The sequence below is a fragment of the Paenibacillus sp. YIM B09110 genome, from assembly GCF_037167145.1.
Lineage (GTDB): Bacteria > Bacillota > Bacilli > Paenibacillales > Paenibacillaceae > Pristimantibacillus.
Genome location: NZ_JBANSP010000015.1, coordinates 1 through 115,343 on the forward strand (window position 1 = coordinate 1; position 115,343 = coordinate 115,343).

A 115,343-nucleotide genomic window follows, 5' to 3' on the forward strand; every position below is an offset into this window, starting at 1 on the left:
ATGTATTAGGCACGCCGCCAGCGTTCGTCCTGAGCCAGGATCAAACTCTCCATAAAGGTGTTTGACTTGCTCAAAAACATTTTATTGCTTTAGTTAGAAGCCGAAGCTTCTTAACTGGCAGTTTCGCTCGTTGTTCAGTTTTCAAAGAACAATCTTTTCTTTCGTGTCGGCGCTTTGTCTCAGCGGCGACTTTTATAATATATCACATTCGCCCAGTTTAATGCAAGCACTTTTTTTAAAAAGTTTTCTTGGCCTTCATTACTACTGTTCTAGGCGCGAGATATAATGTAGCATAGATCGACAGATGACGTCAACCTTTTGCCTAAACTTTATGTAGAGCTTATACGACCACCCATTGTAAACCAACGATTAGCGCTACTCCAGGCACACCCAGCGCGACCACCGTTCCAATCGTTATCGGATTGAGCGGAACGTGCAAACCCGGTATAACCTCAGTTGCATTTAGCATGTATAGCAATGCCGCCGCCAGTACCAGGTGCAAGCCAAAGCCTCGCAGCCACCCCCATGACAGTCGATTGCGCAGCAATACCATGATAAGCAATAACGATGATACAACGAACATGGATAACCAAATTGTTTTCATTACATCAATCCTCCCCATTGCGGCCATTGTTTACATGTCCTCTTTGCAAGTCGAAGAAGCATTCCGTATCTCTTCTCAGCTGTAATGATCGCATAGATCGCATAATCCACCTGATCCTCGCCTGAAGCATACTCGAAGAAGCGATTCGCATTTTCCCAATCTCGATGCGCTTCTGCTATTTCTTTACGCAGCCTTTCTAACCATTCTAGTTCGCTTATAATGGTTACCGGTCGTTCTGCTGCCATCACGATCCCCTCCCGCTTGTCCTATCGCATCATCTACACTCTCCCTATTTGTATTAGGCTTGTATGCCGTATTAGAACAAAAAAAAAGACTGCCACAAGGAAATCATTCCTTGAAGCAGTCTTTTTTGGCAGCCATCTAGCTTAGCTCTCGCCGACCCTCAATGGCTTTGGATAATGTTACTTCATCCGCATACTCTAGATCGCCGCCGACCGGCAAACCGTGAGCAATACGTGTAACTTTAATGCCGAACGGTTTGACGAGCCGCGATAAATACATCGCTGTCGCTTCGCCCTCGATATTCGGGTTCGTGGCCAAAATCAGCTCTTGCACCTGTTCATCGCTCAGTCTTCTAAGAAGCTCGGCAATCTTGATCTCATCAGGACCGATACCCTCCATTGGCGATATCGCACCTTGCAGCACATGATATTGCCCCTGGTAATCCTTCATTCTCTCGATTGCCACAAGATCTTTGGAATCCTGCACAACACATATGACAGATTGATCGCGAGACTTGTCTTGGCATATTTTGCACGGATCGGTATCTGTAATGTTGCAGCAGACCGAGCAGTAGAACAAATTACGCTTCACACTTACAAGTGCCTTCGCAAAATCAATGACATCGTCTTCCTTCATTCGGAGCACATGAAACGCTAGACGGGCGGCTGTCTTAGGACCGATTCCCGGCAAACGGGTAAAAGCATCAATTAATTTCGCTATCGGTTCAGGGTAAAACAAAGATGCTACAGCTCCTTTCAAGCGTTAAAAACCAGGTGCGACTGCTCGCTTCCTAGAACTCCTAGAACAAACCTGGGATTTTCATACCGCCAGTAAATTTGCCCATATCTTTGTTCGCAAGCTCGTCGATTTTACTTAGCACATCGTTAATTGCCGTCAATACGAGATCTTGCAGCATTTCTACATCTTCCGGGTCTACGGCTTCAGGCTTGATCGTAATGCTCAAAATTTTCTTGTGGCCATTGGCAACAACCGTAACAACGCCGCCGCCAGCAGTTCCCTCTAGCGTCTTTGTTTCGAGCTCTTCTTGCGCCTTCATCATTTGATCTTGCATTTTCTTCACTTGCTTCATCATTTGGTTCATATTGTTCATTCCAAATCACCTCATCATTAGAATTAAGTTTAATTAAGTATTCTCTTTCACAACTACCAAATCCTCGCCAAACAACCTTACTGCTTCTTCAACCCACTCCGGGCGCTGCGCCCCTGTAGGACCATCGCCTTGCTCGGGTTCGAGTTGAAGCGTCTCGCCCTGCTTCGAGGCTCCCCCCTCAGCAGTGGCTGCTTGCCACTCCTTCATCATACACGTAACGAATTGAAGCGGCTTGCCCATTAACTCACGCAGTATTTGCTCGATGATATCCCGGTGCGCTTGCTTCTCGGTTGTCTCTCTATGCATCGTGTTCTTGAATGCAATAAGGAGCGTGTCATCCGTGACGGCAACCGGCTCACCATCAGTCAACCAAGCATGCACCGTGATCTTCGTCTCCTTCACACGCTGGAGCACGGCGCTCCATTTCATGCGAACTTGATTAAAGTCATCGTTGCCCGCAGCCGCTAAGTAACGATCCAGCTTAACGGCTGAACGGACGATACCGCCCGAGCTGCCGCCAAAGCCTCCGCCTCGCGAGCCGCCTCCACCGCTTCGGACTGCCGGCGCTGCTTGTCGTCCTCCAGCGTCTCCGCCTGCTCCAGATGCAGCGATGCCATTCTGAAGCGCCTGCTCCAGCTTACGCTCCAGTGCCTCAACCTGCTGACGCAGCCGATTCACTTCCGTAGAAGGGGCAGCGGATCCAGAAGCAGCACCTTGCTGCGCCTGCGCTTCACCGCCAGCTCCCAAGCCCTCATCTAGGGTGCATAACTTCATGAGCGCAACCTCAAATAATGTCTGAGGCTGTGAAGCATACTTAAGCTCGACCTGATATTTGTTAAGCGTATCTATCATGGCGAACAGCCTCTGAGAGGTATAAGCATCAGCCATCAATCGGAATCGTTCTGTGTCGACGACTCTCTCCGTTACAGCTCCGCCCTGCGGCGCAAGCTTAAGGACGAGCAAGTCGCGGAAATAGTAAATCAAGTTCTCTAAGCACTTATCAGCGCTCTTGCCTGCTTGCATCAGACTTTCTACAAGCGGCATGATTCTCGCTACGTTCCGGTCTTTCACCGCATCGGCCAGCTCGTAGAATTGATCTGCTGCCATTCCGCCTGTGACATCAACAGCTGCAGACAGCGTAATATGGGAATCGCCAAACGCCGATACCTGCTCCAGCAAGCTGATCGCGTCACGCATACCGCCCTCTGATAAGCGTGCGATATACGAAATAGCATCATCCTCAGCCTGTATGCCCTCTTCACGGCAAATTTGCAGCAATCGTTCCGTCTGTTCTTCAAGCGATACTTGACGGAAATCGAATCGCTGGCATCGCGATATAATCGTTGCCGGCAGTTTATGAGGCTCAGTTGTCGCCAATATAAAAATCACATGGCCCGGAGGTTCCTCAAGTGTCTTAAGCAGCGCATTGAACGCTTCCGTAGTAAGCATGTGTACTTCATCTATAATATAAACTTTGTAACGGACATCCGATGGCGCATACCGCACCTTGTCGCGTATATCCCTAATCTCATCGATTCCTCGGTTGGATGCTGCGTCAATCTCGACGACATCCATAATATGTCCAGCTGTTATTCCAAGGCAAGCATCGCACTCGTTGCAGGGCTCAATGGCAGGACCTCGCTCGCAGTTCACCGCTTTTGCCAACACCTTCGCGGCAGTCGTCTTTCCTGTCCCCCGTGGGCCGTTGAACAAATAAGCGTGCGATACGCGCTGCTCCTTGATCGCATTCTGCAGTGTCTGAATAATATGCCGTTGTCCGACCATGTCCTGAAACGTCTGCGGACGCCAGGCACGATATAATGCGATATGTGACACACAGACCTTTCCTTTCGGATTGCATATAAATGGTTTATCTTAGCTCTAATCCCAATGCCTCTATTATACATGAACGCACAGCAAAGGGCTATCTCTAGACCAAGAAGCAAAAGCTGTTGTCCCTTATCAATTTGCTAGAATAATAGCGATAACCCGATAACCAAAAAAACATCTGCGGCCGCGTGCGCCGACTTGAGATCGGGCTTCGATCGAAGATGTTATTTGTAAAGTTGGCTATTGCATGCATGATAGTTCGTTGTACCGTGCACCTGCCTTCGATAGATGCGACCCAGGCGGCATCCTTGCACTACAGCTCGAGTCAGGCACTCCCCCGGCACATGAACTAACTTACTTACGGCTGCTTCCTTCCGGACCTGACCGGGTTCATAAGCGTTCATTGCGGAGGACCCGACTGTCAACACTGCTCGCAAGTGCCAAACCCCATATCGACATAACCTCGAGCAGGAATTCAACCTCGCTACAGCGGATTGCGAGTTACAGGGCACCGCTACCTCCCCGTCTAGCACGGCAAAAATAAGTATAGCTGATTCCGTACTAAAGCGCAACCGACGTTGTCCGTTAATTTATGGACAACCTCTACGGGAGCTGGCAATCGACTACCGCTTCGCCTCTACATGCACGTTATATCTAGGCATATTGTATTGGACGACTGACTGCGCCTTCTCACGGACCTTAGCTACATCTGCGTCCGACAGCTTATCATTAACGTTCAAATTCACATGCACCGTGGTGCCGTTGAAAATAATTTGCGTTTGCTCAATGCCGTCTATCGGTTTCAGCACTTGCTTGATCAAGTTGCCGTCTACATTGTAATTAAGCGTGCCGAATCGATTCGGCATGTTCGGATTACTGTTAGAGTAGCCCATATATCCATCATGACCGTACGTCTTCATATGGTCGGAGGTTTGGTTGCCGCAGCCCGTTGCACTTAAAGCCATTACGGCAATAACTCCTGTTGTTACTAAAGCTGTGCGTATCCGGTTATGAAGAGACCCGTTATTATTTTGCAATCAAAAAACCTCCCTTTAACCATAGGATGGCTGAGGGAGGCTCTTGTATTCTGCCAAATATTGGCCGAATGATTCGGACAATTAAATGCCGTATTTCTTCTTGAAACGGTCGACGCGACCGCCGGCATCCAGGAACTTCTGCTTACCCGTGAAGAACGGGTGGCATGCGGAGCAAACCTCAACGCGAAGGGTCGATTTGATCGATCCTGTCTCGAAAGTGTTGCCGCAAGCGCAAGTTGCTGTAACGACGTGGTATGTCGGATGAATAGCTGGTTTCATCTCGTTCACCTCTTTCCGCCCTGAGCTACATGCGAGCCCAGAGTATAATCACACAACTAGGATTATAGCACGAACCGATTTTCAGTTGCAATAAGCGCAATCGGTTGATATTGCGAGATTTGGAAGTCAATTCCGTCCCGAGACGGAAGGCAATCCCTTAATGTTAACGACGAAGTGCTGTTGGCGGTATGTGCGTATAGGATCCGATGACGACATCCGGCAGCTCCTCGCGGAAGATCTCCAACATTTGCTTCATGCCGTAAATCTCACCTTGCGCCTTCGGAATAATCGACAGATAGCTCTCAGGGTCGATATTCAGATTGCGCATTTGAATAAGCTTAAGGCCTGTACGCTTCGCGAAACCGATCATCGCTTCGATTTCTTCCTCACGATCCGTTACGCCAGGGAAGATCAAGTAGTTAATGGAGGTATAAACCCCTTTGTCGGTAGCGTACTTAAGCGACTTCTCCACGTTCTGAAGCGTGTAGCCGCGCGGCTTGTAATAAGCGTTGTAATGCTCGTCCAGCGCGCTGATCGTGCTGACCCGCATCAGATTAAGGCCTGCATCAACTATTGCGCGCATGAAGTCAGTTAACCCGGCATTCGTATTAATGTTGATATAACCATTCGACGTCTGGCTGCGCACGCGGTTCATCGCTTCAACAATGATGCGCGCTTGCGTGGACGGCTCGCCCTCGCAGCCCTGACCGAAGCTAATGATCGCGTCCGGCGTACGCAGGTGCTCCAGCATAACTTCGACTACTTCGTCGACGGTTGGCTTGAAGTTCATCCGCGTCTGAGGAGCAACGAAGCCGCTGTCGTCCGGCTGCTCGGATATACAGCCAAAACATCCGGCGTTGCAGGAATACGATACAGGAACAGCGCCTTCCCAGCGCCCGAGGAATGTGTTCGAGGACGTCAGGCATTCGTAACCGAGAGCGCAATTAGACAGATGCTTATATAACCGATTTTCCGGATATTTGGTCAAAATTCGATCGACTTGAATACCGAGCTCATCGCGATCGCAATTAAGCGGATCCCATCTCTCCGGATCGTCGCATTGTTCAGCCGTTACATAGAACTGATCGTCCTTCCATACGACTGCGGTATAGCCGAATAACGGCAGCTTCTCATTCTTGTCGGCCTTCACGTAGCCGGGCAAGCAAAGTCTTGTGAAACCTTGCGGCAGCAAGGCGCCAACTGCTTGCGCACCGTCAGGCAGCACCTGCATCTTGCCATTGCTTGGGTTCAGACCGATCGGCTTCGTGAAAGGAAGACTTACAAGCGTCGCTCCGTTAGGTAACGGAATGAGCTCCTCTTCCATAATTTCGACGATCATATCGCCGCTGCGGCCAAGCCCGATATAATCGGGATGGTCAAATACATTTCCATGTTCATCCGCATATACGAGATTCATGATGTTCTCCTTCCCGCGGCCTTACGATCCGTGCGTCGTCGTTCTTGGCGCTGGGCGCCGGCCGGTAGTTGGCGCACTGCCGCTTTTTATGCTTGGGCGTTCCGGTTTCGCATCCGCGGATGTATCCAGCGACATGAGGAACTGCTCATTGTTCTTGCTATCGGCCAGCTTCTTCAAGAAGTTGTCCACAAATTCAAGCGAATCGTTCATATTGCGGCGAATCGACCATACTTTCTCAAGCTCTTCCTTCGTGAGCAGCATTTCCTCGCGGCGCGTGCCCGATCTGCGAATATCGAGAGCAGGGAAAATACGGCGTTCCGACAGCTTACGGTCGAGATGAAGCTCCATATTGCCCGTACCTTTAAATTCTTCATAAATGATATCATCCATACGCGAACCCGTCTCAATCAATGCAGTAGCCAATATGGTAAGGCTTCCGCCCTCTTCGATATTGCGCGCAGATCCGAAGAAACGTTTCGGACGATGGAATGCCGCAGGATCGATACCGCCGCTCAGCGTGCGGCCTGATGGAGGAATAACAAGGTTGTATGCCCTAGCCAGACGTGTAATACTATCCATCAAAATAACGACGTCCTTCTTGTGCTCAACAAGTCGCAGCGCGCGCTCAAGCACAAGCTCTGCCACTTTGATATGATTCTCAGGCAGCTCGTCGAAAGTCGACGCAACAACCTCGCCTTTCACAGAACGCTGCATATCCGTTACTTCTTCCGGGCGCTCGTCAATCAATAGTACGAACAGCTCGATATCGGGACGATTCTCCGTAATGCTATGCGCAATTTCCTTCAATAACAGTGTCTTACCTGTCTTCGGCGGCGCTACGATAAGTCCGCGCTGACCAAGTCCAACCGGAGCAAGCAAATCCATCATTCTCGTAGACAGCTTGGATTGCGCTGTCTCTAGCACAAGCTTCTTATCGGGATAGAGAGGAGTAAGGGCAGGGAAATGCAGGCGTTCGGCTGCAGTTTCAGGGTTCTCACCGTTAACGGCATTTACCTGCAGCAGGCCGAAGTAGCGTTCGTTTTCTTTAGGAGGACGGCATTTGCCGGATACGAGATCGCCGTTACGAAGGTCGAATCTACGAATTTGGGAAGCAGAAATATAAATATCCTCTTTACTCGGCAAGTAATTGATAGGGCGCAGGAATCCAAAGCCCTCCGATAAAACGTCTAATACGCCTTCCATAAACATAAGTCCGCTTTTTTCCGCTTGCGCGCGCAATATCGCAAAAATTAGTTCTTTCTTCTTCAACTGACCATAATAAGCGATCTGATATTGCTTCGCTAGTTTGTACAGTTCGGTCAGCTTCATCTCTTCCAGATCCGCGATCTGAAGGTCCGTCATGTTCTCACCACTCTATTCAGTTTTCATTATAATTGCTTGATTATCCATCATTGCCGAATCGGGCGCTGTCTATTCCACAGCGCCCCCGCTTCTACTAGTTAGTCTTCTGCTGAAGTATCTTGCTCACGCCATACATCTGCGCCTAAACGTCTAAGATTGTCGACTAGATTATCATAGCCTCGATCAATATACTCCACACCGGAAATTTCCGTAATACCGTCCTCGACAGTCAATGCCGCTACAACAAGCGCAGCTCCTGCGCGCAAATCGGCAGCCTTCACTTTCGCAGCATTCAGTCTGCCGCCTTCTATAACGGCCGATCGTCCTTCGACCCGTATATTCGCGCCCATACGAGAGAGCTCAGGGACATGCTTAAAGCGTGTGCCATATACGGTATCCGTAAGAATGCTAACCCCTTTGGCTTGCGTTAGCAGCGTCGTCATCGGCGATTGCAAATCGGTCGGAAAGCCCGGGTAGACAAGCGCCTTCACATCAATGGGCGAATACTCAGGCGATCCAACAATGCGAATCGATTCATCCATCTCATGCACCTCGACACCCATTTCTTCAAGCTTCGCAGTCATCGCTTCCAGATGCTTAGGAATAACGTTGTCAATCAAGACATCGCCGCGCGTTGCAGCAGCGGCAATCATATACGTACCGGCTTGGATTCGATCAGGAATGATGGAATGACGGCAGCCGTGCAGGCTCTCGACCCCTTCAATCCGAATCGTTTCTGTTCCTGCACCCTTGATCTTCGCGCCCATAGCGCTCAGGAGAGTAGCTACGTCAATAATTTCAGGTTCTTTGGCTGCATTCTCGATGACGGTTAATCCTTTGGCCCGCGAGGCCGCCAGCATAATGTTAATCGTCGCGCCAACGCTTGCAACGTCCAAATAAATCTTCGCGCCGCGCAGCTCCTTGGCCGAAATGTGAATTGACCCTTGTTCGTTCGTAACCGTGGCGCCAAGCGCCTCAAAGCCTTTAATATGTTGATCGATTGGCCTTGGCTCGAAGTTGCAGCCTCCCGGCAAACCGATCGTCGCTTCGCCGAAACGTCCGAGCATTGCCCCCATCAAATAGTAGGAAGCGCGAAGCAGCTTCACCTTGCCATTAGGCATCGGTTTTGCTTTCAGATGGGTAGGGTCGATACGCATCATATCATTATCCCGCGATACGACTGCCCCAAGCTCTTGCAATATTTCACTGTATACGGCAACGTCGCTAATAAGCGGCAAATTATCAAGTACAACTTCAGTCTCTGCTAATATAGATGCCGGCACCAGCGCAACGGCGCTGTTCTTCGCCCCGCTAATCTGTACGGTACCCCGCAGCGGCTGTCCACCGCGTATCATCAATTTCTCCATCAATATATTAATCCTCCCGTGGATTGGAAGAGAACAAAGGAAAACCGCCGAACTCAATAAGGCGGAATGTTGTCCTATGCTCCTAATTTTACGCTTGGCTGTCGTCTTAACAGCTTGGATATGGTATTCCAGCGACCATTCGCGCGGTAGGCAAACCCTTGATACGCGCTGCCAAACGTCATTCTGAGCCATTATACCATAATGCGTTTCGGAATAGTGAATAAAACTCCTTCCGGTGAGGGTGAAGGAAGCGCGAAAGCGCATTAGTAGAGGCTGCATCCCAATCAGAACGGCGGAATCCTATACATGATTAGAAATCTTAAAAAAACGGCATCGCCGCTAGCAAGCGACGATGCCGTTCGTAAAAACGATTTATGACCCGATAGCGAAACGACTCGAAGAGCTGCCGCCTTGCAGCTCTGCATTAACAGCAATTCGCATCTCGTCGATGTCGAACGGCTTCGTAAAATGCATTAAGGCGCCGAGATCGGTTGCTTCCTTAATCATGTCGAGCTCGCCGTAGGCCGTCATCATAATAACTTTAATATCGCGATTAATCGTCTTCACATGCTTCAAAATTTCCAGTCCATCCATGCCAGGGATCTTCATGTCCAGCAATACGAGGTCGGGAGCATCTCGCTTGACGATTTCTAAAGCCAGCTTGCCGTTAGACGCCTGAAACGTATCGTAGCCTTCGCTGCTGAATACTTCCATCAGCAATATTCGGATGCCGTTCTGATCATCGACGATCAATACCTTCTTCTTCTCCAACGCTAATTCCCCCCGCAACTGAGCTCAGCCCAATAATTGGCCAACTCTTCCATAATCGCTAATATATTCGCTGAGGTGGGTAAATAATCCTTCTCTTACACTGAAAAACTTGTAGGATGGTGGTAAATGATGCAGCATTGGGTAGGCAACGATTACATAAACCCGATATTAAACGAAAAATCGACCTTGCCGTCATAGGTACGGCAAGGTCGAAGCATCTTTTATTGCTCGGAATATTTAAGCGCTGCGTGAACGAATCCACGGAACAGCGGTTGCGGACGGTTCGGTCTGGACGTGAATTCCGGGTGGAACTGAACAGCCAAGAACCAAGGGTGATCAGGCATCTCTACCATCTCAACGAGACGGCCGTCCGGCGAAGTGCCGGAAATGCGCAATCCTGCCGACTCAACGCGCTCGCGGTATTCATTGTTGAATTCATACCGGTGACGGTGACGCTCGTATACCAGCTCATCGTTGTATGCTTCTTCCGCAAGCGAGCCTGGAACAATTTTGCAAGGGTACAGACCAAGGCGCATCGTGCCGCCCATATCTTCAATATCCTTCTGATCCGGTAGCAGATCGATAACCGGATACGGTGTGGATGGATTAATCTCAGAGCTGTTCGCGTTAGCAAGTCCAACGACATTCCGCGCGTACTCGATAACAGCAACCTGCATACCAAGGCAAATACCGAAGAACGGAACGTTGTTCTCACGGGCATAACGGATAGCCGAAATTTTGCCCTCGATGCCGCGATCGCCGAAGCCGCCAGGTACAAGAATACCGTGAACGCCTTGCAGCTTGTCCGCTACACTCTGATCCGTAAGCTCTTCTGCATTGACCCAACGAAGCTTGATTTCGGAGTTCGCATCAATACCCGCGTGGCCAAGCGATTCCACGATACTGAGGTAAGCGTCATGAAGCGCAACGTATTTACCGACAATGGCGATTTCAGTCGTCTTCTCAAGCGATTTCACGCGCTTAACAAGACTTTCCCATTCCGTCATGTCCGGTTGGTTCGTTGTCAGCTTCAGGTGGTTGACGACGATATCGTCAAGACCTTGCTCACGAAGCATCAATGGAACTTCATACAGTGTTGAAGCATCGAGACATTCTACGACTGCATTCGCATCGATGTCGCAGAACAAACCGATCTTGCGCTTCAAGTCCTCAGCAAGCGGATATTCCGTACGGCATACGATGACATTCGGCTGAATGCCGATGCTGCGCAGCTCTTTTACGCTATGCTGAGTCGGCTTCGTTTTCACTTCGCCTGCAGCTTTAATATATGGAATAAGCGTAACGTGGATGTACATCACGTTGTCGCGGCCGATGTCGCTCTTAATCTGACGAATCGCTTCAAGGAAAGGCAAGCTCTCGATATCGCCGACTGTACCGCCGATTTCTGTAATTACGACGTCCGATCCCGCTTCTTTGCCTGCGCGGAATACGCGATCCTTAATTTCGTTCGTAATATGCGGAATAACTTGAACCGTGCCGCCGAGGTAGTCACCGCGACGCTCTTTGGTAATAACGTTGGAATAAATTTTGCCTGTCGTTACGTTGTTGTTCTTCGACAGGTTGATGTCTATAAAGCGTTCATAATGCCCAAGGTCGAGGTCCGTTTCTGCGCCGTCGTCGGTGACGAACACTTCGCCATGCTGATAAGGACTCATCGTTCCCGGGTCTACGTTAATGTACGGGTCGAACTTTTGAATCGTTACTTTGAGACCCCTGTTCTTCAGCAAACGACCGAGCGACGCTGCGGTAATGCCTTTGCCCAGGGACGATACTACGCCGCCGGTTACAAATATATATTTGGTCACTGTGATGTTACCCTCCAAGCTCCTATGGTTAATGTTTAGGTTTGCCCATTTACTCGATAAACATGGATGCGGATACCTTCCGCTTGTCCATCCAGTTTGTGGGAATATATCCTACCGACGCATCCCTCACAAACAAAAAAAGTGACACCCGTAGCCACGGGGCACTTTTTCCAATTGGCATATAAATATGCGTTATTTGTTAACCGAATCTTAAGCCCATGCAATAGTTTACTCCGCCATAATAGGCGCTGTCAAGCGTAAACAGATGTTGCTGGCCATTAGGGGCAACATCTGACGTTTCGCATGGAATTCTAAGACCAGTTTACTTGTCGTCCTCGTCTTCGTCGTCAAATTCTTCGTCTTCCTCTTCGGCGTCATCTTCAGAGTCTGCTTCCAGCTCTCCTTCGACTTCTTCCTCGTCAATCTCTTCGTCGTCGATAACGACTTCCTCGTCAACTTCCTCTTCAGCTTCCGCCTCTTCGAAGTCTTCGCGGTCCTCGTCATATACATCGTAATCTTCTTCTTCCGCTGCGTAAGTATCTTCTTCCTCGTCAGCGAACAGATCTTCATCATCATCGTCGTCGTCATTAATAATACGCGTACGCTTCGCATTGCCTACCGGATCCTCGGAACGCTCAACCGGATACCAGCGCTTCAGTCCCCACATATTGCTGCCTACGCAAGCGAAACGGCCGTCAATATTGATCTCCGTGTACACTTGGGCGATGAATTGGTTAATACCTTCCGCGGAAAGACCGCGTATTTTAGCGATCTCCATCATGAGATCACGGTAATAGTAAGGCGTATTCGCTGCTTTCAGAACTTCGAACGCCAAATCGACCATAGGCATTTCCTTCATACGTTCAGGATCCAGCTTTAACGTAAAATTGCTGCTGCTCATATGGACACATCCTTTCTTGCCAATCTATTTATGTACACATTCATTGCTCGCTTATCACAGTATAGTAAAACCTATTTCGTCCAAAAAAGCAAGCGGCATAGCGCAGGCGCTCCTGACATAATCCGGCGGGACCTCCACATGGGTGTAAGACAACTCACAGCTTGGACGTTCATGCAAAAAGCGAAAGGATTACTCCCTCCGCTCTGACTGTATCCATCCGACACCAAATGCCTGATGCATTACGGTGACGTAAGAGCCCCTGAGAACTCCTAGTTCATACTATGTCCAGCGACGGGATTTGACACGGTTTCTCGCCTATTTATGATAAAAAGGGCAAGTTGCTCACGCCGACGGGTGCGATCACTCATACAATACCTCAGCATCGTCCGTCGGGAGGGAAGCCAAATTTGGACACCGCCGCATTTATCCGCTCGTTGCAAGACACGATGGCTTGCGCAGATCCCACCGCAACGAAGCGCATTGTTCGCTTCCAGCATGTGAGCGACTACCGACGCTTCCTGCAGCAGTTATCCGATGTTCCAGCGGAATCGCCGCTAAAGCAGGTAAAACAAATGTCTATTATACGCAGCCTCTCCTGCATGCTGCCACCCGAGGAGACGCTGGAGCAATTCTCAGGGCGGGTCTGGATTGAAAAAGACTGCAAAATAAGCGTTCACGCCGCTCCAGCTCAAAAGTCGATTTCTATTGAGAAAGGAATACCCTGGGGTGTTCAACAAATAAAAGCTCCGCAAGCATGGGGAGCAACGACAGGCCATAAGGTAAAGGTCGGCGTCATTGATACCGGCATCGACTTTAACCATTCCGACCTGAAGCAATCGTTGTCTCGCGGCATTAATCTGCTGAACCGCAGCTTGCTGCCTCATGACGACAACGGACATGGAACACATATCGCTGGCACGATTGCCGCAGCCAACCAACTTCAAGGCATGATTGGCGTTGCGCCGCGCGCCCTTATCTCTCCCGTCAAAGCATTCGACCACAATGGGAGCGCATTCGTATCAGATATTATACTCGGCATCGATTGGTGCGTCCGAAACCGCATGGATGTTATCAATATGAGCTTCGGTATGAAAACAAGAAGCAAGGCATTGCTTAACGCGGTAATCAACGCGCACAACGCGGGCGTAATTATCGTTGCCTCCTCCGGCAACGATGGCAAGCGGCGCTCGGTCGATTACCCCGCCCGCTATCCACAGACGATTGCCGTCGGCGCTACGAACAAAATGCGCCGTATCGCTCCCTTCAGTAACCGCGGTGCCTACATCGACGTTTATGCGCCCGGCGATAAGATCGTATCCACCTGGCTGAAGGGCAAATACAACGAAATGAGCGGCACCTCGATGGCTACCTCGCATGTCAGCGGAGCAATAGCTTTACTGCTTGCGCTGAAGCCCGGCCTCTCGCCAACTGATATTAAAGCAATTATCAAACGTTCCGTACAGCCCCTAAGAGGCAGCAAAGCCCGCCGAACAATCGGCGAGCTCGATGTGATGCGTATATTGCAAGCCGTAGAGAAGACCTAACCTCTGCGGCTTGTTTTCACGTTAGAAGGTGCTACATCCGCTCTGGAGCAGATACGCCGACAAGGCGCAGCACGTTCGCAATAGCCGTGCGTACAGCTCCGAGCAGCGCTAGACGGGCAACCGACTGCTCCGCGTCATCCGTAATGACCCGCTCCGCTTTGTAATAGCTGTGGAATTGAGAGGCCAGCTCGTACACATAACGAATCAACCGGTGCGGCGCATGCTGAGCAGCCGCTTCCGTAATCTCCTGCGGCAGCTCGCCGAGCTTGCGCAGCAAATCGAACTCCGACTCGGCGCTCAGCTTCGCGAAGTTCAGCTTGCTCGTGTCAACAGCGCCGCTTGCAACGCCTTGCTCCTCCGCTTGGCGGAAGATGCTGCAGATACGGGCATGCGCATATTGCACATAGAATACCGGATTCTCGTTCGAAGTCGAGATCGCCAAGTCCATATCGAAATCAAGATGCGAGTCCATGCTGCGCATCGTGAAGAAGTAACGGATCGCATCGACGCCAACCTCGTCCATCAAATCTTCCATCGTTACCGCTTTGCCGGTACGCTTCGACATCTTCATCTTCTCGCCGTTCTGGAACAGGCTGACCATCTGCGCGATCAATACCGTCAGCTTCGCAGGGTCGTTGCCGAGCGCAGCCATAGCTGCCTTCACGCGCGGGATATAGCCATGGTGATCGGCACCCCAAATGTTGATCATCCGATCGAAGCCCCGGCTATACTTGTTGCGGTGGTAAGCAATATCCGGCGTCAAATACGTGTAAGAACCGTCATTTTTGACAAGAACGCGGTTTTTGTCGTCGCCGAAAGGCATCGTCGATAGCCACGTTGCGCCTTCCTCTTCATAGACATGACCAGAAGCCTTCAGAGCTGCTAGGCCCTGCTCAACTTGCCCGCTCTCATAGAGCGACGTCTCGCTGTACCAGACGTCGAAGCCGACGCGGAAGCGCCCGAGGTCGCGCTTAATCTTATCCAGCTCACGCTCTAACCCGAAGCTGCGGAAGAACGTGAATCGTTCCTCGTCCGGCAACGAGAGCAGACGGTCTCCCTCTTGCTCGACCAGAAGCTTCGCGAAGCCAATAATATCTTCGCCGTAGTAGCCATCCTCCGGCATTTCTGCCGATTGGCCCAGCGCCCCGCGGTAGCGCGCTTCAATCGACACGGCAAGGTTCTCAACTTGCTTGCCCGCATCGTTAATGTAGTACTCGCGCGTCACTTCATAACCAGCAAAGTCGAGCACGTTGCAAAGCGCATCGCCAACCGCCGCTCCGCGGGCATGGCCGAGATGCAAGCTGCCTGTCGGATTCGCGCTCACGAATTCGACCTGTACGCGTTGACCGCCGCCATCTGATGTACGACCGTAATTATCTCCCGCTTCCAGCACTTCGCTAATAACCGAATATAAATAACTTTTCTCTATACGGAAGTTAATAAATCCGGGACCCGCAATCTCCGCCGATTGAATCGACGCCTTCTCCGTATCGAGATGCGCGATAATCGCCTCGGCGATTTGGCGCGGATTCTTCTTGGCCAGCTTCGTCAACTGCATCGCCGCGTTCGTTGCCAGATCGCCGTGGGACTTGTCCTTCGGCACCTCGAGCACGAAAACGGGCAATTCCTCTCTGGCTGCCAAGCCAGCCGCTACCGCCGCATCGGCAATCGCGATTTTTACCTTTTCATACATTTGATCAAGCGCATTAGCTTTCATTAATGAGTATCCTCCTGTATATAGAGTCGAATATCGAATCGACCCGATGATTGTTCATTTACGCGCATCTCATATGCCCACTCCAGCGTGAATGGCAGCCCGGTCGGCAAACCGTGCTCGTCCACATTCGCTGCCCCGCCGGCTCCTGTAAGACCCAGCTTCGACGTATCCGTCTCCAGCTCGAAGGCAATGGCGGCCGACCGATAACGGCCAATACGCCGCTGTCCGGCTGTAAACAGCTGCTCGGATTCGACAACGCCGCGGCGCACGATCGACAACTCCTCCGGACGATAACGAATAAGCGTCCGCACTTCACCTGCACCCGGGTTGTCGTTATCTGCCGCTTCCGTATATCGGATGTAGATCGACCGCTCCTTGCGGAACCATTCCCCGGCATAACTATGGTTAAATGAGCTTCCGTCCTGCGTGCTCGTCAGCGAAATCCGCACTTTCCTGCTGTCTCCCATTTCCCTGCTTGCTCCTAATATCAGTCTAATCGTATGTAACTACTATATACAGGAAGACTATTTATTTCAACGCCGAGGCCATCTTATTCCGCTATAAAAGGCATAATGACTCTCCATGCCTCGATGCGATCCTCGAGCGTTCGCATATGCTTCGTTGGTATCGGGCTGGAAGAATGCAGCTTAATGAGCGCCACGTCGCGGAAGCTCTCATGGCCTCCGTAGTATTTGCGAAACGTGTCGTAAGCCTTCGTCCCGTTGAAGCCAATACAGCGAAGCTCTGGATAATCGGCGATCAGTTCCGGAAAACGGTTAGGCACTTCTTCCTTGATATTCACATCGAGACTGCCTTCCCTCACGCAAGATTCGATCACATCCCATACGGCAAGCTTATGCTCCTGCAGAAAGTGAAGCCGGTTCTCATAGATCGGATCAGGAGCCCCGGCATCGAATAGACCGTATACAATGCGCCAAAAGTAATTTTGCGGGTGACCATAAAATTGCCCGTGCTCCAGCGACTTCACGCTCGGAGCCGTCCCCGCGATGAGGACGCGGGCGCGCCCGTCGATGACTGGCGGAAATGAATGTATGCGCATCGTTACATCGCCATCCTTCTCTAACCTAGTTTATAAAACGTACCATAGTTAAGCAGCTCCAGCTAGCCGTAAATGGTTTAGTTATCCACAGAGTTATCAACAATCGGTGCACAATATGTTGAGAACTGTGGGTAAGTTGATTTCCACTGAATTGGAACGGTGTACTTTTGGTGTTTGAGTGGATTTTGTGCAGCCAAAAGGCTAAAAACGAGACGATATCAGATTTTGATTGGATTTGGTACAGTCAAACGGATGGAGGAACCCCATGAGGGCTAAAAATACCGGATTTGACTGTATGTTTTCCACTCTAAGTCGCTTAACAGGCGATTATAATCGTTTAGACTGTATGCAATACAGGGAAACGTCATATCAGTAAGGTCGGGTGCTTAAGAACTCCACTCTCATACATTCTAGAGGTATAAGTCAGGTTATAAAAAAGACGTTTCCCGCTCTATCATTAGCGGAAAACGTCCTATTCAACCGTTAAATGTTACTTGGCAGGAATCTTAATCTTCTGGCCTGGGTAGATGAGATTCGGGTTAGACAGCTTATTGTAGCTCGCCAGCTTCTGCCACGTTGTACCGTGATTGATCGCAATCCAGTACAGCGTGTCGCCGCTCTTCACGATGTACGTGACGTCTAGTGCAGGCTTAGGTGTTTCTGGCTTCGGCTGTTCAGGTTTCGGTTGTTCTGGCTTCGGCTGTTCTGGTGTAGTGGACGTTGTCGCAGCTTTCAAGTCGAGCTTGAACTCGGCATAGCCGTCTTCCGTCGTAGCCGTGTACGCGAGCCATTTGAGCGCTTCGTCCATCGACTTCGCATCCGGAGAAGTCTTGTACGTCACGTTGACCTTGTCATTAATCGGTGCAAGCGACCAGTTGCCGTCGGCGGACGGGTTGATTGTTTTGTTCGAGCGAATGTAGTCAATTACGACTTGGCGGTTCTCGTCCGGGGAAGCGAGAATGATCCTTTTGCCATCCGGATTAGCGAACTTGCTCGACGAAGCGCGGTAGTTGTTAGATGCCACGACGAACTTCTGGTCCGCCTTGATCGGCTTGCCCTCGAATTGCAATCCGACAATACGGCTTGACCCCTCATTCTTAAGCGTGCCGTTCGCCTCGTATTTCGCAGGCTTCGTTACGTCGATCTGATAAGTAATGCCGTCAATTACATCGAAGTTGTAGGTCGGGAAGTCGTAATTAACCAAGTCCTGCTTCGCCGTGCTGGCCGGATCGATCTGATTGAATTGCCCTGCCGACCACTCCAGCCATTCCTTGATTTCTGCACCTGTTACGAGTACCGCATTAACGGTATTGGAGTATAGATACAAGTCCGCTACGTTCTTAATCGCGATATCGCCTTTGGCGATGTTCGTATAATAGTTTGGTCCTTGGCGGCCGCCGGCCTTGAATGGCGCACCTGCCGACAGTACCGGGATATTTTCATATTCTGTTCCTTGAAGCTGCTTCTCGACATACCACTTCTGCGCGTTCGTTACGATCTGAATCGATGGATCGTCCTGTACGAGGGCGAACCAGCTATTGATCGGAGCCGTCGTCTGACCGACCGGACCGCGAATATAATCAAGCGTATGCTGATGATCGTCCTTCACAGCTTCTACGATCGCAGGATCGGCATCGACAAGCGGCGTTTTGTTAACCGTATCGAAGATCGGCTTCACGGACGACTTGGAATCGGCAACGAACCACTTGCCATCCTTCTGCTGGAGCGTCAGGTCGATAATACCAAGGTTGTTGCCCCAGAAGCCGGGCTCAACGGCGGCTACCCCGTTAATCGTGCCTTTCGTCAGATCAACGCCTGTCTTCCCTTCGAATGACTTGTCCGGGAATACTTTGTGCGCATGGCCGAACAGAATGGCATCAATACCGCTAACCTTGCTCAAATAGAGAACGGAGTTTTCCATGAGCGGCGTTTGAGGAATATCCTCAAAGCCCGAATGCGGAATGGCGATAACGATATCCGCGCCCTTGGCTTTCATCTCCGGAACATATTTGTTCGCAGTGGCTACGATATCTTTCACTACTACTTTATCTTCGAGATGGGCTTTGTCCCATTGCGTAATTTGCGGCGGCACGAAGCCGATGACGCCAACCTTAAGCGTATGCGCCGCTCCAGCGCTGTCTTTCACTTCTTTGTCGAGCAACAGATAAGGGGTGAACAGGTTCTTGTCGTTCGTCTCGTCGGCGTCCCCGTCGTAGACATAGATGTTGGAGTTCACATAAGGGAAGTCCGCGCCTGCAAGCGCTGTGTTCAAGAAGTCGAGGCCGTAGTTGAATTCGTGGTTGCCGAGATTGCCCGCATCATAATCAAGCAAATTCATCGCTTTGTATACGGGATGCGTCTCTCCTTGCTGCAAAGGGTCGATGGTGGCGATGTAATCGCCGAGCGGATTGCCTTGAATCAGGTCGCCATTGTCGAACAGCAGGCTATTCGGCGACTCTTGGCGAGTTTGCTTGATGAGCGTGGCCGTCTTCGCAAGCCCGTACTCATCCGTTGACTTGTCGGAGAAGTAGTCATAATTCATGACATTGACATGAATGTCCGACGTCTCCATGATCCGCAGTTGAACCGTCGTTTCTCCGTCCGCCTCGGCCGCTACCGAATAAGGAAGCGACACCAGACTGAAGGAAATGACGGCGAACAGCGTTCGCTTCCACTTCGATTGATACAATTGCATTCCCTTCACTCCTTGTCCAATAATTCGCTAAAGGCCTGCGACGTACGCAAGCCTTGAAGCTTCTTTATATACAAAAGCCATGTTGCAGCTCATGATGGACAATCTATAATCTCTTCGAACCATATAATAATTTAAAAATTCTGAATTGTCACTCTCATTTACCAACTCTTAGGAATCGACAAAATTTCGCTCCGTTAAGCCCGCTTGCGCATCCTCAGCTTCAATCGGTTGGACACCAGCTCGACGCTGAACACCATCATGAAGATAACTAATCCAACGAACAACGCTTCGTCAAAATGGTAGCTGCGCATCGCATGCGTCAGCTCAAAGCCGATCCCGCCTGCGCCAACGGCTCCTAATATGGTAGATTCGGCAAGATCGCCTTCGAAGCGCATGACGCACCATGCCAGCAGCGCGGACAACGCGCATGGCAATACGCCCTGCAGTACGATCTGCAGCCAGCTTGCGCCCGTTGAGCGCATCGCTTCAATGACGCCTTCATCTACCTCCTCCAGCGATTGGGAGAACACTTTAATGAGACCGCCGATTGCATGCACCATGATCGCAAGCACGCCTGGCAAGGGACCCATACCGACCGCGACGATAAAGATAAGCGCCCAAATCAATGTCGGAATCGCTCGAAGGAGCGAAGCAAAGCTGCGAATAAACCAGCTTAGGACTCGGTTAGGAGTAATATTGTCGGCAGCTAGGAATGCCAGGAAAAACGCGACAATAATGCCGATTACCGTTCCTAGAATGGCTACTTGGATCGATTCCACCGCCGCCAGCAGCACATGCTTCCACTGCGAGGCATCCGGCGGGAACATAAGCCCGGCCGTCTTCGTAAACTTCGCAATACCCGGCAGAATGCGGCTGTAATCAAGTTGTAATTGGATAAGGCTGAACACGAAAAATGCCGCACCGAACCATCCATACCATCGGAGCGGATTGCTCCGTCTACGCCGCTCGCCGTTTGCGCGCAGCGTCCCGTTCTTAGGCGCTTGCTCTGAGTGTGCCGCTGTAGCCATTAGATGATCCGCTCCCTAATCCGATTTGTCAAAAACTCAGTTGCCAGTACAATCGCCAGCACGAGCAGCACCGCCATGCTGACCTCCTTGTACTGGAATAGCTTTAGTCCCGACTGTATCGTGAAACCAAGGCCGCCTCCGCCTACCATGCCGACAATAGTCGATGCGCGAACATTAATCTCCAGATTGAATAACGACCATCCAATAAGGCTTGGCAGAAATTGCGGCAGCACCGCTTGCGTAATGACTTGCGGGTAGCTTGCTCCAGTCGAGCGGAGCGCCTCCACTTGACCCATATCGATCTCCTCAAGCGATTCCGCGAAGCAGCGGACAAGCATGCCGATAGAAACGATAATAAGCGACATCGTTCCGACAAGCTTGCCAAGCCCGAAGGAAGCAACAAGCAGAATCGTCCATATGATAACCGGTATGTTGCGAAGCATTGCGGAAGCTGCCCGCATGCCCACTTGCAGCACCGGATGCGGCGATGTCGTAGCCGCGGCAAAAATAGACAGCACACTGGCGATGAGCGTGCCAATAACCATAGCAACGAAACTCATATAAATCGTGTCCAGAGCCGGGCCGATCAGGCTCGGCAGCTCCGCCGTCTTCGGCGGCATCAGATCGACGAACAGGAATCTCGCCCCGTCACCGATTCCGCTCCATAGCGCATTAGGCGTAAAGTTCGTCCCGATTGCCGACCAAACCGTTAATGCCGCAAGAAAGGCAAGGAATAGGATAAGCTGATTCCGCTTGCCGCGGCGAACTCTCTGCAGCTGTTCAGCTTTCATCATTACGCCGTCTCCTTCTTGAGGGCGCGAGCCAACCTAGCGTCAGCTTCCGAAATATCGCTTGCTTTATCGTTATGCTGATTATAGATAAAGTCGATCATCTCATCCGTCAGCTGTTCAGGCGTACCGTCGAACACCTTCGTACCTTTATAGATGCCGATAATGCGCGTCGCATACTTTTTGGCGACATCGACTTGATGCAGATTGCACAAGCAAGCAATGCCGTCCTCCTTGCAGAACGTATAAAGACTGTTCATTACAATTTCCGATGAAGCCGGATCTAGACTTGCTATAGGCTCATCTGCCAATATAAGCTGCGGCTTCTGCGCCAGCGCCCTGGCAATGCCTACCCGCTGCTGCTGTCCGCCGCTAAGCTCATCGGCGCGCTTATGGACCTGCTCGCCCAGCCCAACGCGCTGCAGCAGACGGGTCGCCTCCGCAACGTCCGGCTTCGTGAACAGACCAAACGCACCGCGCCACGCGCTCATATAACCGAGTCTGCCGTGAAGAACATTGGTGAGCACCGACAATCGCTCGACAAGATTGAAGCCTTGGAAGATCATCCCCATGCTTCGACGAATTTCGCGCAGCTTTCTTCCGCTTACGCCGGTCGTGTTCGTTCCTTGGAACAGCACCTTGCCCGACGTCGGCTGGACCATCTGGTTCAAACAGCGAAGCAGCGTGCTCTTGCCCGCTCCGCTCGGTCCGATGACGACGATGAATTCACCTGCCTCCACCGATAAGTCAATACCGTTCAGCGCTGCCGTTCCATCTGCATATACCTTCTTCAAGTTCTCAACCTGCAGCAATGTCATTTCCATTGTCCTCCGCTTCATCACTCATTTATATTCGCGCGCTTGTTGTTAGCGCTATTACGTTTTACTTACTTCAACATCTCTTCCGGCGACATATTCAGCAGCTTAGCTACTTCGCGAACGCCGTCGAAATCCGATTCCTCACCCGGGAAGAAGCCAGCTACACCCAGCGCTTTGAAGTACTCAGGATTTTTTTCGGCATAGCCGAGTGCGAATTCACGGATTTTTTCGACAAGATCCGTTGGGAGATCGCCGCGGTATGAAAGAGCGCCGCCGCCCTTAATCGGCTCGGATTCACCAATGACGCGCACGTCCTCTGCCTTAATCAATCCGGCGTCAGCAATCATCTTGATGCACTGGCTGCATGTGGCAGCGCCGTCGGCATCGCCATTAGCAATCGCAAGCAACGACTTATCATGACCGCCGGAGAACGATACATTGCTAAAGAACGTGTCGACCTCTTCGTTCGTAATGCCCAATTCCTTCATAATCGTAGCTCGCGGATACAAATGGCCCGTCGTGGACGCCGGATCGGCGAACAAGAAGCTCTTGCCTTTCAAATCGGCGATCGTCTGAGCCGGCGAGTCTTTCGGAACGATAATAACGCTCGTTCCTTCCGATCCTGGTCCATTGCTCATTTCCGCGAGAAGCTTCGCTCCGCTTCTCTCAGTCGCGATAATATATCCGAAAGGGCCATACGTCGTGACGTCGATTTTTTTGGAACGCATCGCTTCGATCATCATGTTGTAATCTTCGCCCTCGAACGTTTCTACTTTAATATTCAAATATTCGCCAAGATCCTTCGCGAATTGATCTGCGTTACGGGAAGCTTCACCGTCTTCCATTGGAAGACTGCCGATTCGCAGCACGTCCGGCCATTCCGTTTCAACCGCCGTCTCCGCTTCGCTGTTGCTGCTATTGCTGCCATTTCCACCGTTGCCGCTGTTTACTTCAGCAGAGTTGTTGTTAGCATTCTGTCCGCAGCCAGCGAGCACCACCATTAACGCAGTAATCACTAGTGCAATCGGTAATCCCATCTTCTTCAGCACAGTACATCCTCCTAATTTGTCGCGGGCGCTATTTTAGCATTCCTCGCATCTTCTCTCACGCTTTCTCCACTGTGGTACACAACTAGGATACAAGTTGAATGTCAATGCAATGTTCGAAAAGTGTCAATGGAATGTTTACGTTATTTTGAGAATTTGTTAATTTCGAAATCGTGTTGCGAAGACGAAAGATGGACTGTTAAGATGATGTTAATCCGTTCTAGAGAACTATGAATTCGAGAGGAATATGCGCCATGGCATCGCAATCGCTTGTGAATACGGCCTATACGAAATTAAGAGAAAGAATCGTCGGTGGCAACCTTATGCCCGGCACACTGTTGTCAGAGAATGAGCTTGCAGAGGAATTGCAGATGAGCCGAACGCCGGTCCGCAACGCCATTACCCACTTGGAATCGGAAGGGTTCGTCGTCGCTCTTAAAAATCGAGGCGTGCTGGTGAAGGAAGTAAGCGGCAAGGAATTGCTCGATATGTACGAGGCCATCTTGGCGCTCGTCGTCTATGCCATTGATGTTCGAAGCGAGAGGGACAATCATATTCCGATGGAGCTGTTGAAGGAGTATTTGGATCGACAATTCGATGCGGAGCAAGCGGGCGATTATTATACCTATATCAACAACTCCATGCTGTTCATGCGGACGCTCGTATCGTCCATCAACAATACCGCCATGACGTCGCAGCTCGATATGTACGTGGACAAAATTACGATGGCCTCTTACATTAACTTCAAGCTTACGCCGCATGTTAAGCACTATTCCGCCAATCAGCTGAACAAGTCGATTTACGACGCGTTGCTTGCCGGCGACGAAGAGCAAGCCCGCAAGCTGGCAAAAGGAGCTTTCATTTATGCTCGCAGCCGAATGTTCGATCGAGGTCAATTCTAATAAAATGATCAATAAAAAGGACCGGCATGCCTCGTTAATCGAAGCGTCCCGGTCCTTCTCCTGTTATCCATTTTACCGTCTCGTTCGCTCCCCATTCATTGCCTTTATTTTTCTGGAAAAAGGAATAGAAATAACGAGAAGAAGCTGCTCACGGATACAAGGATCCATGGCAGCTTCTTAATAAATATATGATTCATTCGTTATTTAATGAAGCCAAGCAGCATTTCGCGGATCACTTTCGCCGCAACGATCTGCGTCTGTTCCGTAGGGTCGTAAGCGGGAGCCACCTCGACAAGGTCACAACCAACGACGTTCACGCCGGAACGAGCGATTGCATGAACCGCCTCGATCAATTCCTTCGACGTAATGCCGCCCGCTTCCGCCGTACCTGTACCAGGAGCAGCCGATGGGTCAAGCACGTCGATATCGATCGTCAGGTATACCGGACGGCCAGCCAGCTCAGGAAGCACCTTCTTCAGCGGCTCAAGCACCTCGAACGGGTGGAAGTTGATGTTCTCGCGGGCATACTGCCACTCTTCACGGGAACCGGAACGGATGCCGAATTGGTAAATGTTATTGCCGCCCATAAGCGTTGCCGCTTTGCGAAGCGGCGTCGAGTGGGACAAAGGCTCGCCTTCGTACGACTCGCGAAGATCGGCGTGCGCATCGAAGTGGATAATCGCCAGATCCGGATATTTCTTGTATACCTCTTGGAAAATCGGCCACGATACGAGATGCTCGCCGCCAAGTCCAACCGGCATTTTGTCGTCGGCTAACACGCCGCGTACAAATTCACCGATAACTTCAAGACTGCGCGCTGCGTTGCCGAATGGCAGCAGCAGGTCGCCTGCGTCGAAGTAAGTAATGTCTTCCAAGCTGCGGTCGAGATACGGGCTGTATTCCTCAAGTCCGATCGACACCTCGCGGATGCGCGGAGGGCCGAAGCGCGAGCCAGGACGGAAGCTAACCGTGAAGTCCATCGGCATGCCGTAGATGACCGCCTTGGAGGCTTCATAGTCCTCCGAGCTCAAAATGAATACGTTGCCGGAATATTTTTGATCTAATTTCATGAGTGTAATCCTTTCTAAGCTGCAGTCGTACAGCCGTTCGCTTACTTAATAAGGTCTTCCACAAACTTCGGCAATACGAATGCCGCTTTGTGCAAGCGCGGTGTGTAATATTTCGTATCGATCTCTGGTATCGACGCCTCATCCACTTGAAGCGGATCATATTTCTTGCTGCCCATCGTGAATGTCCACAGACCGCTCGGGTAAGTCGGAATGTTAGCGCCATATACGCGCACGATCGGGAATACTTCCTTCACGTCCTTGTTCACGCTTTGAATCAGGTCTGCCTTGAACCAAGGATTGTCTGTCTGTGCCACGAAGATACCGTCTTCCTTGAGCGCGTCGTAGATGCCTTGGTAGAAGCCGCGTGTGAACAAGTTCGCAGCAGGGCCGACAGGCTCAGTGGAATCGACCATAATAACGTCGTACGTGTTTTTGTGATCGTGAATATGCATGAAGCCGTCGTTCACAAGCACTTCGACACGCGGGTTGTCGAGCTCGCCTGCGATCGTCGGCAAATACTTTTTGGAGTATTCGATAACTTTGCCGTCAATGTCAACGAGAACTGCCTTTTTCACTTGCGGGTGTTTCATCACTTCACGGATAACGCCGCCGTCACCGCCGCCGACTACAAGAACATACTCCGGATTCGGATGCGTGTAGAGGATAGGATGTGCGACCATTTCGTGATATACGAACTCGTCCTTCACCGTCGTCATGACCATACCGTCAAGTACAAGCATCGTGCCGAACTCTTCGGTTTCGATCATATCAAGCTGTTGAAAGTCCGTTTGTTCGGTTACGTACGTTTTCGTAATCTTCGCCGTAATGCCGAAGCTTTCGGTTTGTTTTTCTGTATACCACAACTCCATCGTGATGAATCCCTTCTTTCCTTCAATAGTTCACACTGTATTATATGCAAATTATCCAATCACTACAAGTATTCCTTACAGTGCTTTTTTATAAGGTTTTTCGAACTTTTCTTTCTATGTAAAGATGCTAATAACTATATAAATACCTTGTTAGATTAGTAATTGCATTGCATCTGCTTTGAAAATAATACCAAATGGCAAAAAAACGTTCCCGGCTTATATAGAGGAACGTTCATTATGACTTTCCTTATTGTCCTTTGAATTCACTCGGACTTTTGCCGCTGTACTTTTTGAATACCTTAGAAAAGTAAGCACGATCCGAAAACCCGATCGTATACGCGACATTCTCAACTGTCTCATGCTCTTGCTTCAGCATGGCGATCGCGAGATTGATCTTATACTGGTTGACATAGTCCGTGAAATTCACGCCCGCTAGCCGTTTAAAGAACCTAGAAAAGTAGCTTGTATTCAGGTGTAAATGTTCCGCCATATCGAAGGAGGTAACCATTCGGTCGGCATGCTCCTCTAAATATAAATCAATGGCTTGCAGTCGAACATCCTTCTCGCTTCCTGCTGACGATCTGTTGAACTGCTGTCCGAGAATATTACGCAGCTCCCGCTTCGTCAACCGTGCCGCTTCGTCTGCAGCAAACGCATGACTCAGGAGTACGTAGAAGCCTTCTTCGACTTCGGCATTCGTCTCATACGCGGTTTTACGCACTAGGTCTGCCAATCGTTCCTTCACCGAACGCGGGGACAGCTGTTCAGCCGCCGCCTGCTGGATCAAACCGTTGACCGCTAGATCGAATAAAGACTTATTGCCTTCGGAAAAGCCCAGCGATAACAGCGAGCTCTCCTTGTCCCCTCTTCCTTCGGAAGGCTGCCTGAAGCAGACCGGCGTTTCCGGTGCCGCGATAAAGGCTGCCGGAACGTAGAAGCCATTGTCACGGCGGCTCATTAAGGAATGATACGAAGCACCCATCTGATGAAATGGATAAGCATCCCTGCTGTACACGCCGCGAAGCTCTACCTTCAAATACTGGTGGGTCTTCTCTCGGACCTTCGTCAGATAAGCATGGAGTGAATCATCCAACCCGCCTATCTCCTGGACGTTTGAAATGACATAGAGATCCGATCCTTTGCTCGGCAACACCGTTATGGCCACACCCTCGGATAGCTCGGCAGCGATATTGGCAACAGCGAAATAAATAAGCGAAAGATCCTGATGCCGATAGCGTTCTATAGCACTCGCTGCGTCGATATGCAAGAAAGCGTGTTGGAAATATGGCAGCTTCCAGGAGATGCCGAGCCGTTCCCCGAACATCAGCAACTCCTTCTCGCTGCTGCCGGCCAGTAATTGCTTAAGGAAGCTTTGTTTCAACGCTTCCTTATGCCGCGTCATATCCTGCTGCAGCGTATACCGATCCAGCAGTTCGCGGCGGCTTCTGATGCGGCGCATTGCTTTGTCCAGACTGGTCGCAAGTTGTCCGGCCGACAACTCGTCCTTGATGATATAATCGTCCGCGTCCAGTTGAAAGGCTCGCTTCGAGTATTGGAAATCCTCATAGCAGGTCAGAAACAACAGTCTCACCTCCGGATTAATAACCCGGAAAGCTTCGGCCAGTTCAAGCCCATCCATGCCCGGCATGCCAATGTCGGTCACGACGATATCCGGCTCCGTGAATCTGAATTGCTCCAGCGCTTGCTCGCTCGCAGATGCTGAGGCTACGAGCACCAGACCCAGATTAGACTCGGCCAGCAGCCGGCCGACGTATTCCAGCATCGGAACGTCATCGTCAATTAGCATGATCTTCATCATGGCGCTCCGCCTCCTTTCTGTTCTGCACAGGAATCTGCAGGGTGAAGCTCATGCCTCCGTTCTCGCCTTCGGCAGCCGTCAAGCGGGCACGATGGCCGTAAAGTACCCGCAATCTCCGTGCTGTGTTGACAAGACCTACGCTTTTCTCCTGCGCAGGCATGTTGGACTCCGCAGCCAGCAGCCGTTGATTCAGACTCGTGATCGCCTCTTCCGGCATCCCTCGCCCGTTATCACGAATCTCAATTTCGGCCATCCGGTCTGCTAAGCGGACAGACAACGATATGACCGGCCATTCAGGACGAGCCGAGAAGCCATGAATGATAGCATTCTCCACAATCGGCTGCAGCAGGAGCCGCGGCAGAGACAGATGCGACAAACCTTCGTCCAGCGTGACATCGAAACGAATGTCGAGTCGGTTTCGAATCTGCATCACATGAATGTAGCTATCCAAAATTTTGACTTCCTCGGCAAGTTCCAATGGTGCATCTACCCTTACGTACGCGCGTAATAACTTCATTAATGAATCGATCATTCCGCCATGGGCTTCGTCGCCTGCCATCAGAAGGTTGACTTTGATCGAATTAAGCGTATTGAGCAAAAAGTGGGGCCGAATCTGTGCCGCCAGAGCTTGCAGCTCCAATAGACGCTTCTCCTCTTGTTCATTCTCCATTCGCCGAAGCAGTTCATCCATCTCATCGAGAATTTGGTTGAAGGCTGCGGACGATACTGCTACTTCGTCCTTGCCTTTCACAGGAATTCGTACGGCCCGATTGCCGCCGACATACTGTTTGACGCTTGACCTTAGCAGACTGATCGGCTTGTTAATCTGCCTAGCCCAGAGCATGGAGAGAATCAGGAAAAACAGAAAGAAAACGCCGACGAGAGAGATGGAGACGAAGAACTCCCGATTGATCTGTCCAACCACTGATCGCTGCGGCATGTGGCTCTCCAACTTCCAGCCGACTCTCGGGAGGACCGTTTCGCTTGTCAGCATGCTTCCTGATGATACCGATTTACTGCCATCATGCCTCGCAATTGGCATGCCTGCGCGATCAGACAGCGTAATGGAGACGTCCGGGTTGCCCGTATCCAACAGACCGCGGAAATAGTCGATGGGGATCCCAACGAAGAGAGTTGCCAGCCTCTCGCGATCAAGGGGATCGACGATAAAACGCGCCGCATAATACGTAACTGGCAAGGCTTCGTCATCACCGTCTGCGAACCAATGAAGCTCGGTCGTCTCCTTGGCGTCAAGCTTGCTGAGCTCTTCCAGAAGTCGGGCAGGCAACATAGCAAAGACGGGCCTGCTCTGGTTGGACATGATGACACGGTCATGACTGTTAACCAGAAGAATCTCAAGATTAACGTCAAACGATTGAATGGAAAGGATGCTCGCCATCGCTTTCAGCTTCGCTTGATGCGCATAGGTCTCGTAATTCGCAAAGCTCTCCGCATCCTTCAAGCCACGCAGCCCTGCGAGCACATCGGAATCGTAAGATTGAGAGAAATAGACCGACGCAAAGGAAATGCCGTCGATCGTTTTCTCCATTTGATTGGCAATGACATTCAGCGTCTCTTGATTGGAGAGGGCAATCTTGTCGCTTACATTACGCCCTACGGAAGAGTAGGACCAGAAGGTGACGGCGATGAACGGCAGCAGGATAAAGATAATGAAAGAGAACTGCAGTCTGCGATAGAAAGAAAATCGACTCATCCAATCCAAGCTGACATCCATCCTCGCGCTGATTTTTCGTTATTTTCTATTATATCTTATCGCTGCCGCTACCCGATCAACTTTTATTTCTGGTTCGCTTGGACGACTTTCTCGACTTCTGCAGTCATTTCCTTCTGTACATCCTCGAAGCTGCGCTCGTCCAGCATGTAGCTGGCGAAGCCGTTCTCGACGATCTTCTTCAACTCGCTTCCATAAGGGACGCTGAAGCTGTCAGGCATCTTATTGCGTGGATCGAACAACGTCTTCGCCAGGGAGTCGATATCGATCAGATTCTTGTTTTCACTAAAGAATGTATTGAGCAATGCCGTGCCGTCCACGTTCTTGATGTTCGGTATTTCCTGCGTATATTTGTAGGACTCCATCGTCATCCAACGCATAAAATCAAAGGCTGCCTCTTTGTTTTCCGACTTGGCGCCCATTGCAAGACCGCCGCTGGAAATATTCGTCATGCCCACATCCTTAGCATCCACCGAACGCGGCAGCGGTGCGTACACCATTTGGAAGTCATGCGGGAACTTCTCCAGGTTCAGACCGGCCCGAACTGCGTAGCTCGGAACAGCCAACATGCTTGCGTTGCCGGCAAAGAATTGCTGCAGCACATGATAATTAGCAGCCAATACGTCGGCATATGGTTCAACGCTCTTGTCTTCCTTCTCCATCGCACGGCGCAGATTAAAGAAGTAATTGAAAGAGGGGTCATCAAAGATCGGTTTCAGATCGTTGCTCAACTGCGGATTGGAGCGCTCGGTATAGGCTACGATATTCGGGTATTCACCCCAAGTGTGGAAATAGGTGCCATAGTGATCAGCGGTGGTCAGCTTCTTGGCGTAAGTACGGAAGTCATCCCAGGTCCAGCCCATCTCCGGCAGCGCAAGCCCCGCTTCTTCCAGGTGTTCGCGGTTGAAGACCGTGAACCACTGCGTGATGCTGTTCATCAGACCGTAGACCTTCTGATCCATCTTGAGCACTTTGAAGTATTCATCTTCGGCTTTAATTCCCTCTGCCTCTAAATAGCTGTCAAGCGGTTCTACCACGCCGCGGGACGCGCGCTCCATAAGCGTCTCCTCGTTCCCCGTCATAAAGACGTCTACGACTTCGCCGCCCGCGATCAGCACGTCAAGCTTGCTCAAAAACTCTACGCTGTCGCTGTTCTGCACGAGCGACACGTATTCAACCTCCACCTTATCTTGCGATTTGTTGTACGCCTCGACTGCCTGGAAGGTCGGTTCCTCCGGTTTGTTGGCTTTAAAGGTATAGAATTTGATTTTGGACTTCGCTGCCGGCTCGGCCGACTCCGTCGCCGCTGTTGCCGTACCCGCTGAAGCGGATGGGCTGACTGCCTGATTGCTGCCGTTGTTACCTCCGCATGCTACAAGCGGTACCATAATCATCAAACTGATAAGCAAACCTAATGCTTTCTTCAAGTTGAATCCCCCTATTAGATGGTCACTGCAGGCTCATTATATAATGGCTAGAATCGGAATACCGTGTATCGTATTGCATCTTGTGCGTGGATATTTTTGACTTCATGCACGTGCTTCACAGGCAGGCAAACCGGCTCGCGGCAGGTCGCTGTAGATCACCCGTTCCTCGTCAGCCCTTGACTCCGCCGATGGCAATCCCGTTGATGACCTGTTTCTGCAACAGCAGGAATAGCGCTAGCAGAGGAACGATCGCCGACAAGGAAGCCATCATCATGACAGAAATTCGGGTGCCGAACTCCTCCTTAAAGAACTGCATTCCTAGCGGGATCGTGAACAGGTCGTTCGAATAAAGGAAGATAAGCGGACCCTGGTAGTCGTTCCATGTCCAGATAAACTTGATGATGCCCACGGTCGCCAGAATAGGCTGACTTAGCGGAAGGACGACGCTCCAGAAGACGCGAAAGAATCCAGCGCCGTCCAGTTCAGCGGCCTCTAGCATATCGCTATGGATGCCAAGCATGAACTGACGCAGCAGAAACGTAAAGTAGCTGGAGAACAGTCCGAGCAAGATAAGTGAGGTATGTGTGTCGTACAGCCCCATCTCTTTAATCATAATATAGCGCGGAACGAGGGTCGCCTGCTCAGGAATCATCATAAATGCCATCATCAGACTAAACAGCAAGCCCTTTCCTTTAAAATTCAATTTGGCGAGCGCATAGCCGGCCATCGAACAAACCAGAATCGTACCGAGCGTAGACAGAATGCTGATCTTCAAGGAATTCATATAAAACAAGCTAAAAGACACATCCCCCATCCAGACCGCTTTGAAGTTCTGGACAAAGTTCCATTGGTCCGGAATCCATTGAATCGGAAACGTCCAGACGTCCAGTTCCGTCTTAGAGGCGGCTGACAGCATCCAGAACAGCGGCAATAGAAAAAATAAGGAAAGCGCGGCGAAGAGCAGCGTTAACAATAGGTTGCTTAGTTGTACTTTTTTCATCATCACAGCGGGCCTCCATTAAGTCTCAATAGGGTCAAGCGTGGACCTTCTTGCTTTGCGACATCCAAGTTATCGAAGTGACGAGGAGAATGAGCAGGAACAGCACCCAAGACATTGCTGAAGCATAACCCATTCTGAAATTTTTGAAGCCTTCCTCGTAAATTTGATACACGATGACCGTACTGGAGTGAACGGGACCGCCGCCCGTCAAGAACTTAATCATGTCGAACACCTTGAAAGAAGAAATTGTGCTCGTTATCGCCAAGAAGAAGGTTGTCGGCGCTAGCAGCGGCAGGGTGATCAGTCTGAACTGCTGGTTGCCATTCGCGCCGTCAATTTTCGCAGCCTCGTACAGCTCATCCGGTATATTCGTCATGCCAGCCAAGAAGATAATGATCTGATACCCGATCAGTTGCCAAATATAAATAATCATGATCGCAATCAGCGAGAAGCTTGTATCGACAAGCCATCGCGGTGGATCTGATAGGCCAAGCTGTACAAGAAACTGGTTCAGCGGTCCCTTCGACGGGTGATACAGTGCCGACCAGACAGCTGCGATCGCGACTGTGGAACAGATATAAGGTACGAAAAAAGCAACTTTGAAAAAACTCTTGGCATATAGCTTCTTATGAATCAGCGCAGCCATAACAACGCCCAGCAGCATCGTTATCGGTACTGTACCGAGTGCGAACAGTAAATTATTTTTCAGGGCTCGAAGGAATAAATGGTCTCGGAACAGCGCAATGAAATTTTCTAAACCTACATAATGAATGGCAGACAGACCGCCGACCAGATTCCATTCGGTCAGGCTTAAGAACAGGCTGAATCCGAGTGGAAACACAGCCAGCAAAAGCATGCCGAGTGCCTCAGGTGCAATGAAAAGCCAACCGGCAAGCGTCTCACGGCGCTTGCGGTTCCAATAGGTTCTCGGGGGTACGGATGCCGCTATTCGAGGTTCGGCTTGTTCGTTCATCGTTTGGATACTCCCTTCCTTTCGTTAAGTACAAGCAAATGTAATCGTGACAGCATTTCAAAACAGCTCAAGTTTCGGCTTAAGCATTGGAAGATGAGGCCGCCTCAGCCGGAAACGCTGGCAGAAAAGCACCTTCTTCACGCAGACGATCTCTCAGAACACTTACGTCAACCGCATGAACATCCCCCTGATTACCCGAGACTGCAAGCGCTGCTGCCAAACCGGCTGCCTCGCCCATCGCCAGACATACAGGCATGACACGCACACTGCCAAGAACCTTACGCTCGCAGGAGATGGAACGACCGGCTACGAGCACGTTTCGCAGTCCGCGTGGCGTGAGACAACGGTAGGGAATGCCGTGCGATTCGCCCGGACCGTACAGTTCAATGCTAGGCGTATTGCCACTCTTCTGTTCTTTCTCGGTACCGTGCACGTCGATGAAATAGCTATTGCGGCAGATCTCATCCTCGAAGCTTCTGCGTTCAACGTAATCTTCTACCGTGAGGACATAGTCACCGGTAATGCGGCGTGATTCGCGAGTGCCCATTAACGTCCCCGTACTCATAATGTAGGCGTTGCTGAAGCCAGCCGGATGCTCGACAGCCAGCATGTCCCGGTAAGCCGCTGCCATGCGCCGGCCTTGAATCAGCGCACGGGAAACCGATTGCGAATCCGTGTTGTCAACGCCCCAGAGATGGCCGGCATTGAATCCGACCGCGCGAGGCGCGACGAGGTTGTTGCATATATGAGTATCCGGGATCAACGGATAATTTCCCGATCTGACTACTTCGTGAATCGGGCTACGCGGGTTGCCTGCGTAGAGAAGCTGTCCATTCAAATAGGCATACTCATCCACATTGCCAAGGATGAAGCAATGCGTGGCAGGCTGAAGATCGCCCGTCATCTCGTCTCCCTTGTGGTACTCGGCGCCCGCCCAGGCCGCAACATCGCCGTCGCCTGTGCAATCTATATAGACCGCCGCACGGAATGCCTGCAATCCACTCTTGTTCAACACGACCAGCTCCGTGATATTGCCTTCCGCATCCGTCTCCACTTGCGCGAGCGAGGTCAGGAATAGTACGTCTGCACCTGCCTCTGTGACGAGATCGTCATACACAACTTTGAGCTTCTCTGGGTCGATCGGAACCCAGTCCATCGCTTCCGGCCTGACATGAGGCATCTGAGCCTTCAAGGTCTCGAAGACGCGGGCGGCAAGGCCCCGGTATACCAACTTCTCCTTATCGGAGAATGGGCACCAAGCCGGAACAAGGCCGGAAGTGCCCATGCCGCCAAGGCTGCCCGTGCCTTCAATCAACAACGTGCGCGCGCCTTCGCGAGCAGCGGCTGTCGCAGCGGTACAGCCTGCCGGCCCGCCACCGACGACGATGACGTCATAGGACTCGTCTAGCGATATTTCTCTTTGTTTCATTAAATAACTCTTCATGTATATCATCCTCTTTTCGGCCTGCGCATCCCTGTTCACATGAATCGCACCGCATGGTTACTTGCTATATTTTTATTGTAGCAACCGAGTTCCTTCATGACGGTATAGGTTTCATACGTGTTTTCGTGTATTATTTTGACCTTGCCTACGAGGGACAGGTGGATGGAAGCGTGCTGACACAACAAATAAACCAGGCTGTCACTGTTTTCAGTGTGCAGCACTGGTTGGAGCATCTGACAAATATTTATACGAATACGTACGGTGTGTGAATAGGGGGCTCACCCTTTTTCCATACTAAGGAAAAGCGAAGCTTTTCGCTGAAGGGAGTACGCTTACGTGACTAAGACTTCCAAACGACCGATCAAGCCTCGACGCTTGCCATCCATACCGATACTGACCGAGAAATTTCTCCCTCAAATTGTTCATATGAAAAAGTGGCTGAAGCGTTCCGCCGTCCTGTTCGCTATCTTCGCTGTGCTTGCCTGCGGTCTGCTTATTTTCTTGCGAACGCAATCGCTGCCGGCGGCTACCGTCAGTCAGACGTCGCAAATGCTCGACCTGAACGGCAACGTGATCGATACGTTCCACGCGGGAGAAAATCGACGCTCCGTTAAGCTCGAGGATATTTCGCATTACGTAATCGAAGCGACGCTCGCGATTGAGGACCGGCGTTTCTATGACCATAGCGGCTTCGACGTGAAGGGTATGGCGCGAGCCGTCATGGTCAATGTGCAAAGCATGTCCGCACGACAAGGCGCCAGCACGCTGACGCAGCAGCTCGCGCGGAACTTGTATCTGACGCATGAACGTACGTGGCAGCGCAAGATGAAGGAAGCTATGTACACGGTGCAACTCGAAATGAACTATTCCAAGGACGAGATTCTTGGCATGTACTTAAACCAAATTTATTACGGTCACGGCTCCTACGGCATTGAGGCAGCTTCCAAAATGTATTTCGACAAGCATGCTTCGGAGCTTTCGCTCGCTGAAAGCGCCATGCTCGCAGGCATTCCGAAAGGACCTAAATACTATTCGCCGTTTCTCGATATGAAAAACGCGAAGGATCGGCAGCATGCCATTCTCCATGCGATGATGGAGGGCGGAGCGATTACGAAGGAGCAGGCCGACAGCGCCTATGCTGAAGTATTGAACTTCCAGTCGCTTGAAGCCGGGCAGAGCGAAGGATTCGCCCCGTACTTCCGTGACTATATCCGTTCGGTCGCGATCGATAAGCTTGGGATCGACGAGCATCTGCTGAACGAAGGCGGCATAACGATCTATACGACGCTCGATCCAGAAGCGCAAGCAGCAGCCGAGGATGCGATCAAGAAGACGATGCCATCCAAATCCGAGCAGCAAGCGGCGCTCATCGCTATCGATCCGCGCAACGGCTACATTAAGGCGATGGTCGGAGGACGTGATTATAAGACTAACCAGTTCAACCGTGTATTCGCGCAGACCCGTCAACCCGGTTCATCGTTCAAGCCGTTCCTGTACTTAACCGCTCTGCAAAGCGGTTATATGACGCCGGTGACCCGGTTCAAAAGCGAACCGACCATCTTCACATTCGATGAAGGGCGCAAGACGTATGAGCCGCATAATTATAACGACAAATATGCGAATGAGTTCATCGACATGCGGCGGGCGCTCGCCGGATCAGATAATATCTACGCTGTTAACACCATCATGACCGTCGGGGCAGACAAGGTTATCGATACGGCAAGGAAGCTCGGCATTAAGAGCAACATGCAGCCCGTGCCTTCCCTTGCGCTCGGAACGTTCCCCGTTAGTCCGTTCGAGATGGCTTCGGCTTACGGAACGTTTGCGAATGAGGGCGTGCATACCGAGCCGGTCGCGATCATCAAAATTGAAGATCGCAAGGGCAACCTTATATATGAAGCGAAGCAGCAGAGCCAGCAAGCGATATCGCCCGCCGAGGCTTACGTAATGACCAGCCTAATGGAGAGTGTTTTCGACGAAGGCGGCACCGGCTACCGTGTTTCTTCTATAATAAAGCGTCCCGTCGCCGGGAAGACGGGAACAACGGCTGCCGACGCATGGCTGGTCGGCTACACGCCGGAGCTTGCGACCGCGGTATGGGTCGGTTATGACAAGGATCGCACCTTGTCGGTGGCTGAGGCGCATCTAGCTGCGCCGATCTTCGCCCGGTTCACGGAGCAGTCGCTAGCTGCTGTACCGCCGAAGATCTTCCCGATCCCGGCGGGCGTCGTGAACGTCTACATCGAACCGGAGAGCGGCAAGCTGGCGCTCGACACTTGCCCGACCCGCAGACTGGAGACGTTCATTAGCGGCACGGAGCCGACGGAAGTGTGCGGAGCTCCTGCATCCGCTGGCCAAGAAGGCGGCACAGGCAAGGACGACGGCGCTGGAGCGGCGAAACGCCAATCGTGGTGGCAAGACCTTAAGCGTTGGTGGACGGATTAAGCTAGCGTGCAGCTGGCAGTACAGTTAGCTCAACCCCTGATCGAAACACGATCAGGGGTTTTTAATGAATATATGTCTTGTTAGGAATAGTCTCGTTGCATATTTTGCAACAGAACGATTCGCTCGTCCTCCAATTGACCATCCCGCTGCACTTTATGCAACAGATAGACCCATGAAGCCCATATTCTGCAACGACCCCGCAGCTCCCCATTCATACGGCTTTCTCTCTCTGCTTCGCCCTTCAATCCCACCTCTACTGCAAAAACGCCGGCATACGCATCGCACTATCGGCATAAACTAATTAAGATACTCCCGCTCCTACAACATATGGACGGCAACGTCATACAACCGCCATATTTCGTGTTTATTCGATAAGTGCAGATGGTCATTTTTGCGTTTTCAAGTCTGCTAACCCCTGATCTTCGTTTATTTTTGACGGAAATATGATGAAAAAGTGAATTTTCTTTGAACAACACAGACATATTGTGGTATAGTAAAAGCAAGTAAGCACTTACAATGACTCGGGAGTGTTGAATATGACGACGAAAACTGCATCAATCAGCCACGCGCAGCCAACTAAATCAGATGTCAAACGTCTTGTCAAAGCAATGACTGCCATTGCCTGGGGTATCCTCGGTATCGGCTTTCTGCTCTGCCTCGTTAATCTTAGCCACTTCAGCGATCAAAATGTCGGACTTATGGTCGGCATCGGATTTCTAATCGGCAGCGTTCATATTTATGTCATCGGTACGGCAATCGGACTCGTTCATGCGCGTCTCAATCAAGATCAGACGACGAAGGATCATCACGATCCGCAGGTTTGAGCTCCATAAGCAACATGAATTAGAAGCTTAACAACCAGAATACCGGAGCGAGAAACTCCCTTTCCTATGTTGAGCTTGCCAGAGGGCCACTTTCTTCCTTGCGAAGAAGTGGCTCTTTTGCGTTATAAAACCAATTGAAAGCACTTACATGCTGGTTAAAAGTAACTGGTGTCTAACAGGTGAACTTTCTATTACGGAAAAAAGACGAATTGTTGACGTAATTGTTAACCATGGAGTATTTGTGCTTCATATCTGCTATCTTAAGCGTAAGCAGTCATTTTGAGGAGTTGAATCGTTATGAGACCGTTTATTCGCATGCTGACACCTGTACTCTTGTTGCTGATGGCCGTCACGCTCTCCGGCTGCGGCGAGCAGTTCATTGTACTCGATCCGAAGGGGCCAATTGGGGAATCCCAGAAGGACCTCATCTATTTATCCACTATACTATGTGCGGTCATTATCGTACCCGTACTGATCCTAACGGCGATCATTGTATGGCGGTATCGCGATAAGAAAGGCAGTACGGCTAAGTATAGACCGAATTGGGAGCACAGCACGAAGCTCGAAGTCGTCTGGTGGAGCATCCCGATTGTCATTATTATCGCGCTAGCCGCTGTAACCGTGAATTATACGTATAAGCTTGAGCCGTCCAAACCGATCGCTTCCGAGAAAGAAGCGATTACGATTCAAGTGACTTCGCTCGACTGGAAATGGTTATTCAAATATCCGGACGAGAACATTGCAACGATTAACTATGTAAAAATTCCAGAGGATGTGCCTGTACGCTTCCAGCTTACATCCGATACGGCGATGAACTCGTTCTGGGTTCCGCAGCTAGGCGGACAGATCTACTCCATGTCGGGCATGGCGATGACTTTGTTCCTGCAAGCTGACGAGCAAGGCAGCTACTTCGGCACCGGCGCCAACTTTACGGGTAAAGACTTTGCACAAATGACGTTCAAAGTCGATGCAACGACCGAAGAGGATTACAACGCATGGGTGCAAGAAGTGAAGAACACTGCTCCGGCGCTTACAATGGAAGGCTTCGAGAAGCTCACCGAGCCGAGCACGTCCGAGACACAGCTGTTTTCCAGCTTCCCTGAAGGCTTGTTCGACAAGATTGTTACGCAGTACGTAGAGGAAGGCAGTGCGGGCGGTCATCATCACGGTGCCGCTGCAGAAGACAGCGAGACGGATACCGCATCCGCAAAAGATGCGAACGATGACGCTGACAGCACAGATATGGATCATGAACATATGAACCATGAGGGGCATTAACCCCTAAGCACAATTACATTAATGTAGGAGGTCCCCTCATGTTGGACAAAATAAAAGAGTTCGCATCCGAGTTTTTCGTTACGGGCGACCCGCTTATTCTAGGGGCGCAAGTATCGATAGGACTGTCGGTCGTGGCGATCGTATTTGTACTCACCTTTTTCAAAAAATGGCGCTGGCTCTGGACCGAATGGCTAACGAGCGTCGATCATAAGAAAATCGGCATCATGTATATCATTGCCTCCATCCTCATGCTGTTCCGCGGCGGCGTCGATGCGCTGCTCATGCGGCTTCAGCTCGCTGCGCCGCAGCTCGAATTTTTAGAGGCCGAGCACTATAACCAAATTTTCACGACGCATGGCGTTATTATGATCTTGTTCATGGCCATGCCGCTTATGTTCGGCTTATTCAATATCGTCGTTCCGCTCTTGATCGGCGCGCGCGACGTCGCATTCCCGTTCCTGAACTCCCTAAGCTTCTGGATGTTCTTCTTCGGGGCAATGCTGTTCAACGTATCATTCATCATCGGCGGTTCGCCGGATGCGGGCTGGCTCGCTTATCCGCCGCTATCCGAGCTGTCGGGCAGTCCCGGACTCGGCCAAGACTTCTATATCTGGGGTATTCAAATCTCCGGTATCGGCTCGCTGGCAACAGGCATCAACTTTATCGTTACGATTCTGAAGATGCGCGCACCAGGCATGACATTGATGAAAATGCCAATGTTCGTCTGGTCCGTCCTTTCTTCGTGTATTACGATTATTTTCGCTTTCCCGATTCTAACCGTAACGCTGTTCCTGCTCTTCATTGACCGTTACCTCGGCGCGCATTTCTTCACGCTCGACGGCGGCGGCAACCCGATGATGTACATCAACCTCATCTGGATGTGGGGACATCCTGAAGTATATATCGTTATTTTGCCGGCATTCGGTATTTTCTCCGAGGTTGTATCGGCGTTCTCGAAGAAAAAGCTATTCGGCTACAAGTCGATGGTATTCGCTCTTATGTCGATCAGCTTCTTCTCGTTCTTCACGTGGGCGCATCACTTCTTCACGATGGGCTCCGGCGCGAACGTCAATGCGTTCTTCGCCGTTACGACGATGCTGATCGCGATCCCGACAGGGGTCAAAGTATTCAACTGGCTATTCACGATGTATCGAGGCAAGCTAAGCTTCCCGACGCCGATGATGTGGTCAGTCGCATTCATACCGTGCTTCGTTATCGGGGGCATGACCGGGGTGCTGCTGTCCGTAGCGCCTGCGGATTTCCAGTTCCACAACAGTTACTTCCTGATCGCCCACTTCCACCAAGTATTAATCGGCGGCGTCGTATTCGGTTACTTCGCAGGGCTATACTATTGGTGGCCGAAAATGTTCGGGTTCAAGCTTCACGAGGGACTCGGCAAATGGGCATTCTGGTTCTGGAACATCGGCTTCTATGTCTGCTTCATGCCGCAATACGCGCTTGGCCTCATGGGCATGACGCGCCGCGTCAACACGTACGACTTCGATATGGGCTGGCAGCCGCTTAACGTCATCTCTACTGTCGGCGGTTTCTTAATGGGTATCGCGTTCCTGTTCCAAGTATGGCAAATCGCGCACAGCATTAAGTTCTTTAAGAAAGTCGACAATGGCGACAACTGGGACGGCAGAACGCTCGAATGGTCGATTCCATCGCCTGCGCCGCTCTATAACTTTGCAAGAATACCGCAAGTACAAAGCCAGGATGACTGGTGGGAAACGAAGCAGCGCCGCGCTGCCGGCGAGCCTGAACCGGCGCCTGCGCCGCTTGAACCGATTCATATGCCGAAAAACTCGGGCATTCCGTTCATTATGTCCGTCTGCTGGTTCGTATTAGGCTTTGGCCTTGTCTGGGATTGGCTCTGGATGGCGATACCTGGCTTCATCGGCATCGTAGTCTGCTTGCTTGCCCGTTCGTTCACCTACGACACCGACTATTACATTCCTGTCGATGAAATCGAGCGCACGGAAGCTGCTCTAAGGGGGGCAAAATAATGGCACACGCGATTTCAAAAACAGCGGGAGCCCATGGCGGCGGCGGTCACCATGACGAGCACCACGGCCATGACCATCACGATCAAGAATCGATGAAAATGTTCGGCTTCTGGCTGTTTCTTATTACAGACGTTATCTTGTTCGGCACCTTGTTCGCGACGTTCGTCGTGCTGCGCTTCAATACGGCAGCAGGACCTACGCCGGGCGAGCTGATCGAGCTGAACGGCATCATTATCTCGACCTTCATCCTGCTTACGAGCAGCTTCACGAGCGGTATCGCCGTGCTGGAGATGAACCGAGGCAACAAGCGCGGGCTTATTCTATGGCTCGCTATTACAGCGCTTCTAGGCGCATCGTTCATCGGCTTGGAGGTTACCGAGTTCATTCATCTCGTTCATGAGGGAGCGAATATCGGCACTAGCGCCTACTGGTCGGCATTCTTCACGCTTGTCGGCACGCACGGACTTCACGTCTCGGTCGGTCTCGTCTGGATGGTTGCGCTCATGCTGCAGCTGTCACGCCGCGGCATTACGCCGGTCACGAAGCGCAAGGTCGGCATTATCAGCTTGTACTGGCATTTCCTTGACGTCGTATGGATCTTCGTATTCACAATCGTTTACTTGATGGGGGTGATGTAGGATGGCGAATCATAATGCGCACGATGTGCAGCATGGCAACGGCGAGCACGGCTCGCATGAGCATGGCGGCACGATGAAGTCCTACGTCATCGGCTTCTTGCTCTCGATCGTGCTTACGATCATCCCGCTTGTCGTCGTCATGAACGACTTGCTGAGCAAGTCCGGCACAACGTTGCTTATCCTTATCATGGCGGTGCTCCAATTCGCCGTTCAGCTGTTCTTCTTCATGCATATCCGCGATGAAGAGAAGCCGCGCTTCAATCTGATGGCGCTCATCTTCGGCCTAGTCATCCTGCTTACGATCGTCGCAGGTTCGATCTGGATTATGACATACAATACCGTTGCTCATTAAGAGCAGCGCATAGGCACAATTGAAGAGGCTGCACATAAGTTCGCTTATGTGCAGCCTCTTCTCTTTTTTTTTACAACTGCTGTTTGGATTTCATTCCAGGTTTCGTTTATTAAATGAAAAGACAGTGACCATAGAAGGGATGATCGAGATGTCTGAAACGTCTAATCAGCAACCTCTTAATGCATTAAAATGCGTGTGTTCGAACTATGTACCGGTCAAAGACCCGTTGCGATCGGCGGAATGGTGGCAACGAAATTTCGGCCTGGCGTATGCCGTGCCATACAATCCGGCCGAGTTCCAAGTCATTCTTAAGCTTTCCGATGGACAGTGGCTTCACTTGGTGGAAACCGACGGAGTTATTGATAACCAATTCCCTAATAAGACAGGTTATGAAATGTTCAGACTTACGTTCGAGGTCAGGCAAATCGAGCAGCTGTATGACCGTCTGCAGAAAAACGGCGTACGTACGGCGGAGCTGGAGGATCGAGGCAACTGCGGCATTAACTTCGTGTTCTACGATCCGGACGGCAACAAATTCGATGTCAACGAAGTTGTCCATATCCATCGAACGCCGGAAGAAGCGGAGAAGATCAAAGCGCATCTCTTTCACATGGCCTAACGAATAAACGAATAAGGGCTGCCTATGCGCACGGCAGCCCTTATTATCCATTCAGCACAATCAATTGGCCAGCGACTTGCTGTTCATCATTTTATACATGAAGCGTTGAAGCTGCTTTTCCCGATTCACTCTCATTTGGAGATGGTCAAGCGCTGCTTTGGCTCTATCCCTATACGCTTGGTCGCCGAACATTCCATAAAGACGCATATAATCGTTGTATTCGTCCAGCCATTCGTTGACGTAAGAAGCATTCATATCCATCCCTCCATCAGCTCAATGTCTAAATGATAACGCTTCACTATGAATCTATTATGAGTTTAGGATAAAAGAATCGTAAATATTCCTTATTTCGTACCGTCCGAAAAAAAAATACTCGCACTCCTTGGGGAGAATGCGAGTTCATTCGAAGCTATACCGTAATGGCATCGATCTTCACTTGCGGTGCATTGGCGCATTTCTTGCACACTTTAACCGCTTTATTGCCGGATGTCGTTCTCGAATAAAGCAGCTTGATTCTCGTGCTGCTGCATGCCGGACAAGTACCGCGTCCACGCGTAGGATCATTCCAGAGCGCCTTGCCTCTTTTCGTTTTGGCCATTGCCTATTACCCCTTTACAGACAGATGCGGGGCTTTGCCGGGACAGCCCGGAATGCTGTTCGGCACGCTTCCCTTGCCTCCATTGTAGCGGCGCGGCATGCTGTCCGAAAGGGAATAAATGGTTTAAATCGAATGCGGCTATGAACCAAGCCTCTCTACCAACTAGTAACCACGATGCTCAACCTCTAGTCCCTTCGGCAGGACGAGCGTGAGCTGCGAGTCGTATGTATCGGTAACGAGACCGCCGTCTCTGCGATCGAGCGTGCCGATCATAATATAGAGCGTATTGCCGACAATTGTCGTCTGCATCAGCTCTTTGTCCGGTTCACTTATCGGTTCGGCAGACCAATAGCGAATCTGTCCGAATAGCTTCGCCTCGCGCGTATCCGACTCTCCAAGCACAACCCCGCCAATCGATTGCACGATGACTTTGTTCACGTTATCCGGCACTTGCAGCGAATGCGGCTTCACGAAGACCGATCGCTGCGTCGTTTGCAGGCCGCGTTGCAGCTCATCGAATAGGCCAGTAGACATCAGCAGCGCAAGACCGAGGCTTGCAGTGCCAATAAGGCCTACAAAGAACACGCTGATCCAATCATATCTGACGATGGCAAGGTCGCTTCCGGAAAACTTCAAATATAATAGCAGCTCCAAGCCAAGCAAGATGAATACGATCGGCGCAACCCATAACAGCATTTCATAGGCTTCAATGTCCTGCCAAAGCGATGCGGCAAGCGCCGCGCCAATCAGCATGAGCGTAACACCCATCGACAGGGAGCCTACTCGCCAAGTACGAATCCCTCCATCGGGAAGGGGACGATTCAACGTATCTAACGCATTCATTGCATGTCCTCCTCTTTATTGGATAAAGTTGGCGGTGGTGGTGGCGGTGCCATCGTCTCATGCCGACCCTCGGAATAGGTTTTACCGCCAAACACAAGCCGCATGCCGACGATAATCATAACGAAGGCAACGACCGCCGTCGGAATCATATATTTCAGTTGCAAGTATTGGGTGTAAATTTCGTTGGAATATCTCGACGCCACTTCCGCAGCTACACGGTCAAGCAAGTAATACGCGCCGAAACCAAGCAATGCAAAACCGAACCAGCGTTGGTACGGTACAAGCTGCGTCAATACAGGCTCGTCGCTAAGCGTCTGACGCTCGTAGCGCGACGTCTGCTGCAGTGCATCAAAGAATGCGAAACACCAGAACAAGGGCAATAAGAAGAAGAACAATGACAATCTGAGATTGTCCATAATGTAGACGGTAAGCAGGAAGCCGCCCATCAATTGCAGACCGCGCTTCTGAAGACCGAGATACAGATGGCCTGCTCCAGGGAAAATCGATAACGCAATCGCCAGCACCTTGCTTTTGCGTCCCGAAGCGATATGCGCCTCAAGCTCCTCGAACACCGCGCGATCCTCCATACGCTCTCCGCGCTGCTTCGCATGAAGCTGCTGAATCGCATCAAACAAGCTGTAGATCCAAATAATCGGAAGCCCTAGTAGGAAGATAAGCAACGCTGCCTTGCCCATTACAACGCTTAGGAAGACGATAATCGCGAACAATCCGATAAATGAAATGAGCAACGTAATACCTCGCTGCATCAGGCCGAGACTCATATGACCAAGACCAGGCAAGAAGGACAGCAGAATCGTCCTCGTCTTCTCTTGCTGCTGTTGCTGCTGCATATGATACGCCTGAGCCTGATCATACGGATTGAAGCTTGATTCTGCCCCTCCTTGCCCCGGATACGAGCCAAGCATCGGAGGCGCTGCGGGCGAGCCGGCATTCACTCGGCCCGAGAACAGCGTTATAAGCATATCGAGCATATTGACAAACCAGCTGATCGCCATAATAAAGAATCCAAAGAAAGCGAATTCCTCATCCAAATTGTTCGTTATGCCAAATAGGAACATGAAAAACATAGTTCCAAAGAAAGATCCTCCATATAACACAAACCGAACAGGGCGACCTAAGTAGCCATGGCCCACTCCCGGTATAAACGACAGCCAGAATGCAGCTAACGCGCTTTTATTCATTCTAAATTCCTACCTCTCTGTTCATGGTACTTCCTTGTATCTATCTTCATCGAGCCAAGCCATACATTCGCTCTTGCTTACTTGTACCTGCTCTCTCGAATCCCATCCAGCCAAGAGCCCGTGCGATCAACCATACGATCCGACCATGATTCGGAAGGCAGCGACGGCAACTGCTCTGTTGCTTGGGGAGGCCCAACGACGGCCTCCTGATCCAGCTTGGACAGCTTGTCGGACAGACCGGCGAATGCACCTGTACCCAAAAGCAGCAGCGTAATAGATGCCGCTATCGTATATTGAGCGACCGGATGTTGCAGCCAAGAACGGCGGCGAGCATGGCGAGGTGATGACTGAACAGCCTTGACCGCAGCTGCAGCTTCACTCTCTGCATGGAGCTGCGCAATGACTCGCTGCTCCAATATGTCCATATTCGGCAGCACCAGCTCACTCTCTGCTTGCGTGGCCTGGGCCGCATCCATAAAGCGCTGCAAGCAATGTTCGCATTCAGCCAAATGCCCATCAACGAGCTCGCGTTCCTGCTCCGTTAGACGATGCTCCACGTAATTCTTCATCGTAGGTTCGGCTACATGCTCCTCCGTCCCATCTGCACCTTCTCTGCTTGCTATGTGCTTGTTCATTCAAAATCCTCCCTTCGCCAATGCTTCTTCATCCAGCTTCGCGCTCGGTACAGCCTGGATTCGACGCTCTTGCGCTCCAATCCGGTTTCGACTGCAATCTGCTCATACGATTTGTCTTCCATATAATAAGCGGTGACAACCTCGCGATAATTTCCTGGCAGTTCATCCACCCGCTCACGAATATGCCGTAAATGTTCTTGTTCCAGCGCGATCGATTCCGCGGCAGGAACATTGCTGTCATCATGCAGCTGCTCCTCGGTCCGCAGGTTCGCCTCGCTCTCGTACAGCTCCTCGGGTTTCCTTGCTCTGCTTCGCTTGTAATCAATCGCGCGATTAACTGCTATTCGTGTAATCCATGTCTTCAAGCCGTCTAATCGGCATTCCGGGAGGGAGCGATAGATTTGAAGGAGCACTTCCTGTGTCACATCCTCCGCATCATGCGGCGAATGCAGCACGGCATAGACGGTTTTGTATATATACGAACCATAAGCTTGTACGAACGGTCGATAATGCTCGGGCCCGCCGCTCTGTACCGCCTTGATCCAATCCGTATCCTGAATGTCGCTCTCCTCCTTCCCCATACAATAGACGACAGAGACTGTCCTATACCCTGCACTATCTTGAAAAAACTTTTTTAGACATAACGATGAAAACCTCACAATTCGCAGTCAAGCTCATCTCTGCGAACAGTGAGGTTCTCCCCATTATAGTTCTTATACCAACTAGAAATTACACCTCAAGCGCTTGCTTGAGCTCTTCCGTCGAACGATTCCACCACTCCGCATTATGCTCCACGAGCAGCTTGCGAAGGGCAGCCTTCTCCACTTCGCCAAGCTCGCCAAGCACGATCCGGCGTTTCAAGGAATAATCCAGCTTATTGACGTGATCGGCGAGAATCTTCCACCCGCGGCGCGCTTCCGTATCGATCCACATCTCGCAAGCCGTAGCGCCTGCATAATAAGCGCCCTCTTCATTGCGATCCACAGCTACCCATACGATCCAGCATTGGCGGCCGTTCGGCGTATCTTCCCGGTTCGGCGTAAACTTAATGCCGCGCTCGATCTTGCTCTTCGCATGCATCGCGCCTACATCGATATAGGCTTCTCCGTTATCAATAATGATGCAGGATACCTGGCTCAGATCGATGGATCCGGCTCCGAAACCTTTATGTTGTTTGTTGCTCACAACGTTGAGCGACAGTTGTTTCTTCTCTTTCTTCTCTGGCTGGTCTTGCTGATTCTGATCATCCATCCCTGCATTCACACCTTCCCCGTACAATAATTACATTTTAGCTAATAATCCTCGAAAAGCAAACATATACATGCTGTAGATGCTTGTCAACGGGAGGGAAACGTTTAATGACTCCACGCAACGTCAAACGAATCTTATTAGTTATGCTCGGAATTGTACTGCTCGGCGTGTCTGTGCAGTACGGCTTCGGGAATGCTTGGCAATCGCAGTATACCTATGCATTAGCTCCCGCGGCGAATGCCAAGCAGCCACCGCCCGCTTCTGCCCAAAAAACGGCCAAGCCGCCCACTCCGCAGCAGCCCGACACGGGTGCAGCGCCTCAGCCGCAATCGCTCAGCAAACGTGTAGTTGAGTACCACATGAACGTCAGCTTGCGCGAGGACGCTCGGCATTTGGACGGCGATCAGATCGTAACCTGGACCAATCCAGGCAAAAAAGCGGTGTCCGAGCTCTACTTCCATCTGTACCCGAACGCTTTCCTGTCTAAGAAAACAACGTTCATGAGCGAGTCAGGCGGCAAGCTGCGCGAGGACAAGGCTACGGCGGACAGCCTCGGCTTCATGAACCTGCTGTCGCTTCAGACGCTTGAGGGGGAGAATCTGCTGCCTCGCCTCCATTACGTCCAGCCCGATGACGGCAACGTCAACGATCTTACGCTGGTCAAGCTCCGTCTGCTGGAGCCCGTTGCGCCAGGCAAGACCGTAACGCTGCGCATGGGCTTCGAGGTGAAGCTGCCCGAAGTGTTCGCCCGTATGGGCTACTCCGGCAACTTCGTCATGGCGGGCCAATGGTTCCCGAAGGTAGCAGTGTACGAAACGGTGGGAACGCGAGGACGTACCGCCGAAGGCTGGAACGTTCATCAATACCACGGCAATTCGGAGTTCTATAGCGACTTCGGCATTTACAGCGTGAAGATTAACGTACCTGAGTCTTATACCGTAGCAGCTACAGGCTTCCAAACGAAGACGGCTGAGGGCAGCAACGGAAGAAAGTCGTATCAGTTCTACGCGGAAGACGTTCACGACTTCGCATGGTCGGCATCGCCCGACTTCGTCTTCGCGGAGGAAGCTTTCTCGGATAAAGGCGTGCCGGGCGTTCGCATTAAGCTGTACCTCGACCCGCTGCATGCCGATCTCCAGGAGCGTTACATGCATGCGGCCAAGTCCGCGCTCTCCAAGTACGCGCAGTGGTACGGCGAATATCCTTACAGCACGCTGTCGATTGTTGTCCCGCCAAAGGGCGGCAATGGCGCGGGCGGCATGGAATACCCGACGCTCGTCACCGCGTTCGCCGCCGAGAAGGCGAATCCCGGCTATGATCTCGAGCGTACCGTCGTTCATGAGATCGGCCACCAATATTGGTACGGCATGGTCGCCTCCAATGAATTCGAGGAAGCTTGGTTGGACGAGGGCTTCACCTCCTATGCCGAGGATATGGTCATGGAGTCCGCCTACGGACTTGAGCCGAACCTCAGGATTGAAGCGAGCTATATGACGGACCCTGCGCCGCTTAAGCAGCCGTCTTGGGCTTATAGCAGCCATAATCAATACGCGGAGAACGTCTATCTGCGAGCGAAGCTTGTCCTTGTCGGCATCCGGCATCAGGTCGGCGAGAAGACGATGGCGAAGATTATGCGGACCTATTTTCAAAAATACAAGTTCAAGCATCCTTCGACCGCCGACTTCCAGCGTGTTGTCGAGCAAGTCACGAAGACGAAGTGGCATGACTACTTCAGCGGGTACGTGTATGCGAACCAAATGTCCGACTACTCGGTCGAATCGATTCAAGTGAAGCCGACCGAACAGGACGGCCAGCAGCTCTACGAATCGACCGTGCTCGTGAAGCGGAACGGCGGTGTAAGCGGTCAAATCCCGATCACGCTGCAGTTCACGGACGGCGCGACGGTGACAAAGCTATGGGATGCCGACGACTCCCACGTCCAGCTTACGCAAGTGCATACGGCTCCTCTGCAATGGGCGATGATTGATTCCGAGCATTCGAACGTACTCGACAATAAGCTCATCAACAACTATATGCAGGCCGATCTTTCGGACAAGACGCGCATCCGGTGGGGCATCAGCGTATCGAAGCTGATCGAGGGACTGTTAGGTACGCTGAGCTGGTAAGTATAAGCGCGCAAGGAGCGATCGAATATGAAAATGTATATGAAGCAAGGTTGGCAGCTTGCGATCAAGCACTTCCACCTCATCATTCTGTTATTTCTGTATCAGTTGCTATGGGGCTTCTTCCTCTATCGATTTATCGATTCGGTCGTCTCGCCCTTGCTGCGCCGGTTTCCAGCTGCATACCCGTCTGATACAGCCGTTCATCTCTTCCTGACCGAGGCGCAGTTCCAACTGCTGAAGACCGACATCCTTACGCCTTATGTATGGATGCTGGGCGGCTTGTTCGCCATCCGCATGCTGCTGACTCCACTGTTCAATGCCGGACTGTTCTATTCGCTGCACCATTCTAGTACCCGAGGCGAAGGCGCTGCCGGCGGCGGCACTAAATTCGTAGAAGGAATTCGCAAAGCTTGGAAACCGGTCATGCTGCTTCACTGGGCGGAGGCCGTGTTAGCACTTGCTCCCGGTTTCTGGGTGCTGCCTCATGCGCTCGACGCATACCTGCAAGGCGGCTCGAACGTCGACCTGCTGCAATCCGTCCTTCCTGGCGCTGGACTATGGCTGTTCTGGGGCTTGCTGCTGCATCTGCTCTTCCTGGCCATGCAGCTTGGCGCTGCCTCAAAAGAAGGTATCCTCCACTCGCTCGGGCGCGCGATGAGGCATATCATCTCCTTCGCTGCCATCTCGCTAGTTATGTGGGCCATCGGAGCCGGATTAGGACTTCTCATCACCGGTGTATCGCTGCTATGGGCCGGACTATTCGCGCTTATTCTTCATCAAGGCTACAACTTGGTGCGAACGCTCGTCCGAGTATGGACCATCGCAGCCCAGTACGAATGCCTGCAATCCAAGTAGCTTCATCACTTTAGCCTGCTTTAGCTCAAAAACCCCCGAATCAACGCCTGTCCTATTATGGCGAATTCGGGGGTTTTTACGTTATCATCCTACTAATGACGGCGACAGCCTTTTTTGCTAGAAAGATGAGAATCCTCTCACCATTAGTACCTTCAGGTCATACTTTACATAATATCCACATAATTAATGAAATCGAGTATCGATTATTTAGTCCCTCGGTCCTAGTTGCGGCTTTATTATTACATGAAAAATGATTATACGAAGCAGTTTGTCAAAAGATTACATGAGAATTATTAGAATTTTGTTAGAAAGGCAGGAGATCAATAAAAAAAATAGAATAATTGTCAAGAGCAAAAACAAACTGCCTAATTTCCTAGCGGAAAACGGGGGAACCACTCTGGGTGAATTGATTCCGACGCCACGGCTATAAGTCATACCGCCTCTGTAGAAGAGGACATCATCGACTTGTTCGTAGCGCCTGAGGAATCATAGGGAACCTTCAACCGAACCCCACAGCTAACCTCGTCGGCACCGGAAGGAGTTTCACAATTGAAAAAGGTTACCGTAATGCTTTTGGGGCTTGCGCTCTTGCTCGCTTTTCAAGCGGGAAGTGTTTTCGCAGACTCCAAAATGAACGGATTTATCAATGATGTTATTGGTACTCCGTACAAAAGCGGTGGAACTACCGCGAAAGGCTTCGATTGCTCCGGCTTCACGAGCTATGTGTTCGCTAAGATGGGCATCGAACTTCCTCGCGTTTCCTCCGATCAAGCAACAGTTGGCACGAAGGTCGCTAAAGCTGACCTGATTGCCGGGGATCTTGTGTTCTTCGACACAAGCGGCGGCAACAACGGCGCAATCTCCCACGTCGGCATCTACATAGGGGACGGCAAGATTGTACACGCTTCGGTTAGCCGCGGCGTTGTAGTCGACAAAATCGATTCCTCTTACTACAAACCTCGTTATGTGACAGCACGTCGCATTCTTAGCGAGGAAGCATTTACAACTTACGCCGACGAAAAATAGTTTCACCCTTTAACAACAAAGCCGCAGGCTGTTCGTCCACTCGTGACAACAGTCTGCGGCTTTGTTATTTTTGTACTTTCTATCTATTACCCGCAGCATCGCGCCGCTGTGATTGCCCTCTACCCAGCACAAGCATTGCGCCCAGTACGAACAGCATGATCAGAACTAGTATGCTGACGTACCAGAGCGTAACCCCTCCGTCATACCGATCCATGAACCAGCCGGTAACGCGAGGGAAGATTGCCCCGCCAAGCCCGCCGCATGCCACGAGCAAACTCGTCGTCCGCTCTGTCATACCTGGGATTAGCGCGTTCGCATAGACAAGCGCAATGCCGAATATGCCCGAGAAGAACAGCCCGCTTAAAGCGACGAAGAAGAGCATCCAGCTGAGCTGGCCCATGAGCGCCATTAACGCGAACACGATCGTTGCTCCGCCAGTAGCGATAAACAAATACTTCGCATACCCCATTTTCTCCGCCAGCGTGCCTGCAAATATACGTCCGAACACCATCGTTGCCCAGAACAGGCTGAGCGCTGCCGCAGCACTTGACTCATCTACCTGCGAGCGCTCAATGAGCAAGGACGGCAAGTAATTGGAGAAGCTCATCTCCATGCCTACGTAGATCATGAAGAACGCTGCCGACAGCAGCAAGAACGGAAGCGCGGTGCGCGGATAACCGAACAATCCGGTTCTTGCACCTGCAGCCCCCTGCTCTAGGCTGTTGCTCACCGCTGCTTTCGGCGGTTGGAAGCCGATCTGCTCGTCCAGCTTGCCGAAGGACATCGTTAGCCACAATACAAATGTAACGCCCGACAGCGCCGCAAGTATCGGGAATGATAACTGCCATACGTTCTGAGCGATCAAATAAGCGGCTGCAACCGGTATAATAAGTGCGCCGACGCCAAAGAACGTTTCCAGCCTGCTCATCGCCGAAGCCTTGCCCTTGGCAAGGTCGATGATCATCGCGCCGACGACCGCTTCCGTCATGCCGAAGCCGATCCCCGCGAGAGGAGCAACGGCCAGCATCCAGCCCCAAGGAAGAAGCAGGCTGTAAGCGGCCTCGCTTAAAGTAAGCGCGCCAAGCGCAATAAGCACCGCGCCCCGCTTGCCTATTCTCGCCGTAATGGAGGGAGCCAGTATGACACCGACCAGGAAGCCGAGAAATTGATTCATAATCCATTGTCCGCCGTCTTTGTAAGTGAGCCCATAATGATCAATCAGCTGCTCCAGTATCGATCCGCCTACCACATGCGCAATACCGATTACCAAGTAAGACAGACAGCCGATCCATATTAACTTCTTCATGCCGTAGTTCTCCTTATGTCCGCGCGCCTTCTGGCGCCTATCTGATATACTTAGTCATACGTATCCAACTCATTTGCTCCAACCGGGGGTTATAAGAAATTGAATAATTTAAACCATTCTTCTCATTATAAACGCTATCCAATTCAAATGACCATATGTCCGCTGGAAATACAGCACGCTGTCGAAATATGCAATTGGATTTACGAGCCTCCCTACGATGTCTATCACTGGCCAACTTGGGAGCAAATGCAAAAGGACGAAATCGAATTCGGCGATCCCGTCCTGCGTGCGCAGCAATATATAGCAATCGTTGATGATAATTCGAGACTGATCGGCTTCGCCCAGTTGTTCCCCATGACCGGCGTAACCAGGCTCGGACTCGGACTCCGCCCTGATCTGTGCAGCCGAGGGCTTGGTCCTTCCTTCGCTAAGCTAATTGCGCTGGAAGCGCGAAGAAGAATGCCTCAACATGAGATCGACTTGGAGGTGCTCGCTTGGAATAAGCGCGCTGTACGTGCCTACGAACAGGCAGGCTTCCGTATTACCGATACGTATGCCCGTTCTTCTCAGAACGGTTACGCTGAATGCCATTGCATGGTGTTCGAGCCCATCCAGAGCTAACAGCTCTGAATGCAATTATATCGCTTGCGTGCCATGCTCTATATCTATTACATCTGCGAATAAAATAAGTCCAGGTCCAACAAGCACCGATATCGTCCGAATCCATGCATGGGTATCAAGATCCGTATAAGCTCTCGATACAATCGATCTTCGATCCTCGTTCATCTGTACGATGTTCGGAACGAAGTACGGCCGCCAGCACCAGTTCGCGCCTCGGAATTGGTCCTCGCTCCGCCATGAGCCGTCAGACTCGCGAAAATAGTTCGCAGATAGCTGGATCCCGTCCTGATTGCACAAGTACACGCGGATATAGCTCGTATCCAGCTCCGGAAGAAGCCGCAGAGCCCAATCGTCATTACTTTCCGTAATGCCATCGGAGGTATCCACGATATGCGCGAGCTGCTTCGCAAGCTGCTCGGCCTTGACTTGCCAATCGCGCTCCGAGATGACGTGATGCAGCAGATGCCGCTCCAGCTCCTCGACAATAATTGGAGCGAAGCAATCGGGATCGCGGAAATCCGCCTCGGCCCTCGCGAACATGAACCCTTGCACATAACGCGCGCCTGCTCGAATTGCTCTAGCAAGATCCTCTCTCGTCTCAACGCCTTCCACGAGCAAGGAGGCGCCGATCAGCTCCGCCATATCTGAGAAGGAGCGAAGCACGCCGAAGTAGCCGTCATGCGTTGCGCTCTTCTTAATCATATGTATATCGATCTTCAGCAAGTTAGGCTGAATCTGCGCAATACGGTCGAAGCTGCTGAAACCGCTGCCTACATCATCAATTGCAATCTGACAGCCTTGCTCCCGATAGAGGTCTACAACGGTGCGAAGTACCTCCATTGAGCCTTGGAAGCTCTGCTCCGTAATCTCAATAACGACTTTCCGTGGGTCAATGCCGTATTTCTTAAGCAGAGACAACGTGAACAGCTCTCCGGATTGCTCATAACGATAAATCCAAGAAGGCTTTAAATTAATAAACAACATAGGAGGTTCATCCATTTGACCCAGCTTGGCAAAAGCCTGCTCGCGCAACAGCCGATCCACGAGAATATGCTCCTCATCGGACACTGTTTCATCGCTAAAGAAAGGCCCCAAGCTGCGAACAGAATCTCCTTTTACCGCTCTAGCCAGCACCTCATAGCCCATAATTCTCCGAGTATCCATCGCTATGATCGGCTGATAGTAGGCTGCTAGCTTTTCATCTTGTAGTCCTAGCGCTTTTGGCAGTGCTATTGTAGTGTGACCATCACTCATAGCGCTCTCCTTCATGTTACTCGCATGTTATATTATCTACCATATTAATGAGTATCATTGTAATTGAATCGACATTAAATGTAAAGAAGCGACATATTAACTGCCAATCCGACTATTTTGTCGAATGATACCTCTAATATATAGTAGCAATCTAACAACCATCGGAGAAAAGCTGACTTAGATCAGTCTAACTATGCGCGTAACCTGATTGCTCTGAGATACTTCTATAATATGATGCTTGCTGTTGTAAGTAATGACGCCTTCGGCAACCTTAATTTCTGGATTTTCGCCCAGTCCGAAAAACACATCGTCAGCCAGCGCTTCCATTACCTCATGACGGTCATCCTCATGTAGGGCTTCCCATTCCTCGGTTTCCATCTCAAAAAACGTGTAGCTATTCTCAATCTCTGCCACAGCCTCCGTCAACTCTTTTAAAATATCCGCATATTCTCTTGCATGTCTAACTCCCATGTTCATTACCTGCCTTCTATTATTATTGTCGTTTTGCTCTGCATGTCTTCGACGGGCTTTCAAATCGCGAATGCATATGGACTTATACTCTTATTTTACATCATTTCGACAATATTAAACGTCATCCGCCCCAAATCGTTTCGTTTACTCTAATCTCAGCCCCCCTATTTGTCGATAATAATAGAAAGTAGACAAGCGTAAGCGCTAGAATATTTAATTCGAATACGTACTGGACGGGGTGTATGATGAAAAATTCAACAATTATAGGTATTGTACTAGGTCTTGTCGCTGTTTTGGGAGGTATGGTGCTTAAAGGCGCGCACTTATCGTCTCTGGCCAATCCGGCCGCATTCGCCATCATCATACTAGGAACCATTGCATCGGTTATGATTGCCTTCCCGATGTCTGAGCTCGGCAAAGTAGGCAAACTCTTCAAAATGGTTTTTACCGATCAAAAGCTTATGCAACGCGATCAATTGATCGCTAACTTTATGGAATGGGCATCGATTACGCGCCGCGAGGGCTTGCTTGCGCTGGAAGCGAAGGTCGACGATATCGAGGATCCGTTCCTGCGGAACGGCATGCGTATGATTATCGACGGCAACGACCAGGATTTCGTTCGCGACGTCTTGCTTGAAGACATTTCCGCTACCGAGGATCGCCACAAGGCAGGCGCGCTCATCTTTACACAAGCAGGCACATATGCCCCTACACTCGGGGTACTCGGCGCCGTTGTCGGTCTCGTTGCGGCACTTGCCGACATGAGTGACATGGAGAAGCTGGCCCATGCGATCGCCGGCGCCTTCATCGCTACATTGCTCGGTATATTCACAGGTTATGTATTATGGCATCCAATTGCCAACAAATTAAAACGTTTGTCGAAGAGCGAAATCCAAATCCGCCTTATGATGGTTGAAGGACTGCTGTCTATTCAATCCGGCGTATCGACGATCGCTATTAATCAGAAACTGTCCGTATTCCTCACTCCAACGGAAAGAAAAAAACTGAGGGAGAAGGAGGAAGGCGCCGTTGAGCAGAAAGCATAAGCATGACGATCACGAAGAGCATGTAGACGAATCCTGGCTCATTCCTTATGCCGACTTGCTGACCCTGCTGCTTGCTCTCTTTATCGTTCTGTATTCCATGAACTCCGTTGACGTGAAGAAGTTCGAGGAGATGTCCAAAGCGTTCAGCATCGCGCTTAACACCGGCAGCGGCATTCTCGAAAATCCGGCAATCGTCACGAATGGCGAAGAGCGGCAGAACCAGAAGGAAGATCAGTCCAAGGAAGACGAGCAGAATAAAGAAGAACAAGATGCCCAGAAGCTTCGCGAAGCTGCCTTGAAGCAAGAGCAAGAGGATCTCGAGAAGCTGAAGAAGCAGCTTGACGATTATATCGATAAGAATGGTCTGACAACCGATCTGGAGACGAAGCTCAATATGTCCCAGCTCATGATTACGATCAGCGACAATGCGCTGTTCGCTCCTGCACAGGCGACCGTCAAGCCGGAATCGAGAGAGCTTGCCATAGCCATCGGTAAGATGCTGCAAGGATATCCTGATTACGAAGTCATTATATCCGGTCATACCGATACAACTCCAATTTCGACCATCTTCTTCAAGTCCAATTGGGATTTAAGTTCTATGAGGGCAATTAGGTTCATGGATATTTTGCTAGAAAACAAGCAGCTTAAGCCACAACAATTTAGAGCCGTCGGCTATGGCGAGTATCAGCCGATTGCCGACAATAAGACGGCTGAAGGCAAAGCGAAGAATAGACGGGTCGAAGTGTCGATTTCGCATACCGTCGCCGACCCAACTAATCAGCAAGTCATTCCCGCCGTCAAATAAATACAAAGCCCCGACAAGCTGCTTAATCGCAGCCTGTCGGGGCTTTGCACTTTCTTTCGGAATTAACATAGACAAAGTTACCCGTTTACCTCGTACCCCAGTGTTTGGAATAACATCGACTTCTCCGCCTCCGTTAGATCACGCCACTTCCCGGATGCAAGCCCGCCAAGCTGAATATTCATGACTCGCACACGCTGCAGCTTCCTGACATGATAGCCGAACGCCTCGCACATACGGCGAATTTGCCTATTCTTTCCTTCGGTCAGAATAATACGGAATACGCGTTCTGTCACACGCGTAACCTCGCAAGGCAATGTCATGCTGCCTAGAATACGCACACCTTCCGACATGCCTCGAACGAAGGAATCGTTAATAGGACGGTCAACGGTTACTATGTATTCCTTCTCATGCTTGCCTTCCGAACGCAGGATCGGGTTCACGACATCACCATCATTCGTAAGCAGGATGAGTCCCTCCGAATCCTTATCCAGTCTTCCTATTGGGAATATACGTTCCTCATGTCCGATAAAGTCAACGATATTGCCTTTAATATGAAGCTCAGTCGTACAAGTAATGCCGACAGGCTTATTCAACGCAATATATACATGCCGTTTCTGTTCGCCAATTCGTCGTCCATCTACGCGCACATCATCGCCTAGTTCAGCCTGACTGCCGAGAACGGCTGTCTCGCCATTAATCGTAACCCGGCCGCTATCTACCAGCTTGTCCGCTTCGCGGCGCGAGCAGTAGCCCGTCTCACTAATAAACTTGTTAATTCTCATCTGTATGTCACCTCGCCTGTATGTGCCCTAACTCAGCAATGTCGCCCGAAGCGTAGACCTTCACTTCAGGACTCCGCTGAACGTTTCTATTCTGCCCTTGCCCTTGCCCATGCCGCCCGGCCCATGCGATTCCAGTAGCCCGAAGCATTGCGGCAGCCACAACATCGCCGCGAATCGCCCTATACCTGCGCAGCGGTCCGACCATCGTGAAGCCAAGCGCCGTTGCCAGCCACGTCCCTACCGTCTCTCCTAGCCGTTTCTCCTTCCGGTAGCCAAGCAGCAACGACGGCTGGAAAATATGGAGCAGCGGTATTTCCAGCTTCGCAAGCTCCTCTTCAAGCTCGCCCTTTATTCGGCTGTAGAAGAAGGCCGAGCTCTTGGAAGATCCCATCGCCGTAATAACAGCGAACTGCGATGCATTCACACGCTTCGCATAGTGAGCCAGCGCGAGCGGATATTCCAGATCAACCGTGCGGAACGCTTCCTGCGAGCCCGCCGCTTTAATCGTTGTACCAAGCGCACAATAGACAATATCGGCATCTACGTCCTGCAGCGCTAGATCAATATCATCGAATGATGCTACAATTATGTGCAGCTTTGACCTCACAGCCTCAAATCCTGCCGTTGCCGCAGTATCCAGCGGCCGTCTAACGAGCACGGTCACTTCTCTAGCCTTCGGATCTGCCAACAGCCCTCGAAGCAGCGCAGCGCCAACAAGCCCTGTCGCACCTGCAAGCACACAGCTATAGCCCTCTCTATCGTCACGAGGCTCAGCGCTCATTGCATCCCCTCCCCAGTACTGCGCATCTACAAGCTTTTGGTTAATGATGCTTCTAGTATACCGTCCTCCGTCAAAGGTTTCAAAGCAGGAAGCGACACATGCACCGTTGTGCCCACATTTTCTTGGCTTTGGAATTCGAGATTCCCTTTATGATTCAGAATAATACGCTGGCTGACCATAATACCAAGTCCTGTACCCGATTCCTTCCCTGTGAAGAACGGATCACCGATCTTCGAGATCATCTCCTCCGGAATGCCGAAACCTTCGTCCGTAATCGTAATCGAGACGATCCCTTTTCGCATCGTAATATGAATATGGATCGGCCCGCCTGTCGGCATCGCCTCGATCGCGTTTTTCAGCAAATTAATGAATACTTGCTTCAATTGATTCTCTTCACATGAAACGAGACAGTTATCTTCCGTGAATAGCAACTTGAATTCGATATTGTGCAGATGTGCCTCGCTGTTCATCAATGCAACAACATCATTTAAAATATTGCGCATATCCTTGGTCACAAACTTCGTAGCCTGCGGCTTCGCCAAGATGAGGAACTCACCGACGATCAGATTAATTCGGTCCAGCTCCGACAACATTAGACCTACATGAGACACATTAAGCTGCTTCGTCTGCTGCTGCAACTGGAGAAACCCCCTTAACGTCGTAAGCGGATTGCGAATTTCATGCGCTACCCCTGCCGCCAATTGTCCGACTGTGGTTAGCTTCTCGGAACGTCGCAGCAGCTCGTCCATCTTATTGCGGGAGCGCATATCTCTAGAGATGCTTGCGAAGGCGCGGATAGTCCCATCCGAATCGCGGATTGGCGATATGGTGATACTTACCGGGATCAGCTCTCCCGACTTCGTCATTCGCATGGTTTCCTTGGCAGGAAGAACTCTGCCTGCGATAAGCTGGCTGAGCATGTGCTCCAGCTCTTCGCGGTGCGAATCAGGCAGGATCGGAAATACAAGGCCAATCGCCTCCTCTTCCTCATAGCCGTAAAGCAGCTCGAAAGCACGGTTCACTTGAATGATCGTGCCATCCAGCTCCAAGAGATGGATCGCATCGCTCGTATGATTAATGAAGGACTCCAGATGCTCCTTCATCCGTCTATTTTCTTCGAACGCCTTGCGCAGCTTGTCCATATAGATGCTTAAGTTCTGCGACATCGCGTTTACCTTCAGAGCGAGCAGACCGAATTCATCCTTGCGCCGAATCTGAATCGGCTGATGGAACCTTACGGAGGACACCTCATTAACCTTCCATAAAATATCTTTGAGCGGACGTATCATAACCCCTACAAACCAATAGCTAATTAATAGAACGAGCACCGTAGCCATAGCGGAGTAGATTAACGTATCATTTCGTTTCTCTCCAACGAGGTCCTGAATGCCTTTGCCGTCATAGACGATACTGATTGTATAGCTTCCAAGCTTCTCATTCGAATAATAGCTTCGATAATACGTTTTGTCGTCGATGGTCATTTTGCGAAACACAAACTCACTGTCTCTCGCTTCTTGCACAAAATCGCTATCGTTGGTAGCATCATTGTAAGCATACGTACCCGCCGATATTTCCTGCGAGTTATTATGGAAGACGGTAATCTCTTTAATATTGTTATTTAATTTCTGTACCAAGTCGAACATGTCTTTGCCTTCTACTTTACTCTTCAACTCCAGAGGCTGGCCTTCTGGGCTCGTTTCGAAGGCATCCATGGATACAGCTACCTGTATGGATGTGTCGAGCATTACCTGCTTCATTTCTTCCCGTATGCTGCGTATCCAAGCATATTCGTTCAACATGCTGTAGACAATGAAAATCGAGAGTACAATAAGAGAAATCATAAGTGAAAACTTCATCTTAATCGACAACGATAGACACATCCTTTTGTTCAATAATCATATCGGAGCAGTTCCTAGGAACTATTCCATTAACTAGAAATTTATTATGATCGTGATATCGCATCAAAGTCGATTACTTATAGACAGCTTATACCCACTGTTCACATGAGTTATACACAGAAGTTAATATAATGTGCATAAGTTTGTGGATAACTATTATTTCATCCACAATTCTATCCACTGCATGTTAACAACGGAATATTTGTTCGCAGAATAAACTTAGATAATCGAAAGGAAATTTACCAAAATGATACGAGAACTGGAAGACCAGGCCTGGATGACGGAAGCTATCGCAGAAGCCCGAAAAGCTGAGCAGATCGGGGAAGTGCCTATCGGGGCTATTATCGTTCGAAATAATGAGATTATCGGGAGGGGGTATAACTTAAGAGAGACGCAGAACGATCCAACCGCCCATGCGGAGATGGTCGCTATCCGCGACGCCACAGAACGCATCGGCGCATGGCGATTACTGGACTGCACGCTCTACGTCACATTGGAACCTTGTCCGATGTGTGCAGGCGCAATCGTCCAGTCGCGTGTGAAACGTGTCGTCTATGGCACAACCGATCCGAAGGCCGGCTGTGCCGGAACACTTATGAATCTTCTTCAAGAGCCGCGCTTCAATCATGAAACGGAGCTGACGAGCGGCATTCTTCAGCAAGAATGCGCCTCCTTGCTAACGCAGTTCTTCCGCAAATTGCGGGAGAAGTAATCATCTATTCGATTGCCTGGAAGAACTGTAAGTCAGCTCTTCCCGCTGTAGATATTGCAGTTCTACAATTAATTGATCAGCTTCTTCGCTGATCGCCAGAACGTCGGGGTCAGTCAAGCTGCCTCGTGCCTCAGCCATTTCGTGAAGCTTAAGCCGCAGCGAATGCAATTGTTGCAGCAAATTGTATTTGTCCATATTCGCTTCGGGGCACGCTCCTTATATAGCACTCGTGTGGTAATAGTTCTATTATACTCCTAGACTTTTAAGGAGTTTGTAAAATCATGTCGACGATCACCAGCAATTTTCATTTATTATTCGACATATGCGCTTTATTTTTCACCCTTTAATAGTTCTAATTTCCTATTTCTGTTTATATTGAAAGGAAATCAATTTATAATCATTTACGTGAAAAGCCGATTAAGACGCCTATTATTGCTAATAAATCCATTTGTATTATAAGGAAGTATGCAGTAAAATTATTTAAGCAAATCAAGCGGGGTGTGCCTTTCTATGAACAATAAAGCAGTCATCTTAGGATGCAATTATTATATCGGTCTTAGTACAATTCGTTGCCTCGGCGTTAATGGAATACATACGGTTGCCGTCGATTACACAGACAATCATAATTACGGTGCTCAGTCCAAGTATTGTTCAGAGCGGCTGATTGCCCCTCATTATAAGAATGATAAGAAGGCTTTCATTCAATTTCTGAAGGACTATGCCAAAGGGCAATCCGCGCCTCCAGTGCTCATTCCTTGCCACGACAATTATGTCGAGGTGGTAGATGAATTTTTGGAGGAGCTGCGCGAGTTCTACCTCATTCCGCAGGATGTTCCTGGCATCTACACGAACCTGATGAACAAAGAAATTTTGCACCGTCTGGCGAGCGAGAACGGCGTAGCTGTCCCGGAAACCGTCCGCGTGGACGAAGACCGATTTTTTGAAAAAGTAGAATCGATCTTGAAATATCCATGCGTCGTGAAACCGACTGATTCCCCTTCGTTTGTCGCGAAGTTCAGGAAGAAGCTGTTCATTGTCGATAACAAAGCGCAGCTCGTTGAGGCGCTCGAGAAATCGAAGCAAGCTGGACTTGAAGTCATCGTACAGCGCATTATTCCAGGCTTCGATGATCATATGTACACCTATGACGCGTATTTGAACCAAGATTCCAAGGTGACGAACTGGGTAACTTGCCAGAAGTACCGCCAGTTCCCGATCAACTTCGGCGCTTCCGTCTATACGGGACAGAAGTATGTACAGGAACTGCACGATATCGGCGCTCCATTCCTAGAGAAGATGAAATGGAAAGGCTTCGCCGAGATTGAGTTCAAAAAAGACGCTGATACCGGTCAGTTTTACTTGATTGAGGTCAACGTGCGCATCACTAACTTGAACAACCTGCTTTACAAAGTCGGAATGAACATTCCTTATCTCACATATATGGAACTGACAGGCTCGCCGCAGCCGCCAAGCGCGCTCAAGAAGGACACGAACCGCGTGTTCTGGTATTTCTACGAGGACTTGCTGGCCATCAGAGGTTACGTTCGCACGAAGCAGCTAACCGTCGGCCAAGTGTTCAAGTCGCTGTTCAAGCCCAAAGCACCTGCTATCTGGTCATGGAGCGATCCGAAGCCTGCCTTCGGATTCCTTCGCATGATTACCGGCAAAATTTTACGCAGATCATGAATCGATTCGGACAAAGGAGTGCGTTTAAATGATTCTGTTACGGGAACTACTGACATCCACCGCAACTTTAGATACGCTGCATCCGAAGGATATAACGGTTTCGGGAATTAGCTACCACTCCCAGAAGTGCAAGCCGGGCGACTTATTCGTCGCAATCAACGGCTACCAAACGAATGGCCACAAGTATCTCGGCAACGCGGTTGAGAACGGCGCTGTCGCTGCTGTCGTCGAAGAGTTTAACTTCGATCTCGACATTCCGCAAATTCGCGTAGCGAACAGCCGTATCGCTTTAGCGCAGCTTGGCGCGGCATTCTACGGCAACCCTGCCGACAAGATGAAGATGATCGGCATAACGGCGACGAACGGCAAGACGACAACCTCCTATATGACCAATGCCATCCTAGAGAACCATGGTCTCAAGACGGGGTTGATCGGTACGGTTGTCATCAAAGTTGACGATGTCTCTATCCCGTCGGAGCTGACAACGCCGGAATCGCTTGACCTGCAGCATTACTTGAAGCAAATGGTCGATAAAGGCGTTTCGCATGTCAGCATGGAGGTATCCTCCGCCGCGCTGGAGACTCGCCGAGTCGAGGGCGTCGATTACGACATTGTGACGTTCAACAATTTAAGCCGGGAGCATATCGACTCCCACGGAACGTTCGAGCAATATTTTGAGGCCAAATCCAGCTTGATCACGAATGCGGGCGAGCACAGCTACGCCATACTCAATCTCGACGATTCCTACTCGGCATCGCTCGCGGATAAGACGAAAGCAAGCGTCGTGACGTTCGGCGTGAAGAGCAAGGAAGGCCATATTTATTGCAAAAATCTCGATCTGTCAACGGGACGCGCACGTTATACATACGAGATTGTGAAGCCGTTCCAAGTGGATGGCACTTGGCATGCGGCTGGTGAATTCGATATTCAGCTTGCCGTGCCAGGTCTGCATTCCGTCTATAATTCGATGGTGGCCATTACAGTGTCTCTACTCTGCGGCATTCCCGTAGAAACCATTCAAGCGACGATGCGTACATTCGCCGGCGTTGAGCGCCGGTTCGAGTTCATATATGAAAATGATTTTATGATTATCGACGATCATTTCGCCAATCCAGGCAATATCCATGTCACGCTGGAGACGGTGAAGTTCATGGATTACGATAAGCTTCATCTTGTCTATGCCATTAGAGGCAGCCGCGGACCTACCGTCAATCGGGAAAACGCCGAGACGATTGTCCAGTGGATGAAGCGTTTGGAGCTTGATGAAATCATTGCTACACGAAGCGTCTCGCATGTGACGAGCAAGGACTTCGTCACCGATGAGGAGACGCAGGTATTCCTAGATGTTATGGAGCAGGCGAACATTCGTGTACGGCTGTATGACGAGCTGCCTGAAGCGATTGCTGAAGGACTGTCCCATGCAGCGTCTCGCGACTTAGTGCTGCTGGCTGGCTGCCAAGGCATGGATCCCGGCGCTCAGATCGCGCTGAAGCAGCTTGAGGACAGATCCGCTGCCAATTAATCCGCCGCATGGACAACTAATTCATTTTAAAAGTGGGTAGAGCAATGGAACATAAGAGCTTAGGCGTCATTGGCGGAATGGGCCCGAAGGCAACCTCCGTTTTCTTCGATAAGGTGATTGAGCATACGGCAGCCGACCGCGATCAAGAGCATATCAACATGATCATTCTGAATCATGTGACGCTGCCTGACCGTACGAGTGTCATTCTTAGCGGACAAGGAGAGCTGTTTTTGGAGGCGATCGCGAAGGACTTCAAGCTGCTTGAGCTGGCTGGCGCGGCGAACATCGCCATTCCGTGCAATACGTCGCATTACTTCTACGATCAGATGCAGCAAATGACCACCGTTCCGATTATTAATATGGTCGACGAAACGTTGAGGGCCATTCACGCGAAATACGGCGATAATAGCAAGATCGGCATACTGGCGACCACTGGCACTATTAACAGCGGTGTTTATAAGGCGGGTTGCGAGAGCTACAATATGAAGCTCCATGAGCCGAATGAAGCGATTCAAGAGCTCGTGATGGACATTATCTATAATCAGGTAAAAAGCAATCTGGAGGTCGATCCGGCCGTTCTTGAGGGCATCATTAACGAGCTTGTCTACCAAGAGGGCTGCAACTGCGTCATTATCGCTTGCACGGAGCTGTCGTGCATACCGATTAGCAAACAAACGACGGAGATTAGCATCGACGCTATGCAGGTGCTCGTGGACCAATCGATTGTGCGTTCCGGAAAGCAGACGATTACTGAGATATAACTGAGCGTTAGCGGTGTAGGGTGCGATCCCTGCACCGCTCTTTTGTGTTTGTCGGTCTACTCAACCCACTCACGCACGGACTGCCACCTCCAACTCTCTCTGTAAGATCACATATGCTCTTACAGTACGAACACACTAGCTACTTCACGCTATAAGCTCACTGGTGCTCTTACGGCTGACTTACGCACGGACTGCCTCCTCCAACTCTCTCTGTAAGATCACATATGCTCTTACAGCACGAACACACTAGCTACTTCACCGCTGTAAGGTCACTGGTGCTCTTACGGCCCACTTACGCACGGACTGCCACCTCGAACTCTTGCTGTAAGAGCACATATGCTCTTACAATACCAACACACTAGCTACTTCACCGCTGTAAGCTCACCGGTGCTCTTATAGCTCCCTCCCGAACGAGCGGCTAAGGCATACACACATGAAATGCGCACATATCTGCTTTTTTCGGTTTTTCGTTGCATTTTCATTGATACAGTTGATACAATGTATGAAGGTATTTCAATTCGGCTCTGAAGAAAGGAAATCCATGTCCACATATCCATATTCCCGTATCAAGGAAGATATTAAGAAACGAATACTGGAAGGCGAATGGCTTGGCGATACGAAGCTGCCATCAAGCCGCGACTTCGCCGAGTCGTACCAATCAAGCGTGAATACGGTAGAGAAAGCGATCAAGGAACTGTGTGCGGAAGGGCTGCTGAAGAGGGACAAGCGACGCGGCACGTTTATCGAGAACGGCGTCTCCTCGCCGCTCAGCCAAAGCCGTTCCGGACTCATTGCCGCTTCGGTCGTCGGTATCGATAACCCGTTATGGGCATCCGCGCTTCGAGGGATCCAGGACGTGCTTCAACTGCGAGGGTATCACCTGCTCAGCTATAGCGACGACCGCAACCTCGACAAGCTGGAATCGCTTATCAAAGGAGCGGTCGCCAAGCGTGTAGACGGCGTCGTTCTCAGCCCCATCTACGATCAGAATCATGAGGAGCGCAACCAAAAGCTTTACCGCTTACTGAAAACAAACGGCATCAAGGTTATTTTCCTCGACCGCTACATGTACAATAGCGACATCCCGTTCGTAACGAGCGATAACGCGGCAGGTGCTTATCAGCTCACCAAGATGTTGATCGAGAAGGGTCATCGCCGCATCCTATTCATCCGCAACTCCGAACTCAGCACGTTTAATGAACGGCTGCTTGGCGTGAAACAAGCTTTTCTCGACTCGGGAATCGAATTCGCGCCCGAGCTGGATATACTTCTTCCGACCGCCTTCGAGAACTTCGCCGATGAATTCGAGGCGTACAGCTCGCGCCTTGCTTCGCTCATTACAGAGAGCGGCTGCACAGCGATCTTCTCAGCCAACGACCAGATCGCCGAAGCCGCAATTGCAGCGCTAGATAAGCTGCAGCTGCGTATTCCCGAGGATATCTCGCTCGTTACCTATGACGCTTTAAACCTCAACCTTAAGCTGAAACTCGACATTACGGGCATTAATCAACCCTTCTACGACATGGGGCGCACCGCAGCGCAGCAGCTCATGTATGTGCTCGAAGGCAAAGATCATCTATCCGTGCTTGGACAAATATGTAAAGGCGAGATCAATTACGGCAGCTCGATAGGCAAAGCACTGCCGCTGGAATCCATCGTCTAATTTCACCCCTTATACGGCTTGGCAAGAAGAGAGACTGAACCTGTTCAGTCTCTTTTCTCTGTGTCATCTGTATTAATTATTAACAAAATATTATTTAATTATTGACACAGTGAATAAACGGATTTATGATAAGGCTGTAAATTAACACAGAATATTCAAATCTGTATCAAATTTATTGATACAGACGCCGACGAGAATCGAGCTGCTACCTTCAGCAAACTTCAACTAATGAACGCAATCGATGATGCAGGCCTCAGTTGTAAGCGCTATCGTCTCTATCTATACAAGACGAAGCCTTCAATATACTATTTTCACTAAGGGGGTAACGCAATGCACAAGCGGTACGGAAAAATAGTGGTGGTCTTGTTCGTATTCATCCTCATGACAGCGCTTGCTTCGGCATGCAGCGGAGGATCGAATAAGGGCAACAACGAGGGCTCTTCAGGAACGAACGAGCCCAAGCAGACAGACGAAGCAACCAAGGCGCCCGACTCCGGCAAAAAAGAGAAGCTCGTCTACTACGGGTTCTCGGAATGGGTGGCCGATCCGAGCATCGCTCCCGTCTTCGAAGAGCTGAAAACGAAGTTCGAAAGCGAAAATCCCGGATACGAAGTGGAATTCCAAAGCGATCCATGGGGCGATTGGGAAACGAAGTATAAAGTGATGTTCGCAAGCGGCAACGCGCCTGACGTATTTATCGTCAACAACCCGGACTTCCCGACATTCGCGAATTCCGGCTACCTGCTCGACCTTGGCCAAACGCTGGGCGACGCCGCATTCACAGACTTCTTCCCAGGCATTCTGTCCATGTATACATGGGACAACAAGCACTTGGCGCTTCCGTACACGACCGACGCACGCGTCCTCTGGTATAACAAGGAAGTGTTCAAGCAAGCCGGGCTCGATCCGGAGAAGCCGCCGACAACATGGAGCGAGCTTAAGGAATATGCCGCTAAGATTACAGAAGCAACGGACGGCAAAGTAGCGGGCTTCGGCATGGACCTCGGTCTTAAGGAATTCCCGACACAAAGCTTGTTCACCGCTTCCACCGGATCCATTATCAATGTGGACGGCGGCGCCATTACGCCTAACGTCAATACGCCGGAATTTAAAGGCTATCTGCAACTGCTTGCCGATATGAAGCCTTCTTATGAATCGGATTACGCTACGCTCGATCACCTTAAGCTCGGCACGCTGTTCGCACAGCAGAAAGTAGCGATGGTCATTGCGGGTACATGGGTAACCGATCAGAACCCGGATTTGAAAGCAGCAACGTTCTTCGGACAATCGCTTGTTCCGAAGATGGATGCAAGCGCTCCGGACGGCTCGTTCGGCGGCGGCTTCGGTATCGGAGTCTCGGCTAGCTCGAAGCATCCGGAAGCGGCTGCGAAGCTGGCGCAAATGTTGACCTCGGTCGACTTCAACGCACGCACGATGACCGACGTACCGGCGAACAACGCTTCGCTAGCGGTGTCGAAGTTCGCTACCGATCCGGCTTACGCGATTTTCAAAGACCAAATTAAATTCGCAAGACAATCGCAGCCAAAAACGCTTTACTACAAAGAAATCGACGCAGCTGTCTACGACACGGTGACAAAAGTCATCATCGGCGACCAAGCGGTCGACCAGGCTGTCAGCGATCTAGAGAACAAAATCAAAGAAATAGCAGCGCAAAAGTAACCGGCTAGGGCAGGCAACGCAACCCGCGGACACCTGCCCTCTTGGTTAAGCCGAAGTTCGGGAGATATGCTTATGACAGATAAACGGCTTCTACGCAAGTTTGTTCCTTACCTCTATTTATTGCCATCGCTAGTCGTAATCGTAGGTTTACTGGCTTACCCGTTATTTTATAACCTATATGTCAGCCTTCACCGGTGGCAGCTTAGCAAGCCCGATAAGCCGTTCATCGGACTCGATAATTTCAAGGACGTTATTACAGACGATATTTTTATGAAAATATTGCTTACGACAATGATATGGACAGTGTGCGGAGTGCTGCTGCAGATGGCAGCCGGGCTATTATCCGCCCTATACGTGGACGAAAGAAGACGAAGCAAAGGCATTCTGCGCTCCGTGCTTCTGCTCCCTTGGGTGCTGCCGGGCGTCGTAACCGCCTTAATGTGGAGCTGGATGCTCCAATCGGATATGGGCATCGTGAACGACATTCTCCAGTACTTGCATCTGACCGATAAAAATATTTCGTGGCTGGGCCCCGACCGGGCGTTATCCACCTTAATTCTCGTCAATACGTGGAAGGCGTTTCCCTTCTGGTTCTTGATGCTGCTTGCATCGCTGCAGGACATTCCTGACGATCAGCTGGAAGCGGCGAAGATCGACGGCGCAAGGTGGTTCAGTATTGTTCGCTATATCAAAGTGCCGCATCTCATGCCGATTATCGGCGCGACCGGCGTCATTACGACGATATGGACGCTCAATTATTTCGACCTGATCTGGGTAACGACCAAAGGCGGTCCGATGGATGCGACCTCCACTCTACCGATCTACACGTACCGGCTGGCATTCGAATTTTTTGACTTCGGCAAATCGTCGGCCATGGCGCTCATTAGCTTGGTCATTATCGGAGTGATCTGTTCGCCGTATATGCGGGCCATGCTGAGATCAGTGAAGGAGTGAGCGTGAACACCATGAAATCGTCTCTTAGAACCGTTATAAACGTTGTTGTTATTGCCGCTGTAATGCTCGTTATCTTGTTTCCCCTCTATTGGCTGTTCGTGACGTCGACGAAGCCGTCGGAGGAAATATTCCGCGATCCGCCTACGATGCTGCCGGAGCAATTCACTTGGGAGCATTACGGCAATGTGTTCCGAAGCTCGGAAATTCCGACCTACTTCATGAATTCCGTCATCAATACGGCAGGTACGGTGCTGATCGTGCTAGTCATCGCAAGCTTTGCCGCCTATAGCATGACGCGTTATGCGTTCAAGGGGAAGCTTCTCTACTTTACCGTTATTTTATTCGCTCAAGTGATGCCGCTAACGACGCTGATCGTTCCCCTGTACATCATGTGGGGCAAGTTCGATATGCTGAACTCGCACGAGAGCATTATTTTGACCAACAGCGCTATTATGCTTCCGATGGCGATTTGGCTGTTAACCGGCTATTTCAAAAGCGTGCCCAAAGATATCGACGAAGCCGCGACGATCGACGGCGCTTCCTCGCTCGGTATTTTGTTCCGCATGGTTATTCCGCTTGCTAGGTCCGGTCTCGTGGCGGTAGGGCTGACCGTCTGCATTACGGCTTGGCAGGAAATGCTGCTCGCCATGACGTTCATCAACTCTGACGCCATGCGAACGCTGCCTGCAGGCATCAATACGTTCATTACGAAATCCGGCATTCAATGGGGACCGCTGAATGCGGCGGGAATCGTGACGACGCTGCCCGTACTGCTCATTTTCATCGTGTTCCAGAAGGCGCTCGTTAGAGGACTTACGGCGGGAGCGACGAAAGGCTGACCTCCCCGGGGTCCACACACTTATCTGCAATACCGGAGGCGTTAATTATGTATGCAAAAGAACGTTTTTATCATATAGCCAAATGGATCAGGGAAAAGGAACGACTGCTGTACCGACCGCTTCGGGAAGTGAAGCTCTCCTACTCGCCAGCGGATCAGTGGCTGTCGCTTGAAGAGGCGCTGGAGCTAACATATAGCGAAATGGCTCCCGGCATGCAATGGGGAACGACGTGGCAATACGGCTGGTTTGGCGGAATCGTCGAACTGCCCGCCGAAGCAGCGGGGCATCGTGTTGAACTGCGGCTCGCGCTCGGTTCGGAGAGTACCGTGTATGTGAACGGCAAGCTGGCCGGCGCTATCGATCTGCAGCACAAGACCGTGACGTTGACGACGGATGCAGCGGCTGGCGAGCGGTACGCGATTATGGCGGAAGCTTATGCCGGTCATGACCGCGAGCTTCCCGTCTATAAGCAATCCTGGCTCGTTCGATCCAATGAGGAGATGTATCATTTTTTCATCGATCTGGAATCGCTGTACCAGCTTCGGAACCTGATTGACCCGAAGACGCTCAGAGCAAGCGAGATCGACCAGGCGTTCGAGCGGCTAATCGCCCTCATGGATTGGAGCGTCCAAGACGACGCGCTGGAGGCGATGGCTCGCGCCGGACGTGACGTGCTAAGGCCGCTGCTCGACTGCGTGAACGGATCGACCGCGCCAAAGCTGTTCATGATGGGACAGTCCCATCTCGACATTGCTTGGCTGTGGCCGATCGAGGAGACGAAGCGCAAGATCGCGCGCACGCTATCCAATCAGCTCGCTCTGCTGGAGCAGTATCCGGAATATCGCTACGTGCAGAGCCAGCCTTATTTGCTGCAGCTGACGAAGGACTTATATCCCGAGCTGTTCGATCGCGTGAAGCGGTACGTCGCAGAGGGCCGGATCATTCTTGAAGGCGCCATGTGGGTAGAGCCGGATGCGAACATCCCGAGCGGCGAAAGCCTAGTTCGCCAGTTCTTGTACGGAAAGGCTTTCCTGCGTGACGAGTTCGGCGTCGATAGTCAGATGTTATGGCTGCCCGACGTCTTCGGCTATTCCGGCAACCTGCCGCAGCTGATGCGCAAGAGCGGCGTCCGTTATTTCGCTTCGGTCAAAATGTTCCAAACCTACGATAACGACGGCGATCCATTCCCGTACAATACGTTCGCATGGGAAGGCATCGACGGCTCGTCCGTTCCCGTTCATCTGCTTGATTACGGTCCGTTCCCGAATCCGGCGGACGTTAACTTCGCCATGCTCCAGTGGAAGGACCGTACGCAGACGTACGGCATTTCGACCCGCCTCTCGCAATTCGGCTATGGCGACGGCGGCGGCGGTGCCAACCGCAACGACTTGGAATTTTTGCGGCGCATAAATGACCTGGAGGGCGTACCGCGAACGGCGATCAGCTCGCCGATCGATTACTTTGAAGACCTGGAGCAGCGCGGCATGCCAGGCAGCCGTTATGTCGGCGAACTGTATTACTCCGCGCATCGCGGAACATTCACCTCGCAGGCCGCGATGAAACGCGGCAACCGCGCCGGCGAAGCAGCGCTGAAAGAAGCTGAGCTGCTCAGTACGCTTGCAGCTCTGGCAAGTGCAGGCCGAACCGCTTATCCGCTCGCGCAGCTAGAGGAAGCATGGAAGAAGCTGCTGCTCCTGCAGTTCCATGATATTTTGCCGGGAACGTCCATCGAGCGCGTACATGAAGAGGCTAGAGGAGGTTTTGCAGATATGCTTCAGACTGCTCATGAGATAAGCCGCGAGGCCGCCTCCTCTTTAGTGAAGGGCGAGCCTGATGCGGGCATCACGCTGTTCAACGTGCTGCAATGGGAGCGAAGCGCCCTGATTGAGCTTCCGCAAGGCTACGAAGGCGCTAAGGACAGCCTTGGACGAAGGCTGCCTGTGCAGTCTGCGGACGGCATGCTGTATGCGCGTACCGAGCTGCCGGCCAGCGGTTACCTCTCCATAGAACCCGCTCCCGCGCTGCCTGCTGAGGAAGTGACTTTGCGCGGCGCATGGGCAACGGCCGATACACTCGAGAACGAGCTGTTGCTCGTCCGCTTTAATGAGCGCGGAGAAATCGTTAGCATTTGGGACAAGGAGCGTAGAGAAGAATGGGCCAGCGGATTGTGCAATCAATTCCGCCTATACCGCGATCAAACGTCTAACTATGACGCTTGGGAGTTGGATCGCCGTTATGCAAGCTCCGAGCTTGAGGTTACGGAGTCTGCCGAACTGACCGTAACGGCAAGCGGTCCTTTATTCGCGGAAATCACGATTCGCAGAAGTATGGCGTCGTCTACCCTCGTGCAGACCGTTCGGCTGACTGCGGGCGGCCGCCGCGTCGAATTCAAGACAACCGTCGATTGGAAAGAACGCCATAAGCTGCTAAAGGTCGGCTTCCAAGTGAACGTGCATACGAACGAAGCGCTTCACGAGATGCAGTTCGGCTACGTCAAACGGCCGAATCATTTCTCAAGGCCGCATGACGCCGACCGTTATGAGGTAAGCCAGCACCGCTGGTCCGCTTTCGTCGAAGGTGACCGCTGCTTCGCGCTGCTGAACGATTGCAAATACGGCATGAATACGTATAGCAACGAAATGAACCTGACGCTGCTTCGCGCGCCTTCGGACCCTGATGCGACGGCAGATGTCGGTCTGCATGAATTTACGTATGCGTTCCATGTCTGGAACGAAGGCTTCGTCAGCAATCCGGTCATTCGTGAAGCGTTAGAGCTGAACACGCCTATTCCGCAAGCGGCCGGTGCAGTTGGAACGTTCTGCGGCTTGCTCACATCGTCCGATCTCAATATCGTCGTCGATACGGTGAAGATGGCCGAAGACGGCTCCGGGCATGTGATCGCCCGTCTGTACGAGTCCAAAGGCATGTCGGCGCGCAGTACGATTTGCTTCGCCTACGGTTTCTCCAGCGTCCGGGAAACCGATTTGCTGGAACAAAATGCAGGCGATGAGTTGGCTGTGAACGGCCCTTCGGAGGTCGAGCTGCGGTTTACCCCGTTCGAAGTGAAGACCATTCGAATCATCCCGCTATAAAGCGATCACTTGCGCCTCCAACTTCACCCATGTTAAAATGTGAAGTGTTGCGCCCGTAGCTCAGCAGGATAGAGCAATCGTTTCCTAAACGATGGGTCGGGGGTTCGAATCCCCCCGCGGCGCGCCATCGGTATAAACCGCGTCATTACCACGTTTGTCTACCGTTGATTGTGACGGAGGGCATACGTAAGGGCAACCGTTTACGGACGAATTTGACGTTAACTATAGCACGTAAAAAGCGGCCTCTTACGAACATTTCGTAGGAGGTTTTTTCGTTATGGACCCGCGTAAAGGACGGTCAATCGTAAGGAATCAACGAATAGTCGCGGAGGAATCACGGGCTGCGCTCGAATTGGACGCGGCATTCGATATTTTTTATAGCGCGAAGAAGGCGGAAGGTATACGCAAGAAATCGTTAGAGGACGAGTACGTTAATAACTGGCGCTTTTTCCGCGACTGGTTAGACGCTGAGCGGCCGCAGATCACGTCAGCTGACGAAATTACCGTGACGGTTATGCGCGACTTTATGAATTACGTTAGCACGCGGCCGAAGTATAGCGGCGTCCATAAGCGTGAACAAACAGATGTCACCGTATCACCTTATACAGTCGCGTACCGGATACGTACTTTACGTACGATATTCAATTTCTTATCAAATGAGCGCTTGATACCGGTTAATCCCGTTGCCAACTTAAAGGAGCAACGTTTTGACCGCGAAGAAAAAGAAACGTTTTCGGACGATGACGTCCGGCGATTACTAGCCACGCCGAATACGGAAACTTACGCCGGCTTCCGCGATCGGACGCTAATGATGACGCTGGCCGACTGCGGTCTGCGCATAAACGAGGCGGTACAGTTAACGACCGAATTTCTTGACATAAAGGGCCGCTGTTTGAATCTGCCCGCGTGGATGAACAAGAACCGCAAGCCGCGCGTCGTGCCGATATCGGCGGAATGTGCTCGCGAATTGTTGGCGTTGGTAACGGAGAATCGACGCTATTTCGATACGGACCATATTTTCGTTGCGAATTACGGTGAGCCACTTAAGGCCGACCATTTCCGTAAGCGTCTGAAACAGCACGCACTCAAAGCCGGCGTTGATAAAGAGCTCGCACATCCACACCAATTCCGTAGCTACTTCATCACAACTTTTCTACTTAACGGAGGCGACTTATTCACGCTACAACGTATAGTCGCGCACGCTAACATTGAAACAACGCGAGGCTACGCGAAGGTAAACGACGGTCACGCGGCGCAACAACATGCGCAATTTTCACCGTTAGCACGTCTCGGCCTGACACGCGTAGGCAAGCGCCGTTAAGACACCGCGGAATAAGACGTCATCATCGCGCGTCCTTATTCCGCTGTTTTATATCCGCCAGCACCTCCGTTATCGAACGCCCAACCCTCGCCACCTGCCGCCCCTTCTCCGCTTCATACCGCGCCCCGACCATCGGCAGCGCATCGGCAACGAACGGCGCTTCGTATTCGCCAGCCGCGTTCAGCCATACGCCGATATACTGAAACCGCTTCGTAGCCTCGAACGCGTGCTGAGCGTCGGCAAATGTACGGCCGAGATACGGCATTAACCGCTCGTACACGCCGGCGTTCGTATTCTTGAAAACGTGCCAATTCGCCGACGCCGCGAACATCATATCGACGAAGCCGCTGTAACGTTTGAACTGTGCGAAGTGGTGAAATATGATAACGGGCGCCAAACGGTATTTCGGTCCCTCCGATAACATCCGCTCCATGAAATGTACGAGGCCATCCGATAGAAATTGGTGCGGTTCGTTGAGCACTAGATACGTTCCGGCACCGCGGCCACCTAGCGCAATCTTCGCGAGAAACGTATTTAGTACGAGCCAATATGCGATGATCTGTACGGCGCGCTCCGATACTTTACCGGTCGGCACACGGAACAGTACGACTTTTCCTTCGCTGATCCACCGGAACAAATCTACGCGCTCATCCGGCGTCTGACAGAATAGCGGCCGCAGAAACTCGCTGTTCATAATCTGACCGATCCGCCGCGCAACCGGTGCGTACTTTTGCGCCTGCATGCCGTCGGACATCTTATCGTAGTCGCGCCATATATCGACGTCGAATAACGCCTCGTTACGTTTGATGGCCGCCGCCCTGTACGTTTTCGACGTAAACATATGCTTAATCGCGAGTATATCTCCGCCGGTCATCTTCGCAGCCTCACGTAAATAGTCCGCCGTCTGCAGGTGATCCGCGTCTCCATCCGCCAGCAAGAACGCCGTTATCTCTTCCGCTATCCGATCGGCTGCAATACGTTTATCCGTTAGATTACGCATCACGGAGTCGAGTCCGAGATAGACCGGATTCTCCGTATCACCGAGATCGATGTCGATTACGTCGGCTGTCGGTATATGGTCGCGTACAGCATCGCTCATGCCGCGATGTCCATTGCGCTCGTCGATGACGTCGATAATGACCGCGCCGATTCCGTGTTTACGTTTCGCCTCGACTACGAGGTTGATTACGTGCTGATCCTTGCCCATACGCGGCGACCCGTTAACGATGCGCGGTGTAAACAAGAAATCTACGTCCGCCGTCGGAATGTGAACGTTATGAACCGCGCCACGATCCGTGACAGTACCGGCGAGGATACCGCTGTCGTCAAGGAATACGCGCGGCATTTCCGTTTCGACACGCCGGTTCGCCGCAAGCACTCCGCTAAACTCCGCCTGCAATTCAGCCGTAGGAAGCTGCGTTAATTTGCCGAGCTCATCCACGCTCATTAGCGACGGGGTCCACTCGCGGCGGCTTCGTATATTAACGCGTACCGATTCGAGCCGGTTATCGCCCGCCAGCCCGCCGTATGCGCCCGCCATTGACCGCGCCAACATGCCGCGCTTGACCTCGTCGGCTGCCGTGACTGCGTACCGGATCGACGTTTTGAATACGGGCAGGTTGCGCTTGTTTTTCGTCATTGCGGAGAGATCGCCGTTGACCAAAAGCTCCGCGCGTTCCGGATTAAGAAACGTTGGCCGGTCCGGTTTGGGACGCGTGTTTGATCCGTGAAAGAACGTCTTTTCTACGCCAACCATTACGTCATCAATCAGCGTTCTGACTTCATAAAATACGTAGGCGCCGGCGTTAACTAAATCGCGGAGAAAGCGTAGCGGATCGAAGCCCGCACGGTACGGAACTCCGCCACGTTCCCACGTTTCCCAGGCGTAGTCGGCAATACGTTTCCACTTTCCGCGATCGACTGTTTCCTGGCGGATGAATAACGTAATCGATTCGTCCGCGGCCAATTCGTTTGTAACGCCGAGTAGATCGCGCACCGGCGTCTGTTGCTCGTTGTAACGAAAGTCTAGCGAAAACATATCGGCGCGGCGGTACTTGAGCGCGTACAGATCCGTGTTATCCGGCGCGACCAATTCAAAGTCATCCGCGACTTCTAGCGTAGACTTGCGCCATTGATCGTGATTGCGGAACTTCGTACGGAACGACTCCGCGAAATCGGCGGGCACTCTTACGTAATATTCGATTGAATCCGCGGCGAGCTTCGTTATCCAATAGAAATGCGCCACCGGTTGCGTTTTTACACTGAACAATTCGTACATGGCGCGTTGGAAGTTGCGTGACGCCGAGTTTAGTACGGTATGATGCGGAATGATGCGAAAGGTTACGTAATCATGCGCCAAATGACGCCGCCCCAAAACGTGATAAAGAGCCGACCTATCCACTTGTTACCGCCTCCTCCGCCAACTATCGGATTGACCATGAGGCCGACCGCACACGTTACGATGCCGAGCGTTATAATTTCGGCAGAGCACGCGTTAATTACGTCAACGAAACGCTCAAGGTACGTAAACAACGTGTCGGTCGCCGGTTTTACGATATACTCCGTTTCCTGTTCGATAAACCTATCCGCGAAGTCATTAATGCGGTCCATTACACTCGGCTCACCGTTAATTCGTATAATCACCGCAACCACCGCCTCACAACGTTTTCAACCAATTACGGATATCGAGCGCGTGCCGAACGATGATGTATCCGATGCTACCGCCCATAATAAACTCGATCGCCTTCGTGCGGTTGCCGAACATCCACGTTACGCCAGCGAATACAATTACGCCTGCACATAACCAATCCGCGATATTCAAAACAGTCGTAAATATCTCCGTCCATGTTGCGTCGCCTGGCGCAGTTGTGGCCGCGAATACCGACGTAGGCATCAGCGCTAAATGTACAGTGCTCGCCGTCTTTGCTACGATACTTACCGTTTGATTACGTTCGAGTGGTATCACTTCTCCGCGCATAAACCCATGCCAATCTAACGCTGCTGTGCGTGCCATACCGGATCATTCCCTCCGTATATTATCCGTTAAATTCGGGCATCCTACCGAAAAAGGAGGCGGTGTAACGTGTTCTTTCTAATCGGTCTCGCAGTCGGCGGCCTCATCGGTGCTGCTACATTTCTGTTCTAAAACTCCGCGGTTCTGCTCGCTCTCTGCGTTCATATGAGCGTACAGGACCGTTTTTACGTATCCGCTAAAGTTGTTCCCGGAGCGCTCCGTTACCCACTCGAATAGTCGGCGTTGCTGCGGATTGTTCGCGTTGAAGCTCACCGCTTTCCGTACGTACTGATCCATCCGAATCGCCTCCGTTCTTCCGTCTGCTATCGCGTTTCTTCTCAGGTTTGATACCGCCGCGCGATTTCAACTCCGCGATTAGTGTCTCGAGCGTATCGACAACGTTAAGCATTTCTTCCGTCACCTCATCGAACTCTGCGGCCATTTCCGCGTAATTTACGAGCATTCCACCGAGCGTTTTTACAGATACTTCCGACGCCATCTGTTTGAGTAGCGTTTTGTTCACCGGCCACCGCCTCCTTCGTAAAACGTTTGATGTTAGAGGTTACGCGGCACGGCTCGGTCAATATTCCGCAAAAATGCGGATAGATGGCGTATAGAATTTAATAGACTCGTCCAAACTCGTAGTATTACTGATAGTTACGGAGGGCTTCCGGATGAGTGGATTGGGAAAGAAACGCAGCAAATACGGGGAATACTTGGACGCGCGGAAGGTCGACCAAGAGAAGATACGCGCGATTACGGGGCTAGGAAAGGATACGTTAACGCGGGTTTGTAGTACGGATCATTTACCAAGCGGAACTACTATGCGGAAGTTAATCGAGGCAACACGGAGGGTGACCGGTGAGGACGTAAATACTAGCGACTTTTGGACGTTCTGAAACGCAAAAAAGAGCGACGTGGACAACGGAATTTTCTCCGTAATGTTCCACGTCGCTCTTTGCGCTACGGGCGAAGGCCCTACGCTACTCCCAGCGTATGCGGCCGGGCTCGTACATAATGCGTGTCCGTATTTATTTCGTAATCGTAACTGTACGCGTCACGCCGTCCCACGCAACGGACGCGCCAATAACCTCGGCGAGCGCGCGGACCGGTAAATTATCTACGTACGTAACGCCGTTTTCGAGACGTCCCTCCGCTAGCTTCTTACCGTTGACGATCACGGTTACTGCGTTAGTTGACGGAGTTGGCGCTACGACTTTACGTTTCAACGCAAATACCTCCGCCAATCCCTCAACGATAGCAGCCGCGCATTTCTTACGGTACGCGCCCGTCTTCAATAACGAAGCTTCCTCCGCGTTCGTCATAAAGCCCGCCTCGACTAATATCGCCGGCATCTTCGTTTTTGCGATTACGTAAAAGTCTTCGCGCTTTACTCCGCGATCCTTACGAGCGGTCTGCGCGATAAGCCGTTTCTGTACGGCCGCTGCCATCTTACCGGACGTTGCTGATGCGCCGTTCGACGTATACGTTTCGATACCTGCCGCGGTACTCCAACCGTCGCCGGCCGCATTTGCGTGTATCGATACGAATACATCCGCATTCCAATCGTTCGCTATCTTAACGCGGTCAGCCAGCGCGACGTCAACGGCGCCGGTATCGTCATGCGAAAATTTAACGGTTACGCCTTCGTATTCGGCGAGGGTGTCACGTACATAACGCGCGACCACGCTATTGAACGCAAACTCACGCATCGAATCGTCGGGACACCGTTTGCCCGCCGTTTGGAGACCGTGGCCGGCGTCGATTACGATCTTCATATTCGTCACCTTCGTTTCTTTCTTCTTCGCGATCAATGCGCAGCCCGTCGCGCGCTCATCAACGTTATTAACAATCGCACCGTCGACGTAGAGCATCGAAGAACCGCCACCGTCACCGTTAATCGCGTCAACACACGCCAGTTGATCGCGCATAACCGTTGCAAGTTCGGTAAGCGTTAACCCTACGTTCGCGACCGTTCGACCATCGGAAATAACAAACACGACGTCACCATTTGCGTGTATACCGATGGCCGTTCGTTGAGCGCGACCAGTTACGATATCGGCGCCTGTTTGGTCATTCGCGACTGACTCCGCAAATACAACCGCACCGTTACGCAATAGGGCCGGCGACCCTTGAACAGCGAAGTCTACTACGCGTCTTTCTGCGTCACCGATCGCGTATTTACCGCTGATTCCGTAAAACTCCGACCGCGCCGCTGTTTTGGGTATCTCCGTATTTGCTACGTTTCCGCTTACGACATTGTATCCGTAGAGAGCGCCAGCACCGAAAAACGGAAAGTTAATCGCGACGTCTGCGCCAGCTTCGCGTGCCAAAACGGACGGCTTCGCATTCGTACGTCCGACGGCGCTAATAACGTACTCAGCCGCGGGCAAGACTACGTATCGGATATCCGTGTTATACGCGCGAATCTTCGTAACCGTAGTCACTTTACGCCGCCTTTCTTCTTCAACACTTCGATTATATCGCGTAACTTATCCGGTAGTGGTACGCCGGCGCGGCCGAGATTTTCCGTTATCGATATGAGTTCATTCGCGATATAGAAATAGACCGCGGCCAGCATCGTAGCGTTGTCGAGTTCGAGCAAAATATCCGCGCGATGTGCGAGTAAAATTACGAGGATCATAAGGCCCTTTTTCGCCGCGCCAATGGAAGCAACCGCGCTATTAAGGCCGCGTCCTTCCGCGATCGATGCGTAGATGCCTGTAATAATATCCGCGCCAATTACGAATAAGAGAAACGTCAGCGATTCGTGCCAGCCGCCGAAAGCGGACGCAATAAAAGCGCCGACAACGCCGACGCCTCCGTTAACTATAAGTTGACCGTTCATATTACGTATCAGCTCCGTTCTTATGAAATCATTTGGATGAGGACCGTTTCGCGCGCGATTTCGTCAACCTTCGTCTCAACGAAATTATCGATGATTCCGTTGCCGATTTCGGTAGCGAGCGCAACGTCCATCGCCACGAATCCGGACTGCGACGGATCGTGCTTTTGTATTATCGTGAGCTTACCGCCGATGTAAACAAGAATGACTTCGCCGCCAACGGGTGCGTCCGCAAGAATCAGTTCCGGCGATATACCGTTAATTGCGGAGACCTTATCGTATAAAACCAACTCGTAATTCGCACGTTCAGATAGGCGATGAGCATCCCAATCAAATGCATTAATAAAATCTTGGCATTCCGTGAATGTGCGTGTTGAGCCGTACGTGTTCTTTGCTTCTCCGAATAACTGTAGTGCGTTTAACATATGTGTTCCTCCTCTAAGTGAATACATAGTTTGATGGTTGTGGGCTGGTACTGGACGAACTATACCCCATAGCTACAAACATCCTCTTTCCATCTTGACTTGTTCCACTCGCTGTATAGCTTCGACCCGATGGCATGCTTGTTAACGTAGTCCACGAATTAGTTAAAGGTGAATAACCTTCATTTAGACCAGTGGTGAGGGATGTGTTAACAGATGAAGTAGATCCGCCAGCGCATATCAACATACCGTTCATTGAGCCGGACGACCCGAGAAATCGCGCTGTAGTCATTGCTAATCCGTAGCTCCACGAATTACTAACAGGGTCAAAACACCCCGTACCAGCAGAGTTATTAGCGCCACCTGAGATGTACACTTTGCCATTAACAGTTTCGCCAAAAGAGTTAGTTCGAGACATGTCCATTGTAGCGACAGAAGTCCATGTATTTGTGCTAATATTGTACAATCGTGCCGCCGCTCCATCTAAACGAAACAGAGTATTGCTATTAATTGTAGTTAAAATATTGGCTGTACTTGCGAGGCCGGAGAGTGCAGTCCAAGAATTCGTGTTGTTGTTGTATTTTGAAAAGTAGGCGTTAGTGTTCCCAGCGTTTACATACACATCATCTCCAAAAGCAGTACCGCGACCCATTGAAAATGAATAAGTAAAATAGCCTGCGCCCGTGTCCCATGTCAATGTTATTGGGTTGTATCGCCTATGGAGGTTTGATGGCGAACTGTCAGCCTCCCCACCGACAACGTGAATGTACTGGTTAGACCAAGCCCCAGCAGCTCTTACTCTTCCGGAAGGAACAGCGGTCCATGTTTCCCACGCGTTACTAAAGTACGTAATGAACGCTACCCACGCTGAGCCAGTCCAGACCCTACCAATACGCTGTACCCACCCCGAACTCTCCCGAACGTTAATTGCTTTTGGTAACGCCCAAGCGGAAGAATTCTTTCCTCTAATTTGAGGCATTCGCTTCGCCTCCTAGACACTCATATCGATCCATATATCACCTACAGCCGGACTCGAAGGCGCAGTCGTAGATACCGTAACTTTATTCGTAATCTTATCCGCCACTGCCGCGTTAGCAAATGCCGTTGACGCAGCTTGCGTCGTATTCGTACCGACGACCGCAGTAGGAACGGTCGGTGTCCCCGTCAATGCCGGCGAAGCTAACGGTGCTTTCGCGCCAAGCTGCGTCTGAACGGCGCTTGTCACACCGTCAAGATAGCCGAGTTCCGTTGACGATACGTTTCCGATATTGGTCGTACTCGGCAGCGTAACAGTTCCGGTAAACGTCGGCGATGCACTCGGCGCTTTTAGTCCGAGCGCGGTAATAATCGCGGCAATCGTCATTGACGGCAGCGTATACCAGTTCGCCGTTCCCATTACGCCTTTAATTACGTTTGCCAGCTTCGACCACAAGCGCGTAGGTGTATCCGCACCGGCCGCTGCCGTTATCGTATCGTCAATCGTGCGCGTACCAATCACTGTATCGGTTGCGCTATTTGCCGTGCCTGCACCGGTTGCTATACCGTCGAGCTTCGTTATTTTCGTGTCGAGCAAATCGGCGTTTACGTTAAGATTCGCGATTGTTGCGTTATCGGACGCCTCTACTTTCTTTATTCCGCTAGGCAGCGTAATCATTTATGGTCCCTCCCACGTTTCTAAATCTCCGAACGTCAAACTCGCCAGCGCGCCGTAAGCGACGCCGTAGTTCTCGAGCTGACCAAACGTTATATAAGTAAACACATATTCAACCGCAAGGTGAGCCGGTAACACATCGCGTATCGCAGTTTCCAAATCCGATAGATTCGCGGGAACTCCGAGCGTGGAAACGAACGTAATCGTCACCGTGTAAGTCGCGTTATTCTCCGTCACTGTTACGTCGCCATTCGCGTATGCCTCCGCAACCGACTCAATAAGCGCCGGCGTAACCGTACCTACTCCGCGGAGCTTCGATTTGATGACCGCGCGCCGCTGTTCAATCGGTTTCGCTTCGTCTACGGTTACGCCGAATATACGCTCCCAACGGGAAAGCCCCCACGTTGCCGTTTCAATAAACATTTGCGCAAGTACGTCGTATATATCCGCGTTGAGTTTTGCAATCTCAGCGGCTTCACGGTCGATTACGTTAGTCGCGATCGGAATATCTCCGTAGTATCGCGGCAGATAATCGTTCATTTCGCGCTGAATTTCCGTTTCGGTGCGCATTACGTTGCCACCACCGTTCCAAGTACCGCAACTGATCCGTCCGCAATGACTACGTTGCCCGTCCCGCTATTTACGGTGAGCGACGCGTAATCGACTACGCCTGGCACGTCTAGTATGACGTTAGCGATTCGCGCGTACCTTACTGTCGCGTCCGTAAAGGCGAGCGTCTTCAAATACTCCCGCACTCCGGCTTCGATTCCCGTTTTGACTGCCGGTAAGGTTGCGCCCGAACCGAGCGTAACGTCTACACTAACGTTAATCGCGACTTCCGTTGCGGCCGCCACCGTTACCGTCGCGCCAATTGGACACACACTACTGATATACGTCGCTGCTGCCGTAACAACCGCGCTGTCCGGCGCCGTCTTATCCGCGTCTAGTAATACGACTTTAACCGTGCCCGCGCCTGCCCATATCGGATACACCTTCGCGTCAGATACGCCAGCCACCTCGAGCGCCCATTGGCGGTATTGTGCCGCGTTGCCGGACGTTGCTGGCCGCCGTGCCCGTTCGAGGACGCGCGCTCTCAGTTCGTCATCCGTTTCAGCGTCCGTACCGCCGACGAAGTTAAACGCGTTCGCAACAGTAACGACGCCGACTAGATCGCCAACGACCGTATTGGCCGCGCCGATTCCAACGTTGCCGGACGCGCCGGCTTCGGAAGCTTCGGCCGCAACCGTGATCGATCCGCCGCTAATCGTACCGGCCGTCGTCGTTACGAAATATACCGTATCCGCGCCGGTTGTCGATGCGCGCGTACCGATAGGAATAACCGTACCGTTTGCACCGCTGAACGTTAGCGCTCCGATAGATTTCGTAGCCGCCTTGCGTGTGACACCGTACTCTGACGCGGCCGAATCGAGGTAAACGCCGTATGTCGTATCGACAAAGCCGAAGTTGAGCACGTTGTCGAGTTCGATGAACGCGAGCCCTATTTCGATCGATGCCGGCGAAAGTAAATCGTAGGTGGGCGCTCCTTGCCGCTTGTCAATATCGGCCGGACTTGCGTCGAGCATCCGCTGCAGAATCGATGCTTTGGTTTGTGCTTCGTACATTAAACCGTCACCTCCTCCTTAATTGTTCCGCCGCCGACCGAGCCGACATCGAACGTAATAAAACAAGCGTCGGCGCTCCTTGTAATGACGAAGTTTCCGACGCTTGTTATGCGGTCATCATATATGAGTGCTTCGCGTATCATGCGCACAATTTCCGCATCGAATAGCGCGTTGTTAACGTTTTGACCAATTAGCGTATCGATCTCGTTGCCGTATTGATTATCGTAGATGAGATACGTTGTGCGCGCGGTCAGTAGCGCTTTACGTATAAATTGCCGGAGTGCATCGTCGCCATCTACCGTTGAGCGCAGGCCCGTCGTAAACAAATCGTACGTACGGCTAGGCTCGGTAATAACTTCCGCATCTATTACGCGGCCGGCCTCCGGTGCTAATGGACTAAGCGCCATCTATAACGCCTCCTTTGATCCGACGCGGTCGAGGATTACGTAAGTCTGACCGTTGTCTATCTGCGCCACGATAACGCGAGCGCCGACGGTCAACACGGACTTTAGCGTTAATGTCGTATCAGCGCCGGATAACGTAACTGGCCGCGTGTGTTCCGTTAGGTGCTCCGCGATGATACAATCGTCCGCGTCGAGTTCGATTTTCATACCATCGATGAGCAACTGGAAGTTTGGCGCGGCTGCCGTTACTGTTCCGAGGTCAATCTGCGTATCCGTATTCGCACCGACACGTTTTATAAGGCTGCGTAATTTCGACGCCGGGCTACCTTCGTCTACCAGTTCAGCCAATACTTCCAATCCTCCTCTGATCCGCTCTTCTTCTCCACGGGTTCGGCCGGCGGCACGTACTCCAGCGTAGGTAAATCGTCCGTAGCCGATAGCGTTAGTGACATCGTATGCACACCGTTACTGTACGTATGAGTGTCCGCGGATACGTAATAGCTGCCGACAATTCCCGTTATCTCATCGTAGACATAAACGGAAACGCCAGCGTACGTATCGTCATAGCCAAGCGCCGTTATGCTTGCCTCATCGTCGATTACGTTGAGATCACGAAGTAGTTGATTCGCGAGCTGCCGAACCTCTGCCGCCGTTGCTTCGGAATCCGCGGACTCTAAGTGCTGCATAAGTCCGTAACGTTGCGCGGAGTAGCCGTCATTTGCTGCCGCAATAATAGGCGCGTCATCCGTACCGCCGATAACGCGGACCTGATTACGTAACTCCTCGATTGACTGCGAATAAGACGCCGTATGGACGTTCGTCTTGCTCTCGAGTAGATACGTTGCTTTACGCGCCTTACGTTCTGTTAAGTATAAGCGGCCTTCCTTCGCGTCAATAAAATAGCGGCGACCCGTCTTCTTCTTCGTTTCGGTCAACGCGGTCACGAACATATTCCACAACGTCATGTCACGCAGAATAAGCTTCGGAATGACGTGCTTCGTATCGGTAATCTCGCCGACAGCTACGTCAAATTCCGTACATAGCTTACGTATAATCTGCGACGCGGTCATATTCGTAAACTTTCGCGTGTCCGTATTTTTCGTCAGATACACGTTCTCATCGTAGGCCGATAGCGTCATGCTTCCGTCTTGCGCGATCTCCCTGCGGAAGATGATGCCGCGGAATAACTCGGCGCCCTCGGAATAGAAGCGCAGCTCTCGGCCTACTTCAAAATTGAGTAAGCGCGTACGTCCATCGTTCGTATTCGTTAAGGATACGGTTAACGTACGATAAGCCTGCGTGATATCTCCGGACCATTCTACGCTTTGGACAATTTCCTCAACGTAATATTCACCGTTATACAAAACGCGTATATTCATCGCGGAATCACCAACCGTTGACCGGGCCGTATAAGATTCGGATTAGCGCCGATAACCGCCTTATTCGCGTTATAAATCGTCCGCCACTTATCGCCGTCTCCGTATTGACGCGCCGCAATCTTCCATAGCGAATCGCCGGAAACTACGGTATAGTTCGTGCTCTTCGCTGATGTGTCCGGGCGTGAATCCGTAACGGAGGATATCGCGGTCTTATCGGTTTTATACGTCAACGTCCGATAACTAACAAATACGTACTCCTTTAGGTCGATCTCGTAATAGATATCGCCAGGACTACCGCCGCGCTCCGGTTCGTAATTAAACGTGCGAATCGTTACCGCAACGTTAATCGGCGTGCCGGTCACCGTCAGTCGTATCGGATTGCCTGACCGTTGCCAGCGTTCGATTGTTTTAACGCAGTCCCACGGAGCCGGCAGCGGAGTGTACGCGCAATAGGACGGATCGTAATCGCGCGGGAAAAACGACGAAAACGAAAACTCCGATAGTTGACGTTTTCCGATTACGGTATACTCGCCGAGTTGAGCCGCATTAAGGTCCGTATAGCCGTGCGTGTTAGCGATGCGTATATTCGGCGGGCTCACCGGAAGCTGCAAACGTTCAGCTCCATTATTATATGAAAGGTGAAACTCGATCGGATTCGCCATTAATACGCGCCTCCCATGGCATTGTCTGCTCCGTTAATGAGGCGGTAAAGTTCGTCGGCGATGCGGTTAATGTCCGATTCCTCGCGCACAATGAACGTATTGCCCGATACGTTGACGCCCCCGCTTGCACCACCGGAATTGCGGTATTGGCGAGCTTCGCCACGCGGGAGTACCGTTTCATCACGGTGGAGCATCGCCGGCATCGTTTTAGGTACGCGGGAAATGCCTCCGGACTTTTTCGGTAACCTATTAAAGTCCACATAACCACCGTTCGGAGCTCCTGCAAACGTCGTAGGCCTCTCTTGTGGCGCGTTAGGGTCGTCCTTTTTACCGATGTCTATCCCTATTGAACTCCAAAACTCTTTCGTTCCTTTGCCGGACATTATTTCTTGAACGTCGAAAATCCACCCTAGCGATTTACTCTCTCGCATTCCATCTATTACGCCGGACATCAGCCCCCGACCGAGATCGAGCCCAATGTTCGTTATTGTTGGAACGGAGTTTTCAAGTGAGGCGAGTAAGGTGCTTGTGATGTTATCAGAAATGGCAATAAAGGTTTTTTCCCCGCCACTTGACCACCAACTATCGAACACTGATTTAATATCGGCAGCAACAACTTTTACTTTGTCCGCAAAGTTCAGTGCCATAAATTCATCATTCTCAAGGTAGTTCGTGTTTATAAATGTGCGGAGTTTATCCATACTTTTCTTCATAGTAGCTTCGATTTGCGGCGAGTATTTCTCAACCATATTCGCAGCGGCTGTAGCGAAATCCTTAATAATTGGCATCGTCGGAAGTAACGCGGATATCTGCAGAGTTTCGATCGCGCCTTTAAACTGCTCAACCGCTCCGGCTGCGTTATCCATCTTCTTCTTCGCAACGTCTAGTGCGGTCACCTTCGACATTTCCTTACGGAACTCTTTAACACCTTCCGCGCCTTCGAGATACATGATGTTCCCCGCGCGTACTGCGTCAGAACCGAAAATCATTTCCAACGTAAAAGACCGCTGTTCATTCGTTAAGTGTTTAAGAGACTTCTGCAACGTACCTGCGATGTCTTCCATTGATTTGATATTTCCGGCCGCATCGTAAAACGCGTTCGAACCGTCTGCCGTCATGAGGCCAAGTTTGCGGAATAGCTTAATCTGATCCTTCGTAGTCGGCTGCAGATTCGATAGCATCGTTTTCAGCGATGTACCTGCGTCTGACCCTTTAATTCCGTTATTCGCGAATAAGCCGAGCGCGATGTTCGTATCTTCAAACGTCACGCCAACGCCTGCTGCTACGGCAGACACCGAAGCGAGCGCGTACCGTAAGTCCTCGACGCCAGTAGCGGACGCGTTCGCTGTTCCAGCGAGTATGTTCGATGCTTGTGCCGCGCTAATACCGTCTTTCTTATACGCGTTCAGTGCTGTCGACATGATCTCCGCGGCTGCTGCGAGTTCGAGCCCGCCTGCCGTAGCAAGGTTAAGCGCCGCTTCTAATCCGCCAGCTTGTACGGCCGCCGGCGTTAATCCCGCCTTTAAGAGTTCTTCGATACCTTGCGCAGCTTCTAACGCGTTATATTTCGTAGATGCGCCCATCTTAAGTGCGAGCGTCTGCATCTTCGCCATTTCGTCAGCGGTAGCGCCCGTTAGTGCTGCGATAGTCGACATTTGTGATTCGAAGCTCATCGCTTTTTTTATCGAACTTGTAGCGACTGCAACTCCGGTCATACCCGCAGTTAGCGCCGCCATTGCCGCGCCGACGCCGGTCATTTTTGCGCCAAAACCGACTAGACTCGACGTTGCATTCCGTAGTGGACGCGACATGTTATCGATTAACTTAAGATGCGCGACTAAATCAAACGCCATTATTTCGCTCTCCTTTCCGCTGCCTTACGTTCCTTCTCTTCCTGCGCGAGTTGGTGCGCCATCGATTCGTAGGCAAACCGTTTATGTTTCGCGTCCCATCCGTAGACGACGTGTGGCGGTATGTGATGACGTTGAAAAATAACGTGCAGCAAATACGCCTCGTCGTCCGTTTTTAGGAGTTTGGGAAGTCTACGTCGTCCTCGCCGAATCCGCTGATCTCCATAATGACCGCGTTAATCTTCGCAATCTCACCGGCTAGTAGCGCCTTCCTTACGCAGTCAATCGCATCTTCTGCTTCGTAATGATCGATAAGCGTACGGTCAGCAAAGTTAGGCTCAACGCACGCCTTCGCAATCAATGCCGCGCCGAGTTTGTGTTCGTGAACTTGCTTGCCGGCTTTACCGTTGCCAAACGTACATTCAGCCGTAGCGCGTTCGATTGCCTCGCTGTCGATCGCCTTAACCGTAAAGTTGACGCCCAATCGCTTAACCGGAACGTCCTTTGTCACGTTCTTATTTGCGCTTAATAGCGCCTGCAATGCGTTAGATTTCGTACTCATATCGTTAACCGCTCCCTTATTCGCGTTTATTTTCGAAATAAAAAACGGAGCAGCCGAAGCCACTCCGTAGGTCGTTAGTTGTTGCGCAGTTTATCCATGATTTGATAGCCGGTGAAGGTGAATGGAAACTCCAACTCCGCTATCGATCCCACTTCCGAATTGATTAGCGGAATTGAATCGAACGTTACGCCTTTGAGACGTACGCGATAGGTGCCGCCATTGTCCGGATCGGAAATCGAATATATCAATTCCGTAACTAGCGCGGACTTACCGTCTTCTGCGCCTTGTCCGATTTTTTCGATCAACTCAGACGTTACGAGATACCCCGTAAAGTCGCCACTGCCGGAAATGCCTGTTACTTTCTTACCGATCCAGCGCGTGCCTGGGATGAGAACGTCTTCCTTTTCGAAGTCGATCGAAGCATTAACCGCGGTTACATTCGTGAGCCAGTTGCCGTCGGCATCGAATAGCTTACCGAATCGGCCGCTCATAATTTTGTTCGGGTCCATCGTCATTTATTCAGCTTCCTTTCCGTGCGCGATAAGCGCTCCTTATACGTTAATCGTGAAGAAAATGCGTTCCATACTGTCGGTCTCAACGTACGATACCGCGAGAAACACTTTATCGCCGCTTGGCGGATAATTCGGATCGAGCGTTACAATTGGCGCTTCGAGAACGCTGTTTTGCGCGAGCGTTTCGAGGTATTTCGTTACCGCCGCGATAAGCGTCGCGCGACCGTCAGCGTTGTTCTGCAGCTTACCGATGTATGATTCGGACGCGGTCTCGGCGATGTCCGTAGCAATCGCCTGGCGTGCGCGGATTGAACGGATTTTCGCGCCGGACGTCGTGATCCCTTGCTCGACTTTAACGCGGCGTCCATCGTTCGTAAGTACGAGCGAGCCCGCCTGTAGCGCCGTATTCGTCTGCGCATTTGTCAGACGCTTCGTAACATCGGTCGCATTCGTAGCCGCATACGTAATCGACTCGTTGATGGCCGTGCCCGCGATAAGACCGGCAATAAACGGTGCGTATTCGCTGGACGAGTACGGCGTGCTGCCGACGATGCCACCGTTAATCAAGTTAACGATATAGTCGTCGTCGTTTAATGTTGTCCGCGTATTGCCGGCCGCTGGATCAGCGTCAGTTGTCGCGTCGCCTCCGATAACAAGCGTGAAATGCTTGCCGTCCGTACGGTTACCGATGACCCACGTTTTCAGTGCGGCATGTTGCGTCGTATCGTAGTCAAACGCGACGAATACGTTGAAGAACTGCGTATCGAAACCGGTACGCATTGCCGTATAATCCGCAGCGTCCGGAGTTGCCGGCAGTGTGTACGCAATTACGCGACTTGCTCCTCCTTGGAACGCGAGTGTAATCGGGCCGATATTAGCAGTGCCGAATAGCGTAGTGGCCACGTCCGCCGTTTCTACTTCGTAATATTTCTCCGCGGTTGCCGTCCCGCTATATGTTTCGAGTGCCAACGCAACAACGCCGCGTTCGCCTCCGGTGATTGCCGCTACTGCCGCCTGGACAAAGTTAATGTAAATGCCCGGCCGATCAGGTAGAGACGTAGGATTCCATGTGCCTCCGCTCAATGTGACGCCTCCTTATAAATTCGTGGTTACCTCGCCAATCAGCGGCGAAGTTTCTTGCGTGCGCCCCTCGCGGACAGCGGTTTCCAACACACCAATGCACGCGTAGAGACCGTTGTCCGTTTCGAATGGCGCGGAAAAAGAAAACGCCCCAATACGGATAAACCGCGTCGAGGCGTTGATTGGTATTTGTTCGGTTTGGTATATCGCGCGGCTCAATTCGTCCATTCGCGTTAATACGTCCGCCGGCTGAGCTCCGTAATAAATGACTTGGTACGTTCGATCGACGCGCATAGTCAGATACGTTTCCGACACGCGGCTGTCTGTTTGCATGCGTATAACGAACGTATCGGCAACGGGCTTCTTCGGCGGCGTCTGCTTATACGTTGTCGACGGATAGAGTCCGCGGATAAACGTCTCTATCGACTGCAGCTCGTTAACGACCACGGAATCCCCTCCGTCTCAGCGTATTCTGTATCTCGCGTTCGATGGCGGCTGCCCACTTCGCTCCGTTCTCCTCGAGCGGTACGTCGATAAAGCGCGGTATCGTGCCGGGCGTCGACGGTTTGGCGAACGAGTCACCGTGCTTCTGCGGAAATACATCGTGGATATATGCCGCGTAATCAAAGCGCCGACCACCGTTTGACTCGACGGCCGTTGCCGTAATCTGACCGGTCAGCGTTTCGTTGCCGCGCGAAATAAGTTCCGCTTTAATGCCGCGCCGAAGCGTGCCGAATTTGAGCGGTGCCAAGTCGGTTGACTCGCGTTTCCACTCATCAAGCACGTCGTAGATTCCGTTTTTACTACCTTCGTCGATCGCTTGTTCCAGCCGCCGATTGTAACCGCGGAAGAACGTACCAAGTACGCGTTGGCCGAGCGATCTGCGCCCGCCGATGTCTACGTCAATTCGATTAGACGACATTAAACGTACACCTCCGTTACGATTGCAAGGCCCGACAGCATACGTTTAGGCGCGATAGATAGCGGCTTTCTCTTGACTGTCACGTCTAATTCGTTCGTATACGTTATTACGTCGTCATACGATACATCCGCTAATTTATCGAGCAAAATACGTAGGCTTGTCACCGCCTCTTCGCCGGCTGCGTTCGTTACAATTTTCGTTTCCTCGGTTACGCGCGCCTTTAACGTAATTTCTTCGCCCGGCGTCGGCTTTGCCCATCCGTCGAGTTCGGCCGCTTTCGTAACGGTAATCGTCTGCTTTAACGGTACAATTGCCACGTTACATCACCGTCCATTTCGCGGCACGCTTTGAAAGTTTGACGCCATTTTCTGCGCCAATAAGATCGAGCGCTACCTGCGGAATGAACTGCGCTGGATCAACGTCGGGCCCCGTAACGACGCCGTCTTTGAATCCGAACGATGCCGTACCGGTCAGCGCGAATTGGTTAACGCCTTGGCGCGCGAGTTTGTTCGTATCGTTAAACGCCGTTGCGAGTACGTTAGCAAATTCGTATGTCGCTGCGTCAGGTATCGTATACTTCGGATATTTACGGCTTAGCGTACGTTCTGCGACGTTCAACAATCGTAGTTTATTCGCGTCGTCCGCGTCCGTCCAATCCTCGATTACGATACAATACTGCGTGATATACGCTTCTGCGCCTCCGATATTTACCGCCATATTGCGCCCTCCTCCGGTTTATTTGGCGGAGGATTTACGCGGTGCTGGCGCTTTAGGTGCAGCCGGCTTATCTGCGGATTCCTCCGGTTGTTCGTCAGTGATTTCGTCAAGCACAACCTCGTCAATGGACTCCTCTACACGCGCAGCGTCGGTCAACGCGTCAAGAACCGCAATCTCTGCGTCAGACTCCGTAACATAACTACCGGCAGTAAATTTTCGCAATTCGTCCTTTACGTAGAAGCCGAGTTCGGGAAATCTAGATTGATACGTTGCCATTTCTAACCTCCGTATTTAAACGCCCGATACCGTTGAGCAGCGGGCGTTATTTTGTGAAACTGATTACGCCAAGTTTTTGATGCGTGCATGTGCTTTCTCTTGACGGAACTCAAGCGTATATTCACCGACGATGATTCCAGTTGTGCTATCGCCTTTTTCGCCCATATATTTGTGGAAGAATTCACGACCTGCTAGTGGACGGATTGCCGTACGGTTGATGTCCGCGATAATCAATTCTTTCGAATCAAGATTGTTGTTCAGTACGATTTCGAATTGACCGAAATCGGAAACGAACATATCTACCTTTTGACCACGGCTGTTTTCCGCTTGCGTAATTGTGATCTTGTTAGAATCTAGCGCGGAGATAGCACGTTTTTGCTTAGCCGGGACCATTATCTTAAAGTTTCCGCCGGAAGCAAAGCCGCCTTTCTCATAAATCGCTTGAAGGGAATCATTCAATTTTGTACCGTCAACCGCAGCATTAGCGGCATCTGTCACGTTAGTTTGGATAAACGCGCGAATACCTTTCATTTGACGAACCTGCCCGTTTTGGTAACCGATGCCGTTAATCAACGCTTTTTCGAGAGACAGCGCGAGCTCGATTTGTTTCTTTTGTTTCTCGTACTCGTAGAGGTCGCTAATACCGTATTGCGTTACGGCTTCTGCTGTTCCGGAAATCTCAATCGAGTCATCGAAGATTTGCGTGTAGTTAGATTGTGGCGTGCGCGCTTTGAAACGGGCCGAACGTGCGTCAGCGCCTTCCGTACCTTCTACGAATTGAACTTCGATTTTCGCTTGGTCAGCGATAGCAGCAGCCGTAGTGCCTGCGTACCCACGCGTAACAGTCAGTGTTTTAGTCCCAGCATTAACTGCAGAAACGTACAGAAGCTCGTCGCCAATTTTCACTACTTGACCAGTACGGAATGGTTCGGCGTCAACTACGACAACCGACGTATCCGATACGAGCTTGGCTCCATTTACCTTCGACTCATCACCGTAAATTTCGTCTTCGAACCATTGGTGCGATGTTTGAGTAACTGCTTCGCTAAACCCAATCAAGTTCAATAGCGGAGTTTGGTGTGGGTTAAGTCGAATAACCTCGTCAACGATAGAATATTTCTTGCCGATCATGTCTGTAGTGTAAATTTTAGTCAAAGTAATTCCCCCTGAAATATAATTTGGACAAACAAAAAAGACAGCCTACTTAAAGCTGCCTTCACTAAACTTTTATTTACTTTTCAAGCTCGCGTTTTAATTGAGCATAGGCTACACGGTCTTCGAGTTTCTGTGAAATCTGCATTTTTTCTGCAGCTTCCGCAAGCAATTGTTCCTTCGTCTTATCCGGTTTCGGATCGCCACCGCTCGGACCGCCGATATTGCGCGGAGTTGGCTTCGTTGTTTCCGCCAAGTACGGTTTCGCCGCGACTAGCGCTTTAATCGCGTCATCCAATCCGGCCACGTCACCGTCGTCATTCACGCTAACCGACGCCAAGTCGGCGAGTTTGTATGCGTCATCCAGCGCATCGGCACGAATACCTGCGTCCTTCGCCAGCAATCGGAATTCCGTACGGATAATACGTTGATTCGCTGCGGTAGCCGCCTTCGTTGCTGCTTCGGATGCTTCCGTCGCTTTGCGTTCGGCTTCGTCCTTGGCCGCCTGCAATCGTTCTTGTTCCGTCATCGCCGCGGCTTTTCGAGCGTCCTCTTCCGTTTTAAGTCGGTCGCGTTCCGCCTTAACATCGTCGTAGTCCGCGTACTTCTTACGTTCGCGTGCGAGACGTTCCGCAATCTTCGCGTCAAACTCTTCCTGCGTCAGCTCGAGTTTCTTCGGCGGCTCCGGCGTTGGCTCCGGATCAGGCGTCGGATCAGGCTCGGCGAACATTTGCAAATTGAGTTTATGGCGATAATCGCGTTTAATTACGTTTGTCATTCGTGTACCTCCACCGTTTAAAGGCCGTCGCCTATCGTTTACTACTTCCGTCAGTTTAAGGACGTATCGTAGGTCCTCGGACTAGACTCCGCTAAGATTGATCGTTATTTTACCGGAAAGCACCGTCGATACATTGCCGGTTGCGTCCGTTACTTCCGCTTCGTGATAATAAGTTCCGGACAATGCCGCAGTATCTTCGGGCTCTAGCGCGATCACGAATTTACCCTCGTCAGCTAACGTGATGCCGTCCGTTGTATCTTTGTAAACGTCAGGCTCCGCGTTGTATATCGATTTCTTTGCGGCCCATTTTACGGTAGAGCCCGTAAGGTCGACACCGGCCACCGTAACAGTGACGCTCTTCGTGTCACCTGCGAACATTTCGAAGTTTTGGTTCTTTGCCGCCATCTATACTTCACCTCGCAATGCAACGTCTAGGACGCGTGATCCGAGTAGATACACGTTCAACTCGCGGTTACCTTTTAGCGCGATTGTTCCGATTATCGCCGGTACATTCGGTTGCTCAGCATTAAGCGTCTCTGCCGTCAGTACTACGTCATACAAGCGTGCGCTAACGTTTCTACCAACGTTCTCCGCGACTCCGACCGTTTCCACGACTGCCTTGCTCAACGTTTTTCTTAACGTGTCGGTCAGCGTGAGTGAGTCCGCGATTAATACGGCCTTACCGCCCGTTACGTTAATCACGTCATTTGTCGCGAGGATATCCGCTAGTTTCCGTTGTATTTCTTCGCGTTCGGACTCCGCTGTTATGACCGCGTCGGACTTGTTCAGCGTTAGCGCCTTACGTAAAGTATCCGTGATTACGACCGAGTCACTTACGTTGATTGCCTTGCTGCGTTTTGATGCGACCGAGTCCGTAGCGGTAACTGTGTCCGCTAGTTTCTTCGCTGCGTGCTCGGACTCCGTCTCTGATGCGTTAACAACGTCAATTACCGCGACTGATAACCGTTTACTTTTCGTATCCGACGTCGATATGATGTCGGACAATGACTTCGTGTGCGCGACGCCCGAACTTACGAGGCCGACCGCTGTACCGATCGAATAGTTATCCGCTATTTCGGTATCCGTTAACGCGCGACTATACTGCCGCAGAAAGGCGATGTGCCCGACGAAATTCCCTCCGCCATCGTCCGTTCCGAGTATAAGTTCGCCGGAAAACCCCGTAGTGTCTTGTGTGACCGTAAAGTTGCTGTGGAAAACGCCGTTAACGTAGAGCGCCTGTGTAGTTGCGTTGACTCTACGTATCGCTATGAAAACCATCGTGTTCAGCGGAACGGTATAGGACGTCAGATTCTGCGTGACGCCGTCATACACGCGTAGCACTTCGGCGGAGTTCAAACTTATTGCGCGAAGTTCTGCGCCATCACGGTAAGCGAATATCAAGTAGTTCGAAATCGTAGAGTCCGGCATTTTGAACGCAAACTCCAACGTATACGAGGACGGAATAGGAATCCATTTTGGCTCAATTGTTGCCCGAGTAGTCCCATTAAAGTAATAACCGTCAGCTTGTACGGCGCCGTTATCTACGACCAAATTGTAGCCATTAGGGCCTAAGTCCTGCCACGCAGTTGGAGTAGCCCCTTGTTTGCCGTTGTAGTAAAAAACGAGACTGTCTAAGACAATCGTGGAAGCCGCCATCCGTTATCACCTCTAGCTCACCGTTACTTGCCACGTAATCTGCAACGAATCGGCAGCGGCCGTTAACGCTACGGCGCCCGTTAGTTGATGCGCGAATAGTGTACCGCTAGTTGCCGCGCTAAAGAGGCCGGCTTCCTGTACGGTCACGCCCGTTAGTCCTGTAAGCGTAGCAACGTATTGAATCACGTTACCGCTCGGATTGGATCGCGTAACAGCAACGCGCGCATAGCCACCTCCGGATAATTCCGTTCCTAGTGCGGTATCGCCTACCGCTACTGCAGTCGTTGAGCTGCCGAATCCAATGTGCGTTACAAGCGATGTCCCCGCGCTTGCTGAATTAAGCAACGTAGCTAGTGCGTTTTTGCCGACCGTTGTAATGATGTTGTCGCGTTCGCCGCGTTCGACTACTACGCCGTCACGTACGAGTTCCCACGCGATGCGTCCGGTCACTTTTAAACCTTCGTTCATTCTGCGTCACCCTTTCGTTATTTTTGGGCATAAAAATAGCGCCTCCGTTTAGGAAGCGCCTTAACCAAAACTAGTTTTCACAGGGAATATTCCACTTTGCCGACACTCTTCGAGCCTTTTGAGCGCTCTGAATAGGTAGAACTCGTTGGTGTAAATGCCGGGTACGTCTTCCAATACTTCATATTCTCCATTTGCTTTGTTTAAGCGGAGTCGACCAAGGAACTCATCGTTTGGACCATAACCGTACTCAACATAGTCCTCAGTTTCCGTTTTCTTGTATAACAACACACACACAGACATTTCATCAACTCCTTCTCGCAGCAGCTTTTAGTTCTTCAATTCGAAGATTCCAGTCATAGAGTTTATTTGCTTCTTTATGACCTTCCTCGTAATGAGCATTATGTTTAATCATGTAGTTAGATTCGTACAGCTCATGATTTAGAAGCAGTAAATCAACATCATAATGAATACCTTTTGTTAATCGCTGCCAGGCTTGTGTAATTTCATAGTCAGGGTGAAACCGCTCAAACCTACCGTCTTCGCGCGTATGTCGCTTACGAAAGACGTGCTCTTTTACTTGTTGAATGTCCTTCCGGTCCCAGTTAACGTGATTAGCGATTGAATCTACGTCTTTATCGTCGCTATTCGCTATTTCTTCGTGTAACTGTGTCGCGATCTTATCTAATCGATCGTATTCAGCAACGCGTTTAGGGTCCGAAGGTTTGTAGTTAGTTCGTCCGCCGGTATCTTCTATACCAGGATTACGCACCGGACTGATAACGTGTCGACAATTCGGATGAAATATCTCGCGCCGCGGCAAATCGCCGATAAACGGATACGGCCCGTCAGCATCGCGGACTAACTTAACGATACGTCCTTCCCAACGTCCACACGCGTCTTTCGCACCATGCTTCGATATTACACCATAGCGTACGCCTCTCGCAAGAGATTCGTTAATAGTGGCGTCAATTTGCGTCTTCATTGCGCGAGTTCTCGTCACCATATCGACGTACGTCTCGACTTTCCAGCGCCGTCCAGCCGCGTCGACGATCGCGTTATCCGCTGCCGCACCGAGCTCCTTACGTATATTAGCGATTGTATCCGCGTTTATCGTGCGCCGCCCGTTGATGCCTGCCGCCATATTCGCACGCATCGCATCCGCAACCGCCCGCCGTATGGCCGCTTTCGTTCGCCGATCGATATTCTGCGTAACCGCGAGTAAATCCGCGTAAGTATCTTCGGACGTAGACGATATCAGCTCGCTATTGGCGCGGTTAACCGGCGGCTCTTCGTTCTTCTTGCCGAGGCCGAGCGCGTTCAATGCACGGGATACGCCGTTCTTCGCCGCCTTCGGAATGACGCGGTCGACCCAACTACTCGCCTTCCCCGTTAACGACTTGAGGATACCGCCGATTTTCTTCGTAGCTGCGTTAGCGCCGCGTCGGTCTAACGGCATCTGTTCGAGCTCGCGTTTAATATCGTCTACCGCTCCGCCGAATGCGCCCGTTATATCCTTTACGTCGTCCTCGTAGCTCATTCGCTAAGAACTCCGCTATCGACCGTGCCGTTAACGCGTGTATCATCGTCGGCAATGCGCGCCATGATTTCGTCAGCTTGTGCGTCGTCTAGTCCGTCGAGTCGTTTAATCGAAGACTTAACGTCGATTGTCGCTTGGCCGCCGGTCCGGATTTGGTACACTTCGGCTTCCGCCTTCTCGTCGCGCGGTATACCGTCACGCCACGTAATTTTCGGGTAGACCGCTTCGTACGGCTCGTAACCCGCGACCCCTTCGTTGGCGACATTCTCGAGCTGCATCGCAGTCCATAGCGCGTCTCTCACGGCGCAATCAACGTGGTTACGGATTCGCGTCACCTTCGTCAATATCGGCATAAAGCGCGCTTTGATTGCGCCGCCGTCCGTATGTGACGTGCCCGTTCCGCCGACATCCGTAGAGAGCGTTGTGCCGAATAGCCATTGTGGCGTTTCCGACATTTGATACAAGATACCGAGTAGGATATCGAGCTCCTTAAACGCGGACGTCAACTGGCCTTCCCAAACCATATAGCCTGGCGAAGCGTCATCCTTTGTTACCGGAATATACTTGCCGCCCCAACGGACGCCTGCGCTGTCTTCGTCCTCTGCGATGTCAGGCCCGTAGGCAATCGGGTCTGAATGTTTGTAGAGGATATAGTCGATCTGTACGAGGCGGTCGTTAATCGCGGCCAATACGGACTCGACTTTCTCAACGCCGCTGATACCGCGCCAATCGTCATCGGTCGTTTTGTACGGGATGTGATGAACGAGTAGCTGCGGAAGCTTGGTCGGCGTAATATCCGAATCGCGACCAGTCGGCACGCGTTTGCCAATTAAAAACGTCAGCAGCGGATATCCGTACTCCGTAACTACTCCGCTCTCCGTCGTTTCATAGCGCTCATACACGATATAACCAGGTACGTGGCGCTCAACGTTAAGGTACGGTACATCGTGCGTCTTGCTGCGTGTAAGCGCGGATTCTATGATACCGTTCGGCTCCTCGACCCACTCGATCCACGCGATATTAATAGCCGCGAATTTCTTACGTGACCCACGCGATAGTTCCGGAAATACTAGCGCCGCATCTACCGCTTCAATAATCGGTTCGGCTGGCGCGGGCGGTAATGTAATCCCGTCATAGTTCCGCATCAACTCTTCCGTCTCGCTAACGTCTGCTCGCGGTCCGTAATACGTCTTTAAGAACGAGTCGCCGCGGTAGCCTGCGCCTATTACCGTTTCGTGTATCGTCTGCAGGAGATCGTTTTCCTCTACGATCGAGTTGAGACGCGCCTGCTCGTCACTATCGCCGGCCTTACCGCTCTCAAACGTAGGCGGTTCCGCGACCATCAAATCAGCCGGCTTCGTGAGCAGAACGTCGATCAAGTTGACCGCGATAAACAGCGTATTAAGCTGTGGTTCATGCGGCGTTCCGCGCAAGAGTTCGGCAGCACGGTCGTAAATCTCCGCTTGCTTGCCGTTAAAGATTGTCTTGCCGCGGTGATACTTCGAGATACGTTCGATGTCGGCGGCCGGTGGGTACTGCGCGCCGGTCGTAAATAGCTTCGTCAATTATGCGCCCTCCTTTCGTATAATTTTAGCGGTAGAATATCGCCGGCTTCTTCGTTACCTTCTTACGCGCCGATTTCGATGCGCTAACCGCCATTTCGAGCGCATCCGGAAGGTCATCGTGCGAGCCGGTCCCGTACGTTTCGAACTGTTCGAGCAGCAACGCGTGTCGACGTGTAAACTGTATCGTACCGTTCTCGATGTCCGGAATCATCGCTTCTATCCGCAGCTCTTTACGTGACCGTTGGTGAATTTCCTTGACGCGGTTGTTCGCGGGATAGCCGGCGGACCGTAGCGCTTCTTTCAGCTTGTGTACGAAGAACTCCTGCGCTGCTTGCGATTCGGCCGCGATCTTCTCCGGCTGATAACGGAGTACTTTTTCCGTAATAATCCGCATGAACACGTCCGGATGTACGCGCTCACCCCACGCATCTATAACGAAAACAGCGCCGCTCGCTCGGTGTTTGGCTACCGTAACGATGGCGCTATAGTCACCACGCGTTTTCCCCATCGCGAAGTCGACGCCCATATAAACGTCGTACTCAGCGGTCAGGAAGTCGCGTGGCCTTTCGTCCCAATACGTAAACTTCTCCGGATTGAATACCATGTTTTCCTCATCGACCGGATTATTCATATACTCCGTGTTAAACGCCTTCGACCCGTTATCCCACTTCCACGTAAACAACTTCCATAGCGGCTGTACGTCCGGCCATAACACGTCGGCGCCTCGTTCCATGTCTGTGCGATTAAGCCGATATAGCGCTTCGGCGTCCGCAGCTCGATCCGGATTGTCGCGGTCAACATATACGAGCCGGCACGCTTCCCATAAGTCCATACGTTCCGGCCATTCGTTGATCGCGCGGAATAGCTTCGCCCGAAAATCCGATCGCTTCTCCATTACGTAACGCAACAGTGAATCGTGATGAACCATCGTTCCCATGTATACGAGCGCCGTCCGTTTGCCCGCCGGATCACCTAGCGGTACGACGACTTGCGTAAACCAATCGCGCATTTCCGACCGCAGTAGGTCCGTATTCGTATTCTTTTTACCCTCGAGATCGTCGCACACGATTAAGTCCGGCCTGATCCCGTTCCAGTTACGCCCACGTAACGCCTGGCCGGTCGATGCCGCCTCTACGCGCGCTAGTAAACGCTGTGAACCATCTGGACGCGCTTCCCACGCGATGAATTCCGAGCTGTTGTCCTTCGGATTCTCCTGTTGTTTCGCGGATAGTAGCGGACCGAAGTCGGCGCGTAGTTTCGCATTAGACTTGAGCTGCAGCGATAGCCACTCCATATTCCCCGTCGATACTTGCGGCGTCTCCGATATGATGATAACGTACCGCCTCTTGCGGAACACGATCTCGTGCAGCGGAAATCCCTTCGATAGCCACGATGACTTCGCGTGTGAACGCGGCGCTGCCACGGCTACCTTCGCGTTAATTTCTCGCGTTGAGACAACGTTCATAATGTCGCAGAGTTCAGCGTGGAAGGCCGGCGCCTCTTCGATCGCGACCGGTATCCAGTTGCCGGAGTTGTCCTCGTTGTACAATTCGCCGAAATACTCGTAACCGAAGTACATAAGGTCCGTTTCGGCGCGGTGAATACGTTCCAGGCGCTCCAATTCGGCTGCCGTTTCGTACAATTCGCGTTGTATATCGTCAGGGAAGGCGGCAATATCCGTTAGATCGACCGTTTCGATGACGCTGCGTAACTGCGCAATGATTTCGCCGCGTTCTTTAGCGTTATGCCAGCGGTTATTAATCCACGCGATAGATGCCGCCTCCTTTACTGCGTGTTTTGCACGTCAAACGGGCGCTCCGGCTACGTCAGGGTACGAATACACCCTACGGAGGCTAGAACGCCTAAAACGTGTGGAAATTACGTGAGTAAACCTAGCTAAGCAACTTCGTCCTCAATGCGCTGTTCGATTTCCGAGAATTTGCGCAAATAAAAACCACGCGATATGCGTGGCAGTTGATCAACGTAGTGTCTCACGTTAACTATTCGAGTTTTGTCCGTTAGCATTCGGTCCGTCGTAATGTTGCCACGCAAAAATACGATAACTAAGCGATCACATTTCGGCTCGTACTTCTTGATCGTGTCGCTAGTGTGTACCGTCCATTCCGACAGCTTAGCGTCATACCACGTATTTCCGCTGACAAAGTCCGGAATACAGTCTCCGAAGCGTTGTTGCTTTGCGATGTCCATTCCAATTTCCGTAAATAATTCACCGACTAACTCTTCGAACGCGTACCCAGCGAATTTATAAATGTCCGTATTGTCGCGACGCAGTTTTGGAACCCCGAAGGACTCGCACGCCTTGAGCACGCCACCGAATCTGCGATCGATTGATTCGCTCATGTTTCCGTACTGTTCGCGGAACTCCATCGACGTCAAATCGCGTAGACTGGCGGACATTAGCGCCTCTTTAATTGCATCGTCGCTCCATATTCGTCGGCTTTCGTACCCATAGCGTATAGCTGCCGTCTCTGCATATTCTTTACGTCTCTGAATAACGCCTAGTTCGCGTATAGCGTTTTTCCATCTGCCGAAGTACGTTTGCGCAGACCGAACTAGCTCCGTTGGGACCGTCGTTGATGTCATCGGATGGCCTTCGGACGCTAGGCGAAGCAATTCCGCTATAACGTCCTCTTTCGTACGTTTAACGTTAGCTATATCGCACACCTCCGAAAGTCAAAGATAATTTTTGATATCCGAATTTTCTCCGCACCTGATTCCGAGCAAAAACGGACCGCCCTTGGGGGTCACCGCGTTACCGCGCTAAAGTTTTTAGCGCCATTAAACGCTTCATCACGGTAAAGTGACGCAGGAAATTAGCTTCACTACGTTAAAGCACGAGTGTGAGCGTTTCGTAATTTCGGGTAGCGTACTGTCGCGCACTAAAGCGGTAAATTTTCGTATATTTATACATTTGCGGCGGGAAATCTCGGGAAATAATCCGTTCTCACACCGTTGAGAATGCCGTAGCCACGCGGGTTTTCGGCGTATGCATAAATATACACAATCGTTACCCCTGCGTGTTAGGTGTAAACGTTGATTTGGCGGGCTTTTTCCGCATATACATATGTATAAAATCCGTATTTTGCGCGTATGTCCGTGCATAAATATTCATCGGTGAATATCGAAAATAACGCTTGACATCGCCCCGATCGTATGATTCGTATACTGCGTAAATTAACGCTTGACAACGTTGGTATTACGTGATTGGTGCGTACTTTATCGCGGTAAAGCGGCGCTGAAAATTTCCGGAGGGCGTGCGCCAGGAGCCGTCAGCAGGTAAAACGCAGTCACAGTCGTACGCAGTCGTCGTCCCTCGCATGTAACGCTTCATTATAGCGCACGCATAACGCACATACCCGACTCCTACTCCGTATCCTTACGCTTCTGCAACGCTGCTATACGCTTTGCCAGCGCCTCAACGTCCGTACCTCCGCTATCCTTCGTCTCGACCTCGACCTTATCCGTAAGCAGCCCGTTAATCTGCAGAGCTAACTTCGCCATAGCTGCGTTTCCGTCGCGTATAGCTATCTTCGGTAGCGATTCGATTAGGTCCGGCAGCATATCCGTACTGTTCCGTACCATCTGACGCTTCAATTCCGTATCGAACAACGGATCTTTCTTCCATTCGAATATCGTAGCGCGATGAACTCCGCACTCTTCCGCTATTTTTTCTACGGTAGGACGCTCCGATTTCGGTAACGCTAGGTAACGGATCGCTACGTAATGCTCCGTATTCAACGATTTAAACGCCATATAACGTTCTCCCTTCGTGGTTTAATTACGCAATCCTAACGTTAGGAAGCGTGTATATACGTAAAGGCTCAACGCAGGATCATAGTGATCCAACGCGAGCCTTAAGTGCCTGCCGCGGCCATAAACCGGCCTTGCCTCTATCCGCGTCAAGATCAACGCGTCTAGAACTATTTGTACATGAGGACGCGATTCTTGTCCGAATGTTGCTAGGGACGGTCTCTGTCCCGACGCATTGGTAGTCCTCGATATTAACCGCGCTATTGTTTTTCTAGGGATAAGAAGAAGAAAACCCGAAAAACCGCGCCACTACGCCATTCTTACCGTTTCTAATGCACCGCTACAGATGCATTAATGCACCGCTACAGATGCATACTGGAAACGCATGGTAATCCGTATGCTACGCCTCTAGCCCGTCATCTTCCGCAGCCTGATCGAACAAACGGACAGCCGCCGTTAACCCTGACGTATCCCCGCGGTATATAAATCGCGGATTCAGCATGTAATACTTCGCGCGACCGATTGTTGTGTTACCGACGAGGCGCTTTTTTCGTAAGCTTTCGAGAACACGCGCAGTACGGTTACGGTCCCACGCCATCAACTCAGCGACACGCTTAACGTTAAAGTAGAAGTTTTCTTCGTCCTTAACGTACTGGTCGTAGTCGAGATAGATTAGCACGCTGAACAATAGCGCCTTCTCATCGTCGGTTATCTGCTTCTCACGTACCAATTCGCGGTTACTCGCGTGAAACACCATCGTAAATTCCGCGTGTTTAACGAATTTCTTCGGTCGGCTAGCGCGTACCTGTTCGCCCGGCTTAACGTCGATTAGGACGCGTTGTGTCTCTTCCGTACCATTACGGAAGCCTTGCGTATGGATAACGTCTATAATTTCGCCTGTTTGCGGATCAACTACGTTTTCTACGGTCATAATGCGCTCCTTTTCGAGCGCTAAAGGACGGAGTATATGCCGTCACATGCGTTGTTAGCGCTGTCTATAACGTATAGGTTTGAGAACGAGGAAAATATACGGTCGATACGTGTAATAATACGTAAAATAATATTTGACACGTACTTTTATACGTGTTATTATATAAGTGAGAGGAGGGCGCGATGAACTTAAGAGGAAAATCTTCTAGCGAAATGGTAAAATTGGTTGAAGACGACGGCTGGTACGTGGTACATAAACGAGGCACGCACTGGCAGTTCAAACACAGCACGAAACGCGGTCGAGTTACCATCCCACACCCGAAGAAAGACCTAACAATCAGAACAGTCGACAGTATCCTAAAGCAAGCGGGGCTTAAATAGCCCCTTCTTGTGGGGATTTATATAAGGAGTGATTAATATGAAAGACCGGTACGTATACCCCGCCGTATTCGACTACGCGGATGACGGTATCTCCGTTGAGTTTCCGGACCTTCCTGGCGCGTTAACCTGCGGCGATACGGACGAGGAAGCTTTATGTATGGCTCGCGAGTGTATGGCGCTGCACATTTACGGTATGGAACAAGACGGCGACGCTATTCCGCAGCCTACGCGCTCGATCGACGTACAGACGGCCGCCAATCAGACCGTCGTACTCATCGAAGCGTGGATGCCGCCTTTCCGCGACGAAATGGCGGAGAAAGCCGTTAAGAAAACGTTGACTATACCGAAGTGGCTCGATGAGCTCGCGGTAGAGAATAACGTTAACTTTTCGCGTGTGCTGCAGGACGGATTAAAAACGCACCTCGGCGTGACTGAACGGAAGAAATAACGGATTGTTACCGCTGTGGCAACTGTGATACTATCGTTGTACAGGAGCGCGGTTTTCGCCCTCTCCTTGGTACATTAACGTCTGCGTGGCCCGCATCGTTTTGTACACTAGCTCGCCATTTTTGGCGGGCTTTTTACATTTTACGGGAGGAAATTTACGGCTAAACGTCGAATTACTGGCGTGAGGTGACGATAAATGACGAAGTATAAGGGTTTCCGCCAACTAACCGCGCCATTACATTTTTATACGGCTGCGCTCGACCAAGTTACGGTCCTCGCGTTCCAAAACGGTGAGCTAATTGGCAGTGGGAAAATAACGAGGTACGACTTAGATAGCGAAGGTGACTCCGTCGAGATTAATGACGAACACTTTTTGCGTGAAAATTGTACGTTTGTCTATGCTAAATAGGGAGGTAATACTATGTTAAATATCGAAGTCAAGGAAGGTTTGGACGGAAAATTCAATTTATATGCAGCTGCTCCGTCACCAAATTCACCGTACGCCAAACGCTGGCCTTATGTTTTGAACGAATATCTTAACGTAACATATACTTCGAAAGACGAAGCTGAATCGGCCGCCTTCTTCGCGGAGAAATATTACGAACTTGGACGTAATTTACGGCGTTGACTAACGAACGTGCGTTCGCATATAATTACGTTGAGGTGATCGATTATGATAACGCAACGTAAAAAGCTGTCCGGCAACGGTATGTGGGAAAGCAGCCGTATGATGCTACCGGAACACGTACTCGCAATTAACGCAAATAGCCACGAAAATAAGGCAAAAATAAAACCGATACTTTACGGCAATGAACTCGAAGTCATCTACGGTAAAATATCGGAGTCCTATACGAATAAAACGGAAATCACGCTCGTCCTATTCGATAGATTTGAAGACACGCGCGTCATTGGCGTAGTCGAACGCGTCGATACGATTAGTAGAAAAGTCCGCGTTGACGGCGAGTGGTTTAACGTTAAGGACGTTATTGGCGTTGAGTAGCGTTAATAAACCGTACTCAACCGCTCACGCCACGTTTCAGCAACGCTCTGAGCTGCTGCAAATGACTCCGTGACCTCGCCGCCATTCTCGTGCACATTATACGTAACCAACGCGCCGGCCGCCGTATCCCGTTTATACTGCGCGGCCCTATTTGCGTTCAAGCTGCGTGTATCGCGGTCAATGCGCCAATTCTCGTAATTTGTACGGCGCCGCTTCGTTGGCTTGCGGTAGTCTCGACCGTCCGCGCCCGTTTCCTCGACCGCCTTAAGCCCCGTTTCCCGATCGCGACGGAGATCGAGTTGCCATTCGCTCATAAACGGATACTCCGCGTGTGCAATCTTATACGGATCGACATCCGTCAGTTCTTCGCGCAAAAGGTAGTCCGTTAAACGCTCGAGCTGCGCCGAGCCAGGACGTTCGCCTACGTCATCCACATACGCTTCGGTCAACGCCTCAATCGCCTTCATACGCGCGCCTCTGTCCGCAATGCCCTCCGCAATGAGGTCGGTAACCGCGTCCTCGAACGTTTCTTTATACGTCTGTGTCGTCATTGATTGCGTCAGCCCCTTCGAGTTCGATCGTTACCTCTTCGTAATCCCAGCGTGTATATACCGCGCATATCTTTTCCGCCGCAATATCTAGCGTCTCGCTAACGTTCTTCTGCGCGATTCCCATAACGCTCGCCGCCGTCTTCTGCGTAACGTCCAACCCGTATACTAACGCCACCGCTTCCGCCTGCCTGTCCGTTAAGCCGGCGCTCTCTATCGCGCTGTGCAGATCGATCAATATATCGGATGCCGCCGTGTCGCCTTTAAAGCGCCGCTCGGCTATACGGTGACGGTCACGTAGCAGCGCCTTTACGCCGGCCGCGTCGTTTAGCGCGTATTTCTGCGTATATTTTCGTGTGTCTTGCGTCAAATCAACGTTACATGCACCCATTTTAAAAATCGCTCCCTTTACGTTGAATTTGCGTTAATTAACACGTATAATTAGCGTTAATAGTTCGTTAAATGAACGGAGTGAAATACGTTGAAACGTTTTAATATCGAACGAGCCCCTCTCGTCAACCTTTACGTCGCGACGGACAAGCATAAGCGCCTGCGCCTGTCCGCGGACTTGATCGACCTATACCGCCTCGACGAGGGTAACCGTGTAGAGCTCGGCTTTGACATCAGCCAGCGTGCAATTGCGTTACAACTCGCGGCCAATAGCGCAGACCCTACGGCGGCCAACATCGATAAGCGCGGCTACATATCGGCATCGCGTTTCTTCGCGCGGGCACGGATGGAGCCAGCTTCGCAGCGCTATACGTTTGCGGCGGAACAGGACGGCTGGCTCGTATTCGTAGCGGAGGAATAAAGGAGGACTGTCTATGATGTGTTGGCACTGTAAGTCTAAAATCGATGAGAATGCGCCGTATTATCAAATACTCAACAATTTCGCATCTCACTACAGTCCCGAATGCTTATACGGTGTAACTAATAAGTACATACTCCGCACCCCAACGAGCAAAGATGCGAAACTAATTAAAAACGGAAACAAAGTAAACGACTTGCTAACGCTGTTTATATAAGTCACGTAATTGCCTATTTTACGTGTTTATCGCCACCATAATCGCGTCAACTTTCGCGTACAACTCCGCGAGCGTCCCGTCGTTCTCGATCTCGTAGTCGACCGCGAAGCCGTCCGTATGCTGCTCCGTTTCATGCGCCAAATCACTGTATGTGAACGTATCGGCCGCCTCGACTGCGCGCTGAATACGGAGTGCCGACGCTGCTTTGACGCGGATGATTACGTAGCCCTCGGCGCGGCAACGGGCAAGTTCGTTAGGCTGGCGGAGGTCGGTTATGACAACGCGAGTAGGTTCGTATTTATGGCCGTAAAATTCCGCATCTGCCCGCGATAAGCGTTCATGTCCGTCAATCCTACGGAACATATCGCGCACCCATACGTCCTCATCGAACGAGCGCGCCATCTGACCGAAGCCCTGCAGTAATGCGCGGGGCTTTTCGCCGTTTGCGTACAAATGCGGATAGAGTCGGAACGTCACTTCGCGTATGCCGTCACCGAAAGCAAGCCGCGTATAGCCGTACTTTTCTCGGAGGTACGCGCCTACCGTGTCTTTGCCGCCGCGTAGGCCGCCGGTGAGCGCGATGTGCGGTAGCGGTTTTGGTGCGGAGTCCTGCGCTAACTTACGAATCATCGGCGCGTCCATACAAGGTTTATGTCCGCTGTACCATTCGCTGTCGTGCTGAAACACATACGGAGACTGAACGTAGTCACCGCAGCAATCACACGTATTTGATCGGGTAATCTCCGCCATTACTCCGCTACCTCCTCGCGGCTATCGTCATAAAACACAAGATGTCCGAGCCCTTTCCGCAAATCTCCTCCAAATGCGCTACCGCCTACGTCAGCCGAACCGTCCACAGCAGACGATAATATCGTAAGATTAGCGCGGTCGCCGCCATCAAGCGAATTCACTTTATACGTAACCTTACCGTACCACCCGTCCGAATCATCCATCGGAAACGTTATTACGTCACCTACGCGAACCTCAATCGGCTGCGGCGCTTTCGTATACTCCGCCGGCACGTCCAATCCGAGCGCACGTCTTAGCGCAAGAGCTCGTCCGATATGCGAGTTGAATACGTCGCCTGGCGCACATTTCGCTATGCCGTGCACAGCAACCTCTCCGGGAACGTAACGGAGTTTACCGATAGCTACAACAGTGCGTTTATCGCGGTTAATCACGAACTCGAACGTCAGGTGGCCGTTTTCCTCCGTCGCCGGCATATCCATTGTTCTCATCGCTCGTTTTAGCAACTCCGCCACATCACGCTTAGCCTTCGCAACAACGTCATCACGCGTCAATTGCGGTTTGTACTGACCGACACCACCGTGACGTTCCAAACGTTCGATACCCGCCGATACACCTTCCTCAATCAGCACGATGTCCTCGCGCGCCACACGTAGTTGCAGCGTCAACTTACCGACCGCGTCCGTCAGTCCGTTAATCTGCGTTTCCTGTGCGTCAAGTTTCGCGGACAACTCGTTAATGTGGCGCGAAAGAACGAGCAGGTCGGCGTCTTCGGCTGCGGGCGATTCTGTTAGCGGTTCGAGTACGCGGTAATTGGATACGTTCATACACGTCGATGGTCGGTCCGAGTAGACGAACGATAAATCAACCGAACCGCCGCTCCGTGTTATCGGTAGGACTTCGCCAATCTCCGCCTTAACTCCGTTCATTAAGCTTACGATTACGACACGTTCGCCTACGCTTGCCTTCCGCTCAACCATTCGATATCTAACGTTGCCTATGCGTACGATATCGGTTGGTTCGAGGACTACGTATTGCGTTAATGTCGCGTCAATAAATCCACAAGTTTCGGCGCCAGGAAACCGCAAGTCCGTATCGATTGAACCGTCTCTGAACTCGTCATTGCGGGTACACAGCGCAATTGTTCCGACATCGACGTTCTGAACCGTCGCTACGATTTTAATCCGCTCGCCCACCGCAGCCTTCCGCTTAACCTCGCTATACTCACGCAAGAGCCCGCCGAGCGCTTCGTCCTTAATTACCGTCACATTAACGTTTTTCATCCGTAATTCCTCCTCGTTTAATATCCGAATTTGTACGTCCTGCTTTCCGAACGCCAGCGCTTCCTTCTCCGTCGCCATCAACACGTCAACGCGCGCTCCCTTAATGTCGCCGCCGCGATCCTCCGCTACAGCTTCGTACGTGCTGCCGTCGGCCAGCCGGATTTCGACTACGGTGCCCTGCGCGATGACGTCCGGATCGGTTGCGATGATCCTGCGTCCATCTTCGTTAAACTGCGTCTGCCTTACGTCAATCCCGCTATATGTGAAGCCGCTGCAACCGCGGCAGTCGGCGGTGTACGCAGTCGCCTCGAACGTCCGCCAATCCGGTTCGGGCGCGTTAGTTATTCCAAAAACTACGAGTATGATCGTGATGTAAACGTTGATTAATCCGCAGCCTCCTCTCCGAAGAACGGCGCGACCCACGCGTCAACCTTCGTCACTTCTTCGCGTAGAGTTTCCGCCAAATCCGCGATCTCCCACTGTGCGCCGTTGCCGTGCCGTCTCTTCGCGTAGAATTCGAGTAGCGCGCGTAGGTTAACGGTCATTACGATATTGCACACGGCCGCATTCGGTAGGACATAACGGGCATCTTCGGCTGGGACGCCTGCTTCGCGTAGACGGTCGTAAACGTACTGCAGCTTACGCATTGCGTCCTCGTATTCATCGATCGCATGCTCGACGCCCCACGGTTGAAGCGCGCGAGTCTTTCCGTTTAATGACGGGGGCGTAACGTAATCGAATCCGCCTGATTTATCGTCGCTACCGAATTTAACGTAGCGCTGCGATTGGACCGAGAAGCTGAATCCGATACGGTGACGCGTCAGCTGCGCCAGTAGCGACCGCGATACGCCTTCGACCGCGAAAGTGTACGTGATGTGCTCGAGCGTCGACGTGTGTTTGCTCCGGAAAATGTGGCGGAACAACCGGTCGGCGTCCGTGCCGCTACCGCCGTCTGACGCGGCCGTACCGAAGTACTTGGCGCCCTCTTGCGCGATGACCTCCGTCGGTTTAAGCGGCGAGTAACACGTTCGGATAGCGGTTAGCGCGACGGCTGCGCGGTCATTTTCCGGCGGAGAAATAACACCGTCTGTTGCCGCGTAAATCTCCGCAATAAACTCATCTGATAGCGCCGTGTGTGCGATTAATTTAACGTTCATCTGCGTCCTCCCTTACCTCGCGAATAGTAAACGTTGCCCATTGGTCGTGCATTGAATCACCGCCAAACCCGAAAAATCCGGACATTTGCGTTTGCGACTTAATCACGGCGGATCGCTGCGTCAAGTTCAAAGCCGTGTACGTCGACGCGTAGACACCGCCGCCTGATGCGCCTCCTACCGACTTCATCTGCGTGCTGAATCGAATGTGATCGCCAATCCGCCAATCTTTCAACGTTGCCGCGGCCGTCTTCCGGTTAATGCTGACGATTTCGTACGTTGGACTTACGAGTTTAATTCCGCTCATATTCGGCCTCCTCCGTTAGTCTCTGAAAAATAGCCACGCGATAAATCCGACAAATACGAACCATACGATAGGTTGTACGATGTACTCGCCGACCGCTTGAATTTGTTCGATGCTCATTCGCTCACCTCCGCTCTAACTCCGCTGTGTCCGAATCCGCCGTCGCCGCGCGTAGTCTGCGTCAGTTTTTCGTCAGTCTCCGTGAACGAAACGCGAGTGACCGGTGCGATAACTCCTTGCGCGATGCGGTCGCCAGTGCGGATGATGTACGAATGATATGGAATTTTATCGTACTCGCGATATTCTTGATCTCCGTATCCGTAGCGCGTTCTCAACTCCGTCGGCTGTTTTGTTTCGTCAAGCAATTCGTAATTTATCGTACGATACTCTGAGACGGCCGCAATATTATCGACGATCACACTGACCTCGCCGCGGTAATCCTCGTCGATCGTGCCCGGCGAATTGGCTACGCGCAGCTTCGTATCTCGCGTCACACCGGACCGCGGACGTAGCTGCATTTCGAAGCCGGCCGGAATCTCGAACGTGAGTCCTAGCGGTACTAGCGCCGTTTCGCCTGGCGCTATGATTACGTCGGCAGCCGCGTAGAGATCGAAGCCGGCGGCGCCTTCCGTTGCGTACGTTGGTAGCGTTGCGGCTGGCGTGAGTTTGCGGACTTTAACGTTTAATTGCGTCATATACAACGTCCTCCTCTTCGTGTGATTAGCGCTGTGATTGCGCCTTATACAGTAGTAAGTACACGTTATCGGCGAATTGGGACACGTAGACGAAAAAAAAAATCCGCAACCCTGTCGTAGCGGCTGCGGAAATGTTTTACGCGAATATGAAATCGTCATCCGTCATCTTCTCGATATTGAGCGCCATAACGTAGCCGTCGCCTTTTTTCGAGAAGAAATCGTGATTCGTCGTGCCCGTGGAAAGCCCGTTCTGTACGATCGCGCTGAACGGTGCCGGCGTAAATACCGTTTCGAGCCCGAGATTCATTAGCGCCTTGTTCGCGTTGTACTCAACGAATCGCAACACGTCGTCAACGAGTCCGATATCGCCGTAAATCTCACGCGTATACTCCGTCTCGTTTGCGTGTAGATCCGCGAGTAGGATATCCGTTTCCTCGGCGACTCGTTCGCGCTCTTGTTCCGTCATCTGCGCGCGGAGCTCCTGCGCGATGTATCCGATGAAGACTCCGTGGATACTCTCGTCGATTAGGATCTTACGGATGACTTCGCCCGATGCCGTCATCTTACCTTGGCCGGCGAGGTATAGCGGATAGTAAAATCCGGAGTAAAACAGGTACGATTCGAGCAGCACCGATGCCACGCACGCCATGTAACGTTCATACACGGACGCTGCCGGCTTAAGAAGTGCGCGGTAATAGTCGCCGATACGCTGCGCCTTGTAGACGAGGTTGCGTTGGCCTGGCGCCCACGTTTCGAGCAGATAGTCCGTATCCTCCGACGTAATCAGCGTCGTAAATATCGTCGAATACGATTTCGTATGAATTTGTTCCATCATTCCCATGAACGACATAACTGCTTTCTTTCTTCCGTCAGCTTCGTGCATTGCAATAAGAGGCATTCCTTCACCTCCTTGCATTGTATCTAGACCGGTTAGTCCAGCTAGGACTTTTTTATACACTTCGCGTTCTGAGTCTTTAAGTTCGTTCCAATCACGAATGTCGTCCGATATTGGAAACTCAGTATCTACCCACATCTGAGCAATGTTCTGATTCCAAAAAACAATGGAATAGTTTTCTTCTTTATTCCAATTAGTAGGCTTGATAAAGCAAATCCCCTCTCGAATCACGCAGTGTGGTGTGTCATTATTCGATTGCGAGCATCAACTGCGGCAGTCTCAGCCTCTTTAATATCATCGAAGTAACCGATGTGTTTGTGCATTACTTGCACTAGCCATTGTCCTCTACGGTTTTCCCACGAAACGTTACGGACACCTGAGACACTTCCTGCTTTAGCGCCTCTTTTGTTTTGTAGATTTTCAGCCGTTGTACATATGCGGAGATTGATCTTTCTTCGGTTATCTAGTCCGTTATGGTTGATATGGTCTACTACGATCCCCGATTGCGCGTTAGTAATGTACCTGTGTAAGTCAATCGATTTACGACCTTGCACTGTCGTAATATTTCCAACAGCGTAAAAACCTCCTATGCCTGGAACTCTCCGTGCGCACCACGTTCCTCTGTACTCCATTACAATTGGTAAATCTTCTAAATCTATTAGCGTCTCTAATCGACCGTACTTTGGGCTATTAATAAAGACAGCCACAAAGTCTTCCTGAACTTCATACGCATTCTTCACGCAAACGCACACCTCCATTAGATAGCGCAGCTCGTACACTCCGACGGGTCAATCCGGTTCGTACGCGTATAGTACAGCGATTTGAGTCCGCGAGCATTTGCGTAAGCGTACAGCCGGCCGAGCGTACGTGTGCTGACATCCGAGTTGACGTATAGGATCGTAGAAATACCTTGGTCAACGTGCGGCTGAATCTCCGCGATTAGGTCGATCAGTTTGAACTGGTCGATGTTATACGCGGATTTGTAGAAGAACACGTTATCGCGCGCCAGGAACGGCATTGGATAATACGTTGTTGAATTCGCGTATGTCCGCGTCTCAATCTGCTCGACGACCGGCATAACGGAGCTCGTCGCGTTTTGGATATACGATATGGACTGCGTAGGTGCAATCGCGAGCCGGTATGCATGATAAAGTCCGTACTCCGCTACGTCAGCAGATAACGCGGCCCACTCATAACGCGAAGGCAACGTGAAGCCTGCGAATAGCTCACGTACACGCTCCGTTCTTGGCGCAAAGTCTTCCGTCAGATATCGCACAAAATAACTCCCGTCCGCATACGTAGACTTTTCGAAGCCGGCAAACGTAACGCCGCGCTCTTTCGCCGTTAACATCGACGCTTCAATCGAGTAATAGTTCATCGCCGCGAAGAACGTCCGTACAAAATCGCGCGCCTCTTCGGACTCGTACGCAATCTTATTTTTCGCGAGGAATCCGTTAAGGTTCATTACGCCGAGGCCGACGCTGTGCAATTCTTCGTTAGCCTTACGGACGCCCGGCGCATTAGGAATACGCGACAAGTCACTTACGACCGTCAGCGCCTCCATGCCTTCGTGAACAGATTCACGTAGAAGGCCACATTCCATTACGTTGACTATGTTGAGGCTCGCGAGATTACACGAAATGTCTCGGCGATATACCGTACCGTCTTCGCCAATGTCCGCAATGTCCGACGTCTCCATGAGCTGGAAAATCTCCGTACATAGATTCGACATTTTAACGGAGCCGAGCGCAGCCAGTGCATGCACCTTATTCGCGTTATCTACGTTGCAAATATACGGATAGCCCGATTGTAGCTGCGTAACGGCGATCCGCTCGAGCATATCGCGCGCACTCATAATCTCGCGTTTCTTAACGGCCGGATTCGCAAGCAACGCGTCGTACATTTCCGTCATATTCATGTCGTCGAGGTGGCGGCCGTAAGCGCGGTAAACGGAATGCGGTCCGAATACATATAGCGGTTTGTCCTGCGCGGCGAGCTCGTAAAACTTGGCCGGCGTAATCAGTCCGATCGACAACGTTTTAATGCGCGCCTTCTCGTCCGCGTTGATCTTTTTACAATCGAGGAACTCGACGACGTCCCATCCGAACACGTTGTAATAGCCGGCGCCCGAACCTTTACGCTGTCCCATTTGGTCCGCATAGCTAAACGCGTCCTCCATCAGCTTAAGCACGGGCATAACGCCTTTCGCCGCGCCTTCTACGCCTTTGATCGGTTCACCACGACCGCGCAGCTTCGATAAGTTAACCGCGACGCCTCCGCCAATCTTCGAAAGCTGCATACACGTACCGAGCACGTAGTTAATCGAATTTAGAGAATCGTCCATCTCGAGCAGAAAGCACGATACCATTTCGCCGCGGCGCGCTCGACCTGCGTTCATAAACGTAGGCGTTGCCGGCTGCAGGCGTTGTTCCATCATGGCGCGAGCGAGTCGCGTAGCTTTATCGTAATCACCTTGACCGAGATACAACGCGACAATAGCGACGTGCTGCTCATA

118 protein-coding genes, 1 tRNA gene, 1 other RNA gene and 1 riboswitch (1 of these 121 running past the window's edge) are annotated in these 115,343 nt (G+C 51.3%); of the genes, 32 read left to right on the forward strand and 88 right to left on the reverse strand.

Translation table 11 applies throughout. From position 1 onward, the window contains the following. Positions 1 to 340: 340 nt before the first annotated feature. The 14 genes from V8F51_RS20235 to rpoE form a co-directional block, all read right to left on the reverse strand. On the reverse strand, positions 341 to 604 hold the full coding sequence (locus V8F51_RS20235; RefSeq protein ID WP_337102236.1) for a pro-sigmaK processing inhibitor BofA family protein: 264 nt from the start codon (positions 602 to 604) through the stop codon (positions 341 to 343). Beyond that, complete coding sequence (locus tag V8F51_RS20240) at positions 604 to 849, reverse strand: DUF2508 family protein (protein WP_337102237.1); 246 nt, start codon at positions 847 to 849, stop codon at positions 604 to 606. The genes V8F51_RS20235 and V8F51_RS20240 overlap by 1 nt, the downstream gene beginning before the upstream one ends. A 136-nt stretch (positions 850 to 985) precedes the next feature. Beyond that, complete coding sequence (gene recR / locus V8F51_RS20245) at positions 986 to 1,585, reverse strand: recombination mediator RecR (protein WP_337102238.1); 600 nt, start codon at positions 1,583 to 1,585, stop codon at positions 986 to 988. Positions 1,586 to 1,646: 61 nt separating this feature from the next. Beyond that, on the reverse strand, positions 1,647 to 1,958 hold the full coding sequence (locus V8F51_RS20250; RefSeq protein ID WP_337102239.1) for a YbaB/EbfC family nucleoid-associated protein: 312 nt from the start codon (positions 1,956 to 1,958) through the stop codon (positions 1,647 to 1,649). Positions 1,959 to 1,991: 33 nt separating this feature from the next. Further along, on the reverse strand, positions 1,992 to 3,794 hold the full coding sequence (gene dnaX, locus V8F51_RS20255; RefSeq protein WP_337102240.1) for a DNA polymerase III subunit gamma/tau: 1,803 nt from the start codon (positions 3,792 to 3,794) through the stop codon (positions 1,992 to 1,994). 261 nt (positions 3,795 to 4,055) lie between these two features. Then, positions 4,056 to 4,323: signal recognition particle sRNA large type (gene ffs, locus V8F51_RS20260), an RNA gene on the reverse strand. Between the two features lie 88 nt (positions 4,324 to 4,411). Then, on the reverse strand, positions 4,412 to 4,753 hold the full coding sequence (locus V8F51_RS20265) for a hypothetical protein (RefSeq protein ID WP_337102241.1): 342 nt from the start codon (positions 4,751 to 4,753) through the stop codon (positions 4,412 to 4,414). A 153-nt stretch (positions 4,754 to 4,906) separates the two neighbouring features. Further along, positions 4,907 to 5,104, reverse strand: a complete 198-nt coding sequence (rpmE, locus tag V8F51_RS20270) for a 50S ribosomal protein L31 (RefSeq protein ID WP_307208422.1) — start codon at positions 5,102 to 5,104, stop codon at positions 4,907 to 4,909. Positions 5,105 to 5,267: 163 nt separating this feature from the next. Then, complete coding sequence (locus V8F51_RS20275; RefSeq protein ID WP_337102242.1) at positions 5,268 to 6,521, reverse strand: radical SAM protein; 1,254 nt, start codon at positions 6,519 to 6,521, stop codon at positions 5,268 to 5,270. A 21-nt stretch (positions 6,522 to 6,542) separates the two neighbouring features. Further along, positions 6,543 to 7,883: a transcription termination factor Rho gene (gene rho, locus V8F51_RS20280; protein WP_337102243.1), complete on the reverse strand. Its 1,341-nt coding sequence runs from the start codon at positions 7,881 to 7,883 to the stop codon at positions 6,543 to 6,545. A 98-nt stretch (positions 7,884 to 7,981) separates the two neighbouring features. Beyond that, on the reverse strand, positions 7,982 to 9,250 hold the full coding sequence (locus V8F51_RS20285; RefSeq protein WP_337102245.1) for a UDP-N-acetylglucosamine 1-carboxyvinyltransferase: 1,269 nt from the start codon (positions 9,248 to 9,250) through the stop codon (positions 7,982 to 7,984). Between the two features lie 372 nt (positions 9,251 to 9,622). Continuing rightward, a complete protein-coding gene (locus V8F51_RS20290) occupies positions 9,623 to 10,021 on the reverse strand; it encodes a response regulator (protein ID WP_337102246.1) in 399 nt (132 codons plus the stop codon). Between the two features lie 221 nt (positions 10,022 to 10,242). Beyond that, entirely contained in the window at positions 10,243 to 11,847 is a 1,605-nt protein-coding gene (locus tag V8F51_RS20295; protein WP_337102247.1) for a CTP synthase, read from the reverse strand. Between the two features lie 322 nt (positions 11,848 to 12,169). Then, positions 12,170 to 12,748, reverse strand: coding sequence for a DNA-directed RNA polymerase subunit delta (gene rpoE, locus V8F51_RS20300; RefSeq protein WP_337102248.1), 579 nt, complete (start codon positions 12,746 to 12,748; stop codon positions 12,170 to 12,172). Positions 12,749 to 13,155: 407 nt separating this feature from the next. Here rpoE and V8F51_RS20305 point away from each other — a divergent pair, with 407 nt between their 5' ends. Then, entirely contained in the window at positions 13,156 to 14,292 is a 1,137-nt protein-coding gene (locus V8F51_RS20305; protein WP_337102249.1) for a S8 family peptidase, read from the forward strand. Positions 14,293 to 14,323: 31 nt separating this feature from the next. Here the strand turns inward: V8F51_RS20305 and argS are convergent, their stop codons facing one another. The 8 genes from argS to V8F51_RS20345 form a co-directional block, all read right to left on the reverse strand. Further along, positions 14,324 to 16,009, reverse strand: a complete 1,686-nt coding sequence (gene argS / locus V8F51_RS20310; protein ID WP_337102250.1) for an arginine--tRNA ligase — start codon at positions 16,007 to 16,009, stop codon at positions 14,324 to 14,326. Continuing rightward, complete coding sequence (locus V8F51_RS20315; protein WP_337102251.1) at positions 16,009 to 16,476, reverse strand: DUF1934 domain-containing protein; 468 nt, start codon at positions 16,474 to 16,476, stop codon at positions 16,009 to 16,011. Before V8F51_RS20315 ends, argS begins: the two co-directional genes overlap by 1 nt. An 83-nt stretch (positions 16,477 to 16,559) precedes the next feature. Next, complete coding sequence (locus V8F51_RS20320; RefSeq protein ID WP_337102252.1) at positions 16,560 to 17,069, reverse strand: DNA-deoxyinosine glycosylase; 510 nt, start codon at positions 17,067 to 17,069, stop codon at positions 16,560 to 16,562. A gap of 490 nt (positions 17,070 to 17,559) precedes the next feature. After that, on the reverse strand, positions 17,560 to 19,764 hold the full coding sequence (locus tag V8F51_RS20325) for a bifunctional 2',3'-cyclic-nucleotide 2'-phosphodiesterase/3'-nucleotidase (protein WP_337102253.1): 2,205 nt from the start codon (positions 19,762 to 19,764) through the stop codon (positions 17,560 to 17,562). Positions 19,765 to 19,958: 194 nt separating this feature from the next. Then, the gene (phnE, locus tag V8F51_RS20330; protein ID WP_337102254.1) at positions 19,959 to 20,792 is read right to left on the reverse strand and encodes a phosphonate ABC transporter, permease protein PhnE; all 834 of its coding nucleotides are present in this window, start codon (positions 20,790 to 20,792) and stop codon (positions 19,959 to 19,961) included. After that, positions 20,792 to 21,586 (reverse strand): phosphonate ABC transporter, permease protein PhnE, encoded by a 795-nt coding sequence (phnE, locus tag V8F51_RS20335; RefSeq protein ID WP_337102255.1) that lies wholly within the window; start codon positions 21,584 to 21,586, stop codon positions 20,792 to 20,794. The genes phnE (V8F51_RS20330) and phnE (V8F51_RS20335) overlap by 1 nt, the downstream gene beginning before the upstream one ends. After that, positions 21,586 to 22,398 carry a phosphonate ABC transporter ATP-binding protein gene (gene phnC / locus V8F51_RS20340; protein WP_337102256.1) on the reverse strand — a complete coding sequence of 271 codons (813 nt, stop codon included), beginning with the start codon at positions 22,396 to 22,398 and terminating at the stop codon, positions 21,586 to 21,588. Before phnC ends, phnE (V8F51_RS20335) begins: the two co-directional genes overlap by 1 nt. Before the next feature lie 68 nt (positions 22,399 to 22,466). Next, a complete protein-coding gene (locus tag V8F51_RS20345; protein WP_337102257.1) occupies positions 22,467 to 23,447 on the reverse strand; it encodes a phosphate/phosphite/phosphonate ABC transporter substrate-binding protein in 981 nt (326 codons plus the stop codon). A 251-nt stretch (positions 23,448 to 23,698) separates the two neighbouring features. Between V8F51_RS20345 and V8F51_RS20350 the strand changes: the two genes are divergently transcribed. Beyond that, positions 23,699 to 24,346 (forward strand): GntR family transcriptional regulator, encoded by a 648-nt coding sequence (locus V8F51_RS20350; RefSeq protein WP_337102258.1) that lies wholly within the window; start codon positions 23,699 to 23,701, stop codon positions 24,344 to 24,346. Positions 24,347 to 24,546: 200 nt separating this feature from the next. Here the strand turns inward: V8F51_RS20350 and speB are convergent, their stop codons facing one another. From speB to V8F51_RS20390, 8 genes are all read right to left on the reverse strand, one after another. After that, positions 24,547 to 25,416 carry an agmatinase gene (gene speB / locus V8F51_RS20355; protein ID WP_337102259.1) on the reverse strand — a complete coding sequence of 290 codons (870 nt, stop codon included), beginning with the start codon at positions 25,414 to 25,416 and terminating at the stop codon, positions 24,547 to 24,549. A 41-nt stretch (positions 25,417 to 25,457) separates the two neighbouring features. Next, positions 25,458 to 26,285, reverse strand: a complete 828-nt coding sequence (speE, locus tag V8F51_RS20360; protein WP_337102260.1) for a polyamine aminopropyltransferase — start codon at positions 26,283 to 26,285, stop codon at positions 25,458 to 25,460. Between the two features lie 247 nt (positions 26,286 to 26,532). Next, positions 26,533 to 28,104, reverse strand: a complete 1,572-nt coding sequence (locus V8F51_RS20365; RefSeq protein ID WP_337102261.1) for a response regulator transcription factor — start codon at positions 28,102 to 28,104, stop codon at positions 26,533 to 26,535. Then, positions 28,082 to 29,839, reverse strand: coding sequence for a sensor histidine kinase (locus tag V8F51_RS20370; protein ID WP_337102262.1), 1,758 nt, complete (start codon positions 29,837 to 29,839; stop codon positions 28,082 to 28,084). The genes V8F51_RS20365 and V8F51_RS20370 overlap by 23 nt, the downstream gene beginning before the upstream one ends. A gap of 62 nt (positions 29,840 to 29,901) precedes the next feature. Continuing rightward, positions 29,902 to 31,263: an ABC transporter substrate-binding protein gene (locus tag V8F51_RS20375; protein WP_337102263.1), complete on the reverse strand. Its 1,362-nt coding sequence runs from the start codon at positions 31,261 to 31,263 to the stop codon at positions 29,902 to 29,904. 169 nt (positions 31,264 to 31,432) lie between these two features. Further along, on the reverse strand, positions 31,433 to 32,269 hold the full coding sequence (locus V8F51_RS20380) for a carbohydrate ABC transporter permease (protein ID WP_442956466.1): 837 nt from the start codon (positions 32,267 to 32,269) through the stop codon (positions 31,433 to 31,435). A gap of 28 nt (positions 32,270 to 32,297) precedes the next feature. Next, on the reverse strand, positions 32,298 to 33,236 hold the full coding sequence (locus V8F51_RS20385; RefSeq protein WP_337102265.1) for a carbohydrate ABC transporter permease: 939 nt from the start codon (positions 33,234 to 33,236) through the stop codon (positions 32,298 to 32,300). A gap of 79 nt (positions 33,237 to 33,315) precedes the next feature. Continuing rightward, the gene (locus tag V8F51_RS20390; protein WP_337102266.1) at positions 33,316 to 34,680 is read right to left on the reverse strand and encodes an FAD-dependent oxidoreductase; all 1,365 of its coding nucleotides are present in this window, start codon (positions 34,678 to 34,680) and stop codon (positions 33,316 to 33,318) included. 426 nt (positions 34,681 to 35,106) lie between these two features. Here V8F51_RS20390 and V8F51_RS20395 point away from each other — a divergent pair, with 426 nt between their 5' ends. From V8F51_RS20395 to V8F51_RS20425, 7 genes are all read left to right on the forward strand, one after another. Next, positions 35,107 to 37,125 (forward strand): transglycosylase domain-containing protein, encoded by a 2,019-nt coding sequence (locus V8F51_RS20395; protein ID WP_337102449.1) that lies wholly within the window; start codon positions 35,107 to 35,109, stop codon positions 37,123 to 37,125. A gap of 536 nt (positions 37,126 to 37,661) precedes the next feature. Further along, complete coding sequence (locus V8F51_RS20400) at positions 37,662 to 37,949, forward strand: hypothetical protein (protein WP_337102267.1); 288 nt, start codon at positions 37,662 to 37,664, stop codon at positions 37,947 to 37,949. 297 nt (positions 37,950 to 38,246) lie between these two features. Further along, positions 38,247 to 39,227, forward strand: coding sequence for a ubiquinol oxidase subunit II (cyoA, locus tag V8F51_RS20405; protein ID WP_337102268.1), 981 nt, complete (start codon positions 38,247 to 38,249; stop codon positions 39,225 to 39,227). A gap of 38 nt (positions 39,228 to 39,265) precedes the next feature. Then, positions 39,266 to 41,236: a cbb3-type cytochrome c oxidase subunit I gene (locus tag V8F51_RS20410; RefSeq protein ID WP_337102269.1), complete on the forward strand. Its 1,971-nt coding sequence runs from the start codon at positions 39,266 to 39,268 to the stop codon at positions 41,234 to 41,236. Next, complete coding sequence (cyoC, locus tag V8F51_RS20415) at positions 41,236 to 41,874, forward strand: cytochrome o ubiquinol oxidase subunit III (RefSeq protein ID WP_337102270.1); 639 nt, start codon at positions 41,236 to 41,238, stop codon at positions 41,872 to 41,874. Before V8F51_RS20410 ends, cyoC begins: the two co-directional genes overlap by 1 nt. 1 nt (position 41,875) lies before the next feature. Then, positions 41,876 to 42,226 (forward strand): cytochrome o ubiquinol oxidase subunit IV, encoded by a 351-nt coding sequence (cyoD, locus tag V8F51_RS20420; RefSeq protein WP_442052006.1) that lies wholly within the window; start codon positions 41,876 to 41,878, stop codon positions 42,224 to 42,226. A 148-nt stretch (positions 42,227 to 42,374) separates the two neighbouring features. Next, positions 42,375 to 42,845, forward strand: coding sequence for a VOC family protein (locus tag V8F51_RS20425; RefSeq protein ID WP_337102271.1), 471 nt, complete (start codon positions 42,375 to 42,377; stop codon positions 42,843 to 42,845). 60 nt (positions 42,846 to 42,905) lie between these two features. Here the strand turns inward: V8F51_RS20425 and V8F51_RS20430 are convergent, their stop codons facing one another. The 7 genes from V8F51_RS20430 to V8F51_RS20460 all read right to left on the reverse strand — a co-directional run bounded on the left by V8F51_RS20430 (position 42,906) and on the right by V8F51_RS20460 (position 47,374). Further along, positions 42,906 to 43,100 carry a hypothetical protein gene (locus V8F51_RS20430; protein ID WP_337102273.1) on the reverse strand — a complete coding sequence of 65 codons (195 nt, stop codon included), beginning with the start codon at positions 43,098 to 43,100 and terminating at the stop codon, positions 42,906 to 42,908. Positions 43,101 to 43,254: 154 nt separating this feature from the next. Continuing rightward, entirely contained in the window at positions 43,255 to 43,443 is a 189-nt protein-coding gene (locus tag V8F51_RS20435; RefSeq protein ID WP_337102274.1) for a hypothetical protein, read from the reverse strand. 162 nt (positions 43,444 to 43,605) lie between these two features. Then, positions 43,606 to 44,286 carry a hypothetical protein gene (locus V8F51_RS20440; RefSeq protein ID WP_337102275.1) on the reverse strand — a complete coding sequence of 227 codons (681 nt, stop codon included), beginning with the start codon at positions 44,284 to 44,286 and terminating at the stop codon, positions 43,606 to 43,608. Continuing rightward, positions 44,283 to 45,488, reverse strand: coding sequence for a hypothetical protein (locus V8F51_RS20445; RefSeq protein WP_337102276.1), 1,206 nt, complete (start codon positions 45,486 to 45,488; stop codon positions 44,283 to 44,285). Before V8F51_RS20445 ends, V8F51_RS20440 begins: the two co-directional genes overlap by 4 nt. Positions 45,489 to 45,565: 77 nt before the next feature. After that, positions 45,566 to 46,123, reverse strand: coding sequence for a zf-HC2 domain-containing protein (locus V8F51_RS20450; protein WP_337102277.1), 558 nt, complete (start codon positions 46,121 to 46,123; stop codon positions 45,566 to 45,568). Continuing rightward, positions 46,120 to 46,704: an RNA polymerase sigma factor gene (locus V8F51_RS20455; RefSeq protein WP_337102279.1), complete on the reverse strand. Its 585-nt coding sequence runs from the start codon at positions 46,702 to 46,704 to the stop codon at positions 46,120 to 46,122. Before V8F51_RS20455 ends, V8F51_RS20450 begins: the two co-directional genes overlap by 4 nt. A gap of 148 nt (positions 46,705 to 46,852) precedes the next feature. Further along, entirely contained in the window at positions 46,853 to 47,374 is a 522-nt protein-coding gene (locus tag V8F51_RS20460) for a YwhD family protein (protein ID WP_337102280.1), read from the reverse strand. Positions 47,375 to 47,481: 107 nt separating this feature from the next. On the opposite strand from V8F51_RS20460, the gene V8F51_RS20465 reads away from it, so the two are divergent. From V8F51_RS20465 to V8F51_RS20475, 3 genes are all read left to right on the forward strand, one after another. Continuing rightward, entirely contained in the window at positions 47,482 to 49,500 is a 2,019-nt protein-coding gene (locus V8F51_RS20465) for a M1 family metallopeptidase (protein ID WP_337102281.1), read from the forward strand. A gap of 27 nt (positions 49,501 to 49,527) precedes the next feature. Continuing rightward, entirely contained in the window at positions 49,528 to 50,355 is an 828-nt protein-coding gene (locus V8F51_RS20470) for a hypothetical protein (protein ID WP_337102283.1), read from the forward strand. 352 nt (positions 50,356 to 50,707) lie between these two features. Next, positions 50,708 to 50,901: riboswitch (cyclic di-AMP (ydaO/yuaA leader) on the forward strand. A 3-nt stretch (positions 50,902 to 50,904) separates the two neighbouring features. Then, positions 50,905 to 51,381 (forward strand): C40 family peptidase, encoded by a 477-nt coding sequence (locus V8F51_RS20475; RefSeq protein WP_442956467.1) that lies wholly within the window; start codon positions 50,905 to 50,907, stop codon positions 51,379 to 51,381. A 79-nt stretch (positions 51,382 to 51,460) separates the two neighbouring features. Here the strand turns inward: V8F51_RS20475 and V8F51_RS20480 are convergent, their stop codons facing one another. Next, positions 51,461 to 52,687, reverse strand: coding sequence for an MFS transporter (locus V8F51_RS20480; RefSeq protein ID WP_337102284.1), 1,227 nt, complete (start codon positions 52,685 to 52,687; stop codon positions 51,461 to 51,463). Positions 52,688 to 52,834: 147 nt separating this feature from the next. Here V8F51_RS20480 and V8F51_RS20485 point away from each other — a divergent pair, with 147 nt between their 5' ends. Beyond that, on the forward strand, positions 52,835 to 53,308 hold the full coding sequence (locus tag V8F51_RS20485) for a GNAT family N-acetyltransferase (RefSeq protein ID WP_337102285.1): 474 nt from the start codon (positions 52,835 to 52,837) through the stop codon (positions 53,306 to 53,308). Between the two features lie 15 nt (positions 53,309 to 53,323). Here the strand turns inward: V8F51_RS20485 and V8F51_RS20490 are convergent, their stop codons facing one another. Next, the gene (locus tag V8F51_RS20490; RefSeq protein WP_337102286.1) at positions 53,324 to 54,562 is read right to left on the reverse strand and encodes an EAL domain-containing protein; all 1,239 of its coding nucleotides are present in this window, start codon (positions 54,560 to 54,562) and stop codon (positions 53,324 to 53,326) included. A 177-nt stretch (positions 54,563 to 54,739) separates the two neighbouring features. After that, positions 54,740 to 55,033, reverse strand: a complete 294-nt coding sequence (locus tag V8F51_RS20495) for a hypothetical protein (protein ID WP_337102287.1) — start codon at positions 55,031 to 55,033, stop codon at positions 54,740 to 54,742. A gap of 245 nt (positions 55,034 to 55,278) precedes the next feature. Between V8F51_RS20495 and motA the strand changes: the two genes are divergently transcribed. Both motA and V8F51_RS20505 read left to right on the forward strand, forming a co-directional pair. Then, entirely contained in the window at positions 55,279 to 56,079 is an 801-nt protein-coding gene (motA, locus tag V8F51_RS20500; protein WP_337102290.1) for a flagellar motor stator protein MotA, read from the forward strand. Next, positions 56,063 to 56,884, forward strand: coding sequence for a flagellar motor protein MotB (locus tag V8F51_RS20505; RefSeq protein ID WP_337102292.1), 822 nt, complete (start codon positions 56,063 to 56,065; stop codon positions 56,882 to 56,884). Before motA ends, V8F51_RS20505 begins: the two co-directional genes overlap by 17 nt. A gap of 77 nt (positions 56,885 to 56,961) precedes the next feature. Here V8F51_RS20505 and rluF read toward each other — a convergent pair whose 3' ends face one another. Genes rluF through V8F51_RS20520 form a run of 3 tightly spaced genes read right to left on the reverse strand, consistent with a single transcriptional unit; the run spans position 56,962 to position 60,339 of the window. Then, entirely contained in the window at positions 56,962 to 57,666 is a 705-nt protein-coding gene (gene rluF / locus V8F51_RS20510) for a 23S rRNA pseudouridine(2604) synthase RluF (protein WP_337102293.1), read from the reverse strand. Between the two features lie 7 nt (positions 57,667 to 57,673). Continuing rightward, positions 57,674 to 58,447 carry an NAD(P)H-binding protein gene (locus tag V8F51_RS20515; protein ID WP_337102294.1) on the reverse strand — a complete coding sequence of 258 codons (774 nt, stop codon included), beginning with the start codon at positions 58,445 to 58,447 and terminating at the stop codon, positions 57,674 to 57,676. A 26-nt stretch (positions 58,448 to 58,473) separates the two neighbouring features. Next, on the reverse strand, positions 58,474 to 60,339 hold the full coding sequence (locus tag V8F51_RS20520) for an ATP-binding protein (protein ID WP_337102295.1): 1,866 nt from the start codon (positions 60,337 to 60,339) through the stop codon (positions 58,474 to 58,476). A 253-nt stretch (positions 60,340 to 60,592) separates the two neighbouring features. Between V8F51_RS20520 and tadA the strand changes: the two genes are divergently transcribed. Continuing rightward, a complete protein-coding gene (gene tadA, locus V8F51_RS20525; protein WP_337102296.1) occupies positions 60,593 to 61,057 on the forward strand; it encodes a tRNA adenosine(34) deaminase TadA in 465 nt (154 codons plus the stop codon). Here the strand turns inward: tadA and V8F51_RS20530 are convergent, their stop codons facing one another. Further along, complete coding sequence (locus tag V8F51_RS20530; RefSeq protein WP_337102297.1) at positions 61,058 to 61,252, reverse strand: aspartyl-phosphate phosphatase Spo0E family protein; 195 nt, start codon at positions 61,250 to 61,252, stop codon at positions 61,058 to 61,060. A 315-nt stretch (positions 61,253 to 61,567) separates the two neighbouring features. On the opposite strand from V8F51_RS20530, the gene V8F51_RS20535 reads away from it, so the two are divergent. From V8F51_RS20535 to V8F51_RS20580, 10 genes are all read left to right on the forward strand, one after another. After that, positions 61,568 to 62,743 carry a carboxylate--amine ligase gene (locus tag V8F51_RS20535; RefSeq protein ID WP_337102298.1) on the forward strand — a complete coding sequence of 392 codons (1,176 nt, stop codon included), beginning with the start codon at positions 61,568 to 61,570 and terminating at the stop codon, positions 62,741 to 62,743. A gap of 28 nt (positions 62,744 to 62,771) precedes the next feature. Further along, a complete protein-coding gene (locus V8F51_RS20540; protein WP_337102299.1) occupies positions 62,772 to 64,265 on the forward strand; it encodes a Mur ligase family protein in 1,494 nt (497 codons plus the stop codon). A gap of 44 nt (positions 64,266 to 64,309) precedes the next feature. Further along, a complete protein-coding gene (locus V8F51_RS20545) occupies positions 64,310 to 65,026 on the forward strand; it encodes an aspartate/glutamate racemase family protein (RefSeq protein WP_337102300.1) in 717 nt (238 codons plus the stop codon). Between the two features lie 541 nt (positions 65,027 to 65,567). Continuing rightward, complete coding sequence (locus tag V8F51_RS20550) at positions 65,568 to 66,689, forward strand: GntR family transcriptional regulator (RefSeq protein ID WP_337102301.1); 1,122 nt, start codon at positions 65,568 to 65,570, stop codon at positions 66,687 to 66,689. Positions 66,690 to 67,019: 330 nt separating this feature from the next. Next, on the forward strand, positions 67,020 to 68,369 hold the full coding sequence (locus tag V8F51_RS20555; RefSeq protein ID WP_337102302.1) for an extracellular solute-binding protein: 1,350 nt from the start codon (positions 67,020 to 67,022) through the stop codon (positions 68,367 to 68,369). 72 nt (positions 68,370 to 68,441) lie between these two features. Then, entirely contained in the window at positions 68,442 to 69,323 is an 882-nt protein-coding gene (locus V8F51_RS20560) for a carbohydrate ABC transporter permease (protein ID WP_337102303.1), read from the forward strand. Positions 69,324 to 69,334: 11 nt separating this feature from the next. Then, entirely contained in the window at positions 69,335 to 70,162 is an 828-nt protein-coding gene (locus tag V8F51_RS20565) for a carbohydrate ABC transporter permease (RefSeq protein WP_337102454.1), read from the forward strand. 47 nt (positions 70,163 to 70,209) lie between these two features. Then, complete coding sequence (locus tag V8F51_RS20570) at positions 70,210 to 73,254, forward strand: alpha-mannosidase (RefSeq protein WP_337102304.1); 3,045 nt, start codon at positions 70,210 to 70,212, stop codon at positions 73,252 to 73,254. Between the two features lie 49 nt (positions 73,255 to 73,303). After that, a tRNA-Arg gene (locus tag V8F51_RS20575) sits at positions 73,304 to 73,381 on the forward strand. A 150-nt stretch (positions 73,382 to 73,531) separates the two neighbouring features. After that, complete coding sequence (locus tag V8F51_RS20580) at positions 73,532 to 74,575, forward strand: tyrosine-type recombinase/integrase (protein WP_337102305.1); 1,044 nt, start codon at positions 73,532 to 73,534, stop codon at positions 74,573 to 74,575. 22 nt (positions 74,576 to 74,597) lie between these two features. Here V8F51_RS20580 and V8F51_RS20585 read toward each other — a convergent pair whose 3' ends face one another. The 4 genes from V8F51_RS20585 to V8F51_RS20600 all read right to left on the reverse strand — a co-directional run bounded on the left by V8F51_RS20585 (position 74,598) and on the right by V8F51_RS20600 (position 78,111). Next, complete coding sequence (locus V8F51_RS20585) at positions 74,598 to 76,976, reverse strand: hypothetical protein (RefSeq protein WP_337102306.1); 2,379 nt, start codon at positions 76,974 to 76,976, stop codon at positions 74,598 to 74,600. Further along, a complete protein-coding gene (locus V8F51_RS20590) occupies positions 76,916 to 77,218 on the reverse strand; it encodes a hypothetical protein (RefSeq protein ID WP_337102307.1) in 303 nt (100 codons plus the stop codon). Before V8F51_RS20590 ends, V8F51_RS20585 begins: the two co-directional genes overlap by 61 nt. Positions 77,219 to 77,231: 13 nt before the next feature. Further along, positions 77,232 to 77,588 (reverse strand): TrbC/VirB2 family protein, encoded by a 357-nt coding sequence (locus tag V8F51_RS20595; RefSeq protein WP_337102309.1) that lies wholly within the window; start codon positions 77,586 to 77,588, stop codon positions 77,232 to 77,234. 196 nt (positions 77,589 to 77,784) lie between these two features. Beyond that, entirely contained in the window at positions 77,785 to 78,111 is a 327-nt protein-coding gene (locus V8F51_RS20600) for a hypothetical protein (protein WP_337102310.1), read from the reverse strand. A 151-nt stretch (positions 78,112 to 78,262) separates the two neighbouring features. On the opposite strand from V8F51_RS20600, the gene V8F51_RS20605 reads away from it, so the two are divergent. Then, the gene (locus V8F51_RS20605) at positions 78,263 to 78,487 is read left to right on the forward strand and encodes a hypothetical protein (protein WP_337102311.1); all 225 of its coding nucleotides are present in this window, start codon (positions 78,263 to 78,265) and stop codon (positions 78,485 to 78,487) included. Between the two features lie 132 nt (positions 78,488 to 78,619). Here V8F51_RS20605 and V8F51_RS20610 read toward each other — a convergent pair whose 3' ends face one another. The 30 genes from V8F51_RS20610 to V8F51_RS20755 form a co-directional block, all read right to left on the reverse strand. Further along, positions 78,620 to 80,035 (reverse strand): N-acetylmuramoyl-L-alanine amidase, encoded by a 1,416-nt coding sequence (locus tag V8F51_RS20610; RefSeq protein WP_337102312.1) that lies wholly within the window; start codon positions 80,033 to 80,035, stop codon positions 78,620 to 78,622. Then, complete coding sequence (locus V8F51_RS20615) at positions 80,032 to 80,436, reverse strand: phage holin family protein (RefSeq protein WP_337102313.1); 405 nt, start codon at positions 80,434 to 80,436, stop codon at positions 80,032 to 80,034. The genes V8F51_RS20610 and V8F51_RS20615 overlap by 4 nt, the downstream gene beginning before the upstream one ends. Positions 80,437 to 80,456: 20 nt before the next feature. After that, on the reverse strand, positions 80,457 to 80,858 hold the full coding sequence (locus V8F51_RS20620) for a hypothetical protein (RefSeq protein ID WP_337102314.1): 402 nt from the start codon (positions 80,856 to 80,858) through the stop codon (positions 80,457 to 80,459). Positions 80,859 to 81,846: 988 nt separating this feature from the next. Further along, positions 81,847 to 82,509, reverse strand: a complete 663-nt coding sequence (locus V8F51_RS20625) for a hypothetical protein (protein WP_337102315.1) — start codon at positions 82,507 to 82,509, stop codon at positions 81,847 to 81,849. Further along, entirely contained in the window at positions 82,510 to 83,076 is a 567-nt protein-coding gene (locus V8F51_RS20630; RefSeq protein ID WP_337102316.1) for a YmfQ family protein, read from the reverse strand. After that, positions 83,076 to 84,128, reverse strand: a complete 1,053-nt coding sequence (locus V8F51_RS20635) for a baseplate J/gp47 family protein (protein ID WP_337102318.1) — start codon at positions 84,126 to 84,128, stop codon at positions 83,076 to 83,078. The genes V8F51_RS20630 and V8F51_RS20635 overlap by 1 nt, the downstream gene beginning before the upstream one ends. Continuing rightward, the gene (locus V8F51_RS20640) at positions 84,128 to 84,535 is read right to left on the reverse strand and encodes a DUF2634 domain-containing protein (protein WP_337102319.1); all 408 of its coding nucleotides are present in this window, start codon (positions 84,533 to 84,535) and stop codon (positions 84,128 to 84,130) included. The genes V8F51_RS20635 and V8F51_RS20640 overlap by 1 nt, the downstream gene beginning before the upstream one ends. Further along, a complete protein-coding gene (locus V8F51_RS20645; RefSeq protein WP_337102321.1) occupies positions 84,536 to 84,880 on the reverse strand; it encodes a DUF2577 family protein in 345 nt (114 codons plus the stop codon). Then, positions 84,865 to 85,911: an XkdQ/YqbQ family protein gene (locus V8F51_RS20650; RefSeq protein ID WP_337102323.1), complete on the reverse strand. Its 1,047-nt coding sequence runs from the start codon at positions 85,909 to 85,911 to the stop codon at positions 84,865 to 84,867. The genes V8F51_RS20645 and V8F51_RS20650 overlap by 16 nt, the downstream gene beginning before the upstream one ends. Then, positions 85,908 to 86,573 carry a LysM peptidoglycan-binding domain-containing protein gene (locus V8F51_RS20655; RefSeq protein ID WP_337102325.1) on the reverse strand — a complete coding sequence of 222 codons (666 nt, stop codon included), beginning with the start codon at positions 86,571 to 86,573 and terminating at the stop codon, positions 85,908 to 85,910. Before V8F51_RS20655 ends, V8F51_RS20650 begins: the two co-directional genes overlap by 4 nt. Then, on the reverse strand, positions 86,573 to 88,426 hold the full coding sequence (locus V8F51_RS20660) for a phage tail tape measure protein (protein WP_337102326.1): 1,854 nt from the start codon (positions 88,424 to 88,426) through the stop codon (positions 86,573 to 86,575). Before V8F51_RS20660 ends, V8F51_RS20655 begins: the two co-directional genes overlap by 1 nt. Positions 88,427 to 88,598: 172 nt before the next feature. Further along, positions 88,599 to 88,985 (reverse strand): phage tail assembly chaperone, encoded by a 387-nt coding sequence (locus tag V8F51_RS20665; protein WP_337102327.1) that lies wholly within the window; start codon positions 88,983 to 88,985, stop codon positions 88,599 to 88,601. A 74-nt stretch (positions 88,986 to 89,059) separates the two neighbouring features. Then, complete coding sequence (locus V8F51_RS20670) at positions 89,060 to 89,494, reverse strand: phage tail tube protein (RefSeq protein WP_337102328.1); 435 nt, start codon at positions 89,492 to 89,494, stop codon at positions 89,060 to 89,062. A 42-nt stretch (positions 89,495 to 89,536) separates the two neighbouring features. After that, positions 89,537 to 90,580, reverse strand: coding sequence for a phage tail sheath subtilisin-like domain-containing protein (locus V8F51_RS20675; RefSeq protein ID WP_337102330.1), 1,044 nt, complete (start codon positions 90,578 to 90,580; stop codon positions 89,537 to 89,539). Positions 90,581 to 90,592: 12 nt separating this feature from the next. Beyond that, positions 90,593 to 91,024, reverse strand: a complete 432-nt coding sequence (locus tag V8F51_RS20680) for a hypothetical protein (RefSeq protein ID WP_337102332.1) — start codon at positions 91,022 to 91,024, stop codon at positions 90,593 to 90,595. Further along, positions 91,014 to 91,499: an HK97 gp10 family phage protein gene (locus V8F51_RS20685; protein WP_337102333.1), complete on the reverse strand. Its 486-nt coding sequence runs from the start codon at positions 91,497 to 91,499 to the stop codon at positions 91,014 to 91,016. Before V8F51_RS20685 ends, V8F51_RS20680 begins: the two co-directional genes overlap by 11 nt. Continuing rightward, positions 91,499 to 91,816: a hypothetical protein gene (locus V8F51_RS20690; protein WP_337102334.1), complete on the reverse strand. Its 318-nt coding sequence runs from the start codon at positions 91,814 to 91,816 to the stop codon at positions 91,499 to 91,501. The genes V8F51_RS20685 and V8F51_RS20690 overlap by 1 nt, the downstream gene beginning before the upstream one ends. A 1-nt stretch (position 91,817) precedes the next feature. Continuing rightward, positions 91,818 to 92,216 (reverse strand): hypothetical protein, encoded by a 399-nt coding sequence (locus V8F51_RS20695; RefSeq protein ID WP_337102335.1) that lies wholly within the window; start codon positions 92,214 to 92,216, stop codon positions 91,818 to 91,820. An 18-nt stretch (positions 92,217 to 92,234) separates the two neighbouring features. Further along, a complete protein-coding gene (locus V8F51_RS20700; RefSeq protein ID WP_337102336.1) occupies positions 92,235 to 92,492 on the reverse strand; it encodes a hypothetical protein in 258 nt (85 codons plus the stop codon). Positions 92,493 to 92,555: 63 nt separating this feature from the next. Then, positions 92,556 to 93,647, reverse strand: coding sequence for an SU10 major capsid protein (locus V8F51_RS20705; RefSeq protein WP_337102338.1), 1,092 nt, complete (start codon positions 93,645 to 93,647; stop codon positions 92,556 to 92,558). A gap of 76 nt (positions 93,648 to 93,723) precedes the next feature. Beyond that, positions 93,724 to 94,422, reverse strand: a complete 699-nt coding sequence (locus V8F51_RS20710) for a phage scaffolding protein (protein ID WP_337102339.1) — start codon at positions 94,420 to 94,422, stop codon at positions 93,724 to 93,726. 81 nt (positions 94,423 to 94,503) lie between these two features. Continuing rightward, positions 94,504 to 94,827 carry a hypothetical protein gene (locus tag V8F51_RS20715; protein ID WP_337102340.1) on the reverse strand — a complete coding sequence of 108 codons (324 nt, stop codon included), beginning with the start codon at positions 94,825 to 94,827 and terminating at the stop codon, positions 94,504 to 94,506. After that, complete coding sequence (locus V8F51_RS20720; protein ID WP_337102341.1) at positions 94,828 to 96,078, reverse strand: LamG domain-containing protein; 1,251 nt, start codon at positions 96,076 to 96,078, stop codon at positions 94,828 to 94,830. Between the two features lie 12 nt (positions 96,079 to 96,090). Further along, positions 96,091 to 96,546, reverse strand: coding sequence for a hypothetical protein (locus V8F51_RS20725; protein ID WP_337102343.1), 456 nt, complete (start codon positions 96,544 to 96,546; stop codon positions 96,091 to 96,093). 304 nt (positions 96,547 to 96,850) lie between these two features. Beyond that, on the reverse strand, positions 96,851 to 98,083 hold the full coding sequence (locus tag V8F51_RS20730; protein ID WP_337102344.1) for a phage minor capsid protein: 1,233 nt from the start codon (positions 98,081 to 98,083) through the stop codon (positions 96,851 to 96,853). Then, complete coding sequence (locus V8F51_RS20735; protein WP_337102345.1) at positions 98,080 to 99,648, reverse strand: portal protein; 1,569 nt, start codon at positions 99,646 to 99,648, stop codon at positions 98,080 to 98,082. Before V8F51_RS20735 ends, V8F51_RS20730 begins: the two co-directional genes overlap by 4 nt. 25 nt (positions 99,649 to 99,673) lie before the next feature. Then, positions 99,674 to 101,290 carry a phage terminase large subunit gene (gene terL, locus V8F51_RS20740; RefSeq protein WP_337102346.1) on the reverse strand — a complete coding sequence of 539 codons (1,617 nt, stop codon included), beginning with the start codon at positions 101,288 to 101,290 and terminating at the stop codon, positions 99,674 to 99,676. A gap of 254 nt (positions 101,291 to 101,544) precedes the next feature. After that, positions 101,545 to 102,252: a hypothetical protein gene (locus V8F51_RS20745; protein ID WP_337102347.1), complete on the reverse strand. Its 708-nt coding sequence runs from the start codon at positions 102,250 to 102,252 to the stop codon at positions 101,545 to 101,547. Positions 102,253 to 103,032: 780 nt separating this feature from the next. Then, on the reverse strand, positions 103,033 to 103,422 hold the full coding sequence (locus tag V8F51_RS20750) for a phBC6A51 family helix-turn-helix protein (RefSeq protein ID WP_337102348.1): 390 nt from the start codon (positions 103,420 to 103,422) through the stop codon (positions 103,033 to 103,035). 397 nt (positions 103,423 to 103,819) lie between these two features. Further along, positions 103,820 to 104,350: a hypothetical protein gene (locus tag V8F51_RS20755; RefSeq protein WP_337102349.1), complete on the reverse strand. Its 531-nt coding sequence runs from the start codon at positions 104,348 to 104,350 to the stop codon at positions 103,820 to 103,822. A 212-nt stretch (positions 104,351 to 104,562) separates the two neighbouring features. Between V8F51_RS20755 and V8F51_RS20760 the strand changes: the two genes are divergently transcribed. The 4 genes from V8F51_RS20760 to V8F51_RS20775 all read left to right on the forward strand — a co-directional run bounded on the left by V8F51_RS20760 (position 104,563) and on the right by V8F51_RS20775 (position 106,177). After that, positions 104,563 to 104,730, forward strand: coding sequence for a type II toxin-antitoxin system HicA family toxin (locus V8F51_RS20760; protein WP_337102456.1), 168 nt, complete (start codon positions 104,563 to 104,565; stop codon positions 104,728 to 104,730). A 37-nt stretch (positions 104,731 to 104,767) separates the two neighbouring features. Continuing rightward, a complete protein-coding gene (locus V8F51_RS20765) occupies positions 104,768 to 105,178 on the forward strand; it encodes a type II toxin-antitoxin system HicB family antitoxin (RefSeq protein ID WP_337102350.1) in 411 nt (136 codons plus the stop codon). 420 nt (positions 105,179 to 105,598) lie between these two features. After that, complete coding sequence (locus tag V8F51_RS20770; protein WP_337102351.1) at positions 105,599 to 105,805, forward strand: hypothetical protein; 207 nt, start codon at positions 105,599 to 105,601, stop codon at positions 105,803 to 105,805. A 45-nt stretch (positions 105,806 to 105,850) separates the two neighbouring features. Then, positions 105,851 to 106,177 carry a YolD-like family protein gene (locus V8F51_RS20775; RefSeq protein WP_337102352.1) on the forward strand — a complete coding sequence of 109 codons (327 nt, stop codon included), beginning with the start codon at positions 105,851 to 105,853 and terminating at the stop codon, positions 106,175 to 106,177. A 2-nt stretch (positions 106,178 to 106,179) separates the two neighbouring features. Here the strand turns inward: V8F51_RS20775 and V8F51_RS20780 are convergent, their stop codons facing one another. Continuing rightward, complete coding sequence (locus V8F51_RS20780; protein ID WP_337102353.1) at positions 106,180 to 106,728, reverse strand: hypothetical protein; 549 nt, start codon at positions 106,726 to 106,728, stop codon at positions 106,180 to 106,182. Beyond that, on the reverse strand, positions 106,709 to 107,095 hold the full coding sequence (locus tag V8F51_RS20785) for an RNA polymerase subunit sigma (RefSeq protein ID WP_337102354.1): 387 nt from the start codon (positions 107,093 to 107,095) through the stop codon (positions 106,709 to 106,711). The genes V8F51_RS20780 and V8F51_RS20785 overlap by 20 nt, the downstream gene beginning before the upstream one ends. 111 nt (positions 107,096 to 107,206) lie before the next feature. Here V8F51_RS20785 and V8F51_RS20790 point away from each other — a divergent pair, with 111 nt between their 5' ends. Then, positions 107,207 to 107,536 (forward strand): hypothetical protein, encoded by a 330-nt coding sequence (locus V8F51_RS20790; protein ID WP_337102355.1) that lies wholly within the window; start codon positions 107,207 to 107,209, stop codon positions 107,534 to 107,536. Positions 107,537 to 107,768: 232 nt separating this feature from the next. Here V8F51_RS20790 and V8F51_RS20795 read toward each other — a convergent pair whose 3' ends face one another. The 8 genes from V8F51_RS20795 to nrdE all read right to left on the reverse strand — a co-directional run. After that, complete coding sequence (locus V8F51_RS20795; RefSeq protein WP_337102356.1) at positions 107,769 to 108,500, reverse strand: adenylate kinase; 732 nt, start codon at positions 108,498 to 108,500, stop codon at positions 107,769 to 107,771. After that, positions 108,500 to 110,203 (reverse strand): 3D domain-containing protein, encoded by a 1,704-nt coding sequence (locus tag V8F51_RS20800; protein WP_337102357.1) that lies wholly within the window; start codon positions 110,201 to 110,203, stop codon positions 108,500 to 108,502. Before V8F51_RS20800 ends, V8F51_RS20795 begins: the two co-directional genes overlap by 1 nt. Beyond that, complete coding sequence (thyX, locus tag V8F51_RS20805) at positions 110,164 to 110,937, reverse strand: FAD-dependent thymidylate synthase (RefSeq protein ID WP_337102358.1); 774 nt, start codon at positions 110,935 to 110,937, stop codon at positions 110,164 to 110,166. The genes V8F51_RS20800 and thyX overlap by 40 nt, the downstream gene beginning before the upstream one ends. Then, positions 110,927 to 111,241 carry a hypothetical protein gene (locus V8F51_RS20810; RefSeq protein ID WP_337102359.1) on the reverse strand — a complete coding sequence of 105 codons (315 nt, stop codon included), beginning with the start codon at positions 111,239 to 111,241 and terminating at the stop codon, positions 110,927 to 110,929. The genes thyX and V8F51_RS20810 overlap by 11 nt, the downstream gene beginning before the upstream one ends. A 113-nt stretch (positions 111,242 to 111,354) precedes the next feature. Beyond that, positions 111,355 to 111,933: a dUTP diphosphatase gene (gene dut, locus V8F51_RS20815; protein ID WP_337102360.1), complete on the reverse strand. Its 579-nt coding sequence runs from the start codon at positions 111,931 to 111,933 to the stop codon at positions 111,355 to 111,357. Between the two features lie 136 nt (positions 111,934 to 112,069). Then, the gene (gene nrdF, locus V8F51_RS20820; RefSeq protein ID WP_337102457.1) at positions 112,070 to 113,035 is read right to left on the reverse strand and encodes a class 1b ribonucleoside-diphosphate reductase subunit beta; all 966 of its coding nucleotides are present in this window, start codon (positions 113,033 to 113,035) and stop codon (positions 112,070 to 112,072) included. A 20-nt stretch (positions 113,036 to 113,055) separates the two neighbouring features. Further along, complete coding sequence (locus V8F51_RS20825; RefSeq protein WP_337102361.1) at positions 113,056 to 113,568, reverse strand: hypothetical protein; 513 nt, start codon at positions 113,566 to 113,568, stop codon at positions 113,056 to 113,058. A gap of 17 nt (positions 113,569 to 113,585) precedes the next feature. Further along, positions 113,586 to 115,343: the 3' portion of a class 1b ribonucleoside-diphosphate reductase subunit alpha gene (gene nrdE, locus V8F51_RS20830; RefSeq protein ID WP_337102362.1), read on the reverse strand. Its footprint extends 333 nt past the window's final position; 1,758 of the gene's 2,091 nt are visible here — the last part of the coding sequence; its start codon lies off the right edge, out of view — the gene reads right to left on this strand; it ends in the stop codon at positions 113,586 to 113,588.

Excerpts from the sequence above, each read along its gene's own strand:
- V8F51_RS20235 (WP_337102236.1), bottom strand. The coding sequence starts at position 604 with ATGAAAACAATTTGGTTATCCATGTTCGTTGTATCATCGTTATTGCTT.
- V8F51_RS20240 (WP_337102237.1), bottom strand. The coding sequence starts at position 849 with ATGGCAGCAGAACGACCGGTAACCATTATAAGCGAACTAGAATGGTTA.
- V8F51_RS20250 (WP_337102239.1), bottom strand. The coding sequence starts at position 1,958 with ATGAACAATATGAACCAAATGATGAAGCAAGTGAAGAAAATGCAAGAT.
- V8F51_RS20265 (WP_337102241.1), bottom strand. The coding sequence starts at position 4,753 with ATGGCTTTAAGTGCAACGGGCTGCGGCAACCAAACCTCCGACCATATG.
- rpmE (WP_307208422.1), bottom strand. The coding sequence starts at position 5,104 with ATGAAACCAGCTATTCATCCGACATACCACGTCGTTACAGCAACTTGC.
- V8F51_RS20275 (WP_337102242.1), bottom strand. The coding sequence starts at position 6,521 with ATGAATCTCGTATATGCGGATGAACATGGAAATGTATTTGACCATCCC.
- rho (WP_337102243.1), bottom strand. The coding sequence starts at position 7,883 with ATGACGGACCTTCAGATCGCGGATCTGGAAGAGATGAAGCTGACCGAA.
- V8F51_RS20285 (WP_337102245.1), bottom strand. The coding sequence starts at position 9,250 with ATGGAGAAATTGATGATACGCGGTGGACAGCCGCTGCGGGGTACCGTA.
- rpoE (WP_337102248.1), bottom strand. The coding sequence starts at position 12,748 with ATGAGCAGCAGCAATTTTACGTTAAAGCTGGATCCTGAACGTATGAAG.
- argS (WP_337102250.1), bottom strand. The coding sequence starts at position 16,009 with ATGAAAGCTAATGCGCTTGATCAAATGTATGAAAAGGTAAAAATCGCG.
- V8F51_RS20315 (WP_337102251.1), bottom strand. The coding sequence starts at position 16,476 with ATGGGAGACAGCAGGAAAGTGCGGATTTCGCTGACGAGCACGCAGGAC.
- V8F51_RS20320 (WP_337102252.1), bottom strand. The coding sequence starts at position 17,069 with ATGCGCATACATTCATTTCCGCCAGTCATCGACGGGCGCGCCCGCGTC.
- V8F51_RS20325 (WP_337102253.1), bottom strand. The coding sequence starts at position 19,764 with ATGCAATTGTATCAATCGAAGTGGAAGCGAACGCTGTTCGCCGTCATT.
- phnE (WP_337102254.1), bottom strand. The coding sequence starts at position 20,792 with ATGGCTACAGCGGCACACTCAGAGCAAGCGCCTAAGAACGGGACGCTG.
- phnE (WP_337102255.1), bottom strand. The coding sequence starts at position 21,586 with ATGATGAAAGCTGAACAGCTGCAGAGAGTTCGCCGCGGCAAGCGGAAT.
- phnC (WP_337102256.1), bottom strand. The coding sequence starts at position 22,398 with ATGACATTGCTGCAGGTTGAGAACTTGAAGAAGGTATATGCAGATGGA.
- V8F51_RS20350 (WP_337102258.1), top strand. The coding sequence starts at position 23,699 with ATGGCATCGCAATCGCTTGTGAATACGGCCTATACGAAATTAAGAGAA.
- speB (WP_337102259.1), bottom strand. The coding sequence starts at position 25,416 with ATGAAATTAGATCAAAAATATTCCGGCAACGTATTCATTTTGAGCTCG.
- speE (WP_337102260.1), bottom strand. The coding sequence starts at position 26,285 with ATGGAGTTGTGGTATACAGAAAAACAAACCGAAAGCTTCGGCATTACG.
- V8F51_RS20365 (WP_337102261.1), bottom strand. The coding sequence starts at position 28,104 with ATGATGAAGATCATGCTAATTGACGATGACGTTCCGATGCTGGAATAC.
- V8F51_RS20370 (WP_337102262.1), bottom strand. The coding sequence starts at position 29,839 with ATGGATGTCAGCTTGGATTGGATGAGTCGATTTTCTTTCTATCGCAGA.
- V8F51_RS20385 (WP_337102265.1), bottom strand. The coding sequence starts at position 33,236 with ATGAACGAACAAGCCGAACCTCGAATAGCGGCATCCGTACCCCCGAGA.
- V8F51_RS20390 (WP_337102266.1), bottom strand. The coding sequence starts at position 34,680 with ATGAAGAGTTATTTAATGAAACAAAGAGAAATATCGCTAGACGAGTCC.
- V8F51_RS20395 (WP_337102449.1), top strand. The coding sequence starts at position 35,107 with ATGAAAAAGTGGCTGAAGCGTTCCGCCGTCCTGTTCGCTATCTTCGCT.
- V8F51_RS20400 (WP_337102267.1), top strand. The coding sequence starts at position 37,662 with ATGACGACGAAAACTGCATCAATCAGCCACGCGCAGCCAACTAAATCA.
- cyoA (WP_337102268.1), top strand. The coding sequence starts at position 38,247 with ATGAGACCGTTTATTCGCATGCTGACACCTGTACTCTTGTTGCTGATG.
- V8F51_RS20410 (WP_337102269.1), top strand. The coding sequence starts at position 39,266 with ATGTTGGACAAAATAAAAGAGTTCGCATCCGAGTTTTTCGTTACGGGC.
- cyoC (WP_337102270.1), top strand. The coding sequence starts at position 41,236 with ATGGCACACGCGATTTCAAAAACAGCGGGAGCCCATGGCGGCGGCGGT.
- cyoD (WP_442052006.1), top strand. The coding sequence starts at position 41,876 with ATGGCGAATCATAATGCGCACGATGTGCAGCATGGCAACGGCGAGCAC.
- V8F51_RS20425 (WP_337102271.1), top strand. The coding sequence starts at position 42,375 with ATGTCTGAAACGTCTAATCAGCAACCTCTTAATGCATTAAAATGCGTG.
- V8F51_RS20430 (WP_337102273.1), bottom strand. The coding sequence starts at position 43,100 with ATGAATGCTTCTTACGTCAACGAATGGCTGGACGAATACAACGATTAT.
- V8F51_RS20435 (WP_337102274.1), bottom strand. The coding sequence starts at position 43,443 with ATGGCCAAAACGAAAAGAGGCAAGGCGCTCTGGAATGATCCTACGCGT.
- V8F51_RS20440 (WP_337102275.1), bottom strand. The coding sequence starts at position 44,286 with ATGAATGCGTTAGATACGTTGAATCGTCCCCTTCCCGATGGAGGGATT.
- V8F51_RS20445 (WP_337102276.1), bottom strand. The coding sequence starts at position 45,488 with ATGAATAAAAGCGCGTTAGCTGCATTCTGGCTGTCGTTTATACCGGGA.
- V8F51_RS20450 (WP_337102277.1), bottom strand. The coding sequence starts at position 46,123 with ATGAACAAGCACATAGCAAGCAGAGAAGGTGCAGATGGGACGGAGGAG.
- V8F51_RS20455 (WP_337102279.1), bottom strand. The coding sequence starts at position 46,704 with ATGGGGAAGGAGGAGAGCGACATTCAGGATACGGATTGGATCAAGGCG.
- V8F51_RS20460 (WP_337102280.1), bottom strand. The coding sequence starts at position 47,374 with ATGGATGATCAGAATCAGCAAGACCAGCCAGAGAAGAAAGAGAAGAAA.
- V8F51_RS20465 (WP_337102281.1), top strand. The coding sequence starts at position 47,482 with ATGACTCCACGCAACGTCAAACGAATCTTATTAGTTATGCTCGGAATT.
- V8F51_RS20470 (WP_337102283.1), top strand. The coding sequence starts at position 49,528 with ATGAAAATGTATATGAAGCAAGGTTGGCAGCTTGCGATCAAGCACTTC.
- V8F51_RS20480 (WP_337102284.1), bottom strand. The coding sequence starts at position 52,687 with ATGAAGAAGTTAATATGGATCGGCTGTCTGTCTTACTTGGTAATCGGT.
- V8F51_RS20485 (WP_337102285.1), top strand. The coding sequence starts at position 52,835 with ATGACCATATGTCCGCTGGAAATACAGCACGCTGTCGAAATATGCAAT.
- V8F51_RS20490 (WP_337102286.1), bottom strand. The coding sequence starts at position 54,562 with ATGAGTGATGGTCACACTACAATAGCACTGCCAAAAGCGCTAGGACTA.
- V8F51_RS20495 (WP_337102287.1), bottom strand. The coding sequence starts at position 55,033 with ATGGGAGTTAGACATGCAAGAGAATATGCGGATATTTTAAAAGAGTTG.
- motA (WP_337102290.1), top strand. The coding sequence starts at position 55,279 with ATGAAAAATTCAACAATTATAGGTATTGTACTAGGTCTTGTCGCTGTT.
- rluF (WP_337102293.1), bottom strand. The coding sequence starts at position 57,666 with ATGAGAATTAACAAGTTTATTAGTGAGACGGGCTACTGCTCGCGCCGC.
- V8F51_RS20515 (WP_337102294.1), bottom strand. The coding sequence starts at position 58,447 with ATGAGCGCTGAGCCTCGTGACGATAGAGAGGGCTATAGCTGTGTGCTT.
- tadA (WP_337102296.1), top strand. The coding sequence starts at position 60,593 with ATGATACGAGAACTGGAAGACCAGGCCTGGATGACGGAAGCTATCGCA.
- V8F51_RS20530 (WP_337102297.1), bottom strand. The coding sequence starts at position 61,252 with ATGGACAAATACAATTTGCTGCAACAATTGCATTCGCTGCGGCTTAAG.
- V8F51_RS20535 (WP_337102298.1), top strand. The coding sequence starts at position 61,568 with ATGAACAATAAAGCAGTCATCTTAGGATGCAATTATTATATCGGTCTT.
- V8F51_RS20540 (WP_337102299.1), top strand. The coding sequence starts at position 62,772 with ATGATTCTGTTACGGGAACTACTGACATCCACCGCAACTTTAGATACG.
- V8F51_RS20545 (WP_337102300.1), top strand. The coding sequence starts at position 64,310 with ATGGAACATAAGAGCTTAGGCGTCATTGGCGGAATGGGCCCGAAGGCA.
- V8F51_RS20550 (WP_337102301.1), top strand. The coding sequence starts at position 65,568 with ATGTCCACATATCCATATTCCCGTATCAAGGAAGATATTAAGAAACGA.
- V8F51_RS20555 (WP_337102302.1), top strand. The coding sequence starts at position 67,020 with ATGCACAAGCGGTACGGAAAAATAGTGGTGGTCTTGTTCGTATTCATC.
- V8F51_RS20560 (WP_337102303.1), top strand. The coding sequence starts at position 68,442 with ATGACAGATAAACGGCTTCTACGCAAGTTTGTTCCTTACCTCTATTTA.
- V8F51_RS20565 (WP_337102454.1), top strand. The coding sequence starts at position 69,335 with ATGAAATCGTCTCTTAGAACCGTTATAAACGTTGTTGTTATTGCCGCT.
- V8F51_RS20570 (WP_337102304.1), top strand. The coding sequence starts at position 70,210 with ATGTATGCAAAAGAACGTTTTTATCATATAGCCAAATGGATCAGGGAA.
- V8F51_RS20580 (WP_337102305.1), top strand. The coding sequence starts at position 73,532 with ATGGACCCGCGTAAAGGACGGTCAATCGTAAGGAATCAACGAATAGTC.
- V8F51_RS20595 (WP_337102309.1), bottom strand. The coding sequence starts at position 77,588 with ATGGCACGCACAGCAGCGTTAGATTGGCATGGGTTTATGCGCGGAGAA.
- V8F51_RS20605 (WP_337102311.1), top strand. The coding sequence starts at position 78,263 with ATGAGTGGATTGGGAAAGAAACGCAGCAAATACGGGGAATACTTGGAC.
- V8F51_RS20615 (WP_337102313.1), bottom strand. The coding sequence starts at position 80,436 with ATGAACGGTCAACTTATAGTTAACGGAGGCGTCGGCGTTGTCGGCGCT.
- V8F51_RS20620 (WP_337102314.1), bottom strand. The coding sequence starts at position 80,858 with ATGTTAAACGCACTACAGTTATTCGGAGAAGCAAAGAACACGTACGGC.
- V8F51_RS20625 (WP_337102315.1), bottom strand. The coding sequence starts at position 82,509 with ATGATTACGCTGCCTAGCGGAATAAAGAAAGTAGAGGCGTCCGATAAC.
- V8F51_RS20630 (WP_337102316.1), bottom strand. The coding sequence starts at position 83,076 with ATGCGCACCGAAACGGAAATTCAGCGCGAAATGAACGATTATCTGCCG.
- V8F51_RS20635 (WP_337102318.1), bottom strand. The coding sequence starts at position 84,128 with ATGTACGAAGCACAAACCAAAGCATCGATTCTGCAGCGGATGCTCGAC.
- V8F51_RS20640 (WP_337102319.1), bottom strand. The coding sequence starts at position 84,535 with ATGGCGCTTAGTCCATTAGCACCGGAGGCCGGCCGCGTAATAGATGCG.
- V8F51_RS20650 (WP_337102323.1), bottom strand. The coding sequence starts at position 85,911 with ATGAATATACGCGTTTTGTATAACGGTGAATATTACGTTGAGGAAATT.
- V8F51_RS20655 (WP_337102325.1), bottom strand. The coding sequence starts at position 86,573 with ATGGCGAATCCGATCGAGTTTCACCTTTCATATAATAATGGAGCTGAA.
- V8F51_RS20660 (WP_337102326.1), bottom strand. The coding sequence starts at position 88,426 with ATGGCGTTTGATTTAGTCGCGCATCTTAAGTTAATCGATAACATGTCG.
- V8F51_RS20665 (WP_337102327.1), bottom strand. The coding sequence starts at position 88,985 with ATGAGTACGAAATCTAACGCATTGCAGGCGCTATTAAGCGCAAATAAG.
- V8F51_RS20670 (WP_337102328.1), bottom strand. The coding sequence starts at position 89,494 with ATGGACCCGAACAAAATTATGAGCGGCCGATTCGGTAAGCTATTCGAT.
- V8F51_RS20685 (WP_337102333.1), bottom strand. The coding sequence starts at position 91,499 with ATGTCGTCTAATCGAATTGACGTAGACATCGGCGGGCGCAGATCGCTC.
- V8F51_RS20695 (WP_337102335.1), bottom strand. The coding sequence starts at position 92,216 with ATGGCGGTAAATATCGGAGGCGCAGAAGCGTATATCACGCAGTATTGT.
- V8F51_RS20700 (WP_337102336.1), bottom strand. The coding sequence starts at position 92,492 with ATGGCAACGTATCAATCTAGATTTCCCGAACTCGGCTTCTACGTAAAG.
- V8F51_RS20710 (WP_337102339.1), bottom strand. The coding sequence starts at position 94,422 with ATGACAAACGTAATTAAACGCGATTATCGCCATAAACTCAATTTGCAA.
- V8F51_RS20715 (WP_337102340.1), bottom strand. The coding sequence starts at position 94,827 with ATGGCGGCAAAGAACCAAAACTTCGAAATGTTCGCAGGTGACACGAAG.
- V8F51_RS20720 (WP_337102341.1), bottom strand. The coding sequence starts at position 96,078 with ATGGCGGCTTCCACGATTGTCTTAGACAGTCTCGTTTTTTACTACAAC.
- V8F51_RS20725 (WP_337102343.1), bottom strand. The coding sequence starts at position 96,546 with ATGAACGAAGGTTTAAAAGTGACCGGACGCATCGCGTGGGAACTCGTA.
- V8F51_RS20730 (WP_337102344.1), bottom strand. The coding sequence starts at position 98,083 with ATGAGCTACGAGGACGACGTAAAGGATATAACGGGCGCATTCGGCGGA.
- V8F51_RS20745 (WP_337102347.1), bottom strand. The coding sequence starts at position 102,252 with ATGACATCAACGACGGTCCCAACGGAGCTAGTTCGGTCTGCGCAAACG.
- V8F51_RS20750 (WP_337102348.1), bottom strand. The coding sequence starts at position 103,422 with ATGGCGTTTAAATCGTTGAATACGGAGCATTACGTAGCGATCCGTTAC.
- V8F51_RS20755 (WP_337102349.1), bottom strand. The coding sequence starts at position 104,350 with ATGACCGTAGAAAACGTAGTTGATCCGCAAACAGGCGAAATTATAGAC.
- V8F51_RS20760 (WP_337102456.1), top strand. The coding sequence starts at position 104,563 with ATGGTAAAATTGGTTGAAGACGACGGCTGGTACGTGGTACATAAACGA.
- V8F51_RS20765 (WP_337102350.1), top strand. The coding sequence starts at position 104,768 with ATGAAAGACCGGTACGTATACCCCGCCGTATTCGACTACGCGGATGAC.
- V8F51_RS20770 (WP_337102351.1), top strand. The coding sequence starts at position 105,599 with ATGTTAAATATCGAAGTCAAGGAAGGTTTGGACGGAAAATTCAATTTA.
- V8F51_RS20775 (WP_337102352.1), top strand. The coding sequence starts at position 105,851 with ATGATAACGCAACGTAAAAAGCTGTCCGGCAACGGTATGTGGGAAAGC.
- V8F51_RS20780 (WP_337102353.1), bottom strand. The coding sequence starts at position 106,728 with ATGACGACACAGACGTATAAAGAAACGTTCGAGGACGCGGTTACCGAC.
- V8F51_RS20795 (WP_337102356.1), bottom strand. The coding sequence starts at position 108,500 with ATGGCGGAGATTACCCGATCAAATACGTGTGATTGCTGCGGTGACTAC.
- thyX (WP_337102358.1), bottom strand. The coding sequence starts at position 110,937 with ATGAACGTTAAATTAATCGCACACACGGCGCTATCAGATGAGTTTATT.
- V8F51_RS20810 (WP_337102359.1), bottom strand. The coding sequence starts at position 111,241 with ATGAGCGGAATTAAACTCGTAAGTCCAACGTACGAAATCGTCAGCATT.
- dut (WP_337102360.1), bottom strand. The coding sequence starts at position 111,933 with ATGACGCAATTAAACGTTAAAGTCCGCAAACTCACGCCAGCCGCAACG.